The sequence below is a fragment of the Mucilaginibacter tolerans genome (genome assembly GCF_030519375.1).
In the GTDB taxonomy this organism is placed as follows: Bacteria; Bacteroidota; Bacteroidia; order Sphingobacteriales; family Sphingobacteriaceae; genus Mucilaginibacter.
This window is the reverse complement of record NZ_JAUMKB010000013.1, coordinates 1-115343: the sequence shown is the minus strand read 5'-3', so window position 1 is coordinate 115343 and position 115343 is coordinate 1. Positions and strand designations below refer to the sequence as shown.

The following is a 115343-nucleotide window of genomic DNA, read 5'->3' as shown; positions in this document are numbered from 1 at the left end:
AAGAAGTGGGTATCCGAAAAACACTGGGTTCACTACGCAAACAACTGATCAGCCAGTTTTTTAGTGAATCGTTGATGGTATCGGTATTTGCCTTTCTTATCTCATTGTTTATCGTTCAACTTGCACTTCCCTGGTTCAACCAGGTAGCAGATAAAAAGATGTCCGTACTTTGGGCAACCCCGATGTTTTGGCTGATCGGTTTAAGTTTCAGCCTCGTCACCGGAATCATTGCAGGCAGTTACCCTGCATTTTATCTGTCCTCATTCCAACCTATCAAAGTACTTAAGGGCACTTTTAAGGCAGGGCCTTTGGCGGCTTTACCACGCAAAATATTGGTTGTATTACAGTTTACCGTTTCCATTGCGCTGATCATCGGAACCATTATCGTTTTCAGACAGGTACAATATACTAAAAACAGGCCGGTCGGCTATGACCGCACCGGTATGGTACAGCTAGTAATGAAAAATGATGCTATTCATAAACACTTTGACGCAATAAGAAATGATCTAATACGATCGGGTGTAATAGTGGAAATGGCCGAATCCGGTAGCCCGGTTACTGGTGTATGGTCAAACAACAGCGGACTCACCTGGCAGGGAAAAGACCCTGCTTTGCAGGATGATTTTGCTACGGTAGATGTAACGCCCGAATTTGGAAAAACGGCTGGCTGGAAAATCATCAATGGCCGTGACTTTTCGAGAGACTTTTTAAGTGATTCTTCAGCGATGGTATTAAATGAGGCTGCTGCGAAATTTATGGGATTCAAAGATGCTCCAGGTCAGATTATTACCTGGGGTGAGGGGTATAAATTTAAAGTGATTGGTGTAGTACAGGATATGGTGATGAGTTCGCCTTATGACCCTGTTAAACCAACCATTTTTTATGCGCTGAAATATGCAGGTGGCGTTGTGGATATCAAAATAAATCCAAGGATCAGCTCTCATGATGCGCTTACCAAAATACAGGCTGAATTTAAACATTACGATCCGGACAGTCCTTTTGATTATCAATTTACGGATACAGAGTACGCCAAGAAATTTGCCAATGAAGAACGAATTGGCAAACTGGCCGGTTTCTTTACCATCCTTGCTATTTTCATCAGTTGTATGGGCCTGTTCGGTATGGCATCATTCATGGCCGAGCAACGCAGCAAGGAAATCGGGGTACGTAAGGTACTAGGAGCATCCATATTTGGCTTGTGGCAACTGATGTCAAAAGAGTTTGTAATACTGGTGACCATCTCGCTGATTATCGCCATACCTGTCGCTCATTATTTTATGTCCGGCTGGATCAAAAATTATAAATATCACGCTGACCTCTCGTGGTGGATATTCGGAGCGACGGCATTGGGAGCCATAGTTATCACTCTTCTTACGGTAAGCTACCAAAGCTTTAAAGCAGCCATGGCCAACCCTGTAAAGAGTTTGAGGAGTGAGTGATCCGTGATCGGAGATTAGTTAACCACTGATTAGAGATTAGGAACTTTTAACCCCTCTCCGCAGTGGAGAGGGGTTAAAGTGAGGCTCTTATTCAACTACCAATGTTTCTATCGAATGCGGGTCGCTGCTCACTTTGGCAGCTTTGCCTTTTATCCATAAAAAGTAGTCAATCTTCTCGTCAGTTTTGTTCATTACAACAACTGCAAGTTTTCCGTCTGGATTTATATAGGCTGTTGTCAACAATTTATCACGGCTGGCCGAACTGGAAATACGTCGTGCACCTGGCTTAATGAATTTTGAGAAATGACCGATATAATAGTAAGCATTTGTATAGATCAGGTTGCCTGACTTGGTGTCGGCATGCACCGGAGCAAAGCAAAAGTTGCCCACATGGTTAGGGCCTCCGTTTTCATCCAGCAAAACGTTCCAGTCTGTCCATGCAACGGTACCGCCATTAAAGTCGTTGATCATAGAAGTACCGTATTTTTCGCCCAGTGACCAATCGTTCAATTTAGTGGCGTCATATCTTTCGGCACAACCTTCGGTGAACACCAGGTTTTTATCAGGAAACGCCTGGTGAACTAGACTTACATTGGCAAAGTTCATTCCGGCGCCCGTCCAGGTTTCATACCAATGGAAACCTATTCCCCAAACATATTTTGCTGCGGCAGGGTCTTCCAGTATAGTACTTGCGCGCTGGTAAAGCAAATCGCGGTTATGATCCCATACTATTAGTTTCTTGCCAGATAAGCCTTGCTTTTGCAATGTTGGGCCTAAATAATTTTTTACAAAATCACGCTCTTCTTCAGCAGTATACAGGCACGATTCCCATGTCTGGGTGGCCATTGGTTCATTTTGCACGCTCAGCCCCCAGATCGGGATGCCCTCTTTCTCGTAAGCCCGGATAAACTTCCCATAAAAATTGGCCCAGCTTTGATCGTATTTTTTGTCCAGTTTTCCGCCATGCAATACATCATGGTTGGTTTTCATAAATCCCGGAGGGCTCCAGGGACTTACAAAAATATTCAGCTTGCCTCCAGCTGCACCAATTGCTTCTTTTATAAAAGGGATACGATATTTTTTATCATGGCTGATATCGAATGTTTTCAGCGCGGCGTCGCCATCTTTAATATAGCTGTAGCTATCGCTTGAGAAATCGCAGCTCTGGATATTGGTTCTGCCGAAGGTATAACCGATCCCTTTCGTCTTATCATAGTAAGCTGTCAGAAATTCCTTCTGCTTATCCTTTGGCAGTTTATAAAAAGTCTCGGCAGATGCATCGGTCAATGCGCCACCTATACCGACCATTGTCTGAAATTTTTTGGCAGGATCAACAAACACCGCGACCTCGGTTTCAACGGGTTGCGGCTTATCCTCAAAATGCAAGGTTTGGGTATTGGTGATACGGCTATCTGTTCCTTTTTCGGTTACATAAACTTTAATAGTTCTATTTTTTGCAGAGTATTGCAGTGCCTGTTGGGCATTGGTTACTAATACTCCCGTTGCCGCAAAGGCAAGCAGAGCAGTAAATTTTCTTTTCATAACAGGAATTTATGGCGGGATTGGTTTAACTATCAAATCTATTAATTTGGAATAACAAACCAATATGGATTATCATTTTATGCGAACAGTGATCACATCCTCCCCTGTTAGTTTCTTTCCGGGAACATCTTTTAAGCCGTGATCGGTATAACTTGCAGTAAGCTGATAAACGCCTTTTTGAGCATCCGGTTTAAAGCGAAAATAACCGTCAATACCTGCGTAATAGTTCGCGTTGGGGTCGGTTGCATTTTTAGCAATCCATTGCACTATATTCTTAATATCCGCTAGCGGTAACTCTGGATGAGGTGGCATTTTTTCCTTTCCCCATATTCCTACCGAGCCCTCTTTTATGCGTTTTACCAGGCTATCCATATTGGCTTTGGTGGATGGGTAGCGTTTATTAATATCGGAAAACGAAGGTCCCATCGCCTTGGTGTTAAAACCATGACAGGTAATGCAATTGGAGGTCATAATACTATTTAGTCCATTATTTTGGGGATTAGCTGGTGCAGTTTTACCGTTTTTCAGAAACCGCACTTCCAGCAAAACTTCTTTGGGGTTGATCTCATCAAATTTAGATTCACCGTCCTCTTTATCTGATACACTGATCTGGTATGTTACAGACCCATCTTTATCGAATATACTATTATTTTGAGGCGACACGATCTTTACAATGGGTGGATGATTCTCCTGTTGGAACGCCACAAAAGAAAATAAAAAGGAACTGATTAATGCCGTTAAGTAAACAAGCCGTGATCGCTTTAGTGACATATTTATAAATCGTTGTATTTGTTTAGTATATCAGATGGAACAGCTAGCTGTTTTTAATCCTGCCATCAACCATTTCTATTACCCTGTCTGCACTTTTTGCGAAATCAAGGTCGTGGGTTACCGTCAGTATCGTAATACCATTCTGATGCGATAACTCTTTAAATATATCGAAAACTAAACCCGTATTAATGCTATCCAGATTACCGGTAGGCTCATCAGCCATTATGATGGTTGGATTGTTGATCAATGCCCTGGCAATAGCCACCCTTTGTTGCTGACCACCGGAAAGCCGGGAGGACAATTTATTAGCAAATGTATCCATTTGCAATTCCCGTAACTTATCCATTGCCTGTTCTTCAATTTCTTCACGCCCGAGTTTGCCTAACTTGAAAGCGGGCAGCATTACATTTTCAAGTGCCGTAAATTCTGGCAGCAAAAAATGGAACTGAAAAACGAAACCTATGTTCTCATTTCTGAAACGGGCAAGATTATTCTGACTTTCGCCGGTTAATAACTGATCATTAATAAAAATCTTTCCCTGGTAGTCCGTATCGAGGGTACTTAACAGGTAAAGTAATGTGGATTTACCGCAGCCTGATTTGCCGATGACCGGTACAAATTCGCCCTTGTTTACACAGAACGAGATATCGGTGAGCACATGAAACTCTTCCGGTTCACGAAAGTACTTGTTAACATTTTCAACTTTCAGTGCTATACTCATCTTATTTAGCCTCGCAATATGACTACCGGATCTATCCTGGATGCTTTAATGGATGGCATAAGTCCTGCAATAAAAGGTGTAATCACCCCAAAGACAAGACCAAATAAATAATGTGCCGGATTAAATATGACCGGGAAATATTTCAGTGAAATAAAGTCGTTATGTGGGAAAGGTACGCGTGACAAGGCGTACGCAAGTAAAAAGCCTAATACCTCGCCCATCAAAGCACCAAAAAAGCCTATAAAAAGCGATTGGCTCAGAAAAATCCTGACTATATCATGCCCGGAAAACCCTTGTGCTTTTAATATGGCAATGTCCTTCATTTTATTTTTGATGGTCATATTCATAATATTATATATCCCGAAACCCGCAACCGTAAGTAAGGTAATGCTGACTACGTAAGTAAGAACATTGCGAACAATATTGGATGCCATGACTGATGAATTGGCCGTCTGCCAGTCATCAGATTTGTAGTTATATTTTTTATATAGTTCGCCGGCTTTAGATGGGGCAAGTTTATTATTGATCAGTTTAATATTGATATCGGTTATATAACTTCGGTCTTTGCCCATCAACTGCTGTACATTCGCCAGGTTAATATAGCTCCGCGTGTCATCAATAGTACCTATACCAATCGCAAAAATTCCTACCACTCTAAAACTCATAGAAGTACCGGCAGGTGTTGTTAAAGTGACCATGTCACCCACAACGAGATTTAGTTTATTGGCAAGTCCTCTGCCCATAATGATCCCTTTGTCTGTATTCAACAGGTCTTCGGGTTGACCCTCGGTCATTTTACTTCTCAGATCAAAAATTTTGGATTCATCAATAATATTTACGCCATTGATATAACCATTAATTTGTACCGGGCCATAGTTGTAAAATACCTGGGTGCTCAAAAATGGCGATACCTGCGTTATCCCGGGGTCGCTCCGGAGGTCATTGATAATGCCATTCGCATTTTTAAGATTCAAATTGACATGTTTGGGTTTGGGATGACGGACTGACACCAGCAGATTTTTGTTTTTGAAATAATCTCCTGCTATCGAAACGGTATAATCAGTTTTTATATCATTATAGATATGAATATCAGGAGTGGAAGATAACATAGTATCTTCCATAAACTGGTTAACCCCAATCATAAAACTGATCATCAGGATAAACATAGCTATACCAAATGTAACGCCCAGCATGGCCACAAGCGTCTGCTTCTTATTAGCCATCAGGTGTCTTTTTGCTATGAGCGTATCTACCATCATATTATTTACCCGATGGGGATTCAACTACTTCAGAATGCTCGGTAAGCCCTTCTAATATCTCTGCTTCATCCAGCGTATGAATGCCGATTTTTACCGATACAGCTTTTATTCTACCCCCATCTTTTACTTTTACGCTATCGCCGTTCAGGATAGATTTTACTGGAATAACCAGAGCCTGCTGTTTCTTTTGAATGACTATGTTCGCTTCAACAGATGTGTGTATGTACGATTGCGCGTCCTGCCCGGTAAAAATGGCATCCACTCTGAAGGTTTGATCGGCCTCGTTCATTGTCGGGTAAACCCTCACCACTTTGGCATTATAAATTTTGTCGCCGGTGGCGTCCGTTTTAAGCAATACCTGTTGCCCAGGCTGCACTAAATTAATATCCTGCTGATCAACAGATAGTTTTATTAAACGGTCGGTAGATTTACCGATTAAAACCACCGCCTCATTCGCTTTTACTGCTTCGCCTTTTTCTTTCATCATCTGGTAAACAGTACCATTACTTTCCGCCCGTATCATGAAATTGTTCAGATCATTCCGGGCGCTGGCCACACTGCTTTGTGCATTTTTTAACGAGATATTCAGATCATTGACAGTTGAATAATACTTTTCCTGTGCCGACTTTTTCTCATTAGATGATATGTGGTATTGCGTTTCGGCGTTATCGAGGGTGCTTTTGGTGCCTACGTTTTGATTCCATAAGTTCTTCAGTCTGAAGTATTGCAGGGAATCATTACGGAATTTTATGTTGGCATTTTGCATTGCTAATCTCAGGTCGGTTAATATTCTTGATCGGGATGATACATTTTCACGCGCCTTTTCATAAGTGATATTTGCGGCATCTAATTTGGCTGCCGGTGCTGTATTGTTAATCACGTATAATAGCTGCCCTTTTTTCACCGCATCGCCCTCCTTGACTAACTTCTTTACAACAGTACCAGGGCTTAAGGCGTAAACAGTGTATTCACTATCAGCCATAACTTTCCCTGACGCATACACTGTTTCAACTATATCCTTCCGGACGGGGTGAATAGTGTGAACGTTACTACAGCTAATTATCAACGTGAGTAATAATGTGTAAGGAATGTACCTGGCTATTCTCATTGTGGTCAAGGTGTACTTTAGTATAAAGTTAAACTATTCAGTAATTGCCATAATATATCCCCATTAAATTTTAGCAGTGCGGTACCTTTTTTGCCATTTAACCAGCTCGTACCATATAACTGAGATAAAGCCAACTGTAAAACTGACCGATAGCTGAAATAGATTCGGCTTACCGAACGCAAAAAATTCGGTTAGCTTCCCGATAAAGAATATCGCCACTGTAATGCCGGTTGTTATAAGAATAACTACCGGTATCATATAATTACGACTTTTTAACGTCGTGATAATTGAATAGTAAAAAGACCGGTTGACCAGTGTCAGAAATATGTTTGCAGTAATAAGGGTGATAAAAACCATCGATCGCGTAATTGACTCACTAAAATTATTATTCGCAGCCCATTGATAAACGAATAATGTTCCTGCAGTGATCACCAGACCCTGGATCACACTTGTTGCCAATTCCCGCCAGTTAAAAAATGTGGTCGTTAATGCCCGTGGCTTTTGCTTCATAGCGTTCTTCTCCATCGGCTCGTTTTCGTATACAATAGAGCAGGTTGGTCCCATGACCAACTCAAGGAAAATAACGTGTATCGGAGTGAAAATATTGGGGTATATCCAACTCAATGCCAGTGGTACAAATACAGTAAGAATAATAGGTATGTGTATAGAGATGATGTATTGAATCGCTTTTTTAAGATTGGCATAAATCTTTCTGCCCATTGCAACCGCCTCGACCATCTTCGACAGATCGTCCTCCACTAAGATCAGCGACGCTGCAGCTTTGGCAATTTCGGTACCTTTTTTACCCATGGCTATTCCGATATGCGCAGCCTTTAGCGCAGGACCGTCATTAATGCCGTCTCCGGTCATTGCTACAACCTCATTGTTTCCTTTGAGTATATTTACTACCGCCAATTTTGCCTCAGGAAACATTCTTGCGAATAAATAATTATTCTGTACTTCTTTTTCTCTTTCATTGTCCGAAAGCTTCATTAATTCATTACCGGTAATGTGTTGTTCGTAACCCTTAAACGCTATTTCCCTGGCGATTGACATTGCTGTAAGAGGATTATCGCCGGTTATGATCCTGACACCAATACCGGAATCGTAAAAGGCTTTAAGTACCGACTTGATGTTTTTCTTCGGAGGATCATAAAATGCCACAAGTCCTTTAAATAGAAAAGGCAGTTCCTGCTGTTCACCAGGAAAATCGTACCCTTCAAACTCAGACTGAGCAACGCCTAATACCCGATAACCTTCGGCAGTTAATGTTTTGATAGTACTGTTAATTTCATTTCTCTCCGACCGGCTTAAATCACATAATCCCATTAAGGCTTCGGGCGCTCCTTTTGCTGCAATAATACGTCTGAGGTCTCTGTCTTCAAACACATGGGTCATCATCGGCGGGATTCCCCCCAGCGGGTATTCATGGATCATTTTATATTCTGGACGTTCATCTGAAAGGGTTGTCGATTTGTATGCCTGGTGCAGTGCTGTTTCCATGGGATCAAAGGGAATAGGCTCACTGGCCCACATCGCTATCCTGATCAGACCTTTATCTTCAGCAGTGAGTTCATCATCTATATCGATAATGCTTGCTGATGGCCACACATACAGCTTTGAAAGGCGCATGCTGTTTTCGGTTATCGTGCCCGTTTTATCCACGCATATTACCGTAGCGCTACCCAATGTTTCCACGGTTTTCATTTGCTTAACTATGATGCCCATCTTCATCAGCCGCCAGGCGCCCAAAGCCATAAAGGTGGTAAAGGCGACCGGTATTTCTTCGGGCAAGATACTCATGGCAAGCGTTAGCGCTTTTAGCAGGCTGTCGGCAATATGACGCGAATGCAAATAGTTTATAATCCAGACAATTATAAAGACCACAGCACCTGCAATTACCATTTTCCGGACAAAGTTGCCAATCTGTATTTCAAGCGGCGTCTTTTCTTCTTTTACACTTTCAAGGCTTTTCCCGATACTGCCCCAACGTGTATTGTTACCAATAGCAGTAATTTTTGCAATTGCTAAACCACTGGCGACGGTAGTACCACGATATATCAGGTTGTCGGCGCTGTCGCAGTCCTTGTAAACCGGGAGCGATTCTCCTGTTAAAGCCGATTCGTTTACAGAAAAATCGTTTGAGCGAACGATCTCTCCATCAGCAGCGATCATTGTTCCCTCTTCTACTATCAGAAAATCGCCCGTCACAATATCCTCTATCTTTATTTGCTCTTTAGCTCCATTTCGGATTACCGTACATAACGGCTGGTTAAACTCTTCCAGTTTTTTAAGTGCCTTTCGGCTTTTTTTATCCTGATAAAGGGATATAGTAGATACTAAGATGATGGAAGCAGCCATAAATATGGCGTCAGCTGTTTCTCCATTTATAAAGTAAATAACGGCAGCAATCAACAGCAGAATTACCATTGGCTCTCCCGCCAATCCTTTTATAATTGCCTGCCACCTGCTTTCTTTTTGATAAACAAGCTTATTGCTACCATGCAATTCACGCGCAAGGAGAACCTGCTCTGAAGTTAAGCCGGTGGTACCGGAATTATTTAAAGGTATAGCGTCAGCGGTTAATGCCATTGATTTTGAATACAGTTCAATTCCTTTTTTTCAAAGGTCGGCAGATACGCTTAAAAGATTGTGACTCAAATCACAATAGCAGGTGATACTTGTCATGTGACATCGGAGCCACAACACTCAACTTTGCTTATGGCGTCATCAATAGCACCAATGGATAAATCTGAGATCATTTTTCTCGACGGCCCTCATTCAAGATTTAAAGAACTCAAGTTTGCGCTTGAAACTATGATCGAGTTCATCAAGGGCTTCAGGGCATTGCATTTTATCGGACCCAGCATCACAGTCTTTGGCTCAGCCCGTTTCAAAGAGGGGCATCCTTATTATGAGCTCACAAGAAAGGCCGCCGGTGTATTTGCTCAGTTGGGGTTCACTATCCTGACCGGGGGAGGGCCCGGATTAATGGAAGCAGCGAACCGTGGCGCAAAAGAAGTCGGCGGAAAATCAGTTGGTTGTAATATCCAGTTGCCCGTTGAACAAAAGCCGAATCCTTACCTTGATAAATGGGTATATGTAAAGCATTTCTTTCTTCGCAAAGTATTGTTGGTTAAATATTCGTTTGCCTTTGTGGTAATGCCAGGCGGTTATGGCACAATGGACGAATACTTTGAAGCGCTAACCCTGATCCAAACGCATAAAATTGAAAACTTTCCGGTTATCATTTTTGGCAAGGAATATCATAAGGAATTACTGGAACACATTGAATTAATGAAAAGCCAAACTACTATCGGGCAGACTGATGACCGTTTGTTTTTGGTTACAGATGATATTGAAGAAGCCAAGGCCCTGATCATAGAGAAAAGCATTAAACAATATAACCTGAAACCTAAGAGGAAAGTAAGGCCTTTGAGATGGTTGTTCGAAAGGGAGTAATGACAACAACTATCAGAATACTGATGACCATTATCAACCTAAAAAATAGTTTTTATGAAAATTGCACTTGTTGTTTTGATGATACTTCATGGCGCAGTTCATTCGATGGGTTTTATTAAAGCCTTTAGAATAGCGGAAGTATCACAATTGGTCAATCCCATTCAAAGGAAGAATGGAATATTGTGGTTATTGGCCACGGTACTTTTCATTTTGTCAGCTATTTTTTTTATAACTGAGAAGGAATGGTGGTGGGCTTTTTCAGTGATTGCTGTGCTTATTTCACAATACCTGATTGTCAACGATTGGAACGATGCCCGGTTCGGAAGCGTAGTTAATATTATTATCTTCCTCGCCTCCGTAATTGGATTCGTTGTCTGGTGTCTGACGAAGAATTAAACTTCAAACTCAGAAGGGAAAATAAGCATCGGCATTTTTTGTTTTTCCAAAGCCTTCCTGGTAGTGCTTTGACGGAATACTTTTGAGAAAATTGAGTCATGATAATGGGTGAATGCCAGCAAATCGGCGCCTGATTCATCACAAAGCCTGCTCAGCCGGTTTGCAACATCTTTACCGTGTATTTCCTGTACATTAATAGCAGAGTGATGCAGCTGGTGAATATATTTCATGAATTCTGTTTTCCTAAGCTCTTTGGTTATATCATTATCGGCCAACAAATCGACGTGCACAATTTCCAGGTGAAAATTAAAAATAGAACGCAACTTTACCAGGTAACGGATCGCTTCAATATCTGGCTCCGCGAAGTTGGTGGCAAATACCACTTTTTTCAGATCGTTCACATCAGTATCATGCGGAATCACCAATACCGGCCTGTTTGCATGATCAATAACCGAAAAGGTATCACTGCCGGCTAGAAAATGATCTATGGAACTGCCTTCACGTGCCCCCATTACAATCATTTCAATAGTTTTTTCTTTTGCAAGGCTTTTTATTCCCGACGCTAGTGTGCTCAACCGAACCTCCTGATGCACTGATGGCTTCCAATTGTTTTCACCCTTCTCCATCGAATCGGCAATTTGGCAAGCCAAATCTTTAAGCCGGTCACAATTATCTTCTTCAACAAAGAAAACATCCTCGGCCAAAGTCGGACCACCCGCATACGCGGGCTTAGCCATACTCGCATTAAACAATAAAATATTAGCGTGCAAACGTTTTGCGATCATTGCACCGGTGTAAGCAGCATGAGTGGCATTAGCCGAAAAGTCGCTTAATACAAGTATATTTTTCATGGCTTTGTGATTTCTGACCAAATATTGCGTTTAAATTTCAGATGAAACATGACGAATGTCACATAACTAATTGATGTTGAATGTGATTCTGCATGGCCTCAAACCTAATATCGTTTTTGGCGTTAATATGCTATCTAATGATATTCATGTCTGAGCTTGGAAAGGATTTTAAATGAGGGTTGCTGTTCTTGCACCTGTGGCCTGGCGAACGCCGCCGAGACATTATGGTCCGTGGGAGCAGATTGCCAGTAACATTACCGAAGGACTGGTGACTAACGGAATAGATGTAACCCTGTTTGCGACAGCTGATTCTATCACAACCGCCAGGCTTGATGCCGTAATAAAATGTGGATATGAAGAAGATCGCTCTCAGGATGCCAAAGTGGTGGAATGCCTTCATATCAGTAATCTCATGGAGAAGGCCTCGCAATTTGATATCATTCACAATAACTTTGACTTTCTCCCCCTTACTTATTCCGGATTAATAACAACTCCGGCAGTGACAACCATTCATGGTTTTTCATCACCTGATATAATACCGGTCTATCAAAAATATAACAAGCGTTCAACTTATGTTTCCATCAGCAATGCCGATAGAAGTCCGGTGCTGACTTATGCAGCTACCATTTATAACGGAATCCGGGTAAGCGATTTTCAATTTCAAAACACTCCCGAAGATTATCTTCTTTATTTCGGGCGCATCCATCATGATAAGGGCACAGCAGAAGCCATTAGAATTGCCCTTAAAGCAAAAAGAAAATTGGTGATTGCAGGGATAATACAGGATAGCAGTTATTTTGAAAGCAAGGTCAAACCTTTTTTCAATGATCAGATAATTTATGTTGGGGAGGCCGGACCAGAAAAAAGGAATGAATTGATGAGAAATGCTTTTGCGTTATTGCACCCTATAAATTTTGCTGAACCGTTTGGCTTAAGTGTTGCCGAAGCTATGATGTGCGGCACGCCCGTAATTGCCTTCAACCGGGGATCAATGAGTGAATTGATTGTTCCCGGAAAAACAGGTTTTTTGCCGGATACTGTTGATGAGGCAGCTGAAGCGGTTGCTGACATAAGCAAGCTTAATCGCCAGGAATGCCGCCAATGGAGTGCAGAGCAATTTTCCTGTGAAAAAATGGTAAACGAGTATATCAAGCTTTACAACAGCGTGCTGATGAATAGTTGATTCCGGAATATTTTCCGGTACCTCAAACCGGCATTAATATTTAATGATCGTTTTCAGTTTTCCCCAAAGTGTATTGTCAAAATCGTCTCCCGCCATGTTAACACCTCCGGCGGTATTTCCCATACGAATAACAACCAGCTTTTGCGATGGTACCACATATACTTTCTGATCATTTTTGCCTAAGGCTGCATACAAATCAGCCGGGGCATTGGGAATGATCGAAACAGGAAATACAATTTGCGTTTGGGGCAGCATACTGCTGGCCTTCCCATTAAGCCATGTTAAATATCCATAACTCAGGTTCAGGTTTTGTGAAGTATTTATCTGGCTATTGAAATAGCCGGTATCTGCTAAAATTGGTGTGGCGTCCCATGTGCCTTTGTTTAACATCAGCAAACCAAAACGTGCCATGCTTCGGGCGTTGCTGTAGTAAACATTATTTGAATGAGGCGATTTGATCCACAACCCACTCATACCGATTTTATTCCTCAATTTTTGTTGAAAATAGGCATTAAAAGACATCCCGCTGGTTCTTTCAATTACGCTGTCCAAAATGGTATATGCTCCGGTATGGTAGGCCCAGCGGGTTCCGGCGTCCGCTTTGTAAACCAGGCAGCCGGGTAATGTGCAATTCTGGTCGATTACACCATCGTCCAACCCGGAGGTCATGGTTAATTGATTTTTTATAGTGATCAGGTTTTCTTTATCCAGAGGTGCTGATGTCCACCCGGTACCAATATATGCTGAGGTTTTATTATTGATATTGATCAGTCCATCATGCTGGGCGATACCGACCAACATCGCGGTGACTGTTTTTCCTGCCGACGCCCAATACCAGAGACTATCTGCCGTGAATGCGCCAAAGTAATGTTCGGTAACTATTTTGCCGTCTTTCAAAATAATGAAAGCCTTTGTACCAACCCCCTCCAGGTAAGGATAAAGCGCATCGAGCTGCGTTTGATCCCAGCCAAGCGAAGCAACAGAAACAGTTTGCCAGGTGGTGCCGGCAACAGGCGGAAAATAAAGTTTTGCTGTATCGGTAGTGGTTGTAGTTCCTGTAGTGCCTGTTGTTCCGGTCGGGCCTGTGGTTCCAGTACCCGGATTAGGGCTGCCGCCTTTTTTGCAGGCTATCGCCAACGGTAAAAGCAGACAAATAATAAGGTTTGTAAAGGTTCTTTTCATTATTGTCTTAAACGGCTTTATTTTCAGAAGGTTTAATCGGCGGATTAGAAATAATTTTATATTGCATTACATAAATCTTAGCGGTTGTTAAAAACATGAGAAGAATCAAAAGGCGGAAATTTATTCAGGATGCACTTATTGCGGGTGCAGGTGCCATAGTCGCTCCACAGTTTCTATCAGCTAAAGAATTATCGGCTGCTACCAAAAAAGTGATCGTTGCAGGCGGGGGTATTACCGGGCTTTGCTGCGCTTATGAACTGCTGAAAACCGGGCATGAAGTAGTGCTACTGGAAGCATCGGGCAGGTATGGCGGGCATGTGTTTACCGGGCGGGATGGATTATCCGATGGCCTTTATGCTGATTTTGGCGCCGACCACATCACAAAACCAGGATACGAACGCTTTTTTGAATACGTCGAGGAGTTTAAGCTGACGGCTATTCCCTATCCCAATGCTGAGGGCTCAGAATATAATTATGACAAGGATGCCCTTAAGATGATTGGCGGCAAGTTTTATACGGCCGACCAATTAAAAGACCCGGTTATTCTCGCCAAATTCGGATTCAACGAAAAGGAGGTCAAATTTCTGTCGGAGCACCCGATGTATGAGTTGGGGTCATACTATATTAAACCCTATCTCAGCAAATTTACAGATGCTTACCAACCATTCGGTGTTGGATATGATGATCTGGACAAAGTTTCTATATCTGAAATATTTAAAAAAGAGGGCGCTTCGCCGGCGGCGCTTAAGCAGCTAGGCGGAGAAAACACTTCAGCTTTGTATTACCTGTGGCGAATGGCGATCATGGATTTCAGAAAAATACCCTATTCTGAGGGTGAAACCTTTCATCTGAAAGATGGTAATGAGCAATTACCTATTGCTTTTGCAAAACGTTTAGGCGAGCGGGTAAAACTAAACAGTCCCATAACAGCTATCAAGCAAAACAAAACCGGGGTAATAGTGTCTTATCGTCCTTACGGCGCGGAAAAGGAGACAGAGTTAAACGCCGATTATGTGGTGAACTGTATCACCCTACCGATATTTAAAAACATTCCGGTCACGCCGCCGCTTTCCCCCGAAAAACAATATTTGGTAGATAACCTGGCGTATTCGTCGCACCCGTTCTATGTATTTGAAGCCAGCACCAAATTCTGGCTGGACGATGGCATTAAAAGCATCAACATGGAGTTTGAACACCCGGATATTTCCTCTATCTGGCTGGAAACTAATCAGGTGGATACCAAGCGTGTTATTCTAAAGGCTTTTGGCCCGGGCGGGCTTTCTCCGAAACGTGTGCTGGCTGCTTTCCGCCAGGTATATCCCGGCAAACATGATACCATCGAACAGGCTTTAACGGTAGACTGGACCCGCGATAAATTTGCCCCGGTATGCGAGATGGAGCCATTTCCTATGGGCGAGATGCACAAATTCTGGCCACAAATATTGCAGCCTGAAGGGCGGATATACTTCGCAGGCACTTATGCCGACAACATGAGCAGGGGAATGGAATCATGCCTGCGATCGGCACAGAGAGTAGCACAAGAAATAGGGAGAATATAATTTCAGATTTTCTCCTCCCTCTCTTTTAATCACTCCAATCCCAGCTGCTCGGATAGCTGATTAAAAAGTTGAGTGGAAGCAGCTATCTCTGGTTCACTTTTCCAATTCCAATTTTTTATTTCAGGCATATCATCCAGGTTGCTACAGATATATTCATGGTGTTGTTTCAGCTTTTCCTGGCAGTAGGCAATAAATGCGCCGGTGCCGTTATGTATACTATATACTCTCTTCACCGCTTCTATTGCTAAATGATAGCGGCTCATCTGGTTCAGCACTGTCATATCAAATGGCGTTGCAGTCGTACCTTCTTCCATAAAGCCTCGTACATGGAAGCGTGCGGGATAGGGGCGGCCATGTACCAGGTCGTGTATAATACGCACATAACCATGAAATGCAAAGATGACGGGGGCGGAATCAGTAAACAGCTCATGGAATAACTCGTTACTCATCCCATGAGGATGGTACTGTTGCGGCGATAATGCCATCAGGTCGATCACGTTAACAACCCGTACCTTTAATTCCGGCAGATAATGTTTTAACAGCCAGGCAGCAGCTATAGTTTCTAAAGTGGGTACGTCACCGGCACAGGCCAACACTACATCCGGCTCACGCCCTTGATCGGAACTGGCCCATTTCCATACAGAGGCGCCTCTTTCACAATGAGCTACAGCGTCATCCATATTCAGCCACTGTAACTCAGGCTGTTTGCCTGCAACGATCAGATTCACATAGTCTTTACTGCGGAGACAGTGGTCGGTTACCGATAGCAAGGTGTTAGCATCAGGCGGCAAATAAATCCTCACCACCGAGCTTTTCTTGTTCACAACGGTATCAATAAATCCGGGGCCCTGATGACTGTAACCATTGTGATCCTGGCGCCATGCATGTGATGTGAGCAGGTAATTCAATGAGGCCACCGGCTTACGCCATGGTAACTCACAGGCGGTTTTTATCCATTTGGCATACTGACTAAACATGGAATCAATAATGGTAATGAACGCTTCATAGCAAGGAAACAAACCATGCCTTCCTGTTAACAGGTATCCTTCGAGCCATCCCTCACACAAATGCTCGCTCAACACTTCCATCACGCGGCCATCAGGCGAAAGGCTCTCGTCTTTAATTTCAATGTGCTCCATAAAGCAACGGTCGGTTACCTCAAAAACAGATTCCAACCGGTTAGAGCTCGTTTCATCAGGGCAAAACAACCGAAAGTTTTTATTCTCTTCGTTCAGCTTAAATATATCGCGGACGTAGTGCCCCAGATTACGGGTACTTTCAGCTTCCTTTACTCCGGGTTCTGTTACCTCCAACGCATAATCTCTGAAGTCAGGCAAAACTAAGTCTTTCAATAACATACCACCGTTTCCGTACGGCAAAGCGCTCATACGCTTATTACCTTTAGGCGCCAGCGCTTTTAATTCGGGGATAAGTTTGCCATCCTTATCAAACAATTCTTCGGGGCGGTAGCTATGCATCCATTGCTCCAGTAAGCTCAATTTAGCCGGATCTTCTTTTACGCCGGCAAGCGGCACCTGGTGTGCCCTGAATGTACCTTCTATCGGAACGCCTTTCCATTCCTTCGGGCCTGTCCACCCTTTTGGTGTGCGCAGGATGATCATCGGCCATTTAATATATTTTGAGCACTCCTCTTTATTGCGGGCTTCAGATTGTATCAGTTTTATTTTGTGGTAGGCATCATCCAAAGTCCAGGCCATTACCTCATGCACGAACATCGGGTCGTTGCCTTCTACAAAATGAACTTCGTAACCGTAGCCGTCGAATAATCGCAGCAACTCATCATCCGACATTCGTGCTAAAACTGTCGGACCGGATATTTTATAACCATTCAGATGCAGAACAGGTAATACTGCCCCATCGCGGGCAGGGTTCAGAAACGCTACCGATTTCCAGCTTCCGGCCAAAGGTGCGGTTTCGGCCTCCCCATCTCCGATCACACAAGCGGCGATCAAATCGGGATTATCAAAAACAGCCCCGAAAGCATGCACCAACGAGTAACCCAATTCTCCGCCCTCGTGTATAGAACCCGGAGTATGGGCGCTCACGTGACTGGGCACGCCTCCCGGAGTTGAAAACTGACGGAACAAATGTTTTATTCCCTTCTCATTTTCAGGCACAGCAGGATACACTTCTGAATAAGTGCCTTCAAGATAAGTGTTGGCTACGATTGCCGGTGCACCATGTCCTGGGCCACAAACGTAAAGTACGTCCGCTCCGGTGTCTTTAATCAGCCTGTTAAGATGCACGTAGATGAGGTTCAAGCCCGGCGAAGTACCCCAATGCCCTAACAGACGGGGTTTAATGTGTTCAGGCTTCAACGGTTCTTTAAGCAAGGCATTATCCTGCAAATAGATCTGACCGGCGGCCAAATAGTTGGCGGCTCTCCAATAAGCGTTGATCAGCTCCAATTCTTTTTCAGATAGCTTTTTCATAGTCTTGAAGGATATGTTTGCTGACAAGTTGTTGTGTGTGGTTGGCTATCATCCATTCTTCATTCGTAGGGATTACCTCCACGATCACCCTGCTGTCTACTGATGATATTACCCGGTTATTTTCGTAGTTTGATTTATCATAGATGGATATACCCAGGAATTCCAGTCCTTCACAGATACGTTCACGGATAGTAGCTGAATTTTCGCCGATGCCCCCGGTAAATACCAGCACATCCAATCCGCCCATAGCGGATGCCAAAGCGCCGATGAACTTTTTAGCCTGGTAACAAAAAAGGTGAATTGCTTCGGTTGCCTTCTCATCAGTATATTCATTTTTTAATAGTTCCGTCATATCGCCGGTGCCGGCTATGGCTTTTAGCCCCGAATGACGGCTTAATAATTCATCAGCCTCAGATACCGACATATTGGTGCGTTTTAACAGAAAAAGCACCACACCAGGATCGAGGTCGCCTGAGCGGGTACTCATTACCAGGCCCCCCATCGGACTCATGCCCATCGTAGTATCTATACTTTTCCCATTTTTCACAGCAACCATGCTCGAGCCGCTGCCAAGATGAGCGATAATGATCTTTTTCTTGTCTATCTGTATATCCGTAAGTTTACTTAACACATACTCGTAGGATAGGCCATGAAATCCATAACGCATCAATCCTTCCTTTTTATAAACCGAAGGCAAAGGATAGTATTTAGCACAGTCTGGCATCTCTGCATGAAAAGCGGTATCATAGCAAACTATCTGTGGTAACCCGGCAAAGGCTTCCTTGAATAATGTTATAGCAGTGATTTCTTCGGGCAGGTGATTAGGAGCCAGGTAGATATAATTATTTAGCTCTGCAATGAGCCCGTCTGTAACCAGCTCTGTATCATGCCTGTGCGGCCCGCCAAGCACCAATCTATGGCCAATAGCCGCAAGAGGATATTTATCCTGATTTATTTTTAGCCAACTCAACACCTCCTTAATAGCTGTATCCAGGCTATTATAAAACTTCAGATCCTTTTTAAGAAGTTTATCGTCTTTATCCTTAATCCTGAATGTCCCTACAGTGGTGGCTATGTGAGTGATAGCACCCGAAAGTTCGGGGGCAAGCGAATTGACATCAAACAAACTGAATTTTAAACTGGAAGAACCGCAGTTTAAGGTTAGAATAAATTTCTCCTGGTATTTCATAGCTCTGAGTTTTTGACAACGATCAATTTGTTGATCATTGCTTCACAAAACTCAGGAAATTAACACATTGGGCAAATGATGGGCGACAATGCAAAAAATGCTTTTGATCACTTTTTCGATCTCTTTTTAAGACTGCTGTAAAACCATCTTTTGGCCAGTTCGGCCGAAAAAAGATAAAGCCCTACAATGAGCAACATCCACCAGTAATATTGCAATGGCAGACGTGTAAAGCCCAGCCAGTTGGCCAATGGTAACGCAGGGATAAACAAGACAAACACCAGGACTAAAATAGTAGCAATAGAAAGCAATTTGCCCGGAAGACTCTTGAAAAATGGCAGCCTGGTACGTACCACCAGCACTATCAGGATAGCAGATATCACCGATTCGGTAAACCAGCCGGTTTGAAATGCTTTTTCTTTTGAATGCATAATAAACAGCAACAGGCCAAAGGTGAGATAATCAAATACTGAGCTCAGCAATCCAAAGATCACCATAAAGCGGCGGATAAAGCCCAGGTCCCATTGCTGGGGCGATTGGATATTGATGTCATCCACCTTATCGGTAGCAATGGCCATTTCAGGAAAGTCAGTCATCAGATTAGTGAGCAATATCTGCTTAGGTAATAACGGTAAAAAAGGCATCAGCAATGACGCTCCCGCCATACTGAACATATTGCCAAAATTGGCGCTGGTGGCCATAAAGATGTATTTCATGGTATTTGTAAAGGTTTTGCGGCCTTCAATTATGCCATCCACCAACACATCCAGGCTATTACTCAGCAGCACTATTTCCGCTGCTTCTTTTGCCACATCTACCGCGGTATTCACTGATATGCCAACATCGGCTATATGCAAGGCTGGTGCATCGTTGATACCATCACCCATAAAACCTACCACGGAACCCGCTTTTTTTAAAATAGCGATGATGCGTTCCTTCTGGTCGGGTTCCACTTCTGCAAAAATGTCTGTGCTTTTGGCTTTATGGGTGAGTGCCACATTGCTCATTTTATGCAAATCTGCCCCGGTGAGAATATTGGGCTGGCTAATCCCTACCTGTAGTGCAAGACTTTTGGCAACCAAAGCGTTATCGCCGGTAATGATCTTTAAGCTAACACCAAGTTCATTCAATTTTTTGATGGTAACATCAATACCCGGTTTAGGTGGATCAAACAAAGCAATAAAACCAAGGAATATCATCTGTTGTTCATCGTCCCTGGTAATTTTATGCTCTTTACCGATATTCTTATAAGCTACGCCAAGTGTTCGAAAGCCCGAGCTGCTCAACTCCTGATATTGCTCGTCTATTTGTTTACGATAGCTTGCTATATCGTTTATGCCGGTAGATGTTTCTACTTTATTGCAGATACCTAACACTGCATTTAAAGCTCCCTTGGTGATTGCAATAATTTCTTTACCATTAGTTACCTGAACTGTCAGGCGTTTGCGATTAAAGTCATATGGCACTTCCGTAATAGCGGTAAATTTTTCTGATGTATGCTGATAGGATTGGCAGATGGCCGCGTCAATTGGATTATGAAACCCCTGCTGCAACGATGCATTCAGCCAGGCATATTTTAGTACTTTATCACTGTGATTGCCATCGGTATCGAGTGCATTTTTTAGCTTTACTTTCCCCTCCGTGATCGTCCCGGTTTTATCCGAACACAGAATATTCATGCTTCCAAAGTTCTCTATGGATGACAGTCGCTTCACGATCACCTGTTTGTGCGCCATCCGCCGGGCTCCTGTCGAAAGATTTACACTGATAATAGCAGGCAAAAGCTGGGGCGTGAGACCAACAGCCAATGCCAGTGAAAACAGGAATGAATCTAAAACCGGCTTATGCAGATAAACATTGATCGCAAATATGACAATAACTAATAGCAGGGTTATCTCCATCAGCATGTAACCAAACCGGCGAATGCCCCGCTCAAAATCTGTTTCGGGTGCTTTGTGCTGCAAGTCTGACGATATCTTTCCAAATTCAGTTTGCCGACCGGTTTTTATCACCAATGCCGTTGCTTTGCCGCTTATAACATGCGCCCCCATAAATAATGAATTGCTTCTCTTGGAGAGTTGTGTATCGGCAGGCAATATGCAACCACTCTTCTCAACCGGGTAGGTTTCGCCGGTAAAAGCAGCTTCGTCCACAAATATTTCCTGCGACTCGATGATCAGGCTGTCTCCGGGGATAATGTCACCCGCCGTGAGGTAAACAATGTCGCCGGGAACTACACGCTCCATCGGTATTTCTTTCCTTTCTCCAGCCCGCAAAACCGTACAATTAAGTTGCACCAATTTCAGCAATTCATCAACTGCATTAGCAGCGCCTTTCTCCTGCCAAAAGCTTAGCAGACTGCTGATCAGTACAATCACCAGAATGATGGCCGTGTCTGCAACATCACCTAATCCGGCTGATAGCAAGGCAGCAGCAATAAGCAATAAGGTGATCGGGCTTTTAAATTGCGACAAGAAGAGCGCCGCTATTGAAGTCCGTTTTTTAGATTTTATTGTATTTGGTCCGTAGAGTTTTAACCGCTTGTTTGCCTCCCTGTCTGTAAGGCCATTAATCTGGCAGGATAGCTTATTCATAGCGTTATCTATGGACAAATGCCAGAAACTTGATAGCTCGTCAGTTTTCAAATTATTCAAATTAAGGTAATTTATAAAGGGAAAGGCATTACGGGCATTTGGAATCGACAAGCCAGCTTCAATCTTCTGAGCAATAGAGAAGGCGAACATCCGGCATTTTCTACTCCTCTGAAGCCATCATTAAATATAAATATCGTCCTCATAACCAGCAAATAATAGATTGTGAAATTTTTATAAAACTGGCGAAATAAGATACTAATAAAAATGACGTAAGTCATCGGTTTATCTGATGAGAAACATCGTGCAGTAATGGCAGATAAGGTTCGGTCTGCCAATATTGGCCCATGTGCAACCTTGATTGTTTAGAATGTCATAATCTCTGCAGCCTGGTCAATCACCGATTGCATCAGTTTAGCAGCTTTATGATGCTTCAGGATGGGAGCAATCTGTCCTCCCCAAAACAACACCATATCCCATTTCTGTTGTTCGAGCGCTGCTTTTCTTAACGACGACATAAAGGTGGTTTGCAGCGGAAACGGTAAAAACGCTTTTTCCTTTCCTGACAATTCCAGAGCCGGCCTGCTGGTAATGCCACGTCCTAATCTTCCGGTAAATGCACGCGACAGCGTGGTATATTTAGTTGCATCAGAAAACAACATTTGCTTGTGTATTGGTAAAGCACCAGATTCATCGGTTGCCAAAAATGCCGTCCCGATCTGGACTGCATCGGCGCCTAAAGTCAACGCTGCTGCCACTCCGCGGCGATTGGCAATACCACCTGCGGCAATTACCGGCACTTTCACGCTTTCCTTTATCAGTTGAAGCAGCACAAATGTCCCGGTAATTGACTGTTCTGCCGGAGCCAGGAACGATGGCCGGTGACCGCCAGCTTCAAAACCCGAAGCAATAATCATATCCACACCGCTTGCTTCCAAAGCGACGGCTTCATCCAGTGTTGTAGCTGCACCTATGGTTTTGATCCCTCTGCTTCGAAGTTGTTCCATCACGTCCTGCGGGAGTGTGCCAAACATAAAGCTGAATACTTTGGGACGGATATCCATAACCACCTGCAACTGGTTTTCAAACCTCGATTTAAATGGTGCTGGCTTCTCAGGCATCGCTATTCCGGCCTCCTCAAAATAAGGCCGGAATAGCCGTTTAGCCTCTTCATATTGCGTATCAGTTATGGTGCCATCAACAGCGTCGGTATCCGACACCCACAGATTTAGGTTATAGGGTTTGTCAGTAGCCACCTTAATCTGCCTGTCCAGCTCATATATCTCGCCAGGGTTCATGGTATAAGCGCCGTACCCACCCAAACCACCCATATTGGATACTGTTGCCACCAATTCTACAGAAGAAAGTCCGCCGCCAAACGGGCCCTGCAGTATGGGATATTGAACCCCTAAAAGCTCCGTCACCTTTGTATTATACCACATGGCCAATTTGTATTGAACTGTTTAACGGTGTCAGAAAAACCACTTCGATTTTATCGTCTACGATTTTACCTTTTACAAATTCAAAGAATTTTGTAGCATGAGGCAAGGTTTTATGCCATTGAAAGGCCTCATCGTTTTTATAAATCTCATAAAAGAAAATGCTTTGAGGCGAATCATTTCTGGTATATGGCAGAAATTGTTCGCTGCCTGGTTCTTTGCTTGTTTCTGTTGCCAGTATTGCAGTTGCTTCTTTCACTTCCTTTTCAAAACCCGGAAGAATGTTGATATAAGCTACCAATGTTAATTTAGTTTCCATTACTAATGTTTTAAATGAGTTGATGACCAAAGATTAATTTGCTGTATCACTGATCATTTTATTAACCAGCAACCATTTGCCGTCCATTCTGTGGAATGACAGGAACTCATGATAAATAAAATCATACATAGTCACTCTCACCTCAGCAATGGCGATGGAATTAACCACTTTAACAGAGAGGATCTCACCTTTATATGGTTTGCCTGAGTCTTTGGGGCTCTGACGGTGAGCCACACCATCAAGGTATTCAGCCAGTGTTTTTTGGTAAGGCTGACCTTTCACATCACCGAATAACAAGGTTCCCGGATAATACACACTTTTGAGTGTATTTACGTCACCTTCATAAATACCTTTGAAATAACGGTTTTTCAATGTTTCTGAGATCACTAATGAATCTTCTTTTTGCAGTGTTTCCATTTTTGTAAGGTTTTGTGCTTTGACATCCCAAAAGCACCAGGACAACAAAGCGGTTAAAAACAATGTTTTCATTTTAATTGAGGTTGTACCCGGCAGCTACCCCACCGTCAACATTAATAATAGCGCCGGTAATAAAATTGTTCTTGGCAACCGTATAAACCATCTGGGCAATATCTTCCACCTCACCCACACGGTTCAGCAGATGCAACCCCGCATTCTGGTCGGCATTGTCACCGTGCATCGGCGTGCGGATGGTACCGGGTGCTATCGTATTTACCCTGATGTTATCTTTGCCAAATTCAGCAGCCAGTTGTATAGTAAGGGCATTTATTGCACCTTTTGATGCCATTTGTGCAGTGATGGGCACTCCGCCGAGACCTTTGTTAACTAGTGGTGTACTGATATTGATCACCACACCGTCGTGCTGTTTCAGCATTTGGGGTATCACAGCCTGTGTAGTGAAATAAGTACCTTTGAGATTGGTATTTAAAAACCTGTCGAGGTATGCTTCGTCAACCTCAAGGAATGGCCTGGTTTCAAAAATGCCGGCGTTATTTACCAGTACATCCGCCGAGCCGAATTTCTCGACCGCGATAGCTACCAGTTTTTCACCGGTACGCTTATCACTTACGTTGCCGGCCACCATGGCCAGGTTTTCGCCGGCACCAAGCTCGTTATAAACTTGTTCCAGCTTTTCAGCGGTGCTGGAATTGATCACTACATTATCGCCCTTTTCCAAAAAATAGCGGGCTACTTCTTTCCCTATGCCGGATGATGCTCCGGTAACTATTACTGTTTGTTTTTTCATTGCTTTACTTTTTATCTGCTGTTATTCCCTTTTCCCTCAAAACCGATGTTTGCTCGCCTGCATAACCCCAGTCATCCAATCCAATTTCCTGTATAACAACGTGGGTCAGATGCGGATCCCGGTTCAAAACCCCGGTGATTACGCCGGTTACCCCTTTGATCAGTTCCCTTTTTTGCTCACGGGTCACGCCGTTTTCACGGGTGAATTCAATTTTTACGTATGGCATGGCTTTAATTTTTGTGCCCCGGCTGCTTAGGCAGCTTTAGCGGTGATAGTTACATTTAAATCAAAATTGTTGTAGATAAGGGTGTCGCCAAGGTCTTTGAAGAAGTTGCCTGAACGGAATTTCATGTCGTACAGCGTACGGTCGACAACCACTTTACCTGATGCACTAACAGTGCCGTTATTGTTGCTTAGTACTGCAGTGAATGCAACGGGATGGGTGATCCCTTTTATGGTCAGATCGCCTTTCACGTTATAAATGTTATCGCCTGCTGGCTCTGCCAATGCAATGGTGAATTTTGCTTCAGGGTATTGTTCTGATGCGAAGAAATCAGCTGATGCCAGGTGACCGGCAAACTGAGCGTTTGTAGAAGGATCGCTTACGTCGAGGATCTTGATAGATGTGGTGTCGATGATAAACTCCCCACCTGTTAACTGACCGTCATTCAGTATCAGTGCCCCTTCTTTGATTGAAATAGTGCCGTTATGTGCGCCTGTTACTTTTCTGCCTACCCAATCGATATTGCTCTGAGCGGCTTCGATTGCCAATTTTTGTGTTTCCATGATCTTTTTGTTTTGATTAACAACACAAAGGTGGGGAGGAATTACCGGGTTGCTGTGTGACCTACATCACATTCGAAAAAGCAGATTTCTTTTGTGATCTACATCACAATTTCAGGAGTTGTAGAGCCGGCTCAGCGTTTCTCTTGAAACGCCCAAATAAGCTGCTATCAACTGTTTCGGGACAATATTATACAAGGCTGGGTACAAAGCCATCAACTCTTCATAACGATGACGGGCGTCATTATTCATGAATGAGAGTAATCGTTTTTGCGCAGCCACATAGCCTTTATTAGTACGCCAGCGGAAGAAATGCTCTACGGGATGAATTTCATTGCATAGTTTTTCGCGATCAGCGCTATTGAGGCACAGCACCTGCGAATCGGTAATGCAATCGACGCTGATGGTTGCCCTGCCGCCATTATAAAGAGCATTATAATCAGATGCCCACCAGGTAGGCATAGCAAATTGCAGGATAAACATTTTAACCTCGTCATTAATGTAAAACGACTTAAGGCAGCCCTCTAACACAAAATATTCACAATCTACCTTATCACCCTCGCTGATGATAGCCTGGCCTTTTTTATACGATTGCTGCTTAAAATGCGAAAAGACATAATCGAATTGTTCGTCGGTTAACGAAACAATTTTAGCAATATGGTCCTTCAGAATCGCTTTGGCATCCATTGGGAATGGCATTGACAGCCTTTAAAGTTAACAACTCTTCTGTTAAGAAGCTCGTGGCATTTTGTTTTTTGACAAACTTTATGCAAAGTGTTTTCTGCCGGTAATCGGAAAGTATCTAAAAATAATTTTTAAGTGTTTATTTAACAATTAAAAATTATTCTATATTAGTCTCCTGGCTCATATATCAATATCCGATCTTATAAACCGATAATTGCGAATGAATAAGCGCAATAACACCACAAAACTAAATTTATGATCAAGTATTTATTTACTTTCTGGGTTCTTCAGCCACTCACCCTCCCGTCATTTGCTGCGGGTCGTGACACAACTATACATTCAAAGGGCAACCCGATTATCACACACGTTTATACTGCTGATCCGGCCGCTATGGTTTACAAAGGCAAAGTATACCTGTATACCGGGCATGATGAAGCCCCCGCCGGACACAACGGTTATGTGATGCATAACTGGCTGTGCTTTTCATCTGAAGACATGGTGACCTGGACTCAGCATACGCCAGAACCTATGAATGTAAAGACATTTAAGTGGGCGAAAGACGATGCCTGGGCATCACAAGTAATTGAAAGGGGTGGCAAATTTTACTGGTACGCTGCAATGGAACATGCAATAATCCCGGGCAAGTCGATAGGTGTTGCTGTCTCCGACTCACCCACCGGCCCTTTTATCGACGCCAGGGGTACCGCCCTGATCACAAATGATATGACCAAGGCTATGACTCATCCATGGGATGATATAGACCCAACTGTCATGATTGATGGCGACGGTCAGGCTTATCTATTCTGGGGTAATGGCATTTGTTATTATGCCAAACTCAAAAAAAGCATGACCGAACTCGATGGGCCGATCAAAACCATTGACCTTCCTCATTTTACAGAAGCGCCCTGGATAAATAAGCGCAACGGATGGTATTATTTGTCTTACGCTTACCAGTTCCCGGAGAAAATCGCTTATGCTATGAGCAGAAGCATTAACGGGCCATGGATATACAAAGGCATTATTAATGAACTTGCGGGAAATTCAAATACGAACCATCAGGCAATAATTGACTTTAAAGGCAAAAGCTATTTTATATATCACACTGGCGCACTTGCGGCAGATGCAGGCAGCTTTCATCGTTCCGTTTGTATCGATTACCTCTACTATAATAAAGACGGTACTATCAAGCGGGTAGTTATGACAACGGAAGGCGTTAGAAAAGCGAAGTGATAATTATAACTTATTCATTATCCGTGCAAGGCATTCATTAAGAAGAGAACCTACTCTTAACCAAACCAATGAGAACAACTGAATATATGAGGCTATTTAAAAGAATTGGCCTATTACTTAGCTGTACCGCACTAACCATTCAGGTTCTTGCGCAGCAGGGACCGGCCATTATTAAAGTTGATCTGACCAAGGAAACGGGCGATATGAAATCCATTTGGGCATGGTTTGGGTATGATGAACCGAATTATACCTACATGAAGGATGGCAAAAAATTATTGTCAGAATTGGCAGCTTTGAGTCCTGTACCGGTTTATGTACGCACGCATAGCTTATTGGTGAGCGGCGATGGCGAGGCGGCATTAAAATGGGGATCAACCAACGCATACACAGAAGATGCCAATGGCAACGCAGTTTACAACTGGCGGATAATTGACAGCATCTTCGACACTTATGTCCAAAGAGGGATGAAACCGCTGGCTCAGATAGGCTTTATGCCCGAAGCGCTTTCAACAAATAATTCAAAGCCCTACAGGCATCACTGGAAACCGGGTGATCCTTACTCAGATATTGTTACAGGATGGGCATATCCACCAAAGAGCTATGAAAAATGGCGGGAGCTGGTTTACCAATGGGTAAAACACTCTGTGGAACGCTATGGCAAAAAAGAAGTGGAAAGCTGGTATTGGGAAGTATGGAATGAACCTAATGGGGCTTACTGGAAAGCGTCGCAGGAGGAGTTTTTTAAGTTGTATGACTATGCCGCCGATGGATTAAAACGGGCACTGCCAACCGCCAGGATAGGTGGTGTGAACGCGGCCGGAACTGCAAGCAAGGGAGCGCAGGAATGGCTGAACAATTTTATTAAACATTGCATATCAGGGAAAAACTATGCTACCGGAAAAATAGGTTCTCCGTTAGAAGCCATTCTTTTCCATGCAAAAGGACAACCTGGTTTAAAGAACAATGTGGTGGTTATGAATATGTCGACCCAGCTTCGCGACATTGCCACGGGTTTCAATATCGCTATGTCGTACCCCGAAACCAGTAAGCTGCCTGTCGTCATTGGTGAGTGTGATCCGGAAGGTTGCGCGGCGTGTGGCATGGCAACCAATCCCGAAAATGCTTATCGCAACGGTACTATGTACTCCAGTTATACCGCGGCATCATTTGCCCGTATTTATCTGCTATCCGATCAGATAGGTGTAAATTTTCTCGGTGCTGTATCATGGTCATTTGAATTCGAGAACCAGCCCTGGTTTTATGGGTTCCGTGATTTGGCTACCAATGGGGTTGATAAGCCGGTGCTCAATGTTTTTCGCATGTTTGGCAAAATGTCGGGCAAACGCGTGGAGGTTCGGGGCAATCGCATGTATCCGCTAAAGACCGTAGTTGATTCAAGTGTGAGGGGGCCTCAAACCGACATTGGTGCACTGGGAAGTAAAGACAAGCGATCTGCAGCAGTAATGATCTGGAATTATCATGATGAAGATAAACAGGCACCGCCCGAGCCAATCAACCTGAGTATATCAGGCTTAACTGCAAAAAAGGTAAGACTGACTAAGTATCTTATCGATAATAAACACAGCAACTCCTATGAGGCCTGGAAAAAGATGGGCTCTCCGCAATCGCCCTCAGCACAACAAATAAGGGAGCTTGAAAAATCCGGTCAACTTGAAACTGACGGGAACCCGTTCGATATGAATGTAAAAAACGGGCAACTGGAACTTAATTTGTTACTTGCGCGGCAAGGTGTTATGCTGGTGAAGCTTGATTGGTAACCACAAAACCGATAGCGATATTCGATAGTGCTAAAATAGTCAGCGTATTTTAGCACTACTCGCTGAAACCGGATCCGGACCATCGTTCCTCTGATTAACAGTCAGGATAGTTCGTCAACTCTTCCCATAGCCCACATAAGCCATACGTTCCCCCATTTCTTTATAAGCTTCGTTGGTTTGCGGCGCCCAGGTACCTAAGCCATCTACATAGCGGTTATACATGCAAAACGCAGCAGCAATGAGTACTGTATCGTGTATCTCCTGGTCGGAAGCGCCAGCTCCTCTGGCACGGGCAACATCCTCTGCCATAACTTCCTTACCGCTGCGCTGAACCTGGTGAGCTATATGCAATAATGCCCTGAGTTTATCTGATACCTGGGTATTGAGCAGCCCCGTTTTGATCTCATCAATAAAATTCAGGTCACACTTTAAATGTGCAACGGCCGCTGCCGCGTGAGAAGTATGACAGAAATGGCAATTGTTCCACCAGGAAACCGAAGCCGCTATGATCTCGCGATCACCACTTGACAATGATGAAGGGCCGCGAAGTAAGGTTTCGGCTAATTCAAGCAATGGTTTTGCTGTTTCAGGGCGGTAATTTAACAAGCCTACTATCCCAGGCAGTTCTTCATTCAGTAATTTAATATGAGCCATAGTTAAGATTTTTGTAGTTCTTGCGTAAGTGTAAAATTAATTGACGTGGGCTTGTAGCCTTCCCTGGTACGTTGTTCCCCCATTTTGTCGTAAAACGCTTCGTCATCGGGTTGCCAGGTGGCAAGACCATCTACATAACGGTTATACATACAAAACGCAGCCGCGATCAGCACAGTATCATGTATCTCGATATCTGTTGCGCCTTGTCTACGGGCCTGTTCCACATCCACGGTCAGCACATTTTTTCCGCCCGTTTGCACTTTTGCCGCTATCCTTAACAAAGCTCTTAATTTGTTACTGATCGGGGCTGTCTCGGGATCAGCCAGCACCTGTTTAACCAATGCAAGGTTGCTGCCAAGCTGATGTTTGGCTATGGCGCTGTGCGAACGGGTGCAAAAATTACAAGTGTTCAGGTTGGATACATACGAGGCGATTAATTCACGTTCTCCTGCACTAAGTGTGGGATGCGGATCGTGAAGCAAAACCTGTGCAAGATGGCATAATGTTGCAGCTGTCTCCGGGCGATAAACGAATAAGCTACGGATTCCGGGGTATTCTACTGGCAAATCAATGTGTGGCATTTTCAGTTGATTAAGAGTAAGTTGATCGGGTTGATACTGTTAATTGAACTAGATAAAGTGGATTGGGGATGTAACCACTCGCCTGGTCAACTAACTATTTATAAACACTGGATTGATATCCTTCCAAAGCACGCTGCGGCGCACGGCTCACGTAAAATTGCCGGTCAGTTGGCGCCCAGGTTGCCAGGCCATCCACATAACGATTGAACATGCAAAATGCTGCCGCAATCAAAACCGTATCATGAATTTCAACGTCCGATGCGCCGTTGTTACGTGCTTCTTCTATTTGCGCCGTAGTAACATTTTTCCCGCCTTTTTGAACGCTTGCCGCAATACTAAGCAGGGTTTTCATTTTGCTATCAAGCTCTGCCGTTTTAAAGTCCTGCTTGATGCGGTCGATCTGGTCGATATCACAATCCAGGTAATGGCCAGCCATAGCGCCATGTACATTCTGACAAAAAAAACAATCGTTCAGGTAGGATACATAAGTGGCAATCAATTCGCGTTGTCCACGACTTAGCGAATTATTTTCGTCGCGAAGCAGTGTTTCAGCAAGAAAATTCAGCGGCTTCTCTGTTTCCGGGCGGTAGGCCATCAATCCCCTGATACCCGGCAGTTCGTTATTTAATTTTATATGTGCCATAAATTATTTTTTTAAAGATTGCGTACCGTTTTGTATGTCTTTGATCATCAGCATGGCAATCAACCCTATCACAAATACCAACGAAAATGTAAAGAGGGAATTACTGTATCCGCCCAGTGTGGTTACCAATACCCCAACGCCTAAAACAGCTATACCTGTAAATATACGACCGATATTAAAACAAAATCCCGTAGCTGAAGCGCGGATTGATGTTGGAAAAAGCAAAGGAATATAGAGCGAAAGCACTCCCTGGCTGATCCCAAAAAACAAAGCCAAAAACGCAATTTCGATATAGATTATACCTGAAAAAGTTGCATTCGTCTTGAACAAGATGAACGACACCACCGAGCAAACCACAAATGACAGGATCAGCGACCGCCGCAATCCAAGCAGGTTTACTACCCAGCCGGAAATAAAGCCACCGGTCAAGCCACCCATACCCATGAACATCATGCTTATCCCCCGCTCTTTATTGGCGTCGGTAGTCAGCAGGCTCTGTATCCAGGTTGGCAGCCACAAAAAGATAGCCCAAAGCCCGATCAGCATAGTCCCAAATATAACTGAGCCAATAAGCAATGTTTTGAGATTAGACCTGTGGAACAGACCTATGTCCTGACTGTTATCGTTGATATGCTCTTCATGATCTTTCAGCCACAAACCCGATTCACTGATCACCCAGAAACCAACGATTGCTACTGCTATCGGAATGACACCCACCATAAAACCCTGGCGCCACGAGTTAACCAAATAATTGATGGCCCCGGCAGAAAAAATACCCACCGGGATAGAGATCGACAAAATACCGGTATAAACTGCTCTTGTCTTTTCGGGCCAAACCTCGGAGATCAACGTGAATGAGATCACCAGCAACCCTCCGGTGCCAACCCCACTCAGGAAACGGCAGACTACTATTTGCCACCACTGGGTAGCCTGGCTTATCAGCAGCGTAAATATCCCAAAACAGGCTATGGACAGCAAAAGCGAAATTTTTCGTCCCGCCTTATCTCCAATAAAGCCCCACAGGAACCCACCCGCGGCCCATCCAAAAATAAAAATAGAATTGATATAGGCGCTCATCTCATTAAACTGGCTATCTGTTTGACTTCCGCGCAACTCTTTCACTACTACCGGCAAATAAACCGACATCAGCGTTGATACAACGCCTGCAAACATGTTCCCTGCAAAGCAGACGATGAATAACATCGCCAGTTGGACTGACGTCGTTTTTTTGTAGACAGTGTCGGTGGTTAAAATTGTTTCCATAATTTTTATTTCTTTAAATGATCGTAGCCCTGCGGTAAACGTGTATAACCATGATTAACAAGCCTATCGGCCAGCGTATCGAAGTACGCTTCATTATCAGGCATGGTGGTCGCCATGCCATCCACATAACGATTGTAAAGGCTGAATAAGGCTGCAATCAGAACCGTATCGTGTAATTCCAAATCGGTTGCGCCTTCTGCTTTAGCCCTTATTACCATTTCCGGAGTAACTAATTTACCGTTTTTCCCAACTGCAGCAGCTATCGCAAGCAAAGCCCTCATTTTATCGCTTACCGGTGCTGATTCAATGTCATCCTTCATTCTTTGGGTAGTGGTTTTATCTCCCAAAAGCAGGTCGGCAGCCGCAGTATGTGCAGTAGTGCAAAAGCGGCATTGGTTGCCGTGCGATACGATGGTAGCTATCAGTTCGCGTTCCCCTTCGGTCAGCGTGGAAGATCCGCGCATTAGTATTTGGGTCAGCTCGCGTATAGGCTGACCAGTATCTTTCCTGTATTCCAGCAAACCGGTGATGCCCGGCAAATGTGATTCTAATTCAATATGTGGCATAGTGTCTTTAGTTAAATAATTTCTGTTCAGCCAGCTTAGTCCCTTCCACACGGGCTTTTATTTTAGCGAAGGCTGTTTCGCGGGTGGTAGATACATCATCGCAAAATGGCGAAAAGCCGCAATCGTCTGTTGTACCCAGTTGCGACAATGGGATATACTCAGCCGCTTCCAATACCCTATCGCGTACGGTTTCCTTCGTTTCTACTACCGGGTTAAGCACATCGATTACGCCAATAAAAGCGGTTTGACCTGGTTTAAGATATTGTTTAATGATCTTCAGTACTTTCCTCCTATCTGGTTCGCTGGCCAGTTGCAGGTAAAAACTGCCCACATGCAAGTTAAAAAGTTCTGGCAGGAAATCGGCATAATCAATATCGGCGCTATGGGTCGAATCATGGTCTCCACCCGGGCATACATGCACACCGAGCTTTTGTTGTTCCTCTTTACTGAAGCGGTCGAAAACCTGATTATTCAAACCAATGAAATGTTTCAACACACCGCCGGAGGGATCAAGTTTCAATGATAACCTGCCTTCGGTAAAATCCATTTGCACTTTGTAAGCACCATGCTCCAGACATTGACGGATGTCTTTCTCACATTCATTTAACAAATCATTAATGAAGTCTGATTGGCTATAGCCTGGTATACCATCCTGTGGGTAGATCAAACTCAATGCAGAGGCCGAAATAACGGCTTGCTTAACAGGTAAATGGGTCTTCTTTTTTGCGATATCCAGGTATTTAACTGCGTAATTACCATACTTAAACGGTCCTGATGTTAGTACAGGCAGTTGCCGGGTATGACCGTCTTGAAAGTTTATGGTGACACCGTTTGGTGCCAGGTCGGTCAGCCCTTCGAGTGGGTATGTAGCAAAGCTCGATTTAGTTTGTTCGCCATCGGTAATAACCGGCGAGCCTGTTTGAGCAAACTGACTTATGGTATCATTGATAGCCCGTTCAAAAAGCACATCAAAAGGGTTACTATCTGGTTTTCCCGCGATTGCGTCGATCAGCTCATCCGGCCTGGGGATGCTGCCTATTGGTTCGGTAGGTAATTTCATGGTATTTGTTTTTAATGTCGTCAATTCTTTATTCCCAACTCGTTATACTTCTGCTCGAGGAAACGGTATCCGGCTAACCGGTATTCGGGCGTATGTATCGTAAAATGATCTCCCGGGTAGTATTCAAATACAAAGCCTGCGTCCAGCTTTTTCATTTCGCCGTCCAGCAGATGTACCGCATAGTTCAGCAGAAAATTATCCTGATTACCTACTGTCACGCGAATTTTCCCTTGCAGATCAGGTTTTATTTGCTGCCAGTTGCTCCGCAGGTAAAGTGAGATGTCGTAGTTTTTCCAATGCTCAAATGTTTTAGCGTCGATCTCCCCAGTTTCATCATTCCACAGACTACGGGGTGTGCTATCCGGGTTCCTGGTGCTGAATACAAAGTTGAACGAATGCATCTGCTCACCACGGTATATGACGTGTTCCATCGAGCACATATTTTTCATGGTGATCCAGGGGAAACGACCGGCAATAGTACCTGCTAAGCGTAGCGTGCTGTCTTTACCATAATAAATATTCTTTTCGCTATACAAATTCACTTCCTGAAAACTCCGGAAATCAACCGGGTCAGGTGAACTCGACCAGCATGCGGCAAAGACTTTTGGATAATGCGTTTGCAACCATAAAACTGTCCAACCACCGCTGCTGTGTCCGGTTAGCAATCTCGCAGGATTGGTGCGGTAAGTTTTTTCAACAAGAGGGATAAGCTCCTGAGTCAGCGCATCGCCCCAGGGACCGTTATTATCGCTGTTTGCATATACGCAATGCCCGCCGGGACAATTCCCATCGAGGAAAACACGGATGCAGGCGGTAGTATCTATCGGATCGCTGGGTGCATCCTTACCTGAATAGCCATGATAGTCGCCCCCGTAACCGGATATCCAATACAGGACCGGGAATTTCCGGTTAGGCTGGCTGTAATACCCCTTAGGTAAAAGCACAGCGGCATTTACGGTGGTTGGCCGTTTGTAAAAGGCAGTAAGCAACGCCGAAGGCACTTTCAATTCTTTTACAAATTGGGTTTCTTTGAAGGACATCTTTTTAATCATTTCACTACAAACGATATCAAATGATTGCGCCCTGTCTTTAGTGATCTTAACCACAATGGTATTGTTAAACATATTGCCCGGACTTTCTGCTATGGCACGTCCGCCTTCATTTTTATCCCAAACTACCTGTGCATAATAAGCGCCCCGTTCAATATCAGAAAGGACCGTCGGATATGATATTGCTTTATCGTCAAATTCAACCTTTTGTCCCGGCTTCACATTTTTCACATCGATTGAAAAACATGGAAAACTATGAACACCTACCATATCGCCCTTCGGGCTTTTAGCGTCTTTCGACAGGTATAAAAATACCTTGCCCGAAAAGCTTTCGGCGGATGCCGCAGGTGTAAAGCTGGCTGTGAATTTCTGGCCCATGGCCTGCAGAGAGGCCATGGATACAGAAAGTAGTAATAGTGTTTTTATAATCAGTTTCATAAAGCTTTTAATGTTCGGTTACCGGTAATGGAAACTTCGACCAAACCTGGTCGCCTGTCCTGTCAATAGGAAGGGTATTTAACAGATTATACCTGCGCAGGTCGATCCAGCGATGTCCTTCGAAGAACAGTGAATATCTTCTCTGATTCAGCATTTCTGTGATCAACGCGTTTTTGTTCACAGCCCCGCTATAATTGCCCAACCCATGACCGTTCCTGATAGTGTTTAGTGCGCTTATCGCTGTATTAAAGTTACCAAGCTGTATGTTCGCTTCAGCATAGATCAGGATCAGCTCTTCGTTACGTATAATACTGACAGGTGCAGTACTGGATGTATACAACCATACGTCGCGGTTACTGCTAAGGCCGCTAAGGGATGCTGCTGTACTACGGAGCGATGTTTTATTGATACGGTCATCCCCTGCCGCTAAATCGGCGGCATAAGAAGGATGTGCTACTCTTACTTCACCCGTTTGATTTTGCGGGATGAACACAGGGTTCAGCTGATCGCCTGATCCGGTCCCAAAAATATGATACACACCTGTATTAAAGCTGCCGTTCAGGTTGAGGAATGAGGCATTTACATTATCTAATGCCGTTTGCCAGTTGGTCTGATACAAACTTACCCTTGCCGCCAGCGCCCGGTTAAATTTGGTCAACCCGGCAGCATCATCCAATCCTGTAAAACCGGCTAACTGGAAAGATATACTCGCATTGCTAAGATCGGTTTTAGCCGAGTCAAGCAGAGCGGTGATGGCAGCCAGTCCATCCGTATAGCTAACAAAAGGCCCGAGGTGGGTTGGGTCGGCTACATTTACACGGATACCATTATCGTAAGTAAGGTTTAGATTAAGCAAAAGCTGATAGGCTTTTATGGTTCGTGCAAAGCCGATGTAGCCTGCTTTTTGTGCGTTGCTTATCAGTGTAGAATTATTTGCAGCCTGTATCAGGGTATTGCAGTTTTTGACCACTCTATAGCGTGAAGCCCAGGGGAAAGTAATGTAGAAATTGGCCCCGTTTAATGTCGCGCCGTTTGCGCCGAGCATGTCCAGTACATAACGTGGCTCGGAGTTGGAGAAGCGATAGGTCTCGCGGCCGATGATACTCACATCATCCAGGTAAAAGTTTAGTGAATTTCGCAAACCCGACTCGGTTCCGCTTACCAGGTTATTTAATTGTGCCTGTGATGCATTTTTGGTCAGGTCTTCAATGGTTTCTCCGTTCAGGTCCCCGTAATCTTTTTTGCATGAGCCAAAAAGAAGAAGCGAGACAGAGAATAATGCTATATAGATTTTAATATTTCGTTGCATGGTCATCGTTTTAAGGATTAGAAATTAAGTGAAACGTGCAGTGCGGCTTGCTTGCTGGATGGATATGGATCGATATCTACACCCTGTGAAAAGCCTGTACCAAAATTGGAAACTTCAGGATCGTAACCTCTGTATTTAGTTACTGTAATGTAGTTGTGTAAGGATACCCCCACATTTACTGATTTGATATAAGAAACCGGCATCTTACGGATGGTATAATACAACCCGATCTCTCTGAAACGCAGATAAGAGGAGTTTTCAACTGTCTGGTGTGCATCCGATCCGATCTTCATTAACTCGGTAACCCCATAAGGCAGACCCGATGGCGTTTTTTTATCATAATCGGCGCTGGTGCTGCCAAATACATTTTCAAGATAAGTCACATCCACGTTTTGACCACCATATTTCCAGTGGATAAGGAAACGAAGACTCCAATCTTTAAAGAACGTGATCTCATTGTAGGTGCTCATCTGGAAACGCGGTTCAGCATTTCCCAGCACGCCAACTCCCTGCCCGTTAAGGCCGATGATCTGGGTAGCCGATTTGCCTTGCTGTATCTGATATTCCCCGAGCAAAACGCCCCCAACTGAACCCAATTGTACCGGTGGAACGATCAGTTTAGTAACATTTGAGCGGTTGAACCAGAGGTTAACCGAAGTGTTCCAAACGATGTTCCTGGCTTCAACCGGCCTGGCATTCATCCCTAATTCAACCCCGTGATTGGTCAGGTTACCTGCATTGAGCCATTGCTGTGCAAAACCTGATGAAGGCGGAGGCGTAGTTAATAAAAGGAAGTCATTAATATCCTTAGCATAATAGGTCAGTTCAAAACCCAGTCGACCTCTTAGTAAGCTGAAGTCAATGCCAGTCTCAAATTCTGTTTGTCTTTCCGGCTTGATGTCTGATGCACCTGCAATCGTATTTACAAGCAAACCCGGGAAGCCGGAAATATTCGATACGCCAAATGCAGTAAATTTACTGCCATAAGCAGGCACATTGTTTGCCTGGCCGTAAGCAGCTCTCAATTTGATGCTTTCAAAAAGACCTTGTTTAATCAGCCCCATATCGGTAAGATTCCAGGATATGCCACCTTTAGGATATAAATAGTATTTAGAGACATCGCCATTATTGCTTGAGCGGTCGAAACGCAAACCACCGGTCAGGGTGATCGAGTTAAATAAGGTAGCTTCTTCCTGGAAGAAAATTCCGCTATTCAGATATTTGGTGCGGATTTGAGTGGCGCTTAATGATCCCGCCTGGTCGACATTTGACTGACCGGAAATTACCTGGCTGGCTACATCGAGCAGGTTATTATAATTCCCTGTTTCCTGCGTAATGCCGGCAGAGGTATTGAGCAATAATTTGCTTGATGGCGACCATGTATTTACCAACGAGAAAATGTAATTGGTATTCAGATTCTTAGTAAAGCCTTGTATGGATTGTCCTTTATTTATAGCCTCAAACTGCAATACACTCGGCATCAGCACGTTGGTCTCCAGATTATAAAAGTCAAAGCCTCCGCGGCCAATGAATTTGGTGTTGCTATTGTCGCTTTTTTGGAGATTAATTTCAAGGTTGGTCCCCATGATCAACCTGTTCACTGATTCATTATTTTTCATCAAAGCAATGGTCTGCAGAGGGTTGGATGCCGCGAATGGGTTGTCCGGATAGTTCCCTTTGGCATCCGGATGCAGCTGTGCAAAATCAGGAGTGGATGAAAGTGCAATACCTATACTGGTTCCGGAATTATCGTTTCCGAACATGCCTCTGTCGGCCGAGGAATTGATATAGTTGGTAGTTATGCCAAACTTGATATCATCGGTAAGTTTATGATCAAGGTTGAGGCGAACATTGTTATTCTCATAACCGGTATTCTGTACAATTCCCCCATCATTTTCGTGACCCGCTGAAAAATAGAACCCTGTTTTTTCAGTACCGCCTGTCATGCTCACATGGGTATTATAATTGAATGGTTTATGATCGTAAACTTCTTTTTCATAATCGTATATCTGTCCTTTGGATTGAGCAGCGAGGAATTGACTTGCTAATGCCGCTGATGTTGCTGAGTCGCGGGCCAGTGATGCTGCAGTTTGGGCAGTAAACTGCCGCACACCCAGCAATTTGATGGGGCTCGAAAAACCGACATCCTGTGATATACTTACATTGGTTTTGCCTTGTTTGCCCTTTTTGGTAGTAATAATCACCACACCGCCAGCTGCTTTTGAACCATAAATAGCCGCAGCAGATGCACCTTTTAATATTTCGATGTTCTCAATGTCTTCTGGTCTCAGGTCAGCAATACGGCTTGAGGGATTATCCTGGGTTGAGGTCGGCCCAGTGCTCCCTGCCAGCGTTACTGCATTTAAGCCCCCTGATGTAGCCGAGTTGTCAAGATAAACGCCATCAACAACATACAATGGCTGGGTATTTCCATACACAGAAGTAACCCCGCGCAATTTTATGGAGATACCACCACCCGGCGCACCAGAGTTGGCATTGATGTTGGCGCCAGTGATCTTCCCTTCCAGCGCTGCGTCAAATGTTTGTGCAGGGGCTATTCCATTTAATTCTCTTGCGCCTATCGCCTCGACAGCATTAGCCAGGTTTTTCCTTTTTACTGAAGTAGCCAAACCTGTCACTACTACCTCATCAAGGCGCGAAACATCCTCCTCTAATTTGATATTAAGATTTGAATTTCCAGCTGTGCTGACATTTTGTGTCTTATAGCCAATAATGCTTATTGTCAAAACAGCATTATCTGATACCCTGATAGAAAACTTTCCATTAGCATCAGTAGTAGTAGCCTGTGAAGCATTTTTTACCGAAATGTTAGCGCCTGGTATCGGCGTATTATTCGCGGCCGAGACTGTCCCTGTGACTGTTCGGTTCTGGGCAAATAATGAAAACGGAAATATGGCCATGAATAACCATATTAGTAAGTAACGTAAATTCTTTCTCATTGTGGTTTTGGTTGATTGAATAGTTTAAATATTAGTTCATTTCTCTTGTTTATCGGCCACCGGCTGCTTGTTAGTGAAAACATGATTACCATAGCCATTTTCAGCAATTTGTCGCGCTCTCAGGGGATAAGTCGACAAATCAGTTGGTGTATTGGAAGCCAGGCCATCAACGTAGCGGTTGAACATACAGAATGCGGCTGTGATCAATACTGTATCATGAATATCCTTATCGGTTGCCCCGTGTTGCTTTGCCGTTTCAACCTGTTCGGTTGTAACCAGTTTGCCGTTTTTCTGAGCGCTGGCAGCAATGGCCAGCAAGGCTTTCATTTTATCCGAAATGGGCGCATTGTCGCGATCTTTTATCACCTGGTTTACTAACTCGTTATTGTCATTTAAGTAGCAGGTAACAATCGCACCATGTGAATGCTGGCAATAAAAGCAATCATTTAAATGGGATACATAAGTTGCAATGAGTTCTCTTTCGGCCATCGTTAAGCCTTCGTTTGTTCTTAAAAGCAGGTTTGCCAGTACACCCATGGGTGCGGCAGTCTCCGGGCTAAAGGCCATTAATGACCGTATTCCCGGTAAATCTTCATTTACCTTAATGTGTGGCATATTCAAAAAAATTTAATAAATAAAAGGCTGATTGAACAGAATTTGTTAATCATTAAGCATTACCATTGCGTTGATATGATCTATTGATGCGATTGACTTCGTAATCATAAAAAAGCACGGTAACTAAGGACACCTGAATTCGGATATGACATTGTACTTGCACAAATACTGACTAGTTGATATATGCAGAACATTTCAAATAGCAGTTGCTGCAAAAAGCCACAATGTAAAAATGAATCAGGAAAGAATTAAACTTCAGGTGGTTGACCACCGACTTCGAGTGCGGGTTTTAAAATACCGGCGAAAGTAAAACTATGACTAAGCTTTTTAACCGTTATGCACGCTGAATTAGTGTAACTGAATGTGAGATATTCGCTTTCGCTTAAGCTCTTTTTAGCCAACGGGTTATTGGGGTGCTTGGTGTTCGAGGTTGGTATATCATTAATCAGCTTACCGTAGAGAACATTAGCCTTAACCAGTTTACTTAATTCGGGATTGGGAACAACACGCAAATATAAGGTATCGCGCGTGATTTTAATTTCAGCGTAATCGTACCTTGCACCTTTTACCTCTACCTGACCGCTAATTGCCTGGTAACCGTCCCAATCCTGTTGCGTAGGCATGTCAACAGGTATTTTAACGTCCACCAAATCTGAGTGTTTGTAATGGTTAGTATTGATTTTGGCGAAAATCCTGCTATCCGACCTGTACATCATGTATCGAAAAAACAAGTCATACCCCCCTGCATTAAACAGTATGGCGACAACCATTAATATGGCGAATAGCTTTTTCAATTAATACAGGTAAAACTGGTTAAAATTAAAGGTATTTGAAATATTTGAAACTAACAATATAAAGAAGAAAAATAATAAAGCAGCCAATTTATTAAATAGCTGCTCCCTGTTAATATTAATACCGACACGCAGAATAAATGGGCCCCACCGGGGCATATAAGACCCGAACCTTGGCGGCGAACCAGCGCCGCACTGATTAAGAAAGCAATAAATTATTTAGAATTACTCTAACTTCTTTATAGTTTAGCGGCAATGAGGTACCTGGCGCTAATATTTAGTGTTTATTTTGTCCTGCTGGTTATTTTACCTTGCCAGGATAAGGAGGACATTAAAGGCAACGCAACACATGGCACTATCAAGAATGCAAATGCGTGCAATGATCAAAAGAGTCAGGAAACGTGTCCGCCTTTTTGCACCTGCTCTTGTTGTTCTACCGCCAGAATTTTGATAGCGCAAGTCAATTTCTCCTCAGTTACTCAAATTACATTAAGAAAATACCCACGGCCTACTGTGCCTGCAGTACAAAAACGAATTTTGACCATCTGGCAGCCCCCAAAAATTAGTTAAACACTTTTGCCAAAGCTTAAAAAGCTGATTATTCTGTTTAACTTAATTTCTTAATTCATGAAAAAACTTATCGTGCTTTTAGTAGCACTGCATTATGCTGCTATAGCCTATTCTCAAAATATTTTTAAGGCTATCATTAAAGACGTCAAAAACAACGAAGTTCTGATTGGTGCTACCGCAACCGTACAGGGTACTGCAATTGGTGCATCCGCAGATACAAGTGGACTGGTTAATTTAACCCGAATACCTGATGGCACTCAGATAATCCGGTTTGGTTTCGTTGGATATCAAACCCTTTTAGACACTATCACTTTTCCTTTAGTACAAAATCAGCCACTAATAATTCTTCTGCAGCCTGCTGGGAACGGTGAAGGGCAAGAACTCACCGAAGTGGTGGTAGGTGCCACCCGCAGTAGCCGCACTATTGCTAATATTCCAACCAGAGTAGAGGTGATCTCCGGTGAAGAACTCGGGGAAAAAGGTAATATGAAACCCGGTGACATCCGGATGCTGCTGGCGGAAAGCACCGGTATCCAGACGCAACAAACCTCTGCTACCAGCGGTAATTCGAGTATCCGTATTCAGGGATTGGACGGGCGCTATACCCAGATTATCCGCGATGGCATTCCTTTGTATTCAGGTTTTTCCGGTGGATTGGGTTTACTGCAGATTGCCCCGCTCGATCTGAAGCAGGTCGAAGTCATTAAAGGCTCATCCTCGACGCTATATGGTGGCGGGGCCATCGCCGGGCTAGTCAATCTGGCTTCCAAAACCCCCACGAAGGAACGCCGGTTAGACCTCCTGTTTAACGGCACCTCGGCCAAAGGTGCAGACGCCAGTTTGTTCTACGGTCAAAAATTTGATAAGATCGGGGCAACGTTTTATGCGGCTTATAACCACGGCACGCCTTATGATCCGGCTGAGATCGGTTTATCAGCCATACCACGCTTTAACCGCTACACGCTCAACCCCAAACTGTACTTTTATCTCAACGAACGGACAACACTTGTGACTGGTATTAATGCGACGGCCGAGAATCGTACCGGCGGAGATATGCGATACCTGGAAAACAGAGGCAGCGCTGAACATAGCTATTTTGAACGGAACAAAACCGGACGTTATAGCTCACAGGCCGAATTGGATCACCAGATCAACGACAATGAAAAGTGGACAATAAAAAATAGTGTCAGCTACTTTGACCGGAGCATTGCCTTACCTGACTACGTTTTTTCAGGCACACAAGTATCATCCTACAGCGAAGCCAACTACAGTAAAAAGGGAGTACTTGCCGACTGGGTGGCAGGCCTAAATTACCTGACCGATAATTTTCGGGAAGACCGTAACAGTACCTTTCCCTTGCGCAATTACCATTACACGACTATAGGTGGTTTTGTGCAGAACACCTGGGATGCGAACGAAACTATAACATTGGAAAGCGGATTGCGGGGTGATTATCATAATGCCTATGGCCTTTTCCTTTTGCCACGGCTATCAGCATTGTTTAAATTCAGTCAACATTTTTCGAGTCGCCTGGGAGGCGGTTTGGGTTACAAATCACCAACGGTATTCACCGAGGATGCTGAACGCGTCGATTTTCGAAATGTACTGCCTATCGATGTGGCCAACACAAAAGCCGAACGTTCCTATGGTGCTAACTATGATCTGAATTATCGCACAGGTCTGTTTGGCAATCAGGTGAGCTTCAGCATCAACCAGTTGTTTTTCTATACCCGCATCGAAAATCCCATTCTGTTTGTGCCATTGGCAAACGGCAATTACCAGTACCAACAACCCGGCGGGGACCTGAATACTAAGGGAATAGAAACCAATGTAAAGCTGACTTATAAGGATTTCAAGCTGTTCCTCGGTTATACCTTCGCCGATGTTTCGCAGCATATCGGCAACTCTTTCAGTGCTTACCCATTAGTCTCCAAAAACCGGTTGAATAATGTGCTGATGTACGAAAAAGAAGATGATTTCAAGATCGGTGCTGAAGCCTATTATTTTAGTCCGCAAAAACTCAATGATGGTTCGACTGGCCGGGGCTACTGGATGGCAGGATTAATGGCCGAAAAAATGTGGGAACGATTTTCGCTGTTTATCAATTTCGAGAACCTGACTGATACCCGTCAAACAAAATTTGGCCCGATTTATACCGGCAGTATTACCGATCCTACATTTAAAGATATTTATGCACCGCTGGATGGCTTTGTGGTAAATGCAGGCATCAAATTAAGATTGTAGTCTCCGCTTAGGTCATAATCTTATAAACCAAATCCGTTAATCTGTAAATTTAAAAACGCGAGGCCGGGTAATTTTGCAATGTAAATCAGTAACTATGATCAGCATTATTCTAAAAATATTATCCGGCCTTTTTTATATGATATGGGACATCTACTGGGGCCTGGCTTTCGGTTTTATTCTTTCCTCGCTGGTAAGGGCATTTGTTTCAACAGAACGGATCTCGTCCAAACTCGGAAAAGATACCGTCAGGGCAACTGCATTATCAACCTTTTTTGGCGCCGTTTCGTCGTCCTGTTCGTATGCAGCGGCATCAATGTCCCGGACATTGCTGATCAAAGGCGCGACCTGGTCTAACGCTGTGTCGTTTATGGTTGCCAGTACCAACCTGGTATTTGAAATATTTATAGTAATCGTTTCACTGCTTGGTTGGGCTTTTTTTGGTGGGGAAGTTATCGGTGGGTTATTTTTTATCATGGTGTCTGCTATACTCATTAATCGTTTTTTTCCTAAAAAAGTAAAAGACGAAGCGAAAGAGCATATTCATCATAGCGAACACAGTGGTCATGCCCATCATCACGAACATCAGCATGAACCAAAAAAATCCTGTTGCCATAGCATGCCAAAAGAAGACGCGGACATAAAAACTGGTTTTTTTAACAAGCTCAAATCTGCCAGTGGTCATTTTTATATGGATGTGACGATGGTGGGGAAAGATATTGGCATCGGCCTGGTCATCGCATCAATCCTGATGGTGCTGGTGCCGGATAGTTTCTGGCAGAGCTTATTTTTAACGGGGCCTACCTCCCTCCCGCATTTCCTGGTTTTAAGCTGGAACGCGGTTGTCGGAATATTCATTGCCGTCATTGCTTTTGTCTGCTCAGTCGGTAATATCGTTATGGCGGCAGTGCTTTGGCAGGGCGGCATTTCATTCGGCGGGGTTATCGCCTTTATTCTGTCAGACCTGGTTACAATACCGATGCTCATGGTCTTCAGAAACTATTATGGAGGTAAAACGATGTGGTACTTGCTGGGATTCTTGGTGATCAGTATCTTCCTAACTTCATTATTCCTTGATTACTCTTTTGCAGCATTGCATTGGCTGCCGAAGCCACACAGTGGTGGTATGCAAATGGCGGCACAACATTTTCAATGGAATTATAACACCTGGCTTAACCTGATTTTTATACCGGTTTCGATTTGGTATTTCTTTATGGGCAGAAAAAGCATGAAAATGTAATAGCTTTGCTTTCTATGCTGCTTCGTATTAAAAACATGGTATGCGACCGCTGCCAGATGATCGTCCGGCAACAGTTGGAAAGCCTGGGGTTCCATGTGAATGAAGTTACCTTAGGTCAGGCTGTGGTCAGTCCTGAACCAGATGAGGAACAGTTACAACTAATCGCTTCGGCTTTGAAGGTGCCGGGATTTGAACTGATCAGCAGTGAAACAGAAAAAACGGTTGAGGCGATTAAAAATGTCATTATTGAGCTTGTACACCATTCCGATCTTTCTGAAATGAATATTACTTTCTCGGATTTGATCTCAAACCGGGTTGGTAAAGATTACGCTTATCTAAGCCGTCTATTTTCTAACTCTCAAGATAAGACCATTGAACGCTATATTATTGAACAGAAGGTGGAGCGAATAAAAGAATTGCTGGAGTATGGCCAACTTAACCTCAATGAAATCGCCTATCAGATGGGCTATAGCAGCAGCGCCCACCTGTCAACTCAGTTTAAAAGCATTACCGGTCTAACGCCGACCAGCTTCAAATCCGCCAGCAAGACCAACCGGCGGTCGATAGATAAAATATAGCTGGGTAATCATCGCGTCAATAAGCTGTAAATTATTGACAAAATAATGTAAATTCCTTTCTGTTACAGTATATAAATTAGCGGCTGCAAACTAAATTGCATTATTCGGCGTATAATTTTATTATTTTCGAATCGTGAAACGTAGCGCACTTATCATATTGACAGTCATCTACCTCTTATCCTGCGTGGGTATGAGCGTGACCCGTTTGTATTGCTGCGGTAAGCTAACGTCAGTAAGTTTCAGTTATGGAGCAGCCGACAATGCGGTTGGCAAAACGAGCAGTAACAAAAAATGCTGTGGCCACGAAAAGCAAAGTTTTAAGGTAAAGGATAACCATTTTAACAGCGCTTCGCTTGCGCTAAATCACCCTTTGCCTGCAATTATTCCGTCTTTTGTCCGCCTGAACGATGAGTCTGCGCCAAATTTATTAAACGCCCATATCAATTATAGAGGGAATGCCCCGCCCGGGCACCCGGACATACCAGCCTATACCCTTTATTGCACCTACCGGATCTGATCCAGTGCTCCTCCTTTTAGCTGATGCGTATTGTATCCGCCAAACTCAATTTTCAATTCATCATCTTAATTTATAATTCACGCACAAGGCTTGCCTTATGCCATTGATCCATTCTTAATTTTTAAAAACATGAAAAAAATCATGCTGATGGCTGTTGCCATCCTATTCTCCGCTGCCACCGTTTTTGCCACCGATCTACGTCATGGTAAAATGACCATCGATACTACCAAGAAAGCGAAACCTGCAAAAGTACAGTATACCTGTACCATGCACCCCGAGGTAATCTCAGACAAGCCTGGTAAGTGCCCGAAATGCGGTATGACTCTGGTAAAAAAAGAAGCGGAAAAGAAACCATCTGAAAAAACAAAAATGTAATTATCCGCAGTTCCCTGCCGACTGGCGGGGAACTGATTAACCACATTAAGATGATTAATAAACTTATTTCGCTTTCACTCAAGAACCGCTACATCGTACTGCTGATCGCTGTGAGTCTGTTCGCCTGGGGCGCTTACGCGGTCAATCAAAATCCTATTGACGCTATTCCCGATCTGTCAGATAACCAGGTAATTGTATTTACGGAATGGCAGGGCCGCAGTCCGCAGATTATGGAAGACCAGGTAACCTACCCGCTAGTGAGCAATCTCCAGGGCATCCCCAAAGTGAAAGCCATACGGGCCACATCTATGTTCGGGATGAGCTTTGTTTATATCATATTTGAGGATAAAGCTGACATCTACTGGGCGCGCAGCCGGGTGCTGGAACGTCTGAATTATGCGCAGCGCTTGCTACCGCAGGGCATTACACCAACACTGGGACCGGATGGTACCGGTGTGGGGCATATCCTCTGGTACACATTGGATGCTAAAGGAATCAACCTTGGTGAACAAAGGGCACTGCAGGATTGGTACGTAAAACTTGGTTTGCAAACCGTTCCCGGCGTTAGTGAGGTCGCTTCTTTTGGCGGTTTTGAAAAGCAATACCAGGTAAATATCGACCCACATAAGCTCAACTATTATAATATTCCCCTTTCGCAGGTACTCAAAGCCATCAAAAGCAATAACAACGATGTTGGTGGGCGCAAATTTGAAATGAACGGTACAGGCTACATTGTGCGCGGACTGGGCTATATCAAAACGATACATGATGTGGAGAACATTCCGGTTGGTGTAATCAAAACCATTCCGGTAGCCATCAAAGATATTGCCACCGTGCAAATGGGCGGCGATGAGCGCTTGGGCATCTTTGACCGCAATGGCGACGGCGAAGCCGTTGGAGGTATCGTGGTGATGCGTTATGGCGAGAATGCGGACCAGGTGATCCAATCGGTAAAGGCTAAAATGGCTGATATTCAGAAAGGCTTACCGGCAGGCGTAAGCTTCAATATCGCTTATGACCGCAGCGAACTGATCGAGAATGCTATAGGTTCAGTGAAACATACCTTGATCGAGGAAATGATCGTGGTGTCGCTTATTGTGATCTTGTTCCTGTTCAGCTGGCGAAGCGCTTTAAGTATCATTATCCAGATACCCATTACCATCGCGGCAAGTTTTATTCTGCTCAATGCATTCGGTATCAGTTCCAATATCATGTCCCTAACCGGGATTGCCTTAGCTATCGGTGTAATCGTAGATAACGGCATCGTGATGGTCGAGAACGCGCACCGCAACCTATCCATAGCTCAACAAAAAGAAAAATCATGACCACTATAGAAAGAATTAAGATTGTTGAACAATCCTGCAAACAGGTTGGCCGAGGCGTGTTTTTCTCCACAGTTATTATTGTGGCCTCATTTCTGCCGGTGTTCCTTTTATCCGGGCAGGAAGGCAAATTGTTCGGCCCATTGGCCTGGACGAAAACTTTTATACTTGGCATCGATGCGATACTGGCTGTTACGCTGGCTCCCGTGCTTATATCATTTTTCCTGAAAGGCAAACTCCGGACAGACGACTATAACCCGTTGAACCGGGGGCTGGAAAGTATTTACAAGCCTGTATTGGATTGGTGTATCAAATGGCGTAAGACCACTTTGGCCATTAATATCATTGCGCTGATCGTCAGTATACCATTGCTTCTTTCATTAGGCAGCGAGTTTATGCCGCCGCTGGATGAAGGCACGATCCTGTTTATGCCGGTTACGCAGCCTGATGTTTCCAATGCACAAGCCAAACAGCTCTTGCAGGTTCAGGATAAGATTATTAAAAGCGTTCCTGAAGTGGCCAACGTACTGGGCAAGGCCGGCCGGGCGAATACTGCTACAGATAATTCGCCCATTAGTATGACAGAAACGATCATCCTGTTAAAACCAAAAGACCAGTGGCGCAAGGGTATTAAAAAAGAGGACATCATTAACGAACTGAATGCCAAACTGCAAATTCCCGGTGTGGTGAACGGCTGGACACAACCGATCATTAATCGCATCAATATGCTATCAACCGGTATCCGTACCGATGTGGGCCTAAAGATATACGGGCAAAGCTTGGATACGATCAATGTACTGGCAACGCAAATGAAACAGGCACTGCAGGGTTTAAATGGAGTAAAAGATCTGTATGTCGACCCTATCACAGGGGGCAAATACCTGGACATCCAGGTAAATAAGGACGCCATCGGGCGTTATGGCCTGAGTGTGGATGATGTGAACGAAGTAGTGGAAAGCGCGTTAGGCGGAATGAATTTAACAACGACCGTGGAGGGTCGGCAGCGGTTCAGCGTAAATGCCCGGCTTGCCCAGGACTATCGCAACAACCTCGAAGCCATCAAACGAACCTTGGTGCAAACCATGAATTATGGGCCGATTCCGCTATCATCAGTAGCTGACATTAAGATCAGTGATGGCCCGGCAATGATCCAGTCGGAGAATGCCTTATTACGGGGAACAGTGTTGTTCAATGTGCGTGACCGCGACCTGGGAAGTACAGTTAAAGAAGCGCAGGACAGGTTAAATGGCCTGGTAAAAATCCTACCCAAAGGCTATTATATCGAATGGAGCGGCCAGTACGAAAACCTGATCCGGGCTGAGCGCACTTTGAAACTGATTCTACCCATTGTATTGGTCATCATTTTCGCCTGTTTATATTTTGCATTTCATTCTATCAGAGAAGCTTTTTTTAGCTTGATCAGTATCCCGTTCGCTTTGATCGGCGGGGCCTATATGGTTTATTTTTTTGGCGTTCACTTATCAGTTGCAGTTGCGGTTGGTTTTATTGCGCTATTTGGCATTGCTGTGGAGACAGGTATCGTGATGGTTATTTACCTGAACGATGCGATGCAGCAATTGGTAGCACTGAAAGGTAACTCCAAAGAAACGATCAGTAGAGAAGACCTGCGGACATATATAATGAACGGTGCGGTAAAACGCTTACGCCCAAAACTGATGACTGTTTGCGTGGCCTTATTCGGTTTAGTACCTGTGCTATGGGCCAGCGGAACCGGTAGCGACGTGATGCGGCCGATTGTCCTGCCGATGATCGGAGGGGTATTAACTTCTTCTACACATATTTTACTGGTTACACCATTGATCTTTTTAATGGTTAAGGAATACGAACTTAAAAAGCACGGCAAGCTGGATATACAGGAGGTAAAGGAATCATGAAAGCGAAACAACAAATCATCACCATAATATTAATTTGTATAACAGTCGTTGTACGCGCACAAACCTTGCCGCTGGACAGCGTGCTGGCCAGAGTTGCCACAAACCCGGCTTTGCAGGCTTATGATGCAAAAGCCAGGGCACAGGATGCTTATGCTACCGGTGCCAAAAGCCTCGATGCGCCGAAACTTAGCGCCGGGCAATACCAGGTGCCTTACCAGTTCAACCCTAACGGAGGCTCGTTCATGATCCAGGCGGAGCAGATGTTCACCAACCCAGCAAAGCTGCGGGCAAAGGAAGATTATTTGAAGGGTCAATCAAAAGTCACCTCGGCGGATAAAGACTACCTTAAAAACCAACTGTTCTCGCAGGCCAAACAGTATTATTACCAGCGCGTGGTACTGGAAAAAAAGCTCGCGCTATTGCAACAAACGCAAAGTCTCCTGGAGTACACGCTGAAGGATGCCAACATCCGGCTGACTTATGGCAAGGAAAGGCTGCCCAATATTTACAAAGCCAAAGCTGAACTATTTGAACTCGACAATACGCGTGAAGAACTCCATAATCAGATCAGCCAAAAGAACATCCTGCTCAACACGCTGATGAACCGGGACAAAGCTGCACCATTGGCAGTGGATACCGCTATTTCATTGAAGGACTATCAAGCCACAATTACCGATACAGCAGTTTTGGCGAACGACCGAAGCGATATCAAGGGCATTAACCGGAATATCGACCTCCAACGATTAAACGCCAAAATGGAATACAGCAAGCGTAAACCGGATTTTGGTGTGCAAGCAGCGCATATGATCAGTTATGCCGGTTATCCTAACCAGTACATCCTCATGGCGTCCGTTACTATACCCATCGTGCCCTGGGCCTCAAAAGAATATAAGGCCAATTTGAAAGGCATCCGTTACGAAACGGAAGAATTGCAGCAGAAAAAAGAAGATATTCTTAACCAGGCGGCTGGCGTGCTGGCCGGTATCATAGCAGACTTGAGCAGCAAAAAAAGGCAGCTCGATAATTATCAGAAAAACATTATCCCAGCCTTGCAGAACAGCTATAAAACGGCTTTACAGGCTTACGATCAGAACACCGGCGATCTGCCCTCAGTGCTCATCAGCATCAAAGATTTGCAAACAGCAAGAATGACAGCATTGGACCGCATGCAGGAACTATTAACACTACAGGTAGCTTATGAAAAGGAAATTGAAAGTCATTAAGATAATTTTATCCTGCGTTTTGTTAGGCGTACTGCTTGCCGCGTGTACGAACGATAAAAAGCAACAAGTTAAAACGCAGGCGAAAACTGAGGTTAAATACACTTGCCCAATGCACCCACAAGTACTCGAAGATCACCCCGGCAGCTGCCCGATATGCGGCATGACATTAGTCAAAAAATCGGGTCAAGCCAGCGAAGGTGCGGGCATCAGCTTAAATACAGTTTTAGAGCCTGTTAACTCGTCGGCTATCTCATCTGTTAAAGCAGTTACGCCGCGACAGGAAGAAGTTCCTATCGCCATTTCGGCTGAAGGCTACCTGGACTTTGATACACGGACGTTTAACAATATCGCGTCGCGCTTTTCCGGACGTATAGAAAAACTGTATGTTAAGTATGCCTTCCAGGAAATCCATCGCGGGCAGCGGATATTTGATATTTACAGCCCCGAGCTCGTTACTGATCAGCAGGATTTGATCTATCTTATCAAAAACTCGCCCGCCGAAGCTGGTTTAATCAACGCGGCCAAACAGAAACTACTGTTATTGGGGATGACTGGTACGCAAGTTGAACAGATCGTCCGAACAGGTAAAGCCTTTTACAGTCTTCCTGTATATAGCCCATACGAAGGCCATGTACACGACGTGGCGCACAGTCAAATGTCCGAAGGGCAGCCGACAAGCAGTCCAACTAATTTTACCGGGACTGTCCCTTTAGCTGTTAAAGAAGGCATGTACGCCGAAAAAGGGCAGACGCTATTTAACGTCGTCGATCCTCATACGCTTTGGGCAATCATAAAGATCGATCATTCATCTGTTGCTGCTATAAAACTACATCAACCGGTTAAGCTGACAATTCCAGACGAACCGGGCAAAACTATAATCGGCCGGGTAGATTTTATCGAGCCAATGTTACAGAACGGTGATAAGGTCACAAGTGTCCGTGTTTATCTGCATAACATGAATCATGAATTGAAAGTGGGCGGTCTGGTGAAGGCTGAAATAGAAACCGGAAGCAAGAGTGGCCTTTGGATACCGCGTACAGCAGTAGTTGATTTAGGGAAAACCAGGATCGTTTGGCTAAAGGCCGGTGCTGCATATCACGCTTATCAGGTGCAAACCGGTGTTGAACGTAGCGATGAAATACAAATAACAAAAGGGCTAACTGCAGCTGATAGCATCGCGGTAAATGCGCAATATTTATCGGATAGTGAAAGCTTTATAAAAACACAAGGAAATGAATAGCATTAAAATAGCACTAGGGTTGCTCGTTCTGTTAGGGATTGCGGCTTGTAAATCAAAGCCACAACAGCAGGCAATTGTAAAACAACAGGCAAAGGCCTATTACACTTGTTCCATGCACCCTCAGGTACATGAGGAGAATCCCGGAAATTGCCCGGTTTGCGCCATGAAGCTGATTAAGGTTGAGCTTACGGGAAACGATGCAATGAGCAGTAATAAAATTATGCTGACAGCAGCACAAATCCAGTTGGCAGGTATTCAAACCGATACCATACGCGAAGAAAACACAGGTGTGCAAAAAACGCTGACGGGTACGGTAACAACAGATGAAAATAAGACCGGGGAATTAAGCGCAAGAGTTGCCGGTCGTATACAGCAATTGTTTATACGTACTGTCGGCGAGAAAATCACCGTAGGCCAACCGGTTTTCACCATTTACAGCGAAGATTTGCAGGAAGCAGAAAAGGAATATCTGCTGGCTAAGCAGCAACAAAAAGTATTGCATAACCCGGATGTCGATTACCTGCAGCTTATCAGCGCCGCAGAAAATAAATTACAGCTGTGGGGCCTAACTACCGAGCAAATCAGGCGGTTAGCCGAATCGGGGAAAGCGCAAGCAACCACAACGATATTAAGTAAAGTTAGCGGCACAGTCAGTGACATAGCAGTTCATGAGGGAGATTATGTTACTGAAGGGGCAACCATTTTAAAAACGCAGGCATTAAACAGCCTTTGGGTGGAGGCACAATTGTACTCTGGTGAAGCGGCACGTTATCATGTATATGATAAGGTAAGTGTGGCATTTCCCGATCTGAACGGACAGGTGATCAACGGCAAAATTGAGTTTATTAACCCGGAATTATCGGATCAGTCCAAGGTGGATTTGATAAGAGTTAGCATTCCAAATCCGCAAGGGCTGGTTCGCCCAGGGATGTTGGCCTATATCTCCATTGGTTCGGACGGTGATCGTACTCTGGCAGTGCCAGCCTCTGCTGTCCTGACCGACGGCAAGGGCAGCGTTGCATGGGTTAAGAATGGAGACGGCAGCTTTTCGCCAAAAATGATCACAGTCGGCACGGGAAATCAAAGCTATTTACAGGTTATTTCAGGATTAAAGCCGGGCGAAATCGTGGTAGTAAACGGTGTCTACTTGCTAAATAGCGAAGCGATATTTAAGAATGGGAACAGTATGGCGGGCATGAAGATGTAAACATAAAGGGTTGTTTTGAAATAAGGAAGCCCCACAGACATGCGAGGCTTCCTGCTCTTCTGGCCGAACGAAACTCGAATCGGCTGATAGAAAATTTGAAGTTCTTAAGTGGTCTCAAGGTAGCTTAATACAGTCGCCCGATTCCTCTGGCAACTCAATGAATCACTCAGCCCCAATCGACTAAACTCGAACCGCTTTATAGATGGCCTACGGCCGATGCTCAATACGCGATGGAAAACCCTTCACAACCTTGTTCTTATGTAGTAGCATGAACAAAAGTTGACTTTTATTGCTGAATAGTGTCATTAAGTACTTTTCTGAAGACATAGTTTTGGGTTAATAGTTGTCGCAACCCTTTTTCTCATCAAAACTCATTTAAGTTAAAGTATTTATATGTGTATTAAACGCTATGCATTATTATTAGCAGCCGGCTTTGTAATTTTGGGTGCCTTGAGGTCGCAAGCACAGAGGCCGCAGCAACAGTCCGTCATTTCCGGAGGCAGGATCGATAAAATAACGGACAACGATACCCTACGAACTATCGCCCCTTTTTTTATCCCGGCAACTACATCAAAAAAGACCCCTAATCCTGACGGGTTTATTCAGCGCTGGTTACTGTTAGAGCCGATAAACAAATCTGTACGTACCAACCTCGTTTTTACGGACAACTACCTCCATACACAATTCGACACCGCGTATTTTCCAAACCAGTTTACAGCTATCCCTAAAGATAAGGAAAAAGTAAAAGTTGGCGATCAGGAATTAGTATGGCATGCATTGGAGAGCCCGAATTTCAACGTCAAATTATTTCGTTTTGCCTACGGGTTAAGGAAACATACCTATTCAGTATTGTTTTGGGCAGTAACGATAGTCAATAGTCCGCGGGAAATAAAAAATGTGCGATTGGCCGTAGGGTCAAATGGAGGATCATCGTGGTGGCTAAATGGAAAAGAAGCAGTGGTGCTTGACGGGGACAGACGCATGGTAATGGATGATTGTGTCTCGACCCGCTTGACCCTCAACAAGGGGAAAAATATAATACGGGGCGCAGTAATCAATGGACCCGGGCTCAGTGATTTTTGTGTCCGCCTGCTTGATGAAAAAGGGGAACCGGTAAAAGATCTCACTATCAGTCTACAATAAATTAGTTGATCATCCCATTTAACATCAAATTTTTATAGCTATTGAGTTACTATGAAATTAATAATTAAGGTAATAAGCACTATAGCATTATTTTCAATATGGTTGGCTGGAAAGTCGATTGCGCAGGTTGGCAAACCATTTATACACGACCCTTCCACTATTGCAGAATGTGATGGAAAGTATTACACATTCGGAACATTTGGAGGCGGGTTAATATCAGAAGACGGTTGGACCTGGAATGGCGGCGCAGAACGACCCGGCGGAGGGGCCGCCCCCGATGTGTTAAAAATAGGCGATCGCTATCTTGTTGTTTATGGCGCAACCGGCGGTGGCCTGGCGGGTGGGCATAATGGAAAAATATTGACCATGTGGAATAAAACGCTTGATCCCAAGTCGCCGGATTTTAAATATTCGGAGGCTATTGAAGTTGCCTCTTCCGATGGTATTGAGGATAATGATGCGATAGATCCGGGGCTTCTTCTGGATCCTACCGATGGAAAGTTATGGCTATCCTACGGTACGTATTGGGGTTATATCCGTCTTGTGGAGCTTGATCCTAAAACGGGTAAACGTGTAGAAGGCAATAAAGCATTAAATATAGCCATCGATTGCGAGGCCACAGATTTGATATACCGGGATGGATGGTACTATCTGCTTGGAACACATGGGACATGCTGTGACGGCCCAAACTCAACCTATAACATTGTTGTTGGGCGCTCCAGAAAAGTAACCGGCCCATACCTTGATAATATGGGCAGAGAAATGTTGAAGGGGGGTGGCAAATTGGTAGTCGCAGCTGGTGACAGGCTGATTGGGCCAGGACATTTTGGACGTATAGTGCTTGACGAGGGCGTTGAAAAAATGTCTTGCCATTACGAGGCAGATTTGGATCAAAGTGGGCGTAGCGTTTTGGGCATCCGCCCATTGTTATGGAAAAATGGATGGCCTGTTGCAGGTGACAACTTCAAAGAAGGAACTTACGAGATTGAGTCTGAGCGAAGGGGGTACGCACTGGAATTAGGCGTTGATTTTGTAAGAATGCCAGGTGGGATGCGATTTAACCGTAATAATGATGAACCGGTAAAACCTGTGCCCTCTCAAGAGTTAGCAGATGTAATTAAAACCTGGCCCACCGGAAACATTGGTGTTAACTTAGGAGATTTTATGTCCCGTCCTCATCAAAAATGGACAATTTCACCAGTTCCTAATGCAGGGGGGTACATGGGCGGTCCATATTATAAAATAGTAATTGCCGGAACAGACCGTGCACTAGCAGCAACAGCGGAAGCCGAACTCATAACAGTTACAACATTTACAGGCGCGCCAGAACAATTATGGCGAATCGATCAGTTGACTGATGGAACTTACAGGATTATGCCAAAAGCGGTCCCAAACTCGAAGGAGCAGTACGCTTTAGTGTCATCTGGAGACAGCACACCTACACTCGCCAAATTTGACATGAATAGCGATAATTCCAAGTGGAACTTTAGGGTTCACTAGGTTATTTATTGAGAGGAATTACAATCAGGACAATGCAATGATCATTGACACTTATACTATCAAAAAATGAATTTAAAATCTTTAACTATTGCACTAGCTGCCACACTGGCGGTTAGCCTTTGCGAGGCACAGACAAGCACTGAAAAGATCAAAGAAGATTTCCAGGCGTCTACCCTTAACCAGCCCGGGCAGGATTATCCCCGGGTAAATTCGCAAGGCTATGTACGTTTTCGCATAAAAGCACCTAAAGCGGACAGCATACGGGTTACCTTAGGCCTGGGTGGAAGAGGAGGTACTAAACTTACCAAAGACACCGGCGGATATTTTACGGGCACAACAGAAGGCCCAATGGATGAAGGCTTCCATTACTATCATTTGATAGTTGATGGAGGGGTATTTAATGACCCGGGCACATTGAATTATTACGGTTCAACCCGTTGGGAAAGCGGTATCGAGATACCAGCTCACGACCAGGATTTTTATGCCTTAAAGGATGTTCCGCATGGAAATGTCCAGCAGATCTTATTTCCTTCAAAGAGCACGAATACCCAACGTAGAGCATTCGTATACACCCCTGGGGATTATGGAAAAAACAAATCAAAAAAATATCCTGTGCTGTACCTGCAGCACGGCTGGGGCGAAGATGAAACCGCCTGGAGTAATCAGGGGCATGCCAATTTGATAATGGATAACCTAATTGCGGAAGGCAAGATAAAACCGTTCATCATCGTGATGACCTATGGCATGACCAATGATATAAAACCTGGTGGTTTAAGGAATTTCAAGATAGATGCATTTGAAACCGTATTGACAGATGAATTAGTGCCTTATGTGGATGCCAATTTCCAAACCATTGCAGACAAGGCGCACCGCGCAATGGCCGGCCTCTCAATGGGGGGTATGGAAACGCATTTAATTACACTTGCAAAGCCAGAAGAATTTGCCTATTTCGCCTTGCTGAGCGGAGGAGTTTATACCCCTGCTGAACTGAAAGACAAACCTAATGCAAAACTCATTTTTATAAGTTGTGGCAGCAAGGAAAACCCTACAAGAGTGAATGATGCTGTTGCCGCATTAAAAGATGCCGGTTATAATGCTGTGTCCTTCGTTTCCGCCAATACGGCGCATGAGTTTCTAACCTGGCGTCGTAGTCTAAAAGAACTTGCGCCATTATTGTTCAAAGATTAAAACGCTTGTGTCACTCATATTAATTCAACACCTTTATTGTATCAAAAAAAAACCCAAATTATACCAATGCTAAAATCAATAACTACTTTCTTATATGCTGTTTTAATATATGCCATGTTTACCGGAAATTTCGCCTCAGCACAACAGGCTACAAAATTAACGCTTCGGTTAGACCAATCCGTAACTGCACTGAGCCCTGTATTATACGGACTGATGACTGAAGAAATCAATTACTCTTATGATGGCGGAATTTATGCCGAATTAATACGCAACCGTATTTTTAAAGATAATTACAAGAATCCTGATCATTGGAGTTTAGTAAAGAATGTAACTGACTCATCCGCCATAGTATTAGATAATAAGCATCCGGTAAATGAAGCTTTAACTGAGTGCCTAAGATTTAACCTGGCTACAGAAGGCAAAAATACAGGATTGGCAAACGATGGATTTTGGGGAATACCTGTTTTTCCCGCTACTAATTATAGAGGCAGTTTTTATGCCATGACCGATGGCAATAACCCGGGGCCGATCACCGTAAGTATCGAATCGACCGACGGCAAAACCACCTTTGCAACAGCAAACATCGCCGGTGTTAGCGGCAATTGGAAAAAGTTCACCTTTAACCTTACCTCCACTGCATCCGTTACGTCGACTGCGGATACGCGTTTCGTTATCAGACCTTCAGTCAAGGGAAGCTATTGGTTCACACTTGTCTCTTTGTTCCCGCCCACCTACCTGAATACCCCTAATGGCAACAGGCGCGATATTATGCAACTGCTGGCTTCAATGAGCCCTAAGTTTTTAAGATTGCCCGGCGGTAATTATCTAGAAGGTAACATGTTTTCCACCAGGTATAATTGGAAAAACACGTTAGGACCAATTGACAACAGACCCGGCCACCAGGGCACCTGGGGGTACCGATCATCTGACGGAATGGGATTACTGGAATATCTAAAATGGTGCGAGGATTTAAAAATGGAACCATTACTTGCCGTTTTTGCGGGGTATACATTAAATCGTGACTTCGTGGAAGCCGGTCCATTCCTGAAACCTTATGTTGATGATGCGCTGGAGGAAATAGAGTATGTAACAGGCGACACCACTACCAGATACGGGAAACTACGCGCCCGCGATGGGCACCCCGCTCCTTTTCCCTTACACTATGTTGAAATTGGAAATGAAGACGGCTTTGATATGTCTGGCAGCTACGACGGAAGGTTTGCTCAGTTCTATGATGCGATCCGTAGTAAATATCCAACGCTGCAAATCATTTCAACCACTGGCGGTAAAGACTTTTTGGGTCAGCGATTTCCACTTACCAAACGCGTTCCTGATATAATTGATGAACATTATTATAGAAATGCGTTCGAGATGGAAAGCGATGCCTATCATTATGACAACTACGATAGAAACGGACCAAAGATATTTGTTGGCGAGTGGGCAACCCGGGAAGGCAAGCCAACACCAAATTTCAACTCGGCACTTGGTGATGCTGCCTGGATGACGGGAATGGAACGAAATTCGGATATCGTAGTTATGTCGTGCTCGGCGCCATTGTTTGTAAACGTTAACCCTGGCGGTATGCAATGGGAATCGGATTTAATAGGCTATAATACCTTAACCAGCTATGGGTCACCGTCGTATTACGCACAGCAAATGTTTAGCAATTACCATGGTGATAAGGTCGTTAATATGATTGGCGAGGGCATCCCTGTTCAAGTGCAAAAGTTGAATCATAAGGATAGTTTAAATAAAGTTACCCCGAAAACTTACCCTTCCTTGTTTTATGTAACCACCCGCGATTCAAAAACCGGCAGATTGTACGTTAAAGTTGTTAATGCAGGTGATGCTGCAAAGGACGTAACGTTAGATATACAAGGAGTACCATCGGTAAAAAGTAGCGGAAAAATAGTTGTTATGAAAGCCGATAAACCGGAAGATACGAACACGATAACTGAACCCGATAAAATTAAACCGATCGTATTATCTTATAAAACATTTAAGAAAAACTTTTCATATAACTTCCCAAAATATTCGATCACCCTGCTGCAAATTGATACCCAATAACTACGGAAGTGCTATTTAAGACGACCTTAAACTTTACACGTATTAAGCGAGGGTATCAGCAAATATTCATTATTTGCTGATACCCTCGCTTTTATCGGCAGGGGGCTAAACTATCTCAACAACAGAAAAAGCTTATGAGAATTTTAAACAAACTTGTTTTTGGAATTACGTTTTTGTGTTTGTCGATACTTCGATCCTTTGCACAGACGGCTCATAATCCGATTATTTATGCAGATGTGCCGGATATGTCAATAATCAGGGTAGGTGATACTTATTATATGAGTAGCACTACCATGCATATGAGTCCGGGTGTGCCAATAATGAAATCTAAGGATCTCGTTAATTGGAAAATTGTGAGCTACGCATATGATATTTTAGATGATACCGATGACTTGAACTTAAATAATGGTCAAAGCAGCTATGGAAAAGGTTCGTGGGCAAGCAGCCTGCGTTACCATAATGGCATTTACTATGTATCTACATTTGCGGGCAATACCGGCAAAACTTACATTTATACCACCCGTGATATTGAAAAAGGCCCCTGGAAGGCTTTATCCTTTAAACCAAGTCTGCACGATCATTCATTGTTTTTTGATGATGATGGCAAGGTCTATATGATTTATGGGAGCGGGCGGATAATGTTAGCTCAATTGAAGAATGACCTCTCAGGAATAGATACCGACACAAAGCCGCGGGTTTTGATTGAGAACGCCAGTTTGGTTGCAGGGCCGAATTTAGGATTACCGGCAGAGGGCTCCCAGATGTTCAAAATCAATGGGAAATATTATCTTTTCAATATCTCATGGCCACGTGGCGGAATGCGAAGTGTCCTTATTCATCGTGCAGATAATATTACAGGACCTTACGAAGGCCGACTGGCCTTACAGGACAAAGGCGTAGCCCAGGGGGGCTTGATAAATACACCAAATGACCAATGGTTTGCCTATCTTTTTCGCGATTTTGGTTCCGTAGGGCGTGTGCCTTATCTGGTTCCGGTAAAGTGGGAAGATGGTTGGCCTATATTGGGCATAGATCATCAAGCCCCCGATTCTATCGCATTACCGGCAAACAAATCACTGATGCCGGGTATTGTTTCTTCGGATGATTTTAGCCGCAAGCCCGGGGATCGTGATTTACCCCTGGTTTGGCAATGGAACCATAACCCTGTCAAGCAATTATGGTCCGTCAGACAGCGTAGAGGATACCTTAGGTTAATTACAGGACGACTCGATACAACTTTAGTGGCAGCCAGAAATATACTTACGCAACGCACTTTCGGTCCGGAATGCTCAGCCATTACAGCCATCGATGTATCTGGGCTTAAAGAAGGCGACCACGCCGGCCTTGCATTGCTACAACAAAAATTTGGATGGGTGGGCGTGAAAGTTGAGAATGGCAATAAGTTTATCGTTATGGTAAACGCACAGGGCACCTTACCGGTAACGTCAGCAAGTATTCCGTTGACCCGAAAGCTGGTATATTTAAAGGCAGTGTGTGATTTTAAAGACCGGACCGACAAAGCATATTTTTATTACAGCCTTGACGGAAGCAATTGGGTACCGATCGGCTCAATGCTACAAATGGCTTACACACTCCCGCACTTTATGGGCTATCGGTTTGGCCTTTTTAATTATGCCACCAAAGCTACAGGAGGCTATGCCGACTTCGATTTTTTCCGGCTAATCAATAACATATCATCGCACCATTAATACTTTAAGGTCCTCATTTAAAGCTGCCATTCTCTCTAAACAAGTAAAAGCGTCGTTATATACCTATTTGTAGACGCCAGTGTTGCAATTGAATTGATCAGTGTTATTATAAACCTGGCAATCATTTTACCTTGCGCCATCGCCGGTTTCAAACGGCAGATCATAGTTTGCCGATTTTTCCTGATAAATAGCCTAAGAACAATTAAAAAGATGAAATATTTTAAACAATACCTGATGTTAATGGGCTCGATCTTATGTGTCCATTATTCAATGGCACAAAATCCCTTAATAATGACCCAGTTCACCGCCGACCCATCGGCGCGCGTTTTCAATGGCAAGGTATATCTCTATCCCTCACATGATATCCTGGCAAGGCCCGGACACGGCAAGGTTGGATGGTTTTGTATGCAGGACTATCATGTATTTTCATCATCTAACCTAACAGATTGGACCGACCACGGTGTAATTGTAAGCCAAAACAAGGTGCCATGGGTCGACTCGGCAGCCTATAGCATGTGGGCACCCGATTGTATTGAGCGGGCCGGAAAATATTATTTCTATTTCCCAACCATCGCAAAAGCAGGCGGCACGAGGGGGTTTTCAGTCGGTGTTGCAATAGCTGATGAACCGCACGGACCTTTTGTTCCCCAACCATTCCCGATAGAAGGCATTCATGGTATAGATCCGAATGTGCAAATTGATAAGGATGGGCAGGCATATATCTACTGGGCCCAGGGAAACCTGTACGGCGCAAAACTTAAAGCAAATATGCTCGAGCTGGCCTCCGAACCGGTAAAACTTGAGGGCTTTCCTGATAAAGGCTTAAAAGAAGGACCTTACTTGTTCGAACGGAAAGGTATTTACTATATGACCTATCCGCACGTGGCTGATAAAATAGAACGGCTTGAATACGCAATGTCAGATAGTCCGTTGGGACCTTTTAAATACGCCGGGGTGCTTATGGACGAATCCGCTTCGGGCTGCTGGACAAATCATCAGTCGGTCATCGAGTTCAAAAATCAATGGTACTTATTTTATCATAATGATGACTTATCGCCAAACTTTGATAAAAACCGGGCGGTAAGGGCCGATAGTTTGTTTTTTAATGAAAACGGTACTATTCGCAAGGTTATTCCCACCTTCCGAGGGGTTGGGTTATCCAATGCATCAAAAAAAATAAAGATCGACAGGTTTAGTGCCAAAAGTGCGGATGGCGTAGAGATAGCGTTTCTCGACACGCTAAACAAATTCAAGGGCTGGAAAACCATTTTCAATAAAGCGGATTCATGGGTAAAATACAACAGCGTATTTTTTGGCAAAAAAACAATAAGGCACATTGATATCAATGCCCGTTCCGCTACCGGAGGGACTTTATTAATAAGTGCTGAAGACGCACCGGGGAAAATTATAGGGGAAATAAATATACCCAAGAGGAATAATTGGAGCGTAGTTAAAAAAGCAATCTTATCGCCACCGACCGGCGTTAAAAACCTCGTTGTACGATTAAAAGGCGGTGGCGATGTGGAAGTTGACTGGATAAGTTTCGAATAAACTGCGTCTGCCCAAAGTAAAGACAGTGCATTTCAGAAAAAGTATAGCGGCTATTTAAAACAACCAGCTCTCCCACACATTTCCCATGCTTTCATTCGCGCAGATCAGGTTACCTGTCTAATAACGAATTAAACACATCCCCTACAATACCTCTTATGCCACTACACTGTTTTTTTCCATCTTTCTGTATTCGGAAGGGAGCATATTAAATTTATCTTTAAACGAACGGGAAAAGTAGTGAGGCGTGGCGAAACCTGCTTCGTAAGCTATTTGTGAAACGGTAAGATCACTCTTCAGAAGCAATATCGCGGCCCGGTCGAGCTTATACGATCTGATAAACTCAACGGGAGGAAGACCTGTAAGCTCAAATATTTTTGTGTAAAGGGCTCCCCGGCTCATAGACAAATGTTGACTCAGATCAACAACAGAAAATTTTGGATTATTTAAGTTGTTATCTATGTAGTTGATCACCTTGATTAAGAATTTTTCCCTGCTCGATTCAACCTCTACGTCAGGGTGGACAACTTTTAATTGCTTGCTGTAGGTATTCTTGAGCGCGGTGTTAAGTTGTAATAAATTTTTGATTTTGACATTTAAAATCTCGAAATTAAAGGGTTTTGTCAGATAATCGTTTGCACCCGATTCAAGTCCTAATAGCTGTTCATCTTCGCGCGTGCGGGCGGTAAGCATTATAAATGGAATGTGGCTGGTACGTTTATCCGCTTTGATTTTTCTACTCAGCGTTATGCCATTCATATGTGGCATGGTTATATCGCTAATGATTAAATCGGGGTGGCATGAGAGCGCTTTATCCCAACCTTCTTCACCGTTCGATGCCTCAACAATTTTATATTGGGTTTTTAAATTATCCTTTATGTAATAGCGGAACTCATCGTTATCTTCCACAATAAGCAGTACAGGTATTTCCGTAACAACCGGGTTATTATTTCTTTTTAAATAGGTATCTTTTTCCTTAACAGGTGTTTTGGCTGGCAGGAGAACTTTGATCGAATTATCAGCAAAAATCTCAAGAGGAAGTAACACCGTGAAAACGGTGCCTTTCCCAATTTCACTTTCAACCGAAATGCTGCCATCATGCATTTCAACGAATTCTTTCGTGATTGATAGACCGATTCCGCTTCCCGGGTTTACATTTCCGACAACGGCATCCCCTGTTTGATAAAACCGTTTGAATATTAAGTGTTTTCTATCCGGATCAATACCGATACCAGTATCACTTACTTTAAATTCCAGCACAATTTTATCGGCGCTGGAGGTAGGATGTTGAGCGATATCTACAGAAACCACCCCTCCGGGTAATGTAAATTTGAAAGCATTGGAAAGGAGGTTAAATAAAATACGCTCCACTTTGTCGTGATCAAAGCGTACGAACGATTTCTCCTGTGGTGCGTTAAATTCAAGGGCAATGTTTCGCGACTCTGACAAGTCATGAAAGGAATCTATGACGCCGCAGATAAACGAAATTATCTCACCTTCTGCCAGGCTAAGCCTTAATTCTTGTTCCTCTAATTTCCTGAAATCTAAAAGTTGGTTTACCAAATTCAATAGCCGCCGGGCATTTCGACGTATTACTGCCAATTGGCTCGTTGTCTGCTCGTCTTTATGCTCTGCTAGTAGCTTGTCTGCAGGGGCCATGATAAGCGAAATTGGGGTTCGGAATTCATGACTCAGGTTGGTAAGAAATTTAATTTTAAGCATATCAAGCTCATGTAGCTGTTCCGCCTCCCTTCTTTCCTGTTCCAGTGCAAGCTTGGCTTTCAATTTCTTAATACCCCTATAACGGATGAGCAGCAGTGCACCCACGGCTATCAGCGAATAAAACAAGTAGGCGTACCACGTCATCCATATCGGCGGATGAATTATGATGCGGATTTGTGTCCCGGAGTTGTTCCATATTCCATCGTTGTTACAAGCCCGCACCATAAACAGGTATTCGCCAGGATCTAGATTCGTATAATACGCTGTTGTCGCTGAACCTACATAATTCCAATTTTTATTAAACGATTTAAGGATGTAGGCGTATTTGTTCTGCTGGGGAAGCGTAAAATTAATTGCAGAATAGCTGATTGAGAAATTTTGCTTATAATCTAGGTCGATCTGCTTAGCTACCGAAATATCTTGTTTAAGTGCCGAACGATTGCCCGCCTTTACAACGGTATTGTTTACTTTTAGGGCGGTAAGGAATACGGGAGGAACGTTGCCATTTCGTTTTACTTCCTGCTGTGGGTCTATATAATTAAAGCCCTCAGCCCCACCGAAAAAAAGCAGGCCTTTGGTTGACCGGAGGCCAGATCCATCGATAAATGCATCATTTTGCAGACCATTGCAAGTGGAATACTGAGTGAATTTTTTTGACGCCGGGTTAAATTTGCATATTCCTTTACCGGTACTTAACCAAATATTTCCACTATTATCTTCCAGCAGCTTATGCACTACTCCGTCTGGTAGATTTTCTGACGAGGAATAATTAACTAATTTTTTTTGGCTGGAATTAAAGCAAAATAACCCATTGCCGGGAGTGCCAATCCACATATTGCCACTACGGTCTTCCAGGAGTGAAAATGCGCGATCGATCGCCATTCCGGTATTTTTATTATTGTATAACCGAAACTTTTGGCTTGTAGGGTTTAAAACTGCTATTCCACCACCATAGGTGCCGATCCATATGTTTCCCTCATGGTCCTCTTCAATAGCCCTGATGAAACCATTTACAGGCAACTGTCTTTCACCGGCAGAAACCGGGGCCGGTACGTATTTCAAAAATGTTTTTGTATTAGGATCAAACACATTTACTCCGCCGCCATTGGTGCCGATCCAAATTTTCCCCTTGCTATCCTCTTTAAAGCAGAAAATTTCGTTCTGATTTATGTGGGAAATATCTTTTCCTGCATTTAATTGTTTACACTGGCCTGTTTTCGTGTTATAAATAAATAGGCCATATTGGAAAGTGCCAATCCAAAGCTGCTGGTTTCGGTCAAGCATCATACTTAGTATCGGAAGACCAGCCGAATTATTTTTTTCTTTCGTCTTGATGGCAATATGGCTGAATAAACCGCTTTTTATATGAAAAAGATTCAGGCCCCCACCGTCCGTGCCTACGTATATATCGCCGTCCTTGTTCTCTGCGAACGACGAAACGAATGGTGCGTTTAGCCCGGCTGGGTCGTAGGCATTATTTTGCTTTGAGTTAAATAAGGTAAGGTTTTTGTCATACTTATCCACTCCCCCCTGATAGGTGCCAATCCAATAAATGCCTTCGGGATCATTATAAATGCAGCGGATAGATTTGCTGCTTACGCTGAATTTATTCCTGTCGTCATGATCATAGCGCTTTACCTTTCCTGACATCGGATCTACAATATTTAGTCCACCCTCAGTACCTACCCAAATATCATCACCGCTTGCAGCTATACTATAAATAAGGTTGCCGCTGAGTGTATTATTATCGTTGGCGCTATACTTAAAATTTCGGAAGGTCTTTAGATCCGGCGACAGGCTGCTAAGTCCATCGTTAGTGCCTATCCACAGTCGGTTTTGGCATTCGGCTATGGTATTGACGCCGTCATTTGGGATGCTTGAAGAGTTATTGTCTTCATGCCGGAAGGAAATGAAACTGTTTGATTTCTCATTATAAAGACGCAGACCTTTATCTGTTCCAATCCACATTCGTTGTTGGCTATCCCTGAAAATAGATAATATAATACCTGACTGGAGCTGTCCGGGTTTGTGTTCGCCGGGCGCATAAAATACTTCCCTTTTTGTCTTAGGGTCGAGTACGCACAAACCTGCCAGCGTCCCAATCCAAAGCCGGCCATGTTTATCACCATAGATGGTTTTAATATAGCTGCTTGTGAGATATTTATAAGCGGAACTCTCCGGGTAAGTTTGAAACTGGTCGTGAGAACGGTCGAAAAAAAACAATCCGCCGCCCATCGTACCAACCCAAAGTTGCCCTGTGCCGTCCTCGTACATGCTTGTAACTTCCTTAGAGCTATAGCCTGATTTATCTGCCGGATCAAAACGGTATGTTTTATGTTCTATACCGTCAAATCTGTCAAGGCCGTCTGCTGTTGCAAACCATAAAAATCCGCAATGATCTTTGATGATCGCATTAACAGTATTCGAGAGCAGACCGTCGCGGGAAGTCAGTACAGTAAATCGTATTGTCTGGCCACGGCACTCGGTGGTAATACCGAATGATACCATTAATACCATGAAAAACAGTCGTGTAACCGTAGCTCGCCTGAGTGGTCGTGGGTAATTTAACGTGCCAGATGCCATTACTTTTTTTAAAAATTGTATAGTCATTCCTCTTATCGGAAGATAATTATGCTAATAATTTAGTTTTCGAAAACGAGGGGTTTATATTGGTATTACTTCCGGCTAATCGTTTAGCAGAAGCTTCACAACGTAAATCTAAACATAAATTTAAAAAAAGCAATCGATTGCGTAAATAAAAATTAATAAACTTTCGTAGCCTAACCTTGCCTTGAAGCCAGTACGTATTGTAGACTAAATAGGGGTCACTCGGCTGCTAACAGTTCACTTGTTTTATTGCCGGCAGTAGATGTAACATGGATATTAAAATTGTTCAATTATTTCGGGCTTTTTAAAATTGATTGCCTAATTAAGACATCCGTACGACTAAAAATGCAGCATATTTCAACCAAAGTGTTGATTTATTCAACATTTGTGACACATCAAGTTCCATTTTCAAAATAGTTTTGGAAGAAATTAATTGAACAATTGTTGGCAGAGCATTTGTTCTTCTGTTAAGTCGGCTTTTTTCAATTATCTGCGAACTAAATCACCAATTATAGTATACAACATGAACCTGAAGAAAAATTTACTTGCTTCTGTATTTATGGTATGCGGTCTATGTGTCTCGGCGCAAATACTACCATACCAAAACCCTAATTTACCCTCGGCAGTAAGAGCAAAAGACTTGGTATCGAGGCTGACACTTAAAGAAAAGGTGACCCTAATGAAGGATGTTTCGGACGCGATTCCGAGATTGGGCATAAAAAAATTTAATTGGTGGAGCGAGGCATTACATGGCTATGCGAACCAGGGTCCGGTCTCGGTTTTTCCTGAACCGGTAGGTATGGCTGCCTCGTTTGATGATCAGCTTGTTTTTACTGTTTTTGATGCCGTGTCTGATGAGGCTCGTGCTAAAAATAATGAATATAAAAAACAAGGGGAAAGCCAGCGTTTTCATGACCTGTCTGTCTGGACGCCTAATGTGAATATTTTCCGCGACCCACGGTGGGGCCGTGGGCAAGAAACATACGGCGAGGACCCGTATCTAACCTCGCGCATGGGTATACAGGTAGTACGTGGTTTGCAGGGGCCTGCCAACGCCAAATATCGTAAATTGCTGGCTTGCGCCAAGCACTTTGCGGTACATTCCGGACCAGAGTCAACCCGTCATCAGCTCAACATTACCGATGTTGAACCACGCGATCTTTGGGAAACCTATCTTCCTGCCTTTAAAGCTTTAGTACAGCAGGCGGATGTAAGAGAAGTGATGTGCGCCTACCAAAGGCTGGATGATGAGCCCTGCTGCGGCAATAGCCGTTTGCTAGGACAAATTTTACGCAATGAATGGGGGTTTAAATACCTTGTAGTTTCTGACTGTGGCGCGATAACAGATTTTTACCACAGTCACTACTCATCATCAGATGCCAGTCATGCTTCAGCAAAAGCGGTACTTTCAGGTACCGATGTGGAATGCGTTGGATATGCATTCGATAAAATACCGGATGCGGTAGCACACGGTTTAATTAAGGAAAAGGACATCAATACAAGTGTTATACGCCTGATGACCCAGCGCTTTGAACTTGGAGAGATGGACAAAGATGAACTTGTACCCTGGGCTAAAATTCCAATGTCAGTTGTTAACTCTGAAGCGCATCAAAAGCTTGCTCTCCAGATGGGCCGTGAAACGATGACACTTCTGCAAAATAAAAATGACATCTTGCCGCTAAGCAAAACTCTACAAAAAATTGCAGTTATAGGCCCCAACGCCGATAACTCGCAAATGCTTTGGGGTAATTATAATGGTACGCCACCAAGCACCATAAACATTTTGGATGGCATTAAGGGTAAATTGAACCCGGGACAGATTATTTATGATCAGGCCTGTGATTTAACGGAAGACAAAATCACTTTAAATGCGTTTGATCAATCTTCAATTGACGGTAAACCAGGCTTACGTGCCACTTATTGGAACAACCGGAATTTCGAAGGCCCTGCGGTAACTACTGAGCAATTATCCGGGGCCATTGCACTTACAACATTAGGTGCCCACCAATTTACCCAGGGCGTTAATATCGAGAATTTTTCGGCCAAATATGAAACTACATATACCCCAACTGTCAGCGATGATATCGTGTTCAAGCTGGAGGCCACCGGTTCTGCCGAGCTCTTTGTTGATGGGCAATCAGTTTTGAGGACAGGCAGTTGGAGATCAATACCCAGACGTTACCCATTACATGTTGACGCCGGTAAATCATACAAAATAGAAGTGCAGTACAAGCAATTAAATAACTGGGCGGCCAGTTTTGGTTTTACTTTCGGCAAGGAAGTCCCTGCAACTTTTGACAAGTTAGTTGACAAGGTAAAGGATGCGGATGTAGTTGTATTTGTAGGTGGTATATCGCCGCGCTTAGAAGGCGAAGAAATGCCCATCTCATTGCCTGGTTTTAAAGGCGGCGACCGCACTGACATTGAATTACCTGCCGTGCAACGCAGTTGTATAGAGGCATTGAAGAAGGCTGGTAAAAAAGTTGTGTTCGTAAATTGCTCGGGCTCAGCAGTTGCCATGGTTCCTGAAACACAAAACTGCGACGCTATTTTGCAGGCATGGTATAGCGGTGAGGCAGGCGGGCAAGCCGTTGCTGATGTAATTTTCGGCGACTATAACCCGGCGGGACATTTACCGGTTACCTTCTACAAAAACGTGCAGCAACTTCCTGATTTTAGCGAGTACGCCATGAAGGGGCGCACCTATCGTTATATGACATCAGACCCTTTGTTCCCCTTCGGGTTTGGGTTAAGCTACACTACGTTTAATGTTGGCGATGCTACAGCAAGCAAAACACAGATAGTTAACACAGAAGGCATACAGCTCACGGTCCCGGTTGCAAATACAGGGAAACGTGACGGAACAGAAGTGCTGCAGGTATATGTCCGGAAATTGAATGATCCGGATTCACCTTTGAAAACGTTGCGTGCGTTCAAAAGAATACCGCTATCATCCGGAGCGAAGGAGCTGGTTAAGATAGACCTTCCGGCAAAAACCTTCGAGTTTTTTGACCCGGCAGACGCGGTAGTTAAAGTTGCCCCCGGCGAGTACGAATTACTTTACGGAGAAAGCTCCGACAATAAGGACCTGAAAATTATAAAAATCAAAATTATATAAACTGTAATTCAATTACGATATGAGTATAAAAAAATTAGTGTTATTGTATTTGATGGTTGCTTTGCTGCCTGTTTTTGCAGTTAGTCAAAACCGGAAGGCTTCAAAAAAAGCGCCGGGTACGGGTGCTGTTGCTTCCGGCGCTTATCCGGATCTTTTTCACGAGGCAGGGTATAGCAAAGCTGATATCGACAGTAAGCTGACAAAGGCTTATCATGACGTGTTTGAAGGCCCCAATAAGGTTTATTTCGAGGTAGGCGATTCCATGGCGTACGTGTCTGATGTAAAAAATCATGATGCCAGAACAGAAGGACTTTCTTATGGTATGATGATCGCCGTGCAGCTTAACAAAAAGGATGTTTTTGACCGTATATGGCGATGGTCAAAAAAATATCTTCAACACCAGGACGGACCAAGGGAAGGATATTTTGCCTGGAGCATCAATCCCAAAACAATGGTGCGTAATTCGGAGGGCTCTGCGTCCGACGGGGAGTTATACTATATCACCGACTTGTTTTTTGCCTCCAACAAATGGGGAAATAATACAGGCATCAACTACTACGCAGAGGCCAGAAGGATACTGGATGCCATTTGGAAAAAAGACGGCACAGACAATATTCATCCTTTAATAAACATGGCGGCAAAGCAAATTTCCTTTGTACCTGAAGGTAAGGGGTATGAATGGACCGACCCTTCCTATGATTTGCCTGCATTTTACGAAGTATGGGCGCTTTACGCCAAAGATGGCCACGAACAATTTTATCGGGATTGCGCTGACACCGCAAGAGTATTTTTACACAGAGCTTGTGACCCTGTAACCGGTCTTAATCCGGATAATACCTATTTCAGCGGCAAGCCATTTGGCTCCGGACGGATGCAACCAGCATTTCGTTTCGACTCCTGGAGGGTCCCCATGAATATCGCTATGGATTATGTCTGGTTCGGGAAGGATAAAATGTGGCAACAGGCCTATGCAAAGCGACTCCAGAATTTTTTACGATCAAAAGGGATAAATGATTTCGACGATCAGTTTAACACCGATGGCACCACCCCGGAGTTTATACTTCCGGCAGGGGGTATCAGAAAATTACGCCATTCCCTGGGATTGGTGGCCACCTCTGCCGCAGCCTCGCTTATGATCACCGACAACACCAAATTCGATTTTGTACGACCACTTTGGAACGCTAAGCTGGAACCTTATGCAGATAATTATTTTGATCCATACTATGATGGCCTGTTATACCTGTTCAGCCTGATGCATCTTAGCGGCAAATACCAGCTTATACAACCACAAATCAATTGACAATTTTATTAACTGATAAATACTAAATAACAATGAACAGATCACTACAAACTAAGCGATTGTTTTTTGCAGCATGTATCCTTCTTTTGTTTTGCATACCAGCGTATTCACAAGACATAGTTAGCCAGGCACGAGTCGGCTTTGATGTATTTCGTGCAGGTATTCCGCATGGAAAAATCGACACGATCACTTATGAATCAAAGACCGTGGGCAACACGCGCCGTGCCCTGATTTACACACCTCCCGGATATTCTAAAAGTAAAAAATACCCGGTGCTGTATCTTTTGCACGGTATCGGTGGCGATGAAAAAGAATGGTATAGTGGCGGCAGCCCTCAGGTGATATTGGATAACCTGTATGCGGAGAATAAAATTGTACCCATGATAGTTGTGTTGCCGAATGGCAGGGCAATAAAAGACGACCGGGCGACCGGAAATATCATGGCACCCGATAAGGTACAAGGCTTTGCCACCTTTGAAAAAGACCTGTTAAACGACCTGATACCATTTATTGATCATAAATATCATGTATATACGGATAAGGATCACAGGGCAATTGCCGGCCTTTCAATGGGTGGCGGGCAATCATTAAATTTTGGTTTGGGAAACCTTGATGTATTTTCATGGGTAGGTGGTTTTTCTTCAGCCCCCAATACAAAAAAACCTGAGGAATTGCTTCCGAACCCCGACGCTGCAAAAAGCAAGTTAAAATTGCTTTGGATATCATGCGGCTCAAGTGACGGGTTAATTACGTTCAGCAAACGCACACACGATTACCTGGCAGATAAAAACGTGCCGCACATATACTATATCGAGCCCGGTGTTCACAACTTTAAGGTATGGAAAAATGGCTTATATATGTTTTCACAATTGATTTTCAAACCGATAGATGCATCAACGTTCCCTCAATACACCTACAACGAGGTAGGTGTATCGGCACCCACCAATATTCCGGGCGTAAAATATCCGCAGATATTTCCGGACAATACTGTTTTTTTCCGAGTGAAGGCGCCGGAGGCAAAAAGTGTTCAAATTGACTTATTGAAAAAGTATCCGATGACAAAAGATACCGGGGGCTATTGGACGGTAACTACCGATCCGATTACATTAGGATTCCACTACTATTCCCTGATAATTGACGGCGTTGCAGTTGTTGATCCATCTAGTCAAACTTTTTACGGCATGGGAAGAATGGCAAGCGGGATTGATATAGCAGATCCGGAGGGCGATTTTTATACTATAAAAGACGTACCTCACGGAGAAGTGCGTTCAGTAAACTATTACTCGGGCATTACAAAGGCCTGGAGACGGGCAAATGTATACACGCCACCCGGTTACGATACACAAACCGACAAAAGATACCCGGTACTTTACTTACAACACGGTTCGGGTGAAGACGAAACCGGCTGGCCTGCACAAGGTAAAATGAATTTTATATTGGACAACCTGATCGCCGGAAAACAGGCAGCACCTATGATAGTTGTGATGGACAGAGGGTATGCCACAGATCCAACAAAACCGGAAACTACTACCACTCGTGGACCAAGCATGGCGGGGAATGTTTTTCCTGATGTGCTTGTGAAGGAGATTATTCCAATGGTTGATGCAAAATTCAGAACGCTTGCCGACCGCGACCATCGTGCGATGGCAGGGCTTTCAATGGGCGGATTTCAAACCTTCCAAACTACGATGACCAATCTCGATAAATTTGCTTATGTAGGAGGTTTTAGCGGGGCGGCCTTTATGCAGCCGGGCACCGATATAACCAAAATGTATAATGGCGTGTTTGCCGATGCAAATGCCTTTAACGAAAAAGTTAAAGTACTTTATTTAAGTGTTGGGACTGCCGAGCCGGAAAGAATGCAGACCACCGTAAATGGATTTCATGAGGCGCTTAAAAAGGCCGGCATTAAACAGGTGTTTTACGAATCTCCAGGCACCGCACACGAGTGGCAATCATGGAGGCGCTCTTTAAACCAGTTTGCAAGCCTGATATTCAAGAATTGAAATTTCCGATAAAATGAAACTTAGACTCATAGCGGCGGTTTGCCTGACTTTGTTGGCCATGAAAAGTTTTTCGGAGGATAAGAAGTTTTACATATTTATCTGCTTTGGTCAATCAAACATGGAGGGAAATGCAAGAGTTCAGGCTCAGGACACCATTGGCGTTGACAGCAGGTTTCAGGTATTGCAAGCTGTTGATTGTGCCGGCAGAGGCAGGACAAAAGACAATTGGTACACGGCTATACCGCCATTGGTGCGGTGCGGAACAGGTTTAACCCCAGCCGATTATTTTGGCAGGACGCTGTTGGCTAACCTTCCGGGAAAAATAAAGATTGGCATAATTAACGTTTCCGTTGCCGGCGCAAAAATTGAGGTTTTTGAAACGAACAGCTATCAATCATACCTTGCAACGGCCCCGGTTTGGATGAAAAATATAGTAGCTGAATACGGCGGTAACCCATACGAGCGATTATTAGCACTTGCCAAATTAGCGCAAAAGTCGGGGGTGATTAAAGGGGTATTGTTGCAGCAGGGAGAATCCAACACTAATGATACGTTATGGACCCAAAAAGTAAAAGGCGTTTACGATAATTTGATGAAAGACCTAAAGCTAAAGCCAAAAAAGGTACCCTTACTTGCAGGCGAGGTGGTAAATGCCGACCAGAACGGTGTTTGCGCAAGCATGAACAAAATTATAGCGACACTGCCTCAAACCATTCCTAACTCCTATGTTATTTCTTCAGCAGGATGCCCCTGTTCTGCCGATCATCTGCATTTTACTGCAGAAGGGTACAGGTTGTTAGGAAGAAGATATGGTGAGACAATGCTCTCATTATTGGGTTATAAGGTTAGTGAAATCAATAAGCCTGAACTTTCGTCTGTTAATACAATAACGCGGTAGCTGGATATACATCGTTAAATACCTATAAAATAAACCGTTAACAAATATGGATTTTTCTACTGTGGCAAAAAAAGCGAGTTCAGGCCTGTTGTTCCTGACAATTGCGCTTATGGCTTTATCGTTTGTGCAATGCACGCCCAAGCATCAGGTAACATCATCTACTACTACTTTGATCAATCCAGATAAAGGTCTAAAAGATTACTATAGAGATTATTTCCCGATAGGTGTGGCAGTGAGCATGGCTTCCCTGCATGGTCCCGATTCGGCATTAATTGTGAAGGAATTTAACAGTGTAACACCCGAGAATGATATGAAGATGGGGCCGATACACCCATCTGAAAACGTTTATAATTGGAAAAATGCCGATGAAATAGTTGATTTTGCAACAAGCCATCATATTAAAATACGCGGCCACAATTTATGCTGGCATAATCAGGAAGCAGCCTGGATGTTTAAAGGGCCAAATGGAGAGCCGGTTACTAAAGAATTGCTCTTACAACGCTTAAAGAATCATATTTTTACTGTAGCAGGAAGATATAAAGGTAAAATTTATGCCTGGGACGTGGTGAATGAGGCTGTTGATGACGGTGATGATACCACGCAAATTTATCGAAAAAGCAATTGGTACAAAATATGCAATGGCCCTGATTTTATAGAGGCCGCCTTCAGATATGCGCATGAAGCCGACCCGGATGCCAAGTTATATTACAATGACTATAATAGCGAACATCCGGTAAAAAGAGAGAAAATATATAAGTTGCTGAAGAAATTAATAGAAGACCACGTGCCTATTGATGGCGTTGGCATGCAGGCTCATTGGAAACTGAACGATCCATCCCCCAACGATTTGCGTAAAGCCCTTGACGAAGTGACCTCATTGGGTTTAAAGGTCCAATTTACGGAAATGGATATTACCATACGCCTGCCCAAATCAACACCCGCGCCCGGCACAGCGCCTGCAGCTGGCGGGGCGATGCCAACACCTGAAGCGGGTTACACCCCTGAAGTGGAAGCCAAACAAATTGCACAATACAAAATGGCTTTTGATATATTTAGGCAGTATAGGCACTTTATAACAAACGTTACATTCTGGAACGTGTCTGACCGGTCAAGCTGGCTGGACTGGAGAGGCGGTGGATTAACGGGCGGGGCTGCAGCAGGCGTGAATACGCCCCGCGAAGTTAGAAAAGCCTACCCATTATTGTTTGATGAAAACAGACAACGCAAAAAGGCCTATTGGTCTGTTGTTAATTTTTAAGTAACTCCAAACCGAAATATATGACAGGATCATTTTACAAAAAGGCGAAGATTTTTGCTGTGACATTATTGATATCGTCATCGGTACAAGCACAAAAAAATCATGCCGGTGAAAAAACAGGTGAGCATTACGACCGTGGTCGATATAAATTGTGGTATAACAAACCTGCTAAAAACTGGAATGAAGCCTTGCCGCTTGGAAACGGTTTTATAGGCGGCATGTTGTTTGGCAATATACAAAACGAACGTATTCAACTCAATGAATCAACCATATGGGGAGGTGGCCCCAATAATACAATTGATTCAGGCGCGAGGCCATACATTAATCAGGTGAGGGCCTTGCTTGCGGAGAAAAAGTATGCGCAAGCGCAAGAATTGGCCAACAGCAAACTTGGGCCAAAAGGCAACAGTGGCATGCCATACCAACTTGCCGGTAATCTATATATCAACTTCCCTGGGACAGACAGTGTCAGTAACTACTATCGTGATCTGGATATTGCTAATGCTACGGCTGTTGTAAGGTATACTTTAAACGGAGTTAATTATAAACGGGAATATTTCACATCGTTTGGGAGCAACGTGCTTATGGCCAGGCTTACGGCTAATAAACGCGGTATGATTAGCTGCAAATTAAAACTTCAAAGCCCTCTAAAATCCTCGGTTACAGTAAATGAAAAAGAAACGTTGGTTTTATCCGGCGAGGGCAGCGACCACGAGGGCCAAAAAGGACAGATTAAATATAGTGTGCTTACCAGGGTTAAAAACTCAGGAGGAAAATGCTTTGCGGATACGTCGGGCGTAACTATTGCAAATGCTGATACTGCCCTCATCTATCTTTCGATGGCCACCAATTTTGTAAACTATCATGATGTCTCGGCGAATTCAATGAACCGGGCCGAAGATATTTTGCATAAAGCTTATCAACATAACTTCGATGAGTTGCTAAATAAAAGCATCCGTTTTTACCGCTCTTATTTCGATAGGGTTAAACTCGATCTTGGCAAGCATAACGCAGCAAACCAGCCCACAGATGTCCGCGTCCAAAATTTTTCACACGATAATGATTCGCAGTTAGCCGAATTATATTTTCAATACGGTCGTTATCTGTTGATCTGTTCATCTCAACCGGGATCACAACCGGCCAATTTGCAGGGTATCTGGAATGGCGAGGTTAAAGGCCCATGGGATAGTAAATACACGGTTAATATAAACACCGAAATGAATTATTGGCCAAGTGAAATAACCCAGCTAGCAGAATTAAGTACTCCGCTATTTCACATGGTCGGCGATCTGTCTGTTACCGGCTCGCCTACTGCAAAAACCATGTACGGAGCACGTGGATGGGTATTACATCACAATACCGATATCTGGCGGATAACGGGGATAGTGGATGGCCCCTTTTGGGGATTGTGGCCGACATCAAACGCATGGCTTTGCCAACATCTCTGGGAGCACTATTTATATTCGGGCGACAAGAAATTCCTAAAAGCATATTACCCGATAATGAAGGGGGCTGCTGAATATTATATTGATGCCCTGCAAAAAGAACCTGAGCATGGCTGGTTGATAGTGTCACCTTCAATATCGCCTGAGCATGAATATATCGAGGGTAAAAATCAAGTTTCAGTAACTGCAGGCGCTACGATGGATAACCAACTGGTTTATGGCTTGTTTACTGCTGTTATCAGGGCCGCCGCCGAACTGCATGTCGATAACGCTTTTGCCGATAGCCTCTCGAACTACCGCAGCCAATTACCTCCAATGCAAATTGGCAAATATGGCCAGTTACAAGAATGGCTGGAGGATTTTGACCGCACCGACGACCACCATCGCCATGTTTCCCACTTGTATGGTTTATTTCCGGGTAACCAAATATCTCCTTTTACGCAACCGCAACTTTTTGCCGCCGTAAAAAACTCGCTTATTTATCGTGGTGATGTATCAACCGGATGGTCCATGGCGTGGAAGATCAATCTGTGGGCACGACTGTTAGATGGCAAGCATGCCTACAAACTTATTAAGGATCAGATAAGACCTGTAGATGGAAACTCCGGCGGCACTTATCCTAATTTATTTGATGCGCATCCGCCCTTCCAGATCGATGGTAATTTTGGCTGCACCTCAGGGATAGCAGAAATGCTTTTACAAAGTCATGACGGTGCGATCTACCTGTTGCCGGCATTGCCTGATGAGTGGAAGGATGGCAGTATCTCAGGATTAATGGCTAGGGGTGGCTTTAAAATTGACATGAAATGGGCTAACCACAAAATCAAAAAACTGACTATACACTCCGCACTTGGCGGAAACTGCAGGCTACGTTTTAATCAACAGATCAATAGCAAATTGCTAACAGCAGCAAATGGTATCAACAAAAACCGCTTTTACCAGGTGATGAACTTAAAAAAGCCGATCATAAAAAGTAGCGACAAAAATATTACAGCCAACCTAACCAAAACCTGGGTGTACGATATGCCGACACGTCCGGGTGATACGTATGTCATTAGCAACTGATATTTAAGAATTTAATAAGACCAGAAGAGGAAGTGGTAGCAACCGCAACGATTTGATTCGGCTGCTGCTACTCCCCCTTTTATTTAGTTTACTTACCCGATTTTGTGTAAGTATTGATCATTTCTATTTTACCATTACTTAAATGATGCAGTTCGGTGACCTTAATATTCCTCAGGTTTGTTTTGCCTGAAAGTTCTGTGTCATGATAGAATATGTACCAGTTATTGTTGAATTTAATAATAGAGTGATGTGTTGTCCATCCTTGCACAGGTTGCATAAAGTGTCCGGCGTATACAAAGGGGCCCATAGGGCTGGAGCCGATAGCATAAGCAAGAAAGTGCGTGTCCCCGGTGGAATAAGTAAGGTAATATTTCCCATTATATTTATGCATCCATGAGCCTTCAAAAAAGCGGCGGTCATGATCCCCTCCCAATAATTGATGTCCTGCGCTATCTATTATAAGTGCATTTTGCACTTTTCCATCAAACTCCATCATGCTTTTATCCAATTTAGCTACCCTGCAACTGATTGCCGGTGCCTTGTCTTTATGGAGATCTGTTTTTGACCCGCTGGACTCATATTTTCCGGTCTGCCACCGCTGAAGCTGCCCTCCCCAGATACCCCCAAAATACATGTAAGCGGTGCCATCATCATCGATAAATACAGCAGGATCGATACTATAGCTTCCTGTAATAGGACGAGGGTTTGCCTTAAACGGCCCTGCGGGCTTATTGGATGTTGCACATCCTATTTGAAAAACGCCATCTTTGTTCTTTGCCGGGAAATAAAGGAAGTACCGGCCATCTTTGTAAGCAGCATCAGGCGCCCATAACTGTTTGCCAACCCATGGTATGTTTTTAATATCCAGTGCAACGCCGTGGTCTGTAACTTTTCCGCCTATTTGGTCAAGCGAAAGTATATGATAATCACGCATTGCAAAGTGGTCACCGTTATCATTTTCGGGTACGCCGGCGTCAATGTCATGAGAGGGATAGATGTAAATTTTCCCTTGAAACACATGTGCAGACGGATCTGCCGTGTAGATATTTTTAATGAGCGGGGGATTAAGATATTTAATTTTGCTGCCGTTTTTCTGCGCAATTAACGGATTTACCAAGAGCGTTGACACGACGGTCAGAATGGTCATCTTTAAAATGGTCTTCTTCATTATTGGGGCTTATTTAAAATTGATTGAAACACTTAGGTTTTTAAGCTTTGCCTGTGGACGAAGATAACGCGGATCGAGGTCCTCTTTATGCACGTTTGTGTATATATATAACTCATATGTTCAGTTGCTTTATTCAGATGTTATATGAATATAGACAAATGTTGTGTTTTAGGATTCCGCCTCTTTTTACATTTGTTTAATTAGGTATCCGCTTCCATTTTTAAATCAATTATCGTGTCCTCGAATTATAGAATATTGATGATATTTCTTGTCGCAGGTATTTGTGGGTTAATAGTGTCATGTAAACCACATTCGCCAATGAAAATGGCAGATCTGTTGCAACAGCTCAGGAAACGAAATTATAACCAGCAAAATGTTTTTAGTTCAGATGCCCGGCTTGCAGCCATCGATTCGACGTTAAAAATTGATTCGCCAAACTATGATGTTCAATTACTGTCAAAAAAAGCACTATTTGAATTGCAGGAAGGCCATGAACAAAAGGCTGTTGATATATATACAAAAATTTCAAAGCTGCCGGGCTACTTGAGTACCGTGGATATAATGCCTGATCAGGCTATTGCTTATATGCGTTTAGGAGAACGCAGTAATTGTATGCTTAATCATAACGGCGCGTCATGCATATTCCCTATTAAAGGGCCGGGGATACATCAACTTCAAACCGGATCGCAAAAAGCTATTGAAACGCTGGAGAAGATTTTGAAAAGTAATTCTCACGATCTCCAATCCCGCTGGTTACTAAATATAGCCTATATGACATTGGGCCGTTATCCGTCGCAAGTTCCTGCACAATATCTGATCCCCAATTTAAATGTTGACGATGGGCCGTACAAGGTAAAGCCATTTACGGATGTAGCGGCGAACGTTGGGATTAACCTGAATAGCAGGGCTGGCGGCTCCATAGTCGACGATTTCGATGGCGACGGCTATTTAGACATCATTACGTCAGGTATGGATCTTCAGGATCACATGCATTATTTTCATAATAACCGGGACGGTACCTTTAGCGACCGCACTGCTCAAAGTGGCTTACAGGATATGGTTGGTGGACTCAATATTGAGCAAACCGATTATAACAACGATGGGCGTCCCGATATTTTTATTATGCGGGGAGGCTGGCTTCGGGAAGGTTTTGGCAACCAGCCGAGTTCTTTACTTAAAAACAACGGCAACGGTACGTTTACTGACGTAACCTTCGCAGCCGGTTTAAAGTTTATGGAGCCTACCCAAACTGCCGTGTGGGCCGATTTTAATAACGATGGCTGGCTTGATATTTTTATCGGGATGGAAAGCCATGGCGGAACCAACTGTAAAAACAATCACCCGTCGGCACTTTATGTGAATAACCACAATGGTACCTTTACCGAAATGGCTCAAAAAGCTCACTGCCGGATCAACGATTTTGTGAAAGGTGTAACATCGGCAGATTACAATAACGATGGTTGGCCCGACATTTTCGTTTCGACTATGAGTGGAAGGAAATATTTGCTGAAAAATAAAGGCAAAGGAGGAAAGAATGTAGAGTTTGAAGACGCTACGGATAAAGCGGGCATTAATATTAAACAAAATACATTCACAACCTGGTTTTTTGACTACGATAATGACGGCTGGCCTGATATATTGATTGGCAGTTATAATTTTAGTAACACCCTGGGCTATTACGCTGCGTTAGAGGCTTTGGGTACTCCAGTAGCAGATGACGGCAATATATTTCTTTTTAGAAACAACCGCGATGGTACGTTTACAAATGTAACGCACAATGCAGGGCTGGACAAAGTGGTGTTCAGCATGGGGGGCAATTTTGGTGACATCGACAATGACGGCTATCCAGATCTTTATTTTGGAACCGGCAACCCGGATTTTGGGTCACTTATTCCCAATAAACTTTTCAGAAATATAGGCGGCAAAAAATTTGCCGATGTAACCAGTTCGTCTCGCACGGGAAATTTGCAGAAGGGCCACGGGGTTTCTTTCGCGGATTTTAGAAATAACGGGCTACAGGATATTTTCATCGAAATGGGCGGGGCGTACATAGGTGATGCGTATAAAAGCGCACTATACCTTAATCCGGGACAAAACAGCAACAATTGGATTTGCTTAAAACTGGTTGGTGTGCAATCAAACAGGTCTGCTATTGGCTCTCGCATCAAGGTCACTTTTACAGAGAATGGCGCGCAAAGAAACGTTTATAGAGATGTAAATTCTGGCGGCAGCTTTGGTTCATCACCCTTGAGGCAGGAAATAGGGATAGGCCGGGCAACGATTATCGATGATATCGCGATTCGCTGGGCAGGCAGCAGCACCGTGCAGCAACTTCACAAAGTAAACCCCGATCAATTCCTGGAAATAACAGAGAACGGCAAGATAACAGCATTACATCTGAAGAGACTGAAATTCAGTACAGATATGCAGCCCATGTCAATGGCTGCTATGGCCGAAATGAAGTAGAGATGATATCCATTTAAGCGAAAGACCTACTCACTCCATTTGACTGGCAAAACCTGCATATATTAATCGTAAAAAGGAGCGTTAGAGGGTCTGACGCTCCTTTTTGATCCAATGGCATTTAACTTATCATGTTGTTTAATCAGAGCCGCTACTTAATTTGCGATCTGTCTATCGTTCTTGCTTTTCCATCATCGCTATAAATCGTTATTTGGGTTACGTTCTTATCCATAGTAATAAATCGGGATGATTGCGATAAAAATGAACTGCCATAATAAAACTCCTGCCTGGTGAGTTTGCCATCATTGGTTAATGTGATGGCATAGCTATCATCAGGACGCACATCTAAAAACTTAACTGATTTGTTCAATTCAAAAAGCCGTAGCGGGCCCAGGTGTTCACTTGCTGCCAGCATATATGCATTGTGGGCATTGCGAAGTTTTATCAGGCCTTTGCCGTCGCGCGGCAAATATATCCCGCTTTGCATGATTGATAAAGGCTTAAAGTTTCCTTTGCCATCGCCTTTTAATAACAACCCGTTTAAAGCATCATATCTTCCAATTGAAACATCAGTGCCATAATCATTTCCATTAATCAATAAATCAAGATTACCGTCCCCATCAAAATCGTCGGTTACCATTCCATTTAATGCTGAGACCTGCGCCTCGGCAGGTAACGGAATGATAGTGAATTTACCGTCACCATCGTTCCTGAAATAACATGACCTTAATTCGGTAGCTTTAAGCCGTAGCGCATTTTTCATTTGGTCAGCACTCAGCAAATCCTGCATAGTCGCTTCTGCGTACGATCGATAATTAGTGAATTTTACACGTAAACTTATCATCTGCTTAAAAGCATCCTCCCTGACATTTGCAGGGTATTCTCTTTTTATGCCATCCTTGCCTGGAAGAAACAATGATGGAAATGCGTCAAACCTATTCCTTTTGTCGAAATCATTCGCTGTTATGAAGACCGGAAATTCGTCACTGGCCTGGTAAAGGGTGTTTAATCCTAAATTTCCAGCTATATAATCCATTCGGCCTGTATGCCTGAAATCTCCCGCGATTATTGAATTCCACCATCCGATTTTATTGCTGACATTGCTTTTTGCGGTAGCGTTTACAAACTTCCCACCTATATTTTTTAAGAAAGTTAGCGGCATCCATTCTCCTGCCAATATCAAATCCGTTTTACCATCGTTGTCAAAATCGCTAAAAATGGCGTCGCATACCAATCCGATTTTTTTCAAATCGGGAGCAACCTCATTGGTTACATCTGTAAATTTTACCTTCCCGTTTTTTGTATCGTTCCTGAAAATATAGCTGGTTGATGGCTCCGGGTAGCGCCAGGGCTCAACCCTGCCTGATACAAACAGGTCCAGTTTGCCATCGTGGTTATAGTCAAACGCCCTTACACATAATTTGCTTTTAAAACATGTCGGTAACGCGTTTTCGGCGAGTGTGAAATGTCCCTTCCCATCATTTAAGTACAGCTTATCCTGATAAACCGCGCTGTTTGGTGCGGAGTGATACCCGCTGCCGGTGATATAAACATCCGGGTAATTGTCTCCATTGGCGTCAAATATCAAAACCCCTCCATCAAGACCGAATTTAGGAGCCTGCTCACCTTCCACTAAACTTCTTTGAATGAAAGTACCATCACGCTTTTGCAAAAATACCTGTGCTGGCTCCTTGGCGTTTCCGGCGATGATGATGTCATCCAGTCCGTCTCCATTAATATCTCCTGCCGCAATTGCCGGGCTGTATTCTGAAAGTTTATGCGGCAAAAGCTTTTGAATATTAAAGTCAGCATAATCTGTGTCGCGATGGATGTATTTTACCGCACTTTTGCTTGTGATATTTGTAAATAACGGAGTTTTTATTTGTGCAGGATTTGCCCCCGTATATGTTTGATGAGCATTATTAATGTTTGCAGACAAGGTTTGATCCGCATTTACATTTAAAAATGTTTGTCTGGATTTGTTCGGCCATTTAACAACTATTGAGTCTATGGTGTTGCATTTACCTAATCCAAAATGTGCTATAGGTTGGATACTGGAGAGGTAGCCTCTGTAAGGATTGTTTTCGTACACCTGATGCAAACCGTGCTGATAGTAAATATCAACAAAAGTTCCTATCCCCTCGCGGTTCTGATTGGGTCCTTTAAACGCTACATTGAGATAATGTTGTACGTTTTCTTTATCCTCCGCAGTAGTGTTTTTATAAATTAGGGCTTCATCATTAATATTATTAATGACGAGGTCCAACGCGCCGTCATTATTCAGGTCCGCATACACTGCTCCATTCGAAAAGGTAGGAATACCAAGGCCCCAATCCATGCTTACATCCTTAAATTGCAAACCACCCTGGTTACGAAAAGCGTAGTTGTGAATTTTGACTGACGGTATCTGGTCGAGAATCTCTTTCTTCGGCGCCATAAAAAATGCATTGGACCTATAAGTAATAAAATCGTGATCTGTAACATCGCGGGGATACCCGTTTGTAACGATAATATCCCGGTAACCGTCGTCATCAAAATCGGTTATCATCGGGGTCCAGCTCCAGTCTGTTTGTGCCACGCCGCTTAAAAAGCCAATTTCGCTGAATGCAGGGTGACCGACCTCGTTATTTTCTCCAACAGATGGCCCCTGATTTAACTGGAGCGTATTTCGAACATATTGATACTGATAACCATAGTGGTCGAAATTTTGAATAGTTGTATAGCTACTTGGGCCCGACATCATTTTCTTTCGGTAATTATCGGCAGGATTCATGTCCAGTTCAAATATGTCCGCCAGCCCATCATTGTTTATGTCCTCAATATCCTGGCCCATCGCGTTGAACGAGGTATGCTTAAAATACTCTTTTGACTTGTCGGTAAAAGTGCCATCATGATTATTGATGTATAATATATTATTCGACAAAAAGTCGTTTGAAACATATATATCTTTCCAGCCATCGAGATTAATATCAGCGATAGTGGCAGCATGTCCGTATCCTTCTATTTTAATCCCCGCGGCTAATGACACATCTTTAAACACGGAATGTTTAAGTTTCGGGTCCCAGTCGTTGCGGTACAATCGTCCCATGCTTCTGCCATGCCCGGCAGTATCAATGGGCCTGAACTGGTTTGGGAATTCGGAAGGGTTTGGCTCATTTACGGTCAAATACATATCAAGGTCGCCATCATTATCATAGTCAAAAAAACTGGCCATGGTAGAAAATAACTGAATATCAAGACCATATTCCTTTGCCTCTTCTTTAAATACAGGCACACCGTCTTTACCGACCCCCTGGTTTATATACAGCAAGTTTTGCCGTTTTCCTGCGTCATTTGAAAACGAATTACATACGTATATATCAGGCAACCCATCATTGTTAATGTCAATTACAGAAACACCCTTTCCCCAACGCCCTTTGCCATCTACTCCTGCTTTGGCAGTCACATCGTCAAACCTGAAGTTACCTCTGTTGAGGTATAGCTTATTTGGTACCATGTTGCCCGCGAAATAAATATCCGGCAGACCATCGCCATTAAAGTCACCGATACCAACACCGCCACCGTTATACACAGTGGCATTATCGATAGGATTAATTGAATCGTTTTCTGTAATTAGGTTATTAAACGTGATACCTGAACCGGAGGACGATATTTGCTCAAATAGCGTATGCTTTTTACAAGAGGAAAATAGCGTAGCTATAGTAAAGGCAATAAGAAGTTTCTTCATAAATATAACATAAATATGAGAAAAAACAGGCGGCCTATAGCCACCTGTTTCTAAAAAAAAATTGACACGCTAATTAATTAATAGCCAGGGTTTTGATGTCCGGCGACAAGCGGATTATTATCTAACTCAGATTGAGGTATAGGTAACAATTCATCTCTGTTCGGGTGGAAATTAGCAATCGGCTCGGTAGCAAAGTACCCCGCCTTGCGCCACCTTAAAATGTCGATGTTACGTACTTGTTCATCACCCAACTCTACCATTTTTTCGTGCATTATGGCTTTAACCACATCGCTTTTTGTTGCAACCGGAAATTGAGCTGTTGGATAAGGGGGCATCGCAACGTCCGGCCTTGCGCGCACCATATTAAGGTAGGCTACAGCTCCGGGAATATCACCCAGCTCATTAGCACATTCGGCAAGGTCAAGTAAAATTTCCGAATAACGTATGATACGTTGGTTGTTACCGCCAGGGTGAAAGCCTGCTGTAGCCGCACTTTCCTGGTAGATAAGCATAAATTTACGCCAGCTAATCTTTTTTGTAACGCCATTAACTATAGAAGAATTACCGTTTTGATCCCCGTCAGTTAATACACTTTGGCCATTATTATAAGTGTCGCCGCTCTGGTAAACGCTGTATGAAAAACGCGGGTCTGTTTTGGCAGCGCCTGTAGCTGTATTTTCAAATTCATTCAAATATTTGTTTGAAGGAATTAGGTTTCTCCAGGCAACCGGGCAGTATTCCTGGTTTCTAACAGTGGATTGTGGTTCAGTCGCGCTTTCACCACCCCAGTTGTAATTATTGTCGCCTTTGTCTACAAATACAACTTCGAAAATTGATTCTGAATTAAACTCGGTCGCTAACTCAAAATTATCCAGGTAACGGGCTGTTAAAGAATATCCATCAGCTCCCGTGGTTGGTATTTTAAGGAAAGCAGCTTTAGCGCCGTTAAAATCACCTTTTTGCATTAAAACACGACCGAGCATGGCATTCGCGGCAGCAGCTGTGGCCCTACCTTTGTCGGTTGATGATTTTCCGGGTAATACCGCAGCAGCATCAGTTAAATCCTGAACTATCTGCGCGTAAACTGCATCAACAGATGCACGAGGCTTAAAATCGTTGGGACTTTTTGGAACTGTTGTTACCAGCGGAACACCACCCCACATGCTAACCAGGTCGAAATAAGCCCAGGCGCGTAGAAATTTTGCCTCGCCTACTGATTCCTTCGCATCGGCTACGTTGTCGGTAACATTTGGTGCGTTATCCGTTACAACATTTGCGCGGAATATTACTGTATACCAGCCATTCCAAACTGAGTTCATAACCGAGTTGGTAGGATCGTCGGTATTTTCATACAATTGTCTGCGCGGAATCTCCAATTGGCCACCACCAGGAAAAACTTCATCGCTCCTGGTATCATGCAGGAAAAACCATTCACGGGATACAAGGTTGTTTTGGTGCATAACCGCGTAGATGGCGTTAACTCCGGCCTTCAGTTGCGATGCCGTTTTATAATAATTGCCCGTGGTGAGGTTGTTGGGATCAGATGTATTCAATGCCGATTTTTTGCAGGAGAATACGATCACCGTTATCGCTACCAAGATAACAGTTGACAGTAAATAAATTTTTGTATGTTTCATAATATACAATTTAATGATTGTTAAAATGTTGCCTGTAAACCTACCTGGAACGCTCTTGGAGAAGGATATTGACCGTAGTCTATACCATTTGTAAGTGTTCCGTTTTTGGAGCCGACCTCAGGATCGAGCCCGGTGTATTTTGTGATCGTGAACAGGTTTGTAGACGATAAATAAATCCTCACTTTGTTTACGTAATTACCGGTGGCGGATTTAAGCCAGGTCACTGGCAAATTGTAGCCAAACTGAATGTTTTTTAAGCGAAGGTATGAGCCGTTTTCTACCCAACGGGTCGAAGGTCTTACGTTGCCATTAGGGTCGCCGGAAATAGCCCTCGGGATGTCAGTATTGGTATTGGTGGGTGTCCAGGCCTTGAGCACATTAACATCTGAGTTAAATAACCTGGGCATACCTTCAAGGATGATTTTTTCAGCATTAAATATTTTATTGCCGTAAACACCCTGGAAAAATAAAGAAAGATCGAAATTTTTATAACTGGCAGCATAGTTTAGTGAGTAAGTAAACTTAGGAAGGTAGCTGCCCAGGTTAACCCTGTCGCTCGCATCTATTTTGTTGTCATGATTGATATCCTTAAATTTAATATCGCCCGGAGCTGCATTGGTCTGAGTAGCGTGGCCGCTTACATCAGCTGCATTTTGGAATATGCCTTCTACAACATAACCATAAAAATACTGGATAGATTGACCGACTACGGTGTTAGTAATCGGGCCGCCGCCGCCGAAATCTGCGTCGCCGCCTGCCACTACCGAACCGTTTGCGGTTCCAGTCAATGAGGTAACTTTATTTCTATCTAAACCAAACACACCGGTTATATCATATTTAAAGTCTCCGCTTATTTTATGGTAACCTAGGGTAAATTCAATACCAACGTTTTGCATTGAGCCAACATTTGCAAGCGGGGCTCCAACGCCATCACTCGGCGGCACTGGTACAGTTAAGATCAGGTTATCGGTTTTCCGTTTATAAACCTCCGCTGATAAGGTGAATGTGTTTTGGAATAAACCAAGATCGACACCGATGTTTGTTGATTTGGTTATTTCCCAATGAAGAAAAGGATTACTTAATGCACTATAATAAGATCCGTTACCCGAGTTACTACCGGTTGCCAAATTGCCAAACGGATAGGTTGTGCCACCCGCAGAGACATTCGACACGTAAGGATAATTCCCCAATACAGTTCCATTTATCCCGGTAACCCCGTAACCGGCCCGCAGCTTTAATTCGCTGATTGATTTAATATCCTTCATGAAGCCTTCCTGGTCAACTTTCCAACCCACTGAAACCGCAGGGAAGTTTTCATACTTATGGCCCGGGGCCCAAACCGACAATCCATCACGGCGTAATGAACCGGAAACTAAATATTTCCCTTCAAAATCGTACCCCACCCGGCCTACCAATGATTGTAGCACATTAGTACCATAAGTGTAATTGGTAGTGATGTTTGTGGCGTTGTTAAGTGTGCGTATAATGTTGTTATTTTGGTTACCAAAAGAGTTTTGGCTGTCACTACGGTTGGTTTGCACTTCGTAAACTGCTACAGCCGAAACGTGGTGTTTGTTGAAAGTTCTGTCGAAAGTTAATTGTTGTGTGTACAGCGTAGTCGTACCGCTATTTGTATTTTCGGTTATTGCAGCAAGCGGACTACTTGAAGTACCGCCATCATTATAGATTGGGGTATATTGTTCCTGCCTGTTTGTTCCGTAGTCAATCCCGTATGTAGAATTGAATTTCAACCAAGGGGCAAACTTTACAGTTAGGTAAGCATTGCCATGTATTCCGAAACCAAAATTACGGTTCTCGTTAATCAATGCCTGTTCAACGGGGTTAACCGGGTCGGCGCCATCAAAACTGTTTTGAGGACCAAAAAAACCACCGGGATTATTTGGATTGTAAACCGGTATGTATGGCTGCATTCTTATCACATTGGTAATAGGCGTTCTATTTCCCGGCGGTATCCCAAAACGTTGGCGGGTTTCGGCAACATTGAATGTTTCGCCTATCGTAATAAACTTGTTCAGATTATGCTCAGAATTCATTCGGTAGTTTTTACGGCTGAAACTTGTCCCAACGGTAATACCATCCTGATCAAAATAGCCAGCGGAAGTAAAAAAATGTGAATTCTCATTCCCACCGCTCAATGAGACATCATGTTGTTGCAAAACTCCTTTTTGGAAATAAGCCTTCTGCCAGTCCGTATTGGTTTGTGCGAAAGTTTGGGAAGAGCCCGCATAGATGGGCAGATTAAAGTTTGCGGGTTGCAAACGCGGTGGCACTCCAATACCTGCGGCTCCGTCTAAAGCCCTTTCGTATTGTACATATTGGTTTGTATTAAGGAGGTCATACTGTTTAGTAACTTCCTGAAATCCCGCATACGAATCAAAGCTCAACTGAACCTTACCACTGGAACCTTTCTTGGTTGTGATGATGATAACACCGTTAGTTGCTCTTGAACCGTAGATTGCCGCGGCGCTCGCGTCCTTAAGTACATCAACTGATTGAATATCTCTGGGATCAAGCCCTCCGATAGAACCCGGAAATCCGTCAATAATGTACAAAGGGTCAGCTCCATAACCTATCGAGCTCACACCACGTATCTGAACAATAGGCGCAGTGCCTGGTGAACCATTGTTGGTAACCGTTAAACCAGCCACACGGCCTTGTAAGGCCTGATCGACACCACCAACTGGTAAAGCTGATAATGTTTTGCCGCTTACTGATGAAACAGCACCAGTTACGTTGGCACGCTTTTGCGTTCCGTAACCTACTACAACTACCTCATTTAGTGATTTAGCGTCATTCCTTAACGTTACGTTAATCACTGATTTCCCCGAAACAGCTACTTCTTTTGAACCATAGCCTACAAAACTAAAAACGAGTACTGCCTGGTCGTTTGGAACCTCGATACGGAATGCGCCATTAACATCGGTTCCAACTACAGTAGTCGTGCCTTTTAATGTCACTGTGACGCCAGGAAGCGCTAAACCGTCTTCATCCGTTACCTTACCCGTTATAACCTTGCTTATATCTGATTTTGGTGCATCAGGATTTGTATGCCGAAAATGAGCCGAGCCATTGGCCGCAAACGTGTAATTTATAATAGTAATACATATAAATACTATTATAACCGTCATTCTCATGAAAGTGCTTAGTAAATATTTTTTTTTCATAATTGGTTTATTAATTGAAAAATTGGTAAAAATTCACCCCTGTATTTTCCTGCAGATAAATGCCTCCGAATTGTTGTAATAATGAAACCAGAGATGAGTTAACCCAATCCATGGTTTATATACATTCGATTTTCCGGCAGGCGGTTTTCTTTTGGTTTAATTAAAGGCGGTTTACTTAAATTGGCTGTTCGACCGGTAGGCCATATCAGAATTTAGTTTTGTTTACCTCACGGTCTGTTGATATCGGTACCGGTGTAGTTTACTGCGGGTCACAAACTGTGGCCGGCAAAAACATGGATCATTTAGTCGTATCCTCTCATAAACAAAGCATCTAATGGTTCGCAATCGATTGCAGAATCGGTCCGGGTTATGTTTTTCCTGAATACAACTACTGCATACAGGTCAATCGAATGTTACTTAACGCAAATCGAAATTTGAACAGAACTTGCCGGCCGGCCCTTTGGTTTATTATGTCGGGTCACTGATATTAAGAATTTCAGCACCTTCATGGGAGTAAAATTAGATTTGGCCCCGAATCTTGTAACACATTTTTTACCATAAATAGACAACATTTGTCCAATTATCATAAGTCATAATTGGTACGATGGTAAAACAACTAACAGCGCAGGATCGATCACAAAATTTATTGATATTTTATTGGACAAAGATTCGGTAATCCTAAGGCGTTCAGATATTTTACTGTAAATACGTGTTATAACTTTGCTGAAATGTTTTGTTTTAAAACACTTTCCATCGTTTTTATCATTAATAAAGACGCCTGAACCATTCTATAGAAATAGTATGATCTGTTGGAAGGCTTTGAATGCCATTATGGTTTCTTAGTAGGTTTTACAGATTTGCCAATAATAAAAAGCCCCACTCGGAGGATTGGGGCTAACCATTTGGTTTTTTGCGGCTCCTGAGCCAGTTTTTCCTCTTTCGCATAAAGGTTATGATCTTCGCTCCCTATATAAACAAGACCATTTGATGTCACCTAATAGACGAATGTGTGTCGTTATAAACTCCAATATGAGCGGGCGAGCCGTGAAAAATAGCGGATTGGAAAAGGCAAGTTTGCCAATAGAATTATTGTGGGAGCACATATAAGCTCGTGCATAGTGAATTTTAATTAGTTTTTATTGGCATTAAAAACGCTGCCTGAACCCAGGCAGCGCCTAACTATTTACTAAATCGCAGATCTCACGCTGCAATATTTTTTTACCAAATTGGATTCAATGGTGTCAGTTGTGTTGCTTTTGCTGATTTAAGTGTGAAATCATCATATGGAGTTGATGGGAAGAAAACACCGGTCATTACCGTTTTTCCGCCGTCTGCAAACAACTCTACTGTTGATCTGTCTACTACTAGCAGAAGTTGAGAATTTACTTCTTTTGAAAATCTTGGAGCATAAGCGACTTTCGAAAAGCTTTCGGCAAAATCAACCCTGCCCGATTTTGCCCGGTCTATGAAATATTGATCTTTTGCTTTATCGTAGCCGATAATCAATTTTTCGCCAGATTTATTTGACAAGGTGATGGAGAAATCAGATCCTGTATTCGCACTTACACGCATTAGATATTGTCCCGATAGCCTTTTAGACTTGGTTGATGCTTTCTCTTTGACAGGTTTTTCCAGTAATAAAAAAAGTTCCTTGACTGGCGTTGATCCCACATATATTATTCCATTAGATTCAAACAACGCAAGTTCACGGGGTATGGTCATCGCATTGCGCCATTTTGTGGTAGGCACCTGCTGGGTATAGGCCCAGTTAGCCATCCAACCTAAAAATATTCGTCGATTACCGGTATTGCCCCACGTCACGCCTGCATACTCGTCCGGGCCATAATCCAGCCATCTTGTTTGATCGTCTATTGAAGAAAATCTATTACCATCAAATTGCCCGATAAAATATTGAGTGGCCGACCCTCCGTTTGGCCCACCTGGGTTTAAATTAACGATCAGCACCCAATAGGTTTTTCCATTAAGCGTTAGAGGGAACAGGTCAGGGCACTCCCACACGCCTCCGTGAGCACCAATTTCTTTACCAAACTCGCTTTCCTTTTTCCAATTCTTTAAATCAGGCGACGAGTAAAAGGTGATGTGGTCTTTTGTAGCTAATGTCATCACCCATTTTTTCTCCTTGGCATACCACATGACTTTCGGGTCACGAAAATCGCGGATACCAGGATTTTTTAAAACAGGATTGCCGGCGTATTTTGTCCAGGTCACTCCATTATCAAGGCTGTAGGCAAGGCTTTCATTCTCCGTATTGACACTTCCGGCTTTTTCGGCTTTTGGATCGTGGCTTGTAAAAATTGCAACCAAGGGGCTCTTACCGTTTTTCCCAAAACCCGACGTATTATTTGAATCGACGACGGCACTGCCAGAAAAAATATAACCCAAACTATCAGGATATAATGCAATCGGCAACTCCTTCCAGTGCACCAAATCTTTGGTTGTTGCGTGCCCCCAGTGCATAGGTCCCCAAGTACTACCATTGGGATAATATTGAAAAAACAGGTGGTAAATACCTTTGAAATAAACCATTCCGTTGGGGTCGTTCATCCAATGCGCTTTGGGCGAGAAATGCACCTGCGGGCGGTATTGCTCATGATACTCTTTGGTAACTGACTCTTGCGCTTTTGCAAAATGACAAAGATAACCTACAAATAATAGGCACAGGGTGATTATTTTTTTATACACTTTTATTTAGGTTATAGACGGCTACAGTAGTTTAAATATTTGGGACAAAGCATTTGGATCGTCCTGATACATCAGCAGCTTTCCGTTAGAAGAGAACAATAGCATCGAGGGGTACTGGCGCGGATTAAAATCAGCGATAAATTCATTTCTCAGGTCACGAAGCATTGTCACGTTCCTCTTGCCAATCAGACCAGGGCCATAGGTACTCATAAACCTGGCTATCTTTGCCGGATCATCCAGCGTTATAAGATATATTTCGGCCTTATCGAACTTCTTGTATTGTGAGTTAATCTCGTGCATGGCATGTTGGCAATGCTCGCAGTCAGAGTCAAAAAAAACAAAAAAAGCCTTTTTTTGAGGCAGCATATCCTGCTTTGTAAAGGGCCTCTTGTCCAATCTGTAAAATACAAATTGAGGTACTTGCTGAACCGGTTTCTGAGCCGTCGCAACGTATGATGAAAACAACAACAGGCAGCTGAGAAAGCAATTTTTCATCGATGCTCATTAAATTAGCGGGGCTCCGGCAGTTCAAGCCGGATGCCCCGCCATGGTTAACGGTTAATATTTAATAGCCAGGATTTTGTTTATATAGGCCATTGGTAAACTGAATTTCCGACTGCGGTATAGGCAGATACTCGTCTCTTCCCGCGGTAAATTTCGCTGTGTTTAAAAAAGACCGTCTGCCTTTCTCTACATTGATATAAGCATTCAATGTCGGCTCAGCGATGCCCCAGCGAACCAGGTCAAAGAAACGATCACCTTCGGTGGCAAACTCTAAGCGTCTTTCCCACTGCAAGGCCTTTCTTGCATATGCCTGTGTCCAGTTGGCTGCAGTATAAGGCTGAACATTGTAGTTAGACGGAAAGGTACCATCCAGCTTTTTAAGTCTTCCTGTACTTGCAGCAGCCCGGATTCGAATTTGATTAATTAATGGCAAAGCCTTGGCCGGCTGATTTAATTCGATATAAGCTTCTGCCTGCATTAACAACACATCGTCATACCTAAGCACATCCACATTTTTTGCAGTTCCCATAAATGGTCCAAGCTTAAAGTATGATGAACTGGTGGCTAACTGCTGGCTTCGCATAGTATGAAAATTGCCGTAAACCCCCGGGTCACGTACCCAGCTATTACTAAATGGTTTGGTCGGATCATATTTATAAGGGTGGCCATCGATACCTACGGTGTGATCGATCCGGACGTCGACTGTTTGGGTTGACAAGTCCGCTATGCTATTATTAAATGTATCGAAATTTGGTAATCCATTGACATCGGTAGTAAATGCATTCACCAAGTTTTGGCTAACAGCGTGAAACCCGCAACACCCATATTGCGGAGCACCATGCGGATAATTTAGACCATCTTCAAAATTTAATCGCCCATCGGTGGTGCCATCGTTAATGGTAAATTGAATAGCAAAAATCGATTCCGGGCCGTTCTCTGTTTCTGGTAAGAAATTGTCTGCTATGTCCGGACTAAGTGAGTATTTGCCCGAAGCAATAACGTCCTGAGTGAGATCGACTACTTGTTGCAATCTGGTCTGATCAATATTGGTGACATGGTATGAAGCATCTTGCACATAAGCCTGATACAACCTTACTTTGGCTAAATAGGCTTCGGCCGCATATTTATTTGCTCTGGCCAACTCGGGCTGAGAAGCAGGCAGGTTATCAACTGCATACTGGAAATCATCGGCAATTTTATTCCACGCGTCTTCATCTGATAACGTATTTGATGTTTTCAGGATCTGATCGGCCGTCGCCGTTTCATCAAAGATCGGAACCTGCTTGTAGAGGCGCTTCATGATAAAATAGGAATGCGCCCTCAAAAATCTCAATTCTGCTATCCGGATTTTTTTGTTGGGGAATTGCGCGTCAGATATGGCTTCAACTGCTCTAAGCGCTACGTTTGCCCTTGAAATTGATTTGAACAGGTTCTTCCATGTTCTGGAAATGAACGCATCAAGTGATGGGTTAACTAGATTATAATGCTCCATAGCGTCAATTTCGCCAACATCCCCGGTGCCGCCACCTCCTTTATAAGCATCGTCGGAACGGACGCTTCCATACGCCCAGTTGCTGTAAATCGGTCCGATCATATCTCCGTTTCCGATGCCGGCATACGCGGCTGTAACTAACCCCTCAACAGCAGTTGGCGAAGTCAAATCCGTAGACTTTAATGCACCTTTTGGTGTATAGTCTAATGCTTTTTTGCACGAGCTTACACTAATAAGCCCGGCTAAAGCCGTAATGAATAATATTTTCGTTTTCATATCAGTGAATTTAAAATGAAGCGTTAACGCCAAAGCTTAAGATTTTAGGAACAGGTACTACATCAAGACTTGACCTTTCTGGATCCGGGCCCAGGTATTGCTTGCTTTTAACAACGAACAGGTTTTCACCCATTATAAACACCCTAAGCCTGGTAAAGACTGCGCGTGGCTGAATGGTATAACCGAATTGGATATTCCGAACCTTAAAGTAAGACGTATTCACAATAAAATAATCCGAAGTTCTTGTGGTCTCGTTATTATTATCCTTAAGCGTCAATGCCGGAACGTTGGTGTTCGTATGTTGCGGTGTCCATCCGTTGAATACGCCAGGGCCAACATCTTCCCTGCTATGCATCAAATTGTTGAAGAAGGTATAGGGGTCATATCCTCTCCTTCCGGCTACACCAGATCCGAATATGACCAGATCGAATTTTTTATAGTTCAGGTCAACTCTTGCACCATATTCCAGGGCAGGCAGGGTAGTGCCAATCCAGGTTTGATCGTTTGCATCAATTTTGCCGTCATGATTGGTATCTACATAACGAATTCGTCCGGGGCCTGCGCCAATTTGGGTTGGAGCCGCATCGACTTCAGCTTGTGATTGGAATAATCCGGCAGTTTTGTAACCAAAAATATCAAACTGCGAATGACCGATGATGGTGTTCGCCAGGTTGCCGGGATAGGCAGGCCGCACATCTTCTGGCAACTTGGTGATCTTATCCCTGAAATGAGAAAAGTTTAAAGTAACGTTGTAGTTAAAGTCTCCGCTTTGCTGTCCATGATAAGTCAGGACAAGCTCCCAGCCTTTGTTACTTTTTGAAGCACCGTTTACAGTTTTGCTTTGACCTTCGCCCAATGCTGAAGCAACCGGCGGCGTAATTAATATACCTGTGGTATTTCTTGAGAAATAATCGAATGATCCCGAAATTTTATCGTGCAAGAACGTGAAATCTAAACCTGCATTGATTTCATCGGTTGTTTCCCATTTCAGATCGGGGTTGCCCAACTGGGTCTGTACGAATCCGGATGGCAAAGCCCCTGTGTTGGCGCCGGTTAATGAATACGCAGTACCAATATTCATATATTGCTCCCAAAAACCGGGCGTAAGTTGATTTTGCGTAAAACCATATCGGGCATAATAAAGTGTATAGCGCGACAAATCACCAATTTCTTGGTTACCCACGCGGCCAACACCAAGACGTGCTTTTAGCTGAGAGAAAAGCGTCTGATTCTTCATGAAATCTTCCTGGTCGATCCTCCAGCCTGCGGAGGCCGCCGGAAAAATACCATACTGATTATTGGCACCAAATCTTGAAGAACCGTCACGACGTAGAGTAAGAGCGAGCAAATACTTATTATTATAGTTGTAATCCAGGCGTCCGAACTGCGAGAATAAGCTATGTCCAAGCGACGTGCCAGTTATGTTTGTTTTGCCAGTGCCTGCGTCAAATACGAAATAGTCTTCTGATTGAATGGCAAAATTTTCCTTGTAGGTTGTCAGGTAATCTGTAAAAGTTTTAATGTACTCCGTACCCGCTAAAATCTTGAAGTGATTATTTTTATTCAGATCGAAATCATACCGGATGGTGTTTGACCAGGTTGTGCTTAGATAGTGGTTCTGATCATTAAACAGGCTATTTGTAGTGCGGTTTAACGCCCCCTCTGAAAATGTCGGGCTAATTACCTTCGCTAAATAATTTGCATTATCTGCACCGTAATTAGACTTGATATACAGGTTTTTGATCGGTTGTATTTCTAAAAATATATTTCCAAAAGTCGTCAATCGGTTGGTATTATTCCATTTTGCGAGATCCTGCATGTGCAGCGGATTATTCCTATCAGAATAGCCGGCGCCCAATTCACCTGCATAGGTAGTTCCGTCTTTTTGGTAAACTGGTATTGTCGGAGCTAAGTTAACTGCCAAGGCTGTTGTAGTCGCTCCTCCCAAATCTTTTGTTGGAAGCGTCTCATTAGAGTTGGCTATTTTTATGCTCGCGCCAAACGTAGCTTTGCCATTAAATGCGCGGGTGATAGCATTGATGCTGCCGGAATTACGAACATACCTGGTAAATTTGACAAGGCCATTATTGGTAATATGTCCGAAATTTATGTCAAGCGATGAGTTTTTGTTGCCTACTGTCGCTGTAAAATCGTTATTTGTCGCAATAGCTGTTTTATACAGTACGCTTTGCCAATTGGTGTCACCGACGGGAGTGTTTGGGTCACCGCCTACAAATGGTTTGGGCGTAACGCTGTTTAAAACGGGATTATTATAATCATTGTTCCAATCAAAAGTATATATGTCACCATAACCATCGTTAGGGTTCGTATGATCATTTACCGAGGCCTGCCATAAAGCTTTTCCCCGGTCTACAGCATTGAGCACTTTGTAGCGCAATGATTTTTCAGATTCAACTGACGTGGTACTGTTGAACTGGAATTGAACCTTACCCTCGGTATTTCCTCCGGTTTTCGTAGTGACGATTATCACGCCATTAGATGCACGTGCACCATATATTGATTCGGCGGATGCATCCTTGAGCACCTGTATAGAGGCAATGTTTGAAGGTGACAGGCTTTGGAATACTTCGGGACGGGTTGTTGGTATACCATCGATGATATAGAGCGGATCATTATTGCCCAATGTATTTGCTCCGCGGATCAATATTCTGCTTGTCGCGCCATTAACGGATCCATCTTTTTCGATATACAGGCCCGCAACACGGCCTTCCAGAGCCTGCATGGTGTTTCCGGAACTGTTATTTTTAACAGCTGACAGGTCAACCACCGCTACCGAGCCGGTCAGGTCTTTCTTCTTTTCAGTGGCATAACCTGTAACGATGACCTCGTTCAAGTCAGTTGCATTCGCTTTTAAGACAATCCGAAGGTTTTGCTGGCCTTCAGTAATCTTGTAAGTAGCGGTTTGATATCCTATAAAGCTCACCTTAAGCATCTGACCTGTTGCGGCACTTATGGTAAACTTTCCGTTTGCATCGGTTACTGTACCGGCGCTGGCGCCGATTACCGACACAGTCACCCCCGGCAGTGGTAACGATGTTGTATCAGTTACCGTACCAGTTACCGGGCGGATTTGTGCGTTCGCGAGTCCAGTCGTCAGGACAAGCAACGCGAAAAAAAGTAATAATCTTCTCATTTAGTTTTCATTTTAGGGTAATTGATTAGGTTAATTCAAAACATCTTTTGGTTAAATTCTCTGTACTCTTGGATCTGATAATCCGGGCAACCTCCTTTCTTTGTAGCGATAAAAGCCCCCATGGCTACCGCGTCTTTTATGATTTGCCATGGTTCTTTGTTAAAAAAATGCCCGGCAATAAAAGCAGCCAGGAATGAATCGCCACTTCCAATAGTATCCTGTACTTTTACTTCACTTCCCCAAGCATGATAAATGGCTTGATTTTTATAATAGGAAGCGCCGAACTCACCCTTGGTGACGACAATTTCTGGCACATTAAACTTGTCCTGGATAAACCGGACCTGAGACACCTCGTTGCTGAACGAACCTCCGAATACAGACTGGACCATTTCTAATTCAGCCTGGTTGAACTTTACGATATCAGCCATGGTTAAAAGCGCGCCAAGGAGATCCCCGCTGATAAAAGGCGGCCTCAGGTTAATATCAAAAACCTTGATACACTCATTTTCGAGCAGATCAAACAGCGTCTTTCTTGTAAATTCACTCCTTGATGCCAGGCTACCATAGATGAAATAGGTTGAACTGTCTATTAAAGGCTTGGCAGCATCAATTCGCTCAATAAAATCCCAGGCGACAGGAGATACGATTTCATAACTTACCTCGGTACCATTCATTTTTGCCAGTACCTGGCTGGTGGGATACTTTGTATCAACCTGCAAAAAATCTGTTCCCAGCCCCCACGACTTAATGAGCGAAATCAGTTGGTGCCCTTGCAAATCGTTGCCGACCTTACTGAAGATGTTTGTTTTTACTCCACGCCTGTTCAAATGGTACGCGACATTTAGCGGTGCTCCTCCTGGTTGAGCGCCTTCGGGCAGCATATCCCATAATACTTCCCCGAAACAGATAGCTGGCAATATGTTTGTTTGAGTATCCATACCACTAATGCATCACAATATTGGTTTCTATCTGTTCAAGCGACTTACCCTTGGTTTCGGGCATAAACCGCCACACGAAAATTAACTGGAGGACCATCATCGTCCCGAAAAAAGAGAAGGTGACGGCGCCCCCCAGTTTCTCTGCAAAAAAAGGAAAGGAAAAAGCGATGATGGCTGCCATAATCCAATGCGTGGAGCTTCCCAACGTTTGCCCCTGCGCCCGAACCTGGTTGGGAAATATCTCTGAAATGAATACCCAAATAACCGCACCCTGTGAGAAAGCAAAAAAGGCGATGAATATCATTACGTATATAGGAATTGTAAAGCCCTCGAACTGGCCAGTGTAAAAGGTAAAGGCAACCATGAACAGGGAGCAGATAAGGCCAATCGAGCCGATAATCATTAACAGCTTTCTTCCAACTCTATCGATGATATTGATTGCAAAAAGCGTAAAAAGGAAATTGATCATACCGATCCCTACTGTCGACAAAAGGGATGAATGCGCGCCGAGGCCAGCCATTTCAAAAATTCGCGGTGCATAATAAATAATGGCGTTAATGCCGGATACCTGGTTGAAAAAGGCAAACAATACCGCCAGGTACGCCGGTTTTTTATATTCGGCTGAAAACAACGAATCATTGTGTTTCCTACCCTGGCTATCCAGCTCTGATTTTTTTATATCAACCAGGTCGCGCTCATAATTCAGGGGATTAATGATCTTTAGAATGGACAGCGCTTTTTCAGTTTCGCCTTTTTTAAGTACAAGCCACCGGGGGCTTTCTGGTATAAATCTGATCAGGACAATAAATAGCAAAGATGGGAACGCCTGTACACCCAACATCCAGCGCCATGATGCCTCTCCGCCCTGACCGATTAAATAATTAGACAGGTAGGAGATCATGATCCCCAACACCACATTAAATTGAAACAAACCTACCAGGTTCCCCCTACGCTCAGCCGGAGAGACTTCGGATATGTATATTGGAGCAGTAACGGATGACGTGCCAACGCCAAGTCCGCCAAGAAAACGGAATAGGAGGAAGGTGTACCAGTTAGTTGCGAATGCGGTTCCGATAGACGATAATAAGTAAGCAGCGGCTACAAAATAGAGTGTGTTCTTTCTTCCAAAGCGATCTGACGGCTTTGACCCGAGCATTGACCCAATAACTGTTCCTATTAATGCTATAGAAATAGTGAGGCCATGTTGAAATACAGACAAACCCCAGTAGGTCTGGATTGATTTTTCGGCCCCGGAAATTACTGCCGTATCAAATCCAAATAAAAAGCCACCAAGGGCTACAACCATGGACCAGGCCATGACAGAATTTTTTCTCATAAAAGTTGGTTGGTATAATTGGTATTACTAATCGCAAGGTAGAGCGCGAACCAGGGCGACGGTTATCAGTTTTATTTCAAAATGCTTAAAATTTTAAACAAACAATATGTATTTGATTTTCAGCCAAATAAAATTTACACGGGTTTAAAAATTTGCACGACTTATAATTATGTTACACGAAACCTTCGATACTGTTACATTTCGCTGTTGATGTTAGCACGGGCCGGCAAACGCCTATTTGGAGTTATAGGAATTTTATCTATATTTTTGAAACTAGAGTCGAATCTCTCCGGCCAATAAGAACCATTGAATAACCATTTATTAGGAATCATAAGATGAGCGGGCGCATTGCATTCGGTAAACTATCCCGGGTACTACTATTTGTTACCCTGATTATCTTATGTATAGCAGGGTGCAAAGAGGACAAGAAAAAAGCTGCTTACACAATTGGATTTTCACAGTGTGTAGGTTCCGACCTATGGCGTAAAACCATGCTGGATGAAATGAAAACTGAGCTTTCTTTACATCCCGGAGCCAACTTCGTTTATGCTGATGCTGAAAATAGTAGCGATTTACAAATCAGCCAGGTGAAAAAAATGCTCGATGATGGTATCGACTTGCTCATTATCTCCCCTAATGAAGCCCAGCCATTAACGCCGGTTGTCGAAGAAGCATATAATAAAGGCATACCCGTAATTATTATTGACCGTAAAACCGCGTCAAGCTTATACACGGCCTATGTAGGAGCCGACAATTACCAGGTGGGGAAATTGGCTGGTGCATACATAGCATCAACTTCTGTAGGGCAGATTAACTTGCTCGAAGTAATGGGGCTTCCCGGTTCCTCGCCTGCTATAGAAAGAGACCGAGGGCTGATGGACGGCATAAAGGAGTCTCCTAACATACATGTATCTAAGGTTTACGGTGATTGGCTAAAGCAACATGCCAAGGCCCAATTGAGAAAAAATGCAAAACAACTGGCTGGTATAAATGCAATTTTTGCACAAAATGACATGATGGCCTCAGGCGCCAGAGAAGTATTAAACGACCTTCGTTTGCCAGGCACCATCAAAGTATTAGGTGTAGATGCGCTCCCAGGTAATGGTGGCGGTTTGCAGATGGTCGGTAACAAAACCCTCAACGCAAGTGTGCTATACCCTACCGGTGGTAAGGAAGCCATTGTGACAGCTTTTCAGATATTAAATAAAGAGCCATTCTCCAGGGAAAATATTTTGCAATCGCTCGTGATTGATTCCACTAACGTTAAATTAATGCAATTTCAGTGGAATAAAATTGAAAGCCAGCAAAAGGACATCGAGAAACAACAATCTTTGCTGGCAGACCAGCAGGCAATTTATAAAAGCCAGCAGATTGTGCTGGATGTGATTATTATTACACTCGTTCTGGCTATCATATTTGGCGGGCTTGCCTTTTACTCTCTTACTGAAAACCGCAAAATCAATAAAAGACTGGAAGCAAAGAACAACGAAATAGTTTCGCAAAGGAACCAACTAATCGAAATGTCGGCCAAAGCAGAAGCCGCTACAGAGGCGCGGCTTAACTTTTTCACCAATGTATCTCATGAGTTTCGTACTCCTCTGACATTGATGTTATCCCCATTGCAGGATCTGCTCGCAAATGACAAGTTATCTTTACTTGCCGGCAAAAACCTGAGGCTGGTTCAGCAGAATGCATTTAGGCTGTTAAAGTTGGTGAACCAATTGATCGACTACCGGAAAATAGAGATCGACAAACAAACTATAAAAGCGTCAGAAAACAATTTGGTCGATTTTGTTCGCGAGATTACAGAGGCATTCCGCGTTTATGCACAAAAAATGAATGTCAAGCTTTACTTTACTTCCCCCGAAAAAGAAATAAAGGCCTGGTTTGATGCTGACATGCTGGATAAGGTGTTCTTTAACCTGATATCTAACGCTATCAAATTTTGTAATGAGGACGGCCGTATAAAAGTGACTATCAGAAAAAATGGCCCTGACTATGTTTACATTGATGTGGAGGACAATGGGATTGGAATGTCACCAGAAGATACAGCTTTAGTATTCGACCAATTTTACCAGGCCGATAATGCTCCGGTTACAGGTTCGGGAATAGGCCTTTCTCTTTCAAAAGAAATCATGCTGTTCCATCACGGTAATATTGACGTTAAAAGCCAGAAATGGAAGGGCACAATGTTTACTGTAAGCTTACCCCTTGGAAGCAGTCATTTAAATGCCATGGAAAAAAACTATTCGCGAAATGATTGGTCTGATTTGGCTGAAAAATCAAAAATATACCAGGGAGACTTTAACCGGCTTGCAGTAGAGGACAGCTATAATCTTCTGAAAAGTCCGAGTGAACATTCAATACTAATTATTGAAGATAACACTGATTTGCTGCAATACCTTACAGACAAATTCAGCGAAAATTTTGAGGTGTTTACCGCATGCAATGGCACTGCAGGTATCACCAGCGCATTTGACAACGTGCCTGATCTAATCATCTCAGATGTTGTGCTTCCGGGCGTATCCGGAAAAGAACTTTCAAAAACGCTCAAATCAGACGTCCGCACATCTCATATTCCAATTATCTTGCTCACAGCTCAAGGAAGCCTTGAGCATCAGATATTAGGTGTTCAGTCTTTGGCGGACCTTTATATTACAAAGCCGTTTAATTTTGATTATCTCAGTGCGAGCGTATGGAATCTTATTGGTAACCGGGCATTGTTGAAAGAGCATTTTACAAGTGACATAAGCACTACAGAAAGACTTACCATATCTAAAAAACTGGATAAAAAATTCCTTAATGATTTTGCCGGCATTGTCGAACAAAACCTGGCCAACGAAAAATTCTCGGTGGACGATATTTGCAAGATAATTGGTATTTCGCGTGTTCAGCTCTATCGGAAAGTAAAAGCCTTGACGGATTGTAGTATAACTGACTACATTCTTAATCGGCGAATAAAAAAGGCTACCTACCTTTTGAATAATGAGAGTTTGACTATCTCTGAGATCACGTATATGGTTGGTTTCTCAAACCCTAATTACTTTGCTACCGTGTTTAAAGCCAGATATGGTTGCACGCCGAGTGAATTTAAAAAAAGTAAGGCATAACCATTTTGTGAGCTCAAATGTATTGTCGTTTTTCTGCTGCTATATCGTCGCTAATTTGATTTAGCGCATTATCTGCCGGCCGCAAAGCCGATCATTCTAAGATAACTAACCCCAATTGCGTTCGCTGTTGCAATCACCTGTGATTTCTATCTGGTAGGCCTAAAGAATATTAAAGCCGGTCACTGGCTCTATGGGCGTACCAAGCTTGATCATGAAAAAGGATCGATGGTGTTTTGGAAACCCCGGCAAGTTATTGAAATTGAGAACCTTGAACTTGAAGAAGGAGGCTATATCCTTCTTTTTCGTGAAGATATTTTACTCGGCAATGCCCTTCAACACCTAATTCCAATAAAAACCTTTCTACATGCTTTACCAGTTCAGTTTCTAACTCGCGTTCTGTAAAGGGTTGTGCAATTGTAATAAAGTCAAATATGTATGGGTCTTTTAGTGTTTCTTTTACTAAATCAGATTGCGGATCGGGCAATGTTTTTGAAAAATTATTAATTGCTTCTCCCTGTCGAAGATGAAGATCACTCTTTATCATTAATGAAAGCACATCTCTACTCCAGCCATTTAAAAGCGTTTGTTGCACATACCAAAAACGTATTTGCTTATCTTTGATCTTTTGCATCAGCAAAATATTATGCCCCCAGGGAATTTGGGAAGCAGCCTGTTTCATAAATTCAGTGTTTGTCTGGTCTGTATTTTCTAATTGGGAAACGGCCCGTTTCCCAATTAGCTCATCTGAATTATGCTCCTTATAAAACTGAACCATAAACTTTAAATTTCTTTCAGAGAAGCCTTTTAATTCCGGTAGTTAATTCTTGATATCATTTGCTAATCGTGCAGTGACCGTGGCACCCCAACCTTGTTCATTTTGAAGCTGGTTTATTGTTTTGCCAATATCCCAGTAAAGCATAGTCATTTCGGCATTTATTGTAAGAGCCCAAAAGTTCACTTTTGAAGACCTGCAACATCGAACCGCTAAGTCGGGGGATTTGCACTCCTTTATTTACTTGATTAACAATGAATTATGGAAGAAAAAAAGAAGGGCAAGCGACAAAAATTTGTGCTTGCCCAGTCTGGCTCCCCTGACTGGACAGAATTCGAACCAAGTCTTAGAGCAGTTAAAGTTGCTAAAGGAATTGAAAGTGGCTAAGATAAGAGGTTCGTTTCCCTAGGGGTCCTCAGGTTATCAAATTACTCTTGTCTTGACATTTTTTGTTAAGATCATACATGCTCCGTTAGAGGGCCCTAAAGGTTGGATTATAACCATAATGCTTTTTAAAGGCAAAGGAAAAGTGTGAGAGGTCTTCAAAACCACTATCCAGATAAACCTCGGACGGCCTTCTTTTCTGCTCGAAAATCTGGTAATGGGCCAGCTCCAAGCGTTTCTGCGTCAACCATCTGCCGGGTGTATTTTGAAAAATCCGCTTGAAATCTTTTTTAAAAGTGGTCAGGCTTCTTCCCGTCAGGTAGCCGAATTTTTCCAGAGGGAGGTTAAACATAAAATTCTGCTCCATGAACTCAGCAAGGTCCAGTTTGCCCGGCTCTTCAAAATGGTTGAGTAATTCGTCTACACTCGGATCAATAGCACGAAGGATACGGACCGCTTCTTCGACCTTAAATGAGGCTATGTCCTCAGGCAAAGCATCGGCCAGGTCAAAATAAGGTTGCAAAGAACTAAACAGGCTTTTCAACAACGGATGTGCTCCGAACTTTCTTAGCCCATGGCCGTGCATCGCTTTAAATTGGTTTACGTTGGCTCGATAGTATTGTTGGAGCCTTTCCTTGCGAAATAGCACTGATATGACGATGCAGGGTTGCCCGTTTAGGGGGAGTTTACTCATCCTGCCCAGTTGGTTACGGGGCAGCAGTACGGTATCTCCTGGAAGAAAATGGTAGCTGTGTTCGGCGGTCACGACCCCCATTTCACCGGAAATGATATGAACTAGCGCTGGTTGCGAAAGGATCAGCTCCCGGCTGTAATGAGCTTCCTTCTTACAGGCGATAAATACTTCGGCGACTTCCATCGGTTTAAAGTTAATATTATTGGTCGAGCAGTTGCAAGCGGATCAGGCTTTCTGCTGAGGCAAGAATCGCGTCTTCGGTAGAGCGCGGCGACCAGCCTAATAGGTTAATAGCTTTGGCACTGGTGACATTCATAACCCTGCCCAAGAGCGGGATCATTGACTTAACCATCGGGTCTTTCAATGCCGCGATACGCAATAGCGTATTGGGCAACTCTCTCGCTCTTACCTTATTGGCAGCAGCACCTAAGTTTTCTTTCAGTATTTTCGCCACCTCCACCAGCCAGATACTCTCACCAGCAGTGGCGATAAAACGCTCTCCCTTAGCTGCTGAATTTTCCATTGCGCGCAGGTGCAAGTCGGCCACATCACGCACATCGACAAAACCGGTATTGATCTTCGGACAGCCCGGCATCTTGCCGGTCAGGAGGTTTTTGATCAGGTAAAGCGAATGTGAATATTCCGGTCCCAATGCCGGCCCCATGACAGTTACGGGGTTAATCGTCGCAAGTTCAAGTCCCCTCCCCTCCCTTTCGATAAACTCCCAGGCTGCCTTTTCAGCCAGGGTTTTGGACTTCTGGTAAGCCGGAGCATTGGCTGTATCTGTCCAGTCCGTCTCGTCAAAGGGTGCCCTTTGGCTGGGATGTCCATAAACAACTGCACCGATAGCAGAGGTTAATACTACGCGTTTAACACCAGTGTCCCTTGCGGCACGCAATACCCGCAGTACACCTTCCCGTGCCGGGATAATCATTTCATCTTCGTGTTTGAAATCCAATTTTGGTGTAGGCGAAGCAACATGCAATACGTAGTTGCAACCACTTATCGCTTCGGACCAATGTTTATCAGAGGCTAGGTCAGCGTCAACAAAGGTCAAACGGTCAACGGCTTCGGCGCCGGCTTGGTTAAGCATTGACCTCACGCCGGCTTCACGACTCAAGGAGCGCAATGTCGCCCTTACCCGATATCCTGCATTTAATAATTGAAGTATGCAATGTACTGCAATAAAGCCGGAGCCACCGGTAACCAGCACTAATTTCTCATTATTTGAATTGGTGTTCATCTTCTTTTGTTTTGATGAACCAAAAATCGCTTTATAGTAAATCGTTTGTTTTGTTTAAAAGGCGCAATGTGCTTTGTTTAAAAGGCGCAGGCTTTCCTACCTAAGTGGCACTTGTTCCCCGGTTTTCACTCTTTCAAGAATATCTTTGGTCATAGATGGTTAAGTGTTAAGGAGATTGATTGTCGACTTGGTAATGATCGAACCACTAAGACGAGCGATTCGTACTCTTTTATTTATCTGATTAGCAACAAGATAAAAAAGAAGGGCAAGCAACAAAAATTTGTGCTTGCCCAGTTGGCTCCTGAGGCTGGGCTCGAACCAGCGACCCTCTGATTAACAGTCAGATGCTCTAACCGGCTGAGCTACTCAGGAATCATTTTCCGGTTTGGAGTGTGCAAAAGTATGATTTCCGGCTTTAATTCACAATATTTGCCAGAAAAAAAATAAAAAATATTTTAAATGAGTTTAATAGTTATAGGCTCTGTAGCCCTCGATGACATTGAAACCCCCTTTGGTAAAGCTGATAAAATTGTAGGAGGAGCAGCGCCATTTGCCTGTCTGGCAGCATCTTACTTTTATAACAAAGTAAAGCTGGTAGGTATCATCGGCAAGAATTTTCCGAAGTCAGAAATTAATATCTGGCATGATCATAATATCAACACTGAAGGCCTGCAGATCGACGAAAACCGTCTGAATTTTTATTGGTCGGGTAAATACCATACCGATATGAATAGTCGCGACACCTTGGAAACAGGATTGAATGTGCTGGAAGATTTCGACCCGATCATTCCGGAATCGTACCAGGATTGCGAATACCTCATGCTGGCAAACTTAGCTCCGATAACACAGCAAACCGCAATCAAAAGATTAAATAAGCGCCCGAAGCTAATCGTGATGGATACGATGAACTTTTGGATGAACGTGGCGCTCGATGATCTGCTGGAAACTATTAAACTGGTTGATGTGTTAACTATCAATGATGCCGAAGCGCGCCAGCTGTCGGGTGAATATTCGCTGGTGAAGGCCGCTAACAAAATATTAGCAATGGGCCCAAAATACCTGATCATTAAAAAAGGCGAGCATGGTGCGCTACTATTTGGCGAAGGAAAAATATTTGCTGCCCCCGCCCTGCCGCTTGAAGATGTATTTGATCCGACCGGTGCTGGCGACACTTTTGCAGGTGGCTTTATTGGTTATATGGCTAAAGTAGGCACTGTAAACTTTAATAATATGAAGAATGCCATCATTTATGGTTCGGCCTTAGCTTCTTTCTGCGTGGAAACCTTTGGTACAGAAAAACTAAAAAATCTAACCGAAGATGCTTTGCGTAACCGGATACAGCAATTTATTAGCTTAGCCAAGTTCGAAATATTATAAGATGCCTGAAGTCGGATGTCAGAGGCCTGCAAAGGTTCTGACATCTGACCTCTGTCTTCCGACCTTAGGCCAGTCGGCCTATAGGGTCAAAATGCTCAAACACCCATTCATCATGCGGGGCATCGAGTAATTCGGCGGTAAGGTCCTGCCCTGCCCAATGCTCATAATGCTGGCCCTTACGCCATAACCTACTTCCACTTACGTCATAAATCAATCCTTTATAGGCAATCCAAACCTCAGGCTTGTCCTGCCCGTTGCGAAGTGCTAACTGGGAACGTGTGTAAACAGGTAGTTCATTCATATCAAACCCAGTTTATGTTTTGAGATAGCTTTTAAATAAAGCATCGTTTTATTTGTATCAGTAATGCGTATGCGCTGCAGCATAATAATCCGGGCGGGTGTTTTGATGATCTTCTTCAGCAGTTCACCATAATACATGTAAGCAATATAAACTCCCAGCCTTGCGCCTTCGGGCAGATCTTTTATCCCCTTGAAGCCTTCCTTCAGATCCTTTTTAATGTCAATTTCTATTTGCAATTTTTCAGCATCAGTAAAATGATTGAAGTCTACTCCGGGGAAATAAATGCGTCCCCGCTCATGAAGATCAGCCTTAATATCTCTCAAAAAATTTATTTTTTGCAACGCCGACCCTAGTTTTTGGGCCGGTGATTTTAAACGATTATACAAATCATCGTCCCCCACGCAAAAAACGCGCAAACACATTAATCCGATCACCTCTGCCGAGCCATAGATATAAGCTTCGTATTCATCCTTATCAAACGACTTCTTGTCCAGATCCATCTCCATCGATCTTAAAAAAGCTTCAATTAACTCCAGGTTGATATGATATTTATTAACCACCAACTGAAAAGACTGTAATACCGGATTCAGGCTGATCTTCTGTTCGATCGCTTTGAATGCATCAGCCTTAAAGTCATTGATTAATTGATGCTGATCGTGCCCATGAAAGGTATCTACAATTTCATCAGCATAGCGAACAAAGCCGTAAATGCCATAAATAGGGTACCGGAACCGCTCGTCAAAAGCATTGATTCCCTTACTAAATGAGGTGCTGTACTTGTTAGTAATCAATTTACTGCTTTCAAAGCAGGTATCGTCGTACAGATTCATTCGTTTTGCAGCCAATTTTGCCAAATCTACGAATTCGGCCTGAAAATGGATTTCAGCATCGCCAATCTATTATTTACTTTGCAACAGGATGAGCAATAGCAAGAAGGTAATCGTTATCGGCGCAGGCTTTTCGGGTCTGGCTGCATCGGCTTTAATGGCTAAGAAAGGCTATGATGTTACCTTGCTTGAAAAAAATGATCAGCCTGGGGGCAGGGCACGTATTTGGGAGAAAGATGGCTTCCGTTTCGATATGGGGCCAAGCTGGTACTGGATGCCCGATGTTTTTGAGAATTATTTCGCACTATTTGATAAAAAGCCTGCTGAATTCTATGAGTTGAACAGACTTGATCCTGGTTATCGTATTTATTTTGATAAGGACGATTTGATTGATATTCCGGCAAATATGCGGGAGCTGGAGACGGTATTTGAAAACATCGAACCTGCAAGTGCGAAGAAATTAAGATCATTTTTAGCTCAGGCCGAAACCAAATACAAGACCGGGATGGGCGAATATGCCTTCAAGCCCTCACATTCTGTAGTTGAATATTTGAACTTTGATCTGGTCAGGAAGAGCATTAACCTGCAATTGCTCACGAATATGCACACGCATGTGAGAACATTCTTCAAGCATCCAAAATTGATTCAACTATTAGAGTTCCCTGCATTATTTCTAGGAGCAACACCTCAAAATACACCGGCGTTATATAGTATGATGAATTATGCCGATTTGGTTTTAGGAACATGGTATCCGATGGGAGGCATGCACGAAATAGTAAAAGCGATGGTAAGCATTGCTGAAAAACAAGGCGTACAAATCGAACTAAATACAGAAGTCACCAAAATCAATATCGAAAATGGGCAAGTACAATCAGTTGGCACCAGTAAAGGTGATTATCCGGCAGATCTGGTAATAGCCGGAGCGGATTATGAGCACGTAGATCAGCACTTGATTGATGGGCCTTATCGAAACTATACCAAAAAATACTGGAACGGCCGTATCCTGTCCCCCTCTTGCCTGATCTGGTATATTGGCGTCAATAAAAAGCTCAAAAATATCCAACATCACAATCTGTTTTTTGATGAAGATTTTGAGCAGCATGCCAAAGACATTTACGGCGATCCAAAATGGCCGGAAAAACCGCTGTTCTACGTCTGTTGCTCTTCGAAAACTGACCAGACAGTTGCACCAGAAAATTGTGAAAATTTGTTCTTTCTAATGCCAATAGCTCCCGGAATTAAGGATAATGACGCTATCCGCCGGCAATACCTCGATCTGATACTCTCTCGTTTCGAAAAGATCACAGGAGAAAAGATCAGTGAAAATATCATCGTTAAAAGAAGTTATGCCCTGAATGATTTCCAAGCTGATTATCATTCGTTTAAAGGCAATGCGTATGGCTTAGCAAACACGCTAAAACAAACTGCCTTTTTAAAACCTGCTATGCGGTCAAAAAAAATCAAAAATTTGCTTTATACCGGTCAGCTTACTGTACCAGGACCGGGAGTCCCACCAGCAATTATTTCAGGACAGGTAGTAGCAAAGGAGGCAATAAAATATCTAGCCTCACCTAAATCCTCTCCAAAGGAAAGGACTTCAAATTGAATGTAGTTTCTCCCACTCCTTGGAGACGGCCGGGGTGAGGCGCTTAAAAATCAAATAACCTGCCGTAGCAGGTTATTTGATAGTATATATGGAGTTGTCAAATACCAATTAATCTTCTGCGTAGACAGGCTTTTTTATACCATTGTCATAAGCTTTCAGGTTCTTTTTCAAAAGCTTGCGCGCAACGTGGATACGTGTCTTTACGGTACCGATCGGAATATCCAGGTGATCGGCAATTTCATGATATTTATGTCCTTCAAAATACATGGTAAACGGTACATAGTAGTCTTCGGGCAATCTGTCCAAAGCTTTTTTGATGTCGTCCATCACAAATTTTGATTCGCCGTGATTTTTTGTCGAACTGAATACCAGGTTGGCAGAAGATATTTCTTCAGACTTGGTTACGAAAGTGCTCATTTTAACAAAACGGCGATAATTATTGATGAAAGTATTTTTCATGATGGTATATAACCATCCTTTCAAGTTAGTTCCTTCTTTAAACTTATTGTAATAAGTTATGGCTTTCAACATTGTATCCTGAACAAGGTCGTTAGCATCATCTGCGTCCCGGGTGAAGTGAAGTGCATATGACCTCAGCGAAGTTGCCTGACGCATTACCATGGTGTTAAACTCGATTGTTGTCATTCTGTTAAAGTTTTGTATGGAGTATTAGACAAACATGATACCGCTTTCAAAAAAGCACAGTATTATGCAGAATTGCACACACAGGATTTTATGTGTGAGTTAAGCTAAGCTGCCGGAAAGCCCACCTGATGAACAGACTGGAAAACAGTCATTTAATTGTAATTATATCACTTTTTGAGAAGAAAAATGCAGCTATTAGCGGAAGGTACGGGTAATAAATATTTTCTTAGAACGAATATAATTTAATTAATAATATTCACTTCACGTTCAAGCAAAACGCCAAATTTACTGTACACACTGTCTATGATTTGCGACGAAAAACTGTACACCTCCTCGCCTGTAGCACCTCCATGATTCACCAAAACGAGCGCCTGGTTCTTCCATGTTCCCGTGTGGCCGACTACTTTTCCCTTCCATCCGCACTGCTCAATCAGCCAGCCGGCCGCCAATTTTACAAGGCCGTCACCGGCAGGATAATTCACCACCTCAGGAAATTTGGAGTAAACCTGTTCGAATTGATCTTTAGTAATAATAGGATTCTTAAAGAAACTACCTGCATTGCCGATAGTAGAAGGATCGGGTAATTTAGATACGCGAATATGCGACACTACTTGCGATACATCCTTAATAGTAGGATTACTGATACCTCGGTTGACTAACTCCTGCTCTATCGCTCCATATTTTAAATTAAGATTTGGGATAAGAGATAGTTTGAACTTAACTGAAGTAATAATGTACTTCTCTTTCAGCTCATTTTTGAAAATACTATCGCGATAGCCAAAGCGACAATCCTCATTGGTAAATGTTCTAAATGTGTCTGTTGCGATCTCGAAGGCATGGCAGCTATAAAACACATCTTTTAGTTCCACACCATAGGCGCCGATATTTTGGATAGGCGACGCTCCTACAGAACCCGGTATCAAACTTAGGTTTTCGATACCCGCATACTCCCTGGCCACGCAAAAGTTAACCAGGTCATTCCAAACTTCGCCTGCACCGGCTTCAACAAAAACTTCGTTATGATTAATCCGGTGGTCAATACCCCGGATATTGATGCGGACAACCAATCCATCAAAATCTTTTACCAGCAACATATTACTGCCGCCGCCCAATACCAAACGCTCCATCTGTAGCCACTGCGGATCCATAAACAACTCCACCAACTCATCTTCATGTCCTATTTCGACAAAATATTTTGCCGAGACATCGATACCAAAAGTGTTAAAGTTTATTAGGGATACGTTTTCCTGGATTTGCAGCATGCGTTCTTGATTTCGGATTTGTTTTGGTGGCGAATTTCGGAATTTTAGTTGGGATTGGGATAAGCCAGTAATATTCGTCAGTTAGCGGTTAACGCTGTATTAATAACTTTTTCGATTTCGACCATAGCTGCCGCTTCATTTCCATCATAGCCGGATTTATTAAAAATTGTATTACCTTTTTTATCAAAAATTATAACCGTAGGATACCCCGAAAAATGCAATGCATCGTCAGGGCATAGGGCAGGATGATCTGGATCTATCTGATGCAATATTTTTCCCTCCACAATAACCTTTGCATTACAGCCAGGCAAAAAGTATACGGGTAATTTAAAATATGTCAGTTGGCTAAAATATTGATAGGCATTCACATACTTTGCCAGCGTCGAATCCTTGGCAATAAACTTACGAACTATACTACTATCTGTTCGGCTAATAGTTATAAAACAAAACTCCTTTTCATTACCGTACTTTGCATAAAGTCTATGCAGCATTTTCATCTCCATGAAACATGGCGGACATGGTATGAACCAATTATCAATAAAGAGTACCTTGTTTTTTGCAAGCTTCTTCAAAGTGGTATGGTTACCGTTTAAATCATAAATATCAATATCGGGAATGGATTTAATATCAGGTTTTTTCACCCCGTATATTTGCGCGTCTGCATTCAAAATTAAAACTAACATGCACGCCAACAACAAATAAAATATCTTTTTCATAAGGCAGGTAATTTGATTTTTAAATCTAAATACAAAAGGCGGCCTATTGAACCACTTTTTGTAAAAATATGAATACGCAACTCAAATATGTCTTATGCTGGAATAGGTTTACAGTTTGTCTCGTACTGGTTTTAGTAGACAGTTTTTGAGTTATTAGAAAAATGGTTGTCTAAGTACGTCTTGAGATTTACAAAAGTATTAACTGCTTGGTTTTTTCCAAACTTTGTGCGGTATTTAATTGACGGGTGGCGATTTGTTTATTTTCATATTGCAAAAGTTGATTCATTGTTGTTGTCGTTAAGTGTTGGAATGTGGTAAACTTCAATCGGTTGTGTGGCGGGTATAAGTTTTCCATATTTCAATGCTCAACCTTTTCTATCGATTTCCGACTTTTCTTTTTCCAATGCTTTTTTAAAGGCTGATCTAACTGATGGGCTGCCTGCGGAGTGAGATAGTCGCAGCTCATATGTGGGCGTAGCGTATTGTAGTTGCGAATGGCCGCCTCGGTAGCTAGCATTGCTTCCAGGTGGGATTTAAACACTCTGTTTAACTTAAAGTCCGTTTTAAGAATCCCATTTATTCGCTCAGCCATTGCATTCTCATATGGATCGCCATTATCAGTCATACTAATGGTAATACCTGCTTCCCTTAACTTCTTTACGTACTGAAAACTGCAATATTGTGATCCCCGATCAGAATGATGGATGAGTTTATGATCATTGTTTAGTTTTGTCCGGTTGGCTATAGCCATTTCTAAAGCCTTCATACATCCTTCAGTATTAAGGAATTGGTGTAGACAATAACCAACTATTAATCGTGAATGAGCGTCTGTAATGAGTGATAAGTAACTGAAGTTCTGTCCAGCACAAATATATGTCATATCGCAAACCTACACCGTTTCTATTGAGTTTATTTCCAAATCCTTTATTAGATTCGGATACTTATACATCCAATGATTTGAGTTGGTAGTCTTGGGCGTTATCCTTTTTCTTCTTACCAGTAAGTTGTAGGTTTGAAGAAGATGATGAAGCTTATCTCTCCCAATTTGAATGCCGCTTGACATCAGATTGGGCCGTAACAACCGGTAGAGCTTGTGTGACCCCAGCCCTGGAATATCGCGGCGAATGGCAGCAACAAGGTCTAGTACGAGCAAATTATCCTGAGTTTGCTCCTTAATGTTCCTTTCTTTCTGATAGAATGCTTGTCGACTATTACCAAACAGCTTGCAAAGTGGGCCGACACCTACTTTTGCAATTCGGTTGCCTCGTAGGCTTACGACCGTTTGGTACCACGCTTTTTTCTGATAGGTATCTTAAGATCCTGCTCTGCAACGTCAATTAAGGTATTCAATGCAAGGATCATAAGATTGGCATCGGCAACCGCTCGTTCCAGTTCTTTGTTTCTCTGTTGTAAAGCATGCAGATTCTGTTTTTGCTTTTCAGTCATTGGAGGTAAAGTTATCAATCCATCCTCAATTTTTCTCTTGTAGATGTTTACCCAATTATTGATTGTATAAATGTCATGAATCTCTAGATTCTCCATGACCTGGGCGGGATCTTCCCCTCCAAATAAGATACGCAGCACCGCTTGTTCTTTTACTTCCGGGCTGTATTGGCGTTGCTCTAATAAGGTTTGAATGTAACTGTTCATTTAAAAGTTTTTTGTCCCAAAAACGGTCTTATACAGGTATAGGTTGACACTTTTGGAATAATTATATTCCAGATGAAAGAAAAGATGATGGAGCAATTCAG

At 43.4% G+C, this 115343-nt stretch carries 84 protein-coding genes, 1 tRNA gene and 2 pseudogenes (1 of these 87 running past the window's edge); 35 read left to right on the top strand and 52 right to left on the bottom strand.

The window, feature by feature from the left end; genetic code table 11:
* Window positions 1-1439 carry the 3' portion of an ABC transporter permease gene (locus tag Q3A68_RS17690; protein ID WP_302902449.1) on the top strand. It extends 970 nt beyond the left edge of the window, so the window shows 1439 of its 2409 coding nt (coding positions 971-2409); the start codon falls outside the window, past its left edge; its stop codon occupies window positions 1437-1439.
* An 87-nt stretch (window positions 1440-1526) separates the two neighbouring features.
* Here Q3A68_RS17690 and Q3A68_RS17685 read toward each other — a convergent pair whose 3' ends face one another.
* From Q3A68_RS17685 to Q3A68_RS17660, 6 genes are all read right to left on the bottom strand, one after another.
* Window positions 1527-2981, bottom strand: a complete 1455-nt coding sequence (locus Q3A68_RS17685; protein WP_302902448.1) for a glycoside hydrolase family 30 protein — start codon at window positions 2979-2981, stop codon at window positions 1527-1529.
* 72 nt (window positions 2982-3053) lie between these two features.
* On the bottom strand, window positions 3054-3686 hold the full coding sequence (locus Q3A68_RS17680; RefSeq protein WP_302902447.1) for a c-type cytochrome: 633 nt from the start codon (window positions 3684-3686) through the stop codon (window positions 3054-3056).
* A gap of 109 nt (window positions 3687-3795) precedes the next feature.
* The gene (locus Q3A68_RS17675) at window positions 3796-4473 is read right to left on the bottom strand and encodes an ABC transporter ATP-binding protein (protein WP_302902446.1); all 678 of its coding nucleotides are present in this window, start codon (window positions 4471-4473) and stop codon (window positions 3796-3798) included.
* A gap of 5 nt (window positions 4474-4478) precedes the next feature.
* The gene (locus Q3A68_RS17670) at window positions 4479-5696 is read right to left on the bottom strand and encodes an ABC transporter permease (RefSeq protein WP_302902445.1); all 1218 of its coding nucleotides are present in this window, start codon (window positions 5694-5696) and stop codon (window positions 4479-4481) included.
* A 37-nt stretch (window positions 5697-5733) separates the two neighbouring features.
* Window positions 5734-6840, bottom strand: a complete 1107-nt coding sequence (locus Q3A68_RS17665; protein ID WP_302902444.1) for an efflux RND transporter periplasmic adaptor subunit — start codon at window positions 6838-6840, stop codon at window positions 5734-5736.
* 63 nt (window positions 6841-6903) lie between these two features.
* Window positions 6904-9432 (bottom strand): cation-translocating P-type ATPase, encoded by a 2529-nt coding sequence (locus Q3A68_RS17660; protein ID WP_302902443.1) that lies wholly within the window; start codon window positions 9430-9432, stop codon window positions 6904-6906.
* 129 nt (window positions 9433-9561) lie between these two features.
* Here Q3A68_RS17660 and Q3A68_RS17655 point away from each other — a divergent pair, with 129 nt between their 5' ends.
* Together Q3A68_RS17655 and Q3A68_RS17650 are read left to right on the top strand one after the other, a co-directional pair.
* Window positions 9562-10302, top strand: a complete 741-nt coding sequence (locus tag Q3A68_RS17655) for an LOG family protein (protein WP_302902442.1) — start codon at window positions 9562-9564, stop codon at window positions 10300-10302.
* A 54-nt stretch (window positions 10303-10356) separates the two neighbouring features.
* Window positions 10357-10698, top strand: a complete 342-nt coding sequence (locus Q3A68_RS17650; protein ID WP_302902441.1) for a hypothetical protein — start codon at window positions 10357-10359, stop codon at window positions 10696-10698.
* Here the strand turns inward: Q3A68_RS17650 and Q3A68_RS17645 are convergent.
* Window positions 10695-11549 (bottom strand): universal stress protein, encoded by an 855-nt coding sequence (locus Q3A68_RS17645; protein ID WP_302902440.1) that lies wholly within the window; start codon window positions 11547-11549, stop codon window positions 10695-10697. The genes Q3A68_RS17650 and Q3A68_RS17645 overlap by 4 nt on opposite strands.
* Window positions 11550-11721: 172 nt before the next feature.
* Between Q3A68_RS17645 and Q3A68_RS17640 the strand changes: the two genes are divergently transcribed.
* Entirely contained in the window at window positions 11722-12732 is a 1011-nt protein-coding gene (locus tag Q3A68_RS17640) for a glycosyltransferase family 4 protein (RefSeq protein WP_302902439.1), read from the top strand.
* 33 nt (window positions 12733-12765) lie between these two features.
* Here the strand turns inward: Q3A68_RS17640 and Q3A68_RS17635 are convergent, their stop codons facing one another.
* Window positions 12766-13914, bottom strand: a complete 1149-nt coding sequence (locus Q3A68_RS17635) for a serine hydrolase domain-containing protein (protein WP_302902438.1) — start codon at window positions 13912-13914, stop codon at window positions 12766-12768.
* 95 nt (window positions 13915-14009) lie between these two features.
* Here Q3A68_RS17635 and Q3A68_RS17630 point away from each other — a divergent pair, with 95 nt between their 5' ends.
* Entirely contained in the window at window positions 14010-15473 is a 1464-nt protein-coding gene (locus Q3A68_RS17630) for a flavin monoamine oxidase family protein (protein ID WP_302902437.1), read from the top strand.
* Between the two features lie 29 nt (window positions 15474-15502).
* On the opposite strand, the gene Q3A68_RS17625 is transcribed toward Q3A68_RS17630, so the two are convergent.
* The 10 genes from Q3A68_RS17625 to Q3A68_RS17580 all read right to left on the bottom strand — a co-directional run bounded on the left by Q3A68_RS17625 (window position 15503) and on the right by Q3A68_RS17580 (window position 26168).
* A complete protein-coding gene (locus tag Q3A68_RS17625) occupies window positions 15503-17926 on the bottom strand; it encodes a phosphoketolase family protein (protein WP_302902436.1) in 2424 nt (807 codons plus the stop codon).
* A complete protein-coding gene (locus Q3A68_RS17620) occupies window positions 17910-19115 on the bottom strand; it encodes an acetate/propionate family kinase (protein WP_302902435.1) in 1206 nt (401 codons plus the stop codon). Before Q3A68_RS17620 ends, Q3A68_RS17625 begins: the two co-directional genes overlap by 17 nt.
* Window positions 19116-19222: 107 nt before the next feature.
* Window positions 19223-21856 (bottom strand): magnesium-translocating P-type ATPase, encoded by a 2634-nt coding sequence (mgtA, locus tag Q3A68_RS17615; RefSeq protein ID WP_302902434.1) that lies wholly within the window; start codon window positions 21854-21856, stop codon window positions 19223-19225.
* A 212-nt stretch (window positions 21857-22068) separates the two neighbouring features.
* Window positions 22069-23145 carry an NAD(P)H-dependent flavin oxidoreductase gene (locus Q3A68_RS17610; protein WP_302902433.1) on the bottom strand — a complete coding sequence of 359 codons (1077 nt, stop codon included), beginning with the start codon at window positions 23143-23145 and terminating at the stop codon, window positions 22069-22071.
* Window positions 23135-23461 carry a putative quinol monooxygenase gene (locus Q3A68_RS17605; protein WP_302902432.1) on the bottom strand — a complete coding sequence of 109 codons (327 nt, stop codon included), beginning with the start codon at window positions 23459-23461 and terminating at the stop codon, window positions 23135-23137. Before Q3A68_RS17605 ends, Q3A68_RS17610 begins: the two co-directional genes overlap by 11 nt.
* A 33-nt stretch (window positions 23462-23494) precedes the next feature.
* Window positions 23495-23950 carry a nuclear transport factor 2 family protein gene (locus Q3A68_RS17600; protein ID WP_302902431.1) on the bottom strand — a complete coding sequence of 152 codons (456 nt, stop codon included), beginning with the start codon at window positions 23948-23950 and terminating at the stop codon, window positions 23495-23497.
* Window position 23951: 1 nt separating this feature from the next.
* Window positions 23952-24686, bottom strand: coding sequence for an SDR family NAD(P)-dependent oxidoreductase (locus tag Q3A68_RS17595; protein ID WP_302902430.1), 735 nt, complete (start codon window positions 24684-24686; stop codon window positions 23952-23954).
* A 4-nt stretch (window positions 24687-24690) separates the two neighbouring features.
* On the bottom strand, window positions 24691-24912 hold the full coding sequence (locus Q3A68_RS17590; RefSeq protein WP_302902429.1) for a tautomerase family protein: 222 nt from the start codon (window positions 24910-24912) through the stop codon (window positions 24691-24693).
* 26 nt (window positions 24913-24938) lie between these two features.
* Entirely contained in the window at window positions 24939-25472 is a 534-nt protein-coding gene (locus Q3A68_RS17585) for a YceI family protein (RefSeq protein WP_302902428.1), read from the bottom strand.
* Window positions 25473-25583: 111 nt separating this feature from the next.
* On the bottom strand, window positions 25584-26168 hold the full coding sequence (locus Q3A68_RS17580) for a Crp/Fnr family transcriptional regulator (RefSeq protein WP_302902427.1): 585 nt from the start codon (window positions 26166-26168) through the stop codon (window positions 25584-25586).
* Between the two features lie 240 nt (window positions 26169-26408).
* Between Q3A68_RS17580 and Q3A68_RS17575 the strand changes: the two genes are divergently transcribed.
* Both Q3A68_RS17575 and Q3A68_RS17570 read left to right on the top strand, forming a co-directional pair.
* Entirely contained in the window at window positions 26409-27383 is a 975-nt protein-coding gene (locus Q3A68_RS17575) for a glycoside hydrolase family 43 protein (protein WP_302902426.1), read from the top strand.
* A 68-nt stretch (window positions 27384-27451) separates the two neighbouring features.
* Complete coding sequence (locus tag Q3A68_RS17570) at window positions 27452-29161, top strand: GH39 family glycosyl hydrolase (RefSeq protein WP_302902425.1); 1710 nt, start codon at window positions 27452-27454, stop codon at window positions 29159-29161.
* Window positions 29162-29275: 114 nt separating this feature from the next.
* On the opposite strand, the gene Q3A68_RS17565 is transcribed toward Q3A68_RS17570, so the two are convergent.
* The 11 genes from Q3A68_RS17565 to Q3A68_RS17515 form a co-directional block, all read right to left on the bottom strand.
* Entirely contained in the window at window positions 29276-29815 is a 540-nt protein-coding gene (locus Q3A68_RS17565; RefSeq protein ID WP_302902424.1) for a carboxymuconolactone decarboxylase family protein, read from the bottom strand.
* Window positions 29816-29817: 2 nt separating this feature from the next.
* Window positions 29818-30396, bottom strand: coding sequence for a carboxymuconolactone decarboxylase family protein (locus tag Q3A68_RS17560; protein WP_302902423.1), 579 nt, complete (start codon window positions 30394-30396; stop codon window positions 29818-29820).
* Between the two features lie 94 nt (window positions 30397-30490).
* Window positions 30491-31039, bottom strand: coding sequence for a carboxymuconolactone decarboxylase family protein (locus Q3A68_RS17555; protein WP_302902422.1), 549 nt, complete (start codon window positions 31037-31039; stop codon window positions 30491-30493).
* Window positions 31040-31042: 3 nt separating this feature from the next.
* On the bottom strand, window positions 31043-32302 hold the full coding sequence (locus tag Q3A68_RS17550; RefSeq protein ID WP_302902421.1) for an MFS transporter: 1260 nt from the start codon (window positions 32300-32302) through the stop codon (window positions 31043-31045).
* A gap of 5 nt (window positions 32303-32307) precedes the next feature.
* A complete protein-coding gene (locus Q3A68_RS17545; RefSeq protein ID WP_302902420.1) occupies window positions 32308-32868 on the bottom strand; it encodes a carboxymuconolactone decarboxylase family protein in 561 nt (186 codons plus the stop codon).
* 7 nt (window positions 32869-32875) lie between these two features.
* Window positions 32876-33928, bottom strand: a complete 1053-nt coding sequence (locus Q3A68_RS17540) for a cobalamin-independent methionine synthase II family protein (RefSeq protein ID WP_302902419.1) — start codon at window positions 33926-33928, stop codon at window positions 32876-32878.
* A 20-nt stretch (window positions 33929-33948) separates the two neighbouring features.
* A complete protein-coding gene (locus Q3A68_RS17535) occupies window positions 33949-35415 on the bottom strand; it encodes an alpha/beta hydrolase-fold protein (RefSeq protein ID WP_302902418.1) in 1467 nt (488 codons plus the stop codon).
* 7 nt (window positions 35416-35422) lie between these two features.
* On the bottom strand, window positions 35423-36724 hold the full coding sequence (locus tag Q3A68_RS17530; protein WP_302902417.1) for a RagB/SusD family nutrient uptake outer membrane protein: 1302 nt from the start codon (window positions 36722-36724) through the stop codon (window positions 35423-35425).
* A 17-nt stretch (window positions 36725-36741) separates the two neighbouring features.
* Complete coding sequence (locus Q3A68_RS17525; protein ID WP_302902416.1) at window positions 36742-39684, bottom strand: SusC/RagA family TonB-linked outer membrane protein; 2943 nt, start codon at window positions 39682-39684, stop codon at window positions 36742-36744.
* Window positions 39685-39720: 36 nt separating this feature from the next.
* On the bottom strand, window positions 39721-40299 hold the full coding sequence (locus Q3A68_RS17520) for a carboxymuconolactone decarboxylase family protein (RefSeq protein WP_302902415.1): 579 nt from the start codon (window positions 40297-40299) through the stop codon (window positions 39721-39723).
* 248 nt (window positions 40300-40547) lie between these two features.
* Entirely contained in the window at window positions 40548-41093 is a 546-nt protein-coding gene (locus tag Q3A68_RS17515) for a hypothetical protein (protein WP_302902414.1), read from the bottom strand.
* A gap of 252 nt (window positions 41094-41345) precedes the next feature.
* Here Q3A68_RS17515 and Q3A68_RS23200 point away from each other — a divergent pair, with 252 nt between their 5' ends.
* From Q3A68_RS23200 to Q3A68_RS17435, 17 genes are all read left to right on the top strand, one after another.
* Window positions 41346-41660 carry a DUF6660 family protein gene (locus Q3A68_RS23200; protein ID WP_368045687.1) on the top strand — a complete coding sequence of 105 codons (315 nt, stop codon included), beginning with the start codon at window positions 41346-41348 and terminating at the stop codon, window positions 41658-41660.
* Between the two features lie 57 nt (window positions 41661-41717).
* On the top strand, window positions 41718-43904 hold the full coding sequence (locus Q3A68_RS17510) for a TonB-dependent receptor (protein WP_302902413.1): 2187 nt from the start codon (window positions 41718-41720) through the stop codon (window positions 43902-43904).
* Between the two features lie 94 nt (window positions 43905-43998).
* Window positions 43999-45141: a permease gene (locus tag Q3A68_RS17505; RefSeq protein WP_302902412.1), complete on the top strand. Its 1143-nt coding sequence runs from the start codon at window positions 43999-44001 to the stop codon at window positions 45139-45141.
* A complete protein-coding gene (locus Q3A68_RS17500; RefSeq protein ID WP_302902411.1) occupies window positions 45102-45719 on the top strand; it encodes a helix-turn-helix domain-containing protein in 618 nt (205 codons plus the stop codon). The genes Q3A68_RS17505 and Q3A68_RS17500 overlap by 40 nt, the downstream gene beginning before the upstream one ends.
* Window positions 45720-45852: 133 nt before the next feature.
* Window positions 45853-46236 carry an HYC_CC_PP family protein gene (locus Q3A68_RS17495; RefSeq protein WP_302902410.1) on the top strand — a complete coding sequence of 128 codons (384 nt, stop codon included), beginning with the start codon at window positions 45853-45855 and terminating at the stop codon, window positions 46234-46236.
* 129 nt (window positions 46237-46365) lie between these two features.
* A complete protein-coding gene (locus Q3A68_RS17490; RefSeq protein ID WP_302902409.1) occupies window positions 46366-46611 on the top strand; it encodes a heavy metal-binding domain-containing protein in 246 nt (81 codons plus the stop codon).
* Window positions 46612-46661: 50 nt separating this feature from the next.
* On the top strand, window positions 46662-47936 hold the full coding sequence (locus tag Q3A68_RS17485) for an efflux RND transporter permease subunit (protein WP_302902408.1): 1275 nt from the start codon (window positions 46662-46664) through the stop codon (window positions 47934-47936).
* On the top strand, window positions 47933-49828 hold the full coding sequence (locus tag Q3A68_RS17480) for an efflux RND transporter permease subunit (RefSeq protein ID WP_302902407.1): 1896 nt from the start codon (window positions 47933-47935) through the stop codon (window positions 49826-49828). Before Q3A68_RS17485 ends, Q3A68_RS17480 begins: the two co-directional genes overlap by 4 nt.
* Entirely contained in the window at window positions 49825-51051 is a 1227-nt protein-coding gene (locus Q3A68_RS17475; protein WP_302902406.1) for a TolC family protein, read from the top strand. Before Q3A68_RS17480 ends, Q3A68_RS17475 begins: the two co-directional genes overlap by 4 nt.
* On the top strand, window positions 51026-52291 hold the full coding sequence (locus tag Q3A68_RS17470; protein WP_302902405.1) for a heavy metal-binding domain-containing protein: 1266 nt from the start codon (window positions 51026-51028) through the stop codon (window positions 52289-52291). The genes Q3A68_RS17475 and Q3A68_RS17470 overlap by 26 nt, the downstream gene beginning before the upstream one ends.
* Window positions 52284-53498 carry an efflux RND transporter periplasmic adaptor subunit gene (locus Q3A68_RS17465; protein ID WP_302902404.1) on the top strand — a complete coding sequence of 405 codons (1215 nt, stop codon included), beginning with the start codon at window positions 52284-52286 and terminating at the stop codon, window positions 53496-53498. The genes Q3A68_RS17470 and Q3A68_RS17465 overlap by 8 nt, the downstream gene beginning before the upstream one ends.
* A 393-nt stretch (window positions 53499-53891) precedes the next feature.
* Window positions 53892-54641: a hypothetical protein gene (locus Q3A68_RS17460; protein WP_302902403.1), complete on the top strand. Its 750-nt coding sequence runs from the start codon at window positions 53892-53894 to the stop codon at window positions 54639-54641.
* A 51-nt stretch (window positions 54642-54692) separates the two neighbouring features.
* A complete protein-coding gene (locus tag Q3A68_RS17455; protein WP_302902402.1) occupies window positions 54693-56141 on the top strand; it encodes a family 43 glycosylhydrolase in 1449 nt (482 codons plus the stop codon).
* A 66-nt stretch (window positions 56142-56207) separates the two neighbouring features.
* The gene (locus Q3A68_RS17450; RefSeq protein WP_302902401.1) at window positions 56208-57329 is read left to right on the top strand and encodes an alpha/beta hydrolase-fold protein; all 1122 of its coding nucleotides are present in this window, start codon (window positions 56208-56210) and stop codon (window positions 57327-57329) included.
* Window positions 57330-57395: 66 nt separating this feature from the next.
* A complete protein-coding gene (locus Q3A68_RS17445) occupies window positions 57396-59396 on the top strand; it encodes an alpha-L-arabinofuranosidase C-terminal domain-containing protein (RefSeq protein ID WP_302902400.1) in 2001 nt (666 codons plus the stop codon).
* Window positions 59397-59530: 134 nt separating this feature from the next.
* Window positions 59531-61105 carry a glycoside hydrolase family 43 protein gene (locus Q3A68_RS17440; RefSeq protein WP_302902399.1) on the top strand — a complete coding sequence of 525 codons (1575 nt, stop codon included), beginning with the start codon at window positions 59531-59533 and terminating at the stop codon, window positions 61103-61105.
* 210 nt (window positions 61106-61315) lie between these two features.
* Entirely contained in the window at window positions 61316-62656 is a 1341-nt protein-coding gene (locus tag Q3A68_RS17435; RefSeq protein ID WP_302902398.1) for a family 43 glycosylhydrolase, read from the top strand.
* A 153-nt stretch (window positions 62657-62809) separates the two neighbouring features.
* Here the strand turns inward: Q3A68_RS17435 and Q3A68_RS17430 are convergent, their stop codons facing one another.
* On the bottom strand, window positions 62810-66985 hold the full coding sequence (locus Q3A68_RS17430; protein WP_302902397.1) for a hybrid sensor histidine kinase/response regulator transcription factor: 4176 nt from the start codon (window positions 66983-66985) through the stop codon (window positions 62810-62812).
* 520 nt (window positions 66986-67505) lie between these two features.
* Here Q3A68_RS17430 and xyl3A point away from each other — a divergent pair.
* From xyl3A to Q3A68_RS17400, 6 genes are read left to right on the top strand one after another with little or no spacing between them, the layout of a single operon-like run.
* Window positions 67506-70100, top strand: coding sequence for a xylan 1,4-beta-xylosidase (gene xyl3A / locus Q3A68_RS17425; protein WP_302902396.1), 2595 nt, complete (start codon window positions 67506-67508; stop codon window positions 70098-70100).
* 19 nt (window positions 70101-70119) lie between these two features.
* A complete protein-coding gene (locus tag Q3A68_RS17420; protein WP_302902395.1) occupies window positions 70120-71400 on the top strand; it encodes a family 8 glycosyl hydrolase in 1281 nt (426 codons plus the stop codon).
* Between the two features lie 32 nt (window positions 71401-71432).
* Window positions 71433-73406, top strand: a complete 1974-nt coding sequence (locus Q3A68_RS17415; protein WP_302902394.1) for an alpha/beta hydrolase-fold protein — start codon at window positions 71433-71435, stop codon at window positions 73404-73406.
* 13 nt (window positions 73407-73419) lie between these two features.
* Entirely contained in the window at window positions 73420-74304 is an 885-nt protein-coding gene (locus Q3A68_RS17410; protein WP_302902393.1) for a sialate O-acetylesterase, read from the top strand.
* Between the two features lie 46 nt (window positions 74305-74350).
* The gene (locus Q3A68_RS17405) at window positions 74351-75562 is read left to right on the top strand and encodes an endo-1,4-beta-xylanase (protein ID WP_302902392.1); all 1212 of its coding nucleotides are present in this window, start codon (window positions 74351-74353) and stop codon (window positions 75560-75562) included.
* A 20-nt stretch (window positions 75563-75582) separates the two neighbouring features.
* Window positions 75583-78072, top strand: a complete 2490-nt coding sequence (locus tag Q3A68_RS17400; RefSeq protein ID WP_302902391.1) for a glycosyl hydrolase family 95 catalytic domain-containing protein — start codon at window positions 75583-75585, stop codon at window positions 78070-78072.
* Between the two features lie 88 nt (window positions 78073-78160).
* Here Q3A68_RS17400 and Q3A68_RS17395 read toward each other — a convergent pair whose 3' ends face one another.
* Window positions 78161-79240 carry a glycoside hydrolase family 43 protein gene (locus Q3A68_RS17395; RefSeq protein WP_302902390.1) on the bottom strand — a complete coding sequence of 360 codons (1080 nt, stop codon included), beginning with the start codon at window positions 79238-79240 and terminating at the stop codon, window positions 78161-78163.
* 318 nt (window positions 79241-79558) lie between these two features.
* On the opposite strand from Q3A68_RS17395, the gene Q3A68_RS17390 reads away from it, so the two are divergent.
* Window positions 79559-81706, top strand: a complete 2148-nt coding sequence (locus tag Q3A68_RS17390) for an FG-GAP-like repeat-containing protein (RefSeq protein WP_302902389.1) — start codon at window positions 79559-79561, stop codon at window positions 81704-81706.
* A gap of 148 nt (window positions 81707-81854) precedes the next feature.
* Here Q3A68_RS17390 and Q3A68_RS17385 read toward each other — a convergent pair whose 3' ends face one another.
* The 9 genes and pseudogenes from Q3A68_RS17385 to Q3A68_RS17345 form a co-directional block, all read right to left on the bottom strand.
* Window positions 81855-85430 carry a VCBS repeat-containing protein gene (locus Q3A68_RS17385; protein ID WP_302902388.1) on the bottom strand — a complete coding sequence of 1192 codons (3576 nt, stop codon included), beginning with the start codon at window positions 85428-85430 and terminating at the stop codon, window positions 81855-81857.
* A gap of 77 nt (window positions 85431-85507) precedes the next feature.
* Window positions 85508-87067: a RagB/SusD family nutrient uptake outer membrane protein gene (locus tag Q3A68_RS17380; protein ID WP_302902387.1), complete on the bottom strand. Its 1560-nt coding sequence runs from the start codon at window positions 87065-87067 to the stop codon at window positions 85508-85510.
* A 20-nt stretch (window positions 87068-87087) separates the two neighbouring features.
* Complete coding sequence (locus tag Q3A68_RS17375) at window positions 87088-90252, bottom strand: SusC/RagA family TonB-linked outer membrane protein (protein WP_302902386.1); 3165 nt, start codon at window positions 90250-90252, stop codon at window positions 87088-87090.
* A 1218-nt stretch (window positions 90253-91470) separates the two neighbouring features.
* On the bottom strand, window positions 91471-92955 hold the full coding sequence (locus Q3A68_RS17370) for a glycoside hydrolase family 32 protein (RefSeq protein WP_302902385.1): 1485 nt from the start codon (window positions 92953-92955) through the stop codon (window positions 91471-91473).
* A 21-nt stretch (window positions 92956-92976) separates the two neighbouring features.
* On the bottom strand, window positions 92977-93450 hold the full coding sequence (locus Q3A68_RS17365) for a TlpA family protein disulfide reductase (protein WP_302902384.1): 474 nt from the start codon (window positions 93448-93450) through the stop codon (window positions 92977-92979).
* A gap of 70 nt (window positions 93451-93520) precedes the next feature.
* A complete protein-coding gene (locus Q3A68_RS17360) occupies window positions 93521-95227 on the bottom strand; it encodes a RagB/SusD family nutrient uptake outer membrane protein (RefSeq protein WP_302902383.1) in 1707 nt (568 codons plus the stop codon).
* Between the two features lie 10 nt (window positions 95228-95237).
* Window positions 95238-98381 carry a SusC/RagA family TonB-linked outer membrane protein gene (locus Q3A68_RS17355; protein ID WP_302902382.1) on the bottom strand — a complete coding sequence of 1048 codons (3144 nt, stop codon included), beginning with the start codon at window positions 98379-98381 and terminating at the stop codon, window positions 95238-95240.
* Window positions 98382-98416: 35 nt separating this feature from the next.
* Window positions 98417-99319: a carbohydrate kinase family protein gene (locus tag Q3A68_RS17350; RefSeq protein WP_302902381.1), complete on the bottom strand. Its 903-nt coding sequence runs from the start codon at window positions 99317-99319 to the stop codon at window positions 98417-98419.
* 4 nt (window positions 99320-99323) lie between these two features.
* A pseudogene (locus tag Q3A68_RS17345) lies at window positions 99324-100661 on the bottom strand (sugar porter family MFS transporter); the annotation flags it as partial.
* Between the two features lie 329 nt (window positions 100662-100990).
* Between Q3A68_RS17345 and Q3A68_RS17340 the strand changes: the two are divergent.
* Window positions 100991-103765, top strand: a complete 2775-nt coding sequence (locus Q3A68_RS17340; RefSeq protein WP_302902380.1) for a substrate-binding domain-containing protein — start codon at window positions 100991-100993, stop codon at window positions 103763-103765.
* Between the two features lie 250 nt (window positions 103766-104015).
* On the opposite strand, the gene Q3A68_RS17335 is transcribed toward Q3A68_RS17340, so the two are convergent.
* Window positions 104016-104309 (bottom strand): PDDEXK nuclease domain-containing protein, encoded by a 294-nt coding sequence (locus tag Q3A68_RS17335; protein ID WP_302902460.1) that lies wholly within the window; start codon window positions 104307-104309, stop codon window positions 104016-104018.
* Window positions 104295-104723 (bottom strand): annotated as a pseudogene (locus tag Q3A68_RS17330) (DUF1016 N-terminal domain-containing protein); the annotation flags it as partial. The gene Q3A68_RS17335 and the pseudogene Q3A68_RS17330, both read right to left, overlap by 15 nt.
* Before the next feature lie 75 nt (window positions 104724-104798).
* On the opposite strand from Q3A68_RS17330, the gene Q3A68_RS17325 reads away from it, so the two are divergent.
* The gene (locus Q3A68_RS17325) at window positions 104799-104924 is read left to right on the top strand and encodes a hypothetical protein (protein WP_302902379.1); all 126 of its coding nucleotides are present in this window, start codon (window positions 104799-104801) and stop codon (window positions 104922-104924) included.
* A gap of 85 nt (window positions 104925-105009) precedes the next feature.
* Here Q3A68_RS17325 and Q3A68_RS17320 read toward each other — a convergent pair whose 3' ends face one another.
* From Q3A68_RS17320 to Q3A68_RS17310, 3 genes are all read right to left on the bottom strand, one after another.
* Window positions 105010-105798: a helix-turn-helix domain-containing protein gene (locus tag Q3A68_RS17320; RefSeq protein ID WP_302902378.1), complete on the bottom strand. Its 789-nt coding sequence runs from the start codon at window positions 105796-105798 to the stop codon at window positions 105010-105012.
* A gap of 16 nt (window positions 105799-105814) precedes the next feature.
* A complete protein-coding gene (locus Q3A68_RS17315; RefSeq protein ID WP_302902377.1) occupies window positions 105815-106858 on the bottom strand; it encodes an SDR family oxidoreductase in 1044 nt (347 codons plus the stop codon).
* Window positions 106859-107153: 295 nt separating this feature from the next.
* Window positions 107154-107230: transfer RNA gene (locus Q3A68_RS17310), tRNA-Asn, on the bottom strand.
* An 87-nt stretch (window positions 107231-107317) separates the two neighbouring features.
* Between Q3A68_RS17310 and Q3A68_RS17305 the strand changes: the two genes are divergently transcribed.
* The gene (locus Q3A68_RS17305) at window positions 107318-108235 is read left to right on the top strand and encodes a PfkB family carbohydrate kinase (RefSeq protein ID WP_302902376.1); all 918 of its coding nucleotides are present in this window, start codon (window positions 107318-107320) and stop codon (window positions 108233-108235) included.
* Window positions 108236-108299: 64 nt separating this feature from the next.
* On the opposite strand, the gene Q3A68_RS17300 is transcribed toward Q3A68_RS17305, so the two are convergent.
* Complete coding sequence (locus Q3A68_RS17300; protein WP_302902375.1) at window positions 108300-108536, bottom strand: cytochrome b5 domain-containing protein; 237 nt, start codon at window positions 108534-108536, stop codon at window positions 108300-108302.
* The gene (locus tag Q3A68_RS17295; RefSeq protein ID WP_302902374.1) at window positions 108533-109366 is read right to left on the bottom strand and encodes a phytoene/squalene synthase family protein; all 834 of its coding nucleotides are present in this window, start codon (window positions 109364-109366) and stop codon (window positions 108533-108535) included. The genes Q3A68_RS17300 and Q3A68_RS17295 overlap by 4 nt, the downstream gene beginning before the upstream one ends.
* Window positions 109367-109454: 88 nt before the next feature.
* Here Q3A68_RS17295 and Q3A68_RS17290 point away from each other — a divergent pair, with 88 nt between their 5' ends.
* Window positions 109455-110969, top strand: coding sequence for a phytoene desaturase family protein (locus Q3A68_RS17290; protein WP_302902373.1), 1515 nt, complete (start codon window positions 109455-109457; stop codon window positions 110967-110969).
* A gap of 108 nt (window positions 110970-111077) precedes the next feature.
* On the opposite strand, the gene Q3A68_RS17285 is transcribed toward Q3A68_RS17290, so the two are convergent.
* The 5 genes from Q3A68_RS17285 to Q3A68_RS17265 all read right to left on the bottom strand — a co-directional run bounded on the left by Q3A68_RS17285 (window position 111078) and on the right by Q3A68_RS17265 (window position 115242).
* Window positions 111078-111614 (bottom strand): RNA polymerase sigma factor, encoded by a 537-nt coding sequence (locus Q3A68_RS17285; protein ID WP_302902372.1) that lies wholly within the window; start codon window positions 111612-111614, stop codon window positions 111078-111080.
* A 242-nt stretch (window positions 111615-111856) separates the two neighbouring features.
* Entirely contained in the window at window positions 111857-112876 is a 1020-nt protein-coding gene (gene murB, locus Q3A68_RS17280; protein ID WP_302902371.1) for a UDP-N-acetylmuramate dehydrogenase, read from the bottom strand.
* A gap of 77 nt (window positions 112877-112953) precedes the next feature.
* Entirely contained in the window at window positions 112954-113592 is a 639-nt protein-coding gene (locus Q3A68_RS17275) for a TlpA family protein disulfide reductase (protein ID WP_302902370.1), read from the bottom strand.
* A 358-nt stretch (window positions 113593-113950) separates the two neighbouring features.
* Window positions 113951-114472 carry an integrase core domain-containing protein gene (locus Q3A68_RS17270; RefSeq protein ID WP_302902369.1) on the bottom strand — a complete coding sequence of 174 codons (522 nt, stop codon included), beginning with the start codon at window positions 114470-114472 and terminating at the stop codon, window positions 113951-113953.
* A gap of 392 nt (window positions 114473-114864) precedes the next feature.
* Window positions 114865-115242 (bottom strand): hypothetical protein, encoded by a 378-nt coding sequence (locus Q3A68_RS17265; RefSeq protein ID WP_302902368.1) that lies wholly within the window; start codon window positions 115240-115242, stop codon window positions 114865-114867.
* Window positions 115243-115343: the final 101 nt, after the last annotated feature.

What these genes read in the sequence shown, in the direction of transcription:
- Q3A68_RS17685 (WP_302902448.1), bottom strand. Translation starts at nt 2,981, where the DNA reads ATGAAAAGAAAATTTACTGCTCTGCTTGCCTTTGCGGCAACGGGAGTA.
- Q3A68_RS17675 (WP_302902446.1), bottom strand. Translation starts at nt 4,473, where the DNA reads ATGAGTATAGCACTGAAAGTTGAAAATGTTAACAAGTACTTTCGTGAA.
- Q3A68_RS17670 (WP_302902445.1), bottom strand. Translation starts at nt 5,696, where the DNA reads ATGGCTAATAAGAAGCAGACGCTTGTGGCCATGCTGGGCGTTACATTT.
- Q3A68_RS17665 (WP_302902444.1), bottom strand. Translation starts at nt 6,840, where the DNA reads ATGAGAATAGCCAGGTACATTCCTTACACATTATTACTCACGTTGATA.
- Q3A68_RS17660 (WP_302902443.1), bottom strand. Translation starts at nt 9,432, where the DNA reads ATGGCATTAACCGCTGACGCTATACCTTTAAATAATTCCGGTACCACC.
- Q3A68_RS17655 (WP_302902442.1), top strand. Translation starts at nt 9,562, where the DNA reads ATGGCGTCATCAATAGCACCAATGGATAAATCTGAGATCATTTTTCTC.
- Q3A68_RS17650 (WP_302902441.1), top strand. Translation starts at nt 10,357, where the DNA reads ATGAAAATTGCACTTGTTGTTTTGATGATACTTCATGGCGCAGTTCAT.
- Q3A68_RS17645 (WP_302902440.1), bottom strand. Translation starts at nt 11,549, where the DNA reads ATGAAAAATATACTTGTATTAAGCGACTTTTCGGCTAATGCCACTCAT.
- Q3A68_RS17640 (WP_302902439.1), top strand. Translation starts at nt 11,722, where the DNA reads ATGAGGGTTGCTGTTCTTGCACCTGTGGCCTGGCGAACGCCGCCGAGA.
- Q3A68_RS17635 (WP_302902438.1), bottom strand. Translation starts at nt 13,914, where the DNA reads ATGAAAAGAACCTTTACAAACCTTATTATTTGTCTGCTTTTACCGTTG.
- Q3A68_RS17630 (WP_302902437.1), top strand. Translation starts at nt 14,010, where the DNA reads ATGAGAAGAATCAAAAGGCGGAAATTTATTCAGGATGCACTTATTGCG.
- Q3A68_RS17625 (WP_302902436.1), bottom strand. Translation starts at nt 17,926, where the DNA reads ATGAAAAAGCTATCTGAAAAAGAATTGGAGCTGATCAACGCTTATTGG.
- Q3A68_RS17620 (WP_302902435.1), bottom strand. Translation starts at nt 19,115, where the DNA reads ATGAAATACCAGGAGAAATTTATTCTAACCTTAAACTGCGGTTCTTCC.
- mgtA (WP_302902434.1), bottom strand. Translation starts at nt 21,856, where the DNA reads ATGTTCGCCTTCTCTATTGCTCAGAAGATTGAAGCTGGCTTGTCGATT.
- Q3A68_RS17610 (WP_302902433.1), bottom strand. Translation starts at nt 23,145, where the DNA reads ATGTGGTATAATACAAAGGTGACGGAGCTTTTAGGGGTTCAATATCCC.
- Q3A68_RS17605 (WP_302902432.1), bottom strand. Translation starts at nt 23,461, where the DNA reads ATGGAAACTAAATTAACATTGGTAGCTTATATCAACATTCTTCCGGGT.
- Q3A68_RS17600 (WP_302902431.1), bottom strand. Translation starts at nt 23,950, where the DNA reads ATGAAAACATTGTTTTTAACCGCTTTGTTGTCCTGGTGCTTTTGGGAT.
- Q3A68_RS17595 (WP_302902430.1), bottom strand. Translation starts at nt 24,686, where the DNA reads ATGAAAAAACAAACAGTAATAGTTACCGGAGCATCATCCGGCATAGGG.
- Q3A68_RS17590 (WP_302902429.1), bottom strand. Translation starts at nt 24,912, where the DNA reads ATGCCATACGTAAAAATTGAATTCACCCGTGAAAACGGCGTGACCCGT.
- Q3A68_RS17585 (WP_302902428.1), bottom strand. Translation starts at nt 25,472, where the DNA reads ATGGAAACACAAAAATTGGCAATCGAAGCCGCTCAGAGCAATATCGAT.
- Q3A68_RS17580 (WP_302902427.1), bottom strand. Translation starts at nt 26,168, where the DNA reads ATGCCATTCCCAATGGATGCCAAAGCGATTCTGAAGGACCATATTGCT.
- Q3A68_RS17575 (WP_302902426.1), top strand. Translation starts at nt 26,409, where the DNA reads ATGATCAAGTATTTATTTACTTTCTGGGTTCTTCAGCCACTCACCCTC.
- Q3A68_RS17570 (WP_302902425.1), top strand. Translation starts at nt 27,452, where the DNA reads ATGAGAACAACTGAATATATGAGGCTATTTAAAAGAATTGGCCTATTA.
- Q3A68_RS17565 (WP_302902424.1), bottom strand. Translation starts at nt 29,815, where the DNA reads ATGGCTCATATTAAATTACTGAATGAAGAACTGCCTGGGATAGTAGGC.
- Q3A68_RS17560 (WP_302902423.1), bottom strand. Translation starts at nt 30,396, where the DNA reads ATGCCACACATTGATTTGCCAGTAGAATACCCCGGAATCCGTAGCTTA.
- Q3A68_RS17555 (WP_302902422.1), bottom strand. Translation starts at nt 31,039, where the DNA reads ATGGCACATATAAAATTAAATAACGAACTGCCGGGTATCAGGGGATTG.
- Q3A68_RS17550 (WP_302902421.1), bottom strand. Translation starts at nt 32,302, where the DNA reads ATGGAAACAATTTTAACCACCGACACTGTCTACAAAAAAACGACGTCA.
- Q3A68_RS17545 (WP_302902420.1), bottom strand. Translation starts at nt 32,868, where the DNA reads ATGCCACATATTGAATTAGAATCACATTTGCCGGGCATCACCGGTTTG.
- Q3A68_RS17540 (WP_302902419.1), bottom strand. Translation starts at nt 33,928, where the DNA reads ATGAAATTACCTACCGAACCAATAGGCAGCATCCCCAGGCCGGATGAG.
- Q3A68_RS17535 (WP_302902418.1), bottom strand. Translation starts at nt 35,415, where the DNA reads ATGAAACTGATTATAAAAACACTATTACTACTTTCTGTATCCATGGCC.
- Q3A68_RS17530 (WP_302902417.1), bottom strand. Translation starts at nt 36,724, where the DNA reads ATGCAACGAAATATTAAAATCTATATAGCATTATTCTCTGTCTCGCTT.
- Q3A68_RS17525 (WP_302902416.1), bottom strand. Translation starts at nt 39,684, where the DNA reads ATGAGAAAGAATTTACGTTACTTACTAATATGGTTATTCATGGCCATA.
- Q3A68_RS17520 (WP_302902415.1), bottom strand. Translation starts at nt 40,299, where the DNA reads ATGCCACACATTAAGGTAAATGAAGATTTACCGGGAATACGGTCATTA.
- Q3A68_RS23200 (WP_368045687.1), top strand. Translation starts at nt 41,346, where the DNA reads ATGAGGTACCTGGCGCTAATATTTAGTGTTTATTTTGTCCTGCTGGTT.
- Q3A68_RS17510 (WP_302902413.1), top strand. Translation starts at nt 41,718, where the DNA reads ATGAAAAAACTTATCGTGCTTTTAGTAGCACTGCATTATGCTGCTATA.
- Q3A68_RS17505 (WP_302902412.1), top strand. Translation starts at nt 43,999, where the DNA reads ATGATCAGCATTATTCTAAAAATATTATCCGGCCTTTTTTATATGATA.
- Q3A68_RS17490 (WP_302902409.1), top strand. Translation starts at nt 46,366, where the DNA reads ATGAAAAAAATCATGCTGATGGCTGTTGCCATCCTATTCTCCGCTGCC.
- Q3A68_RS17485 (WP_302902408.1), top strand. Translation starts at nt 46,662, where the DNA reads ATGATTAATAAACTTATTTCGCTTTCACTCAAGAACCGCTACATCGTA.
- Q3A68_RS17480 (WP_302902407.1), top strand. Translation starts at nt 47,933, where the DNA reads ATGACCACTATAGAAAGAATTAAGATTGTTGAACAATCCTGCAAACAG.
- Q3A68_RS17475 (WP_302902406.1), top strand. Translation starts at nt 49,825, where the DNA reads ATGAAAGCGAAACAACAAATCATCACCATAATATTAATTTGTATAACA.
- Q3A68_RS17470 (WP_302902405.1), top strand. Translation starts at nt 51,026, where the DNA reads ATGAAAAGGAAATTGAAAGTCATTAAGATAATTTTATCCTGCGTTTTG.
- Q3A68_RS17465 (WP_302902404.1), top strand. Translation starts at nt 52,284, where the DNA reads ATGAATAGCATTAAAATAGCACTAGGGTTGCTCGTTCTGTTAGGGATT.
- Q3A68_RS17460 (WP_302902403.1), top strand. Translation starts at nt 53,892, where the DNA reads ATGTGTATTAAACGCTATGCATTATTATTAGCAGCCGGCTTTGTAATT.
- Q3A68_RS17455 (WP_302902402.1), top strand. Translation starts at nt 54,693, where the DNA reads ATGAAATTAATAATTAAGGTAATAAGCACTATAGCATTATTTTCAATA.
- Q3A68_RS17450 (WP_302902401.1), top strand. Translation starts at nt 56,208, where the DNA reads ATGAATTTAAAATCTTTAACTATTGCACTAGCTGCCACACTGGCGGTT.
- Q3A68_RS17445 (WP_302902400.1), top strand. Translation starts at nt 57,396, where the DNA reads ATGCTAAAATCAATAACTACTTTCTTATATGCTGTTTTAATATATGCC.
- Q3A68_RS17440 (WP_302902399.1), top strand. Translation starts at nt 59,531, where the DNA reads ATGAGAATTTTAAACAAACTTGTTTTTGGAATTACGTTTTTGTGTTTG.
- Q3A68_RS17435 (WP_302902398.1), top strand. Translation starts at nt 61,316, where the DNA reads ATGAAATATTTTAAACAATACCTGATGTTAATGGGCTCGATCTTATGT.
- Q3A68_RS17430 (WP_302902397.1), bottom strand. Translation starts at nt 66,985, where the DNA reads ATGACTATACAATTTTTAAAAAAAGTAATGGCATCTGGCACGTTAAAT.
- xyl3A (WP_302902396.1), top strand. Translation starts at nt 67,506, where the DNA reads ATGAACCTGAAGAAAAATTTACTTGCTTCTGTATTTATGGTATGCGGT.
- Q3A68_RS17420 (WP_302902395.1), top strand. Translation starts at nt 70,120, where the DNA reads ATGAGTATAAAAAAATTAGTGTTATTGTATTTGATGGTTGCTTTGCTG.
- Q3A68_RS17415 (WP_302902394.1), top strand. Translation starts at nt 71,433, where the DNA reads ATGAACAGATCACTACAAACTAAGCGATTGTTTTTTGCAGCATGTATC.
- Q3A68_RS17410 (WP_302902393.1), top strand. Translation starts at nt 73,420, where the DNA reads ATGAAACTTAGACTCATAGCGGCGGTTTGCCTGACTTTGTTGGCCATG.
- Q3A68_RS17405 (WP_302902392.1), top strand. Translation starts at nt 74,351, where the DNA reads ATGGATTTTTCTACTGTGGCAAAAAAAGCGAGTTCAGGCCTGTTGTTC.
- Q3A68_RS17400 (WP_302902391.1), top strand. Translation starts at nt 75,583, where the DNA reads ATGACAGGATCATTTTACAAAAAGGCGAAGATTTTTGCTGTGACATTA.
- Q3A68_RS17395 (WP_302902390.1), bottom strand. Translation starts at nt 79,240, where the DNA reads ATGAAGAAGACCATTTTAAAGATGACCATTCTGACCGTCGTGTCAACG.
- Q3A68_RS17390 (WP_302902389.1), top strand. Translation starts at nt 79,559, where the DNA reads ATGAAAATGGCAGATCTGTTGCAACAGCTCAGGAAACGAAATTATAAC.
- Q3A68_RS17385 (WP_302902388.1), bottom strand. Translation starts at nt 85,430, where the DNA reads ATGAAGAAACTTCTTATTGCCTTTACTATAGCTACGCTATTTTCCTCT.
- Q3A68_RS17380 (WP_302902387.1), bottom strand. Translation starts at nt 87,067, where the DNA reads ATGAAACATACAAAAATTTATTTACTGTCAACTGTTATCTTGGTAGCG.
- Q3A68_RS17375 (WP_302902386.1), bottom strand. Translation starts at nt 90,252, where the DNA reads ATGAAAAAAAAATATTTACTAAGCACTTTCATGAGAATGACGGTTATA.
- Q3A68_RS17365 (WP_302902384.1), bottom strand. Translation starts at nt 93,450, where the DNA reads ATGAAAAATTGCTTTCTCAGCTGCCTGTTGTTGTTTTCATCATACGTT.
- Q3A68_RS17360 (WP_302902383.1), bottom strand. Translation starts at nt 95,227, where the DNA reads ATGAAAACGAAAATATTATTCATTACGGCTTTAGCCGGGCTTATTAGT.
- Q3A68_RS17355 (WP_302902382.1), bottom strand. Translation starts at nt 98,381, where the DNA reads ATGAGAAGATTATTACTTTTTTTCGCGTTGCTTGTCCTGACGACTGGA.
- Q3A68_RS17350 (WP_302902381.1), bottom strand. Translation starts at nt 99,319, where the DNA reads ATGGATACTCAAACAAACATATTGCCAGCTATCTGTTTCGGGGAAGTA.
- Q3A68_RS17340 (WP_302902380.1), top strand. Translation starts at nt 100,991, where the DNA reads ATGAGCGGGCGCATTGCATTCGGTAAACTATCCCGGGTACTACTATTT.
- Q3A68_RS17335 (WP_302902460.1), bottom strand. Translation starts at nt 104,309, where the DNA reads ATGATAAAGAGTGATCTTCATCTTCGACAGGGAGAAGCAATTAATAAT.
- Q3A68_RS17325 (WP_302902379.1), top strand. Translation starts at nt 104,799, where the DNA reads ATGGAAGAAAAAAAGAAGGGCAAGCGACAAAAATTTGTGCTTGCCCAG.
- Q3A68_RS17320 (WP_302902378.1), bottom strand. Translation starts at nt 105,798, where the DNA reads ATGGAAGTCGCCGAAGTATTTATCGCCTGTAAGAAGGAAGCTCATTAC.
- Q3A68_RS17315 (WP_302902377.1), bottom strand. Translation starts at nt 106,858, where the DNA reads ATGAACACCAATTCAAATAATGAGAAATTAGTGCTGGTTACCGGTGGC.
- Q3A68_RS17305 (WP_302902376.1), top strand. Translation starts at nt 107,318, where the DNA reads ATGAGTTTAATAGTTATAGGCTCTGTAGCCCTCGATGACATTGAAACC.
- Q3A68_RS17300 (WP_302902375.1), bottom strand. Translation starts at nt 108,536, where the DNA reads ATGAATGAACTACCTGTTTACACACGTTCCCAGTTAGCACTTCGCAAC.
- Q3A68_RS17295 (WP_302902374.1), bottom strand. Translation starts at nt 109,366, where the DNA reads ATGAATCTGTACGACGATACCTGCTTTGAAAGCAGTAAATTGATTACT.
- Q3A68_RS17290 (WP_302902373.1), top strand. Translation starts at nt 109,455, where the DNA reads ATGAGCAATAGCAAGAAGGTAATCGTTATCGGCGCAGGCTTTTCGGGT.
- Q3A68_RS17285 (WP_302902372.1), bottom strand. Translation starts at nt 111,614, where the DNA reads ATGACAACAATCGAGTTTAACACCATGGTAATGCGTCAGGCAACTTCG.
- murB (WP_302902371.1), bottom strand. Translation starts at nt 112,876, where the DNA reads ATGCTGCAAATCCAGGAAAACGTATCCCTAATAAACTTTAACACTTTT.
- Q3A68_RS17275 (WP_302902370.1), bottom strand. Translation starts at nt 113,592, where the DNA reads ATGAAAAAGATATTTTATTTGTTGTTGGCGTGCATGTTAGTTTTAATT.
- Q3A68_RS17270 (WP_302902369.1), bottom strand. Translation starts at nt 114,472, where the DNA reads ATGACATATATTTGTGCTGGACAGAACTTCAGTTACTTATCACTCATT.
- Q3A68_RS17265 (WP_302902368.1), bottom strand. Translation starts at nt 115,242, where the DNA reads ATGAACAGTTACATTCAAACCTTATTAGAGCAACGCCAATACAGCCCG.